The organism is Vibrio mytili, assembly GCF_049563345.1.
Classification (GTDB): Bacteria; Pseudomonadota; Gammaproteobacteria; order Enterobacterales; family Vibrionaceae; genus Vibrio; species Vibrio mytili.
Map to the genome: position 1 here is coordinate 2,247,570 of NZ_CP110481.1, position 115,343 is coordinate 2,362,912.

Genomic DNA, 115,343 nt, shown 5'->3' on the forward strand with positions numbered 1-115,343 from the left:
TTCAAATCTCTAACTGTCAGACGTAACTTCGCTTTAGAAGAGAAGAAGTAACCGACACCTAACACGGTGACAACCATTTGTGCCAATGCGGTCGCAATAGCCGCCCCTGTTAGCTCCCAGTTCAACCTAGCAATGAAAACATAGTCCAATACAATGTTAATGATTGCGCCTATCACCATCAGAATCGTGGCTAAGTTAGGGTTGTTGTCGTTACGAAGTAAAAATGGAACCGCAATAGAGCCAAGTGAAAAGATGCACGCAATGATGAGTATCTCGATATATTGCAAACCTAACTCGAACACTCGCCCCTGAGCACCTTGCCAGCGAACAAAGTCATCTGCAAAGAAAAACAGAACCGTTGAGACAATAGGCATCAGAGCCAACAGAAACAACAAGCCCGTCGTTAAGATCCGTTTCGCTCCTTTTTGATCTTTCTCTCCTTGCTTGATGGAAGTTAGGGCTCCCGTCCCCACGCCGACCATCATCCCTATGCCCAGAATGCTACCAATCACAGGCCAAGCGACGTTAATACCTGCTAATCCATCAGCGCCAACATAACGGCCAATAAAAATACCATCAACGACTTGATACAATCCGTTAACCAACATGGCTGCTACAGTTGGAATGGTATATTTCCAAAACTGTTTATAAATGGATTTCTGCATGATTCTCACCAATAGTTAGCAAGGCTAATTAAATAGTTAGCAAGGCTAACTAAATAGTTAAATAAATGATTTTTATAATTAGTTACTCAGCGCTTTATTGAGTAACGACTGTAATTGTTTGGATTCTTGCTCGTTTAGCTTTAGCATCATTTGATCCGAAATATCTTTATAAACAATTTGTTCTAACGACATTTTTTCAGCGACATCTTCCGTCAGCAGAACACGCTTTGCGCGAGCGTCTTCATTGCAAGTAATGCGCTTCACTAACCCTTTCTTTTCTAAACGTACCACCATGTTGGAGGCAGAAGGTTTGGTTACCTGTAACTCGTTAGCAAGATCAGTAATGCGAACGCCTTCAGGAAACACCTGAATCACGCGTAAATAATCAAACTCGTTAAAGCTAAGATGAGACAATGGATCTTCCTTCGCGTAAACACGCCAAGCTTTGGCGCAGAAACGTTCCAAATCGATCAAACTTTTTTCTAAAGCCATAAATGCTCACCATTTAGTTAGCAGAGCTAACTATTCTAAGACTAGTTCTCTCAATCATCAAGCGTAAAAAAGCCGCTAATGGAAGCGGCTTTATCATTATTGCTGTTCTTGTTGGTCAGCGTCGTTTTGCTGATCCATTCTTTCTTGCTGAAGCTGCTCATAGATCTGCGTTAGCTCTAAGAATGAGTAACGGTGTTCCACGTAATCGTACACATTAAACGATATTGCGAGTTTGTACAGTGAGATTGCACTGGCTAAGTCGCCTTCAATTTGATTGCGTTTTGCTAAATAAAAGTAAGTTTCCGTCAGGCGCTCGGCAAGACGGTAATTCTCGCGCGTGCCATCCATGATGACTTTTAACGCATTTTCATCAGACACATCGCGCAACATGATAGCAACGAGAACCCATCCCCATTCTTCACTCCGATCACGACGATATCTTTTCTCAAGATTCGCTTTCGCCTGTTCTGGGTTTTCTTCCGCTTCAATAATGTACAACCATAATGCCCGGAAAGGATCACTGGGCATCTCTTGGTAGTGTTTCGTCATGTCTTCCAGCGCCAGATCATTTCTTCCACCATAGTACAAAGCGATCGCTCGGTTGCGCTCCGCGTAGGTATTTTCTGGGGCCAATTCTATCGTTGAGTCAAAGGCTTCGTATGCGGCATCGAACTCTCCAACTTGGGTAAAATACACCCCTAATAAATTAAAGATATCCGGTTGAGCAGGATTCAATTGCAAAGATTGATTGAAGTCCAAACGAGCGAGATCTCTCAAACCAACACTGTCGTAGTAATTGCCTCTTTCATAATGCATTTTCGCGCGCACCTCATCACTAAGATCCGGGCGTTGCAACAACTGAGATAAACGTGCGATCTGCACTTCTTGCTGAATACTAGGCTGGAGTGAGACCGCCATAGGTGGGTAGATCCACTGAGGCGAAGACTGTTGAGCGGAATTTACACACCCGGTTAACGCGATCACAATAAATAGACTGGCGGTTTGAAACCATTTCACTAATTGATACTCCTGTTTGAGCCGCTCCGGGCCTGCTTCTCTTATGCACTATAGGATACTCAGCCTAAACATCTAGAAACAAACCAAAAAAAAGGGAGCAAAATGCTCCCCTGTTATAGCATGCTTTCCATCTCATACGCTAATAAAAGACGGAAAGGCTATCTGTCGATTACTCGTCTTTCGCTGCTGGTGCTTCCGCAGTTGCTTCTGCTGGTTTTTCAACCGCTTCTTTCATGCTTAGACGAACACGGCCTTGACGGTCGATTTCAAGTACTTTCACTTGAACTTCTTGACCTTCTGCTAGGTAGTCTGACACTTTCTCAACACGTTTTTCTGCGATTTGAGAGATGTGTACTAGACCATCTTTGCCTGGAAGAATCGTGACGAATGCACCAAAGTCGGCTAGACGTGCAACTTTACCAGTGTAGATACGGCCGACTTCAACTTCAGCAGTGATCTCTTCGATGCGACGAATCGCTTCTTTCGCTGCTGCACCTTCAGTCGCGGCAATCTTGATAGTACCGTCATCTTCGATTTCAATCGTAGTGCCCGTCTCTTCCGTTAGAGCACGGATTACTGCACCACCTTTACCGATAACGTCTTTGATCTTCTCAGCGCTGATCTTCATTGTGTGAATACGCGGAGCAAATTCAGAGATATCATCACGAGCACCAGAGATCGCTTCATCCATTACAGATAGGATGTGCTTACGTGCACCTTGTGCTTGGTTAAGCGCAATCTGCATGATCTCTTTAGTGATACCTTCGATCTTGATGTCCATTTGAAGTGCAGTGATACCTGTATTAGTACCCGCTACTTTAAAGTCCATATCACCTAGGTGATCTTCGTCACCAAGGATGTCTGAAAGAACAACGAAATCGTCGCCTTCTTTCACAAGACCCATTGCGATACCCGCAACTGAAGACTTGATTGGTACACCTGCATCCATAAGAGCAAGAGAAGTACCACATACAGAAGCCATTGAAGATGAACCGTTAGATTCAGTGATTTCCGATACTACACGTACTGTGTATGGGAATTCTTCTGGAGATGGCATAACTGCAGCAATACCACGCTTCGCCAATTTACCGTGGCCGATTTCACGGCGCTTAGGAGAACCGACAAAACCTGTCTCACCTACACAGTATGGAGGGAAGTTGTAGTGCAGTAGGAAGTGATCTTTACGCTCACCAGTTAGCTCATCAATGATTTGCGCATCGCGCTGAGTACCTAGAGTCGCCGTCACGATCGCCTGAGTTTCACCACGAGTGAATAGCGCACTACCGTGAGTACGTGGAAGGATACCAGTACGTACGTCTAGCGCACGAACCATGTCTTTCTCACGACCATCGATACGAGGGTTACCAGCAATGATACGGCTACGTACTACTGTCTTCTCTAAATCGTGGAAAATAGTGTGAATCTCTTTAGTGTCCGCTTCCGGATCTTGAGCAAGTAAAGCTTCGTTAACTTCTGCTGCAATCTCATGAATACGGTCGTAACGAGACATTTTCTCAGTGATTTGGTAAGCCTCGATAAGCTTAGCCTCTGCTAGTTCAGCAATCTTAGCTTTAAGCGCAGTGTTTTCTTCCGGAGCAACCCAATCCCACGCAGGAGTAGCAACTTCTGCTTTGAATTCGTTGATTGCTTTGATAGCAACTTGTTGTTGATCGTGACCGTAAACAACCGCTGCAAGCATTTCTTCTTCAGTTAGGTTATCCGCTTCTGATTCAACCATCAGTACTGCAGACTCGGTACCTGCAACCACAAGATCAAGTTTAGAAACTTGTAGTTCAGTTTGGCTCGGGTTAAGCACAAGTTGACCATCGATATGACCAACACGAGCAGCACCGATAGGACCGTTAAACGGGATACCAGAGATAGCTAGTGCTGCAGATGTACCAATCATTGTTGGGATATCTGGTTGAACGTCAGGGTTCACCGATACAACAGTAGCGATAACTTGGACTTCGTTTTTGAATGAATCCGGGAAAAGCGGACGGATTGGACGGTCAATAAGACGAGCTGTTAGTGTTTCGCCTTCAGAAGGACGACCTTCACGTTTGAAGAAGCCACCAGGGATTTTACCCGCCGCGTACGTACGCTCTTGGTAGTTAACTGTAAGCGGGAAGAAATCTTGACCCGCTACTGCTTCTTTCTTACCAACGACAGAAACGAATACGGCTGTATCGTCCATCGTTACCATAACTGCGGCTGTCGCTTGGCGTGCAATAACGCCAGTTTCTAGAGTAACCGTGTGGTTACCGTACTGGAACGTTTTAACAACTGGTTTTTCGAACATTGTTATTCCTTGTTTCTAAGCACTGTACATACCAATGCTTAGGATGTATTAATTGATACTCAAGGCATTACGAATCGCGACTAGTGAAAAGAAACTTGAGTAAATTTCTTTTTAATAGCCGCGACCTTTTGGTCGACGAGGTTGACTGTAATGCGGTGAGCCTTACTGATAATCTACGATACAAATCGGTGACCAAGAACTGGTTTGGAACTGTATCAAAAGATTAAACCGCCAGTATTATAACGGCATAAGTAGGATTTGGCTAAGTTATAGCGGTCAAAATAAGCCATAGCAGCCAAAATAAGCTATATCAGTCAAAAAATAGGCAACAAAAAAGGGGCATAAAGCCCCTTTTTAGACAAACTGCTATGCAGTCGCTGATTAGCGACGTAGGCCTAGGCGTTTGATTAGGTCTTGGTAGCGAGCTAGATTTTTACCTTTTAGGTAATCTAGAAGCTTACGACGACGAGAAACCATACGTAGAAGACCACGACGGCTGTGGTGATCGCCTTTGTGTGCTTTAAAGTGACCTTGTAGGTGGTTGATAGAAGCAGTAAGTAGAGCTACTTGAACTTCTGGTGAACCAGTATCGCCTTCACCTTGTGCGTATTCTGCAACGATTGCTGCTTTAGTTTCTGCATTCAGAGACATAATTCTCTCCTAATAAGAGTAAGTTTAAAGTTGTAGCAGCCAATCTCTGATTCAGCCGCTACGCGAAGCGCGGATTATAGGGAAATTTTTTAACCCGTGCAATATAAAAATACCAACGCATTGGTCGGTATTTTCAAGTAATTACTGCGATGGTGCTTCTTCACGAAAAACAACCAGACGCTTAGGTGCAATTTTACCGTCGTCGTTCATTTCACCGACTCCGATAAACAAGCGCTCCTCGCCCATCGTTAGACGAAGTGCACCTTCAATCGGCGCACCAAATACCTGAACAGGCTGGCCATGTTGAACCATATCAGCGAGCTCTGGTAACAAGTTAACTTCTGGTAAATCTTCGACAGCCGTATCCATTGGTAAAAGCAACGGATCAAGTAATTCACGAGGTGCGATTTCTTCACGATGCGCTTGCTCTAACAAATCATTGAGTTGCTCGAGTGTTACCATCTTTTCATAGGGGTATTTTGCCACACCAGTGCGACGAAGCATGGTGACATGCGCACCACAACCAAGCATTTCTCCAAGGTCATCAACGATAGTGCGAATGTAAGTGCCCTTTGAGCAATGCACTTCCATTTCAACTTCATCACCTTCAAAGCGATGAAGAACAATCTCATAGACCGTAATTTTTCGAGACTCTCGCGGGACATCAATGCCTTTGCGAGCATACTCATACAAAGGTTTGCCCTGGTATTTCAACGCAGAAAACATTGAAGGTATTTGATCAGATTCACCACGGAATTTCTCAATACAGGATTCCAGGTTTTCTAGATTTACATCAACCGGACGAGTTTCGACCACTTCTCCATCAGAGTCTGATGTATTAGTACGCTCACCGAGCTTTGCAATCACACGGTAGCGCTTGTCAGAATCCAATAGAAACTGAGAAAACTTTGTTGCTTCACCCAAGCAAATTGGCAACATGCCTGTCGCTAATGGGTCCAAGGCACCAGTGTGGCCTGCTTTCTCAGCAAAGTAGATTCTCTTTACTTTTTGCAGTGCATCATTGGAAGAGATACCCGTTGGTTTGTCCAACAGGATAACGCCATTAATTGGACGACCTTTACGACGACGAGCCATTATTCTTCGCCCTCACGACCAGAATCTTTTTGCTTTTTCTTGTCTGCACTAACGACTTCAGACACTAGGTTAGACATACGCATACCTTCGACAAGCGTATTGTCGTAGTAGAAGCGAATCTCTGGTGTCAAACGTAGACGAATGCGTTTGCCTAGCATCATGCGAATATGCACTTCGTGCTCGCGCAGTGCCGCTAGACAGGACTCGGGCGTTTGTTCACCTACACATAAGAAAGTGACAAATACCTTTGCGTAAGCAAGGTCACGAGACACTTCCACATCGGAAATCGTGACCATACCCAAGCGTGAGTCACGAACTTCACGTTGAAGGATCATCGCTAATTCTTTTTGCAGCTGCTGTGAAACACGCTGCGTGCGGCTAAATTCTTTTGACATACTTTTACTCTCATATAGAAAGAATGGGGGGTTGGTCAAAGCCAGCCCCCCATGGTGTATTCAACAACCAATTACTACTTATCTTTCAAAGACAATATTAGTAATTTTAGTCAATTAGTCTAGAGTACGTTTAATTTCAATGATTTCGAAGACTTCGATTTGGTCACCAACACGAACATCATTGTAGTTCTTAACGCCGATACCACATTCGTAGCCATTCTTAACTTCTTGAACGTCATCTTTGAAACGACGTAGTGACTCTAGTTCACCTTCATAAATAACAACGTTATCACGTAATACACGGATTGGGTTGTTACGCTTAATCACGCCTTCTGTAACCATACAACCAGCGATTGCGCCCAGTTTAGGTGACTTAAACACGTCACGTACTTCAGCAAGACCAATGATCTCTTGCTTGAATTCTGGAGCAAGCATACCACCCATTGCTTGTTTCACTTCGTCAATCAATTGGTAAATGATTGAGTAGTAACGCAAGTCAACTGCCGCAGCCTCAACAGCACGGCGAGCAGAAGCGTCAGCACGTACGTTAAAGCCAAGAATGATTGCATTTGATGCTTCAGCAAGTACTACGTCAGTTTCCGTAATACCACCAACACCAGAACCAACGATGTTCACTTTCACTTCGTCAGTTGATAGCTTCACTAGTGAGTCTGCGATGGCTTCTACAGAACCTTGAACGTCTGCTTTAAGCACAACGTTAAGCTCAGCAACTTCACCCGCTGTCATGTTAGAGAACATGTTCTCTAGCTTCGATTTCTGCTGACGTGCCAGTTTCACTTCACGGAACTTACCAGCACGGTAGTTCGCAACTTCACGCGCTTTACGCTCATCACGAACTACTGTTGCTTCGTCACCTGAAGATGGCACACCAGATAGACCCAAGATCTCGACAGGAATCGATGGACCAGCTTGTGTAATTTCCTGACCCAGTTCATCACGCATTGCACGAACACGGCCGTATTCTTGACCACAAAGAACGATATCGCCTTTGTTTAGGGTACCTGACTGAACAAGTACTGTTGCAACTGGACCACGACCTTTATCTAGGCGAGATTCAACAACCACACCAGACGCCATGCCTTCAGCAACTGCTGTTAGCTCTAGAACTTCAGATTGAAGAAGGATTGCTTCTAGAAGAGCATCAATGTTTGTACCCTGTTTTGCAGAGATGTGAACGAAGATGTTCTCACCACCCCACTCTTCAGGAATAACGTCATATTGAGCAAGCTCGTTCTTAACGTTGTCTGGGTTAGCACCTTCTTTATCGATCTTGTTCACTGCAACAATCAGAGGCACACCCGCCGCTTTCGCGTGCTGGATAGCTTCAACTGTTTGTGGCATTACGCCATCATCTGCAGCAACAACAAGTACAACGATATCTGTCGCTTGAGCACCACGAGCACGCATAGCAGTAAACGCTGCGTGTCCAGGAGTATCAAGGAAAGTGATCATGCCGTTATCAGTTTCAACGTGGTATGCACCGATGTGCTGTGTAATACCACCCGCTTCACCAGAAGCAACGTGCGTACGACGAATGTAGTCAAGTGTTGACGTTTTACCATGGTCAACGTGGCCCATGATTGTAACGACTGGAGCACGAGGAACGGCCTCTGCATTCGTGTCACGGTCAGAAAGCACGGCTTCTTCAAGTTCGTTCTCTTTACGAAGAACGACCTTATGACCCATTTCTTCTGCCACTAGCTGCGCAGTCTCTTGATCGATAACTTGGTTGATAGTCGCCATTGCGCCCATCTTCATCATCACTTTGATAACTTCTGTCGATTTAACCGACATCTTGTTCGCAAGTTCAGAAAGAACGATCGTTTCACCAATCACAACATCTTGTTTTGCAACCGTAGCAGACTTATCGAAGCCGTGCTGCATTGATGTTGGTTTCGCCAGCTTGCCTTTACGACCGCCTTTGCCACCGCGTTGGCCACGAGTATTACGTGCTTTCTCATCTTTGCTTGAAGGTTTCTTCTTCTTACGACGACCACCTTCAACTTTGCGATCTGCTTCATCTTCGGCTTCACGTGCATATTGTGAAGTCGTTACATGGTAATCTGTATCTTCCATATCACCCTTTTTCTCTTCTGCAGCAGACCAACGCTCTTTGTTCTTTTCAGCCAATTCGCGAGCTTCTTCAAGCTGGCGCTGACTTTCCTCTTCAGCCTTACGCTTAGCTTCTTCTTCCTGACGACGCTTAAGCTCGTCGGCCTCTTTTCGCGCTGCTTCTTGCTTAATTTTCTGTTCAGCATCACGCTTAGCTTTTTCTTCAGCTTCGCGTTGTGCATTCGTATCTACGTTTCGTTTCGCTTTTTCTTTAGCTTCACGTTCCGCTTTTTCTTCCGCTTCACGTTTTGCAGCTTCTTCAGCTTCACGCTTTGCCGCTTCTTCAGCTTCACGCTTTGCGGCTTCTTCCGCTGCGCGTTTTGCTGCTTCTTCTGCTTCGCGTTGTGCTGCTTCTTCAGCTTCACGTTTTGCTTCATCTTCAATTGTGCTGCGCTTTACGTATGTACGTTTTTTGCGCACCTCAACCTGAACATTCTTACTCTTACCACCACCCGCATTAACACTAAGTGTACTACGAGTTTTACGCTGTAGCGTAAGGCGAGTCGGCTCTGATTCACCAGATTTGTCACCGTGTTCTTTTTTTAGATGAGAAAGAAGTGTTTGCTTCTCGTCATCTGTCACATTGTCAGAGCTCGCCTTTTTAATGCCAGCGTCAGCAAGTTGTTCAATCAAGCGGTCGACTGGCGTACCAATCTCATCACTCAGTGCTTTAACTGTTAATTGTGTCATGCCGCTTCCTCCTTGCTGAAATTATGCTTCTTCGCCGAACCAACAGATGTTACGTGCGGCCATAATTAGCTCACCTGCACGTTCTTCCGTCAGGCCTTCGATACCTTCTAAATCATCAATACCTTGGTCGGCAAGATCTTCAAGTGTTGCTACACCTTTCGCTGCCAATTTGTATGCCATTTCACGCTCCAAGCCTGCAAGACCAAGTAAGTCTTCTGCTGGCTCAAGGCCTTCGAATGACTCTTCTTGAGCAAGCGCAATCGTTGTTAGCGCGTCTTTTGCACGGCCACGCAACTCTTCGATCAACTCTTCATTAAGACCATCGACTTCAAGCAACTCATTCACTGGCACGTATGCCACTTCTTCTAGCGTTGAGAAACCTTCTTCGACAAGCAACTGAGCAAAGTCTTCTTCGATATCGAGGTACTTCATGAAGTTTTCAATAGACGCTTGTGATTCTTCAGCGTGCTTCTTCTGAAGATCCGCGACCGTCATAACGTTCAGTTCCCAACCTGTTAATTGAGATGCTAGACGAACGTTTTGACCATTACGACCGATAGCTTGCGCCAAGTTATCTGCTTCTACCGCAATATCCATTGAGTGTGCATCTTCATCTACGATGATAGACGCAACATCAGCAGGTGCCATTGCGTTAATAACGAACTGAGCTGGGTTGTCATCCCACAGAACGATATCGATACGCTCACCACCAAGCTCACCAGACACTGCTTGTACACGTGCACCACGCATACCAACACACGCACCCACAGGGTCGATACGCTTGTCATTGGTTTTTACTGCGATCTTAGCGCGAGAACCTGGATCACGTGCTGCACCTTTCAGTTCAATGATATCTTCTGCGATTTCAGGAACTTCAACGCGGAACAGTTCAGCTAGCATTTCTGGCTTAGAGCGCGTGATAAACAGTTGGAAACCACGAGCTTCTGGAGCCACTTTGTACAGTAGACCACGAACACGGTCACCTGGACGGAAGTTTTCGCGTGGCAGTTGATCATCACGAAGAATAACTGCTTCAGCATTATTACCAAGGTCAAGCACGACAGTGTCGCGGTTTACTTTTTTAACAACACCAGTGATCAAGTCACCTTCGTTATCAATAAATTGCTCAACGATTTGTGCACGTTCAGCTTCACGAACTTTCTGTACGATAACTTGTTTTGCCGTTTGAGTCGTAATACGGTCAAACGTCACTGATTCAATTTCATCTTCGATGTAGTCGCCAAGCTCAATAGACTCATCATCGTATTGTGCCGCTTCTAATGAGATTTCTTTAGTTGGATATTCGACATTATCAACAACCAACCAACGACGGTAAGTAGTGAACTCGCCTGTTTTTCGGTCAATAGCAACACGAACTTCAATTTCGATATCGTATTTTTTCTTTGTAGAAGTTGCCAGAGCAATCTCAAGAGCCTCAAAGATGCGCTCACGAGGTACCGCTTTTTCGTTCGATACCGCTTCTGCTACCGCTAAAATTTCTTTACTCATTGTATTTAGCCTCTAAGCTTAAACTTTTTTAGGGAACTAAAATTTAGGGATCAGGTTAGCTTTTGAAATGTTACTTAAAGCAAACTCTTCTTGCTGACCGTCGACAGTAATAGTCACGGTTTCGCCATCAACGCTGTGGATAATACCTTTCCACTTGCGACGATTTGCTACCGCCATTTTCAAAACGATGCTGACCTCGTGACCTATAAATTGCTCATAATGTGCTGCTTTGAACAGTGGTCTTTCTAGACCTGGAGAAGACACTTCTAGACTGTAAGCAACAGAAATTGGATCTTCGACGTCTAGCACTGCACTCACCTGATGACTTACCTCTGCACAATCATCGACATTAATGCCATTCTCATGATCGATAAAAATACGTAATGTCGAGTGCGCGCCAGCACGAATAAACTCTAATCCAACTAACTCATAACCTGATGCCTCTACTGGCGCTTCAAGCATTTCAGTAAGTTGTCTTTCTAAACCAGTCATTTTAACCACTCCAGAAACAAAAAAAGGGCTCAGAGCCCAATCAAAAAACCAAGCAGTGATCTGAGTCATATTCAAAAAACTCAGATAACAAAAAACCCCGATAGTCGGGGTTTTGTGCTGCTGGACCCTGATACGTTAAGAATAGACAAAAAAATCAGTTCTTAACTCGTAGCGTGGTTAGCACTACGCAAACTTGCCCAATCTTCGATTTCTATTAGCAAACTTCTTAAAAGTTCTACCCTAAGAAAGAGATTGGTTGCGGGGGCCGGATTTGAACCGACGACCTTCGGGTTATGAGCCCGACGAGCTACCAAGCTGCTCCACCCCGCGTCCGACTTGCTGAGCATTATACTCGCAAACAAGTGATTTACAAGTTTGTAAAACATGGTGCCGAGAGAGGGACTCGAACCCTCACACCAAAGGCACTAGCACCTCATGCTAGCGTGTCTACCAATTTCACCATCTCGGCAGCAAAACCTACAGCTTATTGTGGAATTTCATCACCCGCAGGGGCTGGAACTTCACTCGCTGCATCTTTAACTTGCTCTACCACTGGTTGACCTAATGTTGGGTCGACCCATTGAGATTCAGTCTTGTGCGTAGACATACGACCAAGTAACAAGCTAATGATAAAGAATACGGTTGCTAAAATAGCAGTTGTTCGGGTTAAGAAATTACCTGAGCCGCTAGCACCAAACACTGTGTTTGAAGCACCAGCACCGAACGAGGCTCCCATATCTGCGCCTTTACCTTGTTGAATCAACACAAGGCCAATTACACCAAGCGCTGCCAACAGGTAAATCACAAGTAGAACTGAAAACATTTTTCCACCTATGTTCCTAATTGTTGAGCCAGCGCCGCTCAAAAAATAATACATGTTATTAAATGAACAAGGCTAGCGACCTCCTAACGGGAGGCGGTGCAATACTAGCGAAAGCCAGTAACGCTGACAAGGGAAAATTAGTAAAAAATCAGTACGAACGTACCAAACGCTCAAAAAAAGGGCAAAAGCTGCCCTTTTCTTTCACTCGGTAAATAAAGCTCTGGATTAGCAGCTTAATTTAACCGCTTCGGCAATCTTAAGCGCTGAACTTTGAACCAGTTCAGCTTCTTCGCCTTCCACCATAACGCGGATAAGCGGTTCAGTTCCAGATTTACGCAGCAATACTCGGCCTTTATCACCAAGTTCGGCTTCCACCTCAGCGACAGAATCTAGCACGGCCTTTGCTTCTAGTGGATTGTTCTCTCCTGAAAAACGTACGTTTTCTAGAACTTGTGGATAAAGAGACATACCTTGAGACAAGTCGTGCAATGACATATCGCTACCAACAACAGAAGCAAGCACTTGTAATGCAGCAACAATTGCATCACCTGTTGTCACTTTATCCAGTAAAATAACGTGGCCAGAGTTTTCAGCACCAATTTTCCAGCCTTTCTCTAGCAACTGCTCCATCACATAGCGGTCACCAACAGCAGCTCGTACGAATGGAATACCTAACTGTTTTAGGCCATTTTCCATACCTAAATTCGTCATTAGGGTTCCAACAACACCACCTTTTAACTCTCCGCGGCGTAATGCATCGCGAGCAATAATGTAAGCAATTTGATCACCGTCCACTTTGTTCCCTAAGTGATCGACCATAATAATGCGGTCACCATCACCATCAAACGCTAAACCTAAGTGAGCTTGCTCTTCAACGACACGTTTCTGCAGGGCTCGTACATCGGTGGCCCCAACTTGGTCATTAATATTGGTGCCATTCGGCTCTACACCTATCGCTACAACGTCAGCACCTAATTCTTTAAACACACTTGGTGCGATGTGGTAAGTTGCACCGTGTGCGCAATCAACCACTATTTTAAGTTTCGCGAGGCTCAACTCAGAAGGGAATGTGCTCTTACAAAATTCAATGTAGCGACCAGCCGCATCGTTCATTCGCGTTGCTTTACCAAGCTCAGCTGACTCAACACACTCGATGTCTTTATCCAGCTCGGCTTCAATCGCCAACTCAATATCGTCCGGTAATTTAGTTCCCTCTGATGAGAAGAATTTAATACCGTTATCGTAGTAAGGGTTGTGAGAGGCAGAGATAACAATCCCGGCTTCTGCACGAAATGTTTGAGTTAGGTACGCGACAGCTGGTGTTGGCATTGGTCCTGTCAGCGTGGCCTTTAACCCCGCAGCAGCTAGGCCGGCTTCCAATGCAGATTCCAACATGTAACCAGAAATACGAGTATCTTTACCGATAATCACTTTTTTTGTGCCTTGTTTCGCAAGTACACGACCAGCGGCCCAACCAAGCTTAAGTACAAAATCAGGTGTGATTGGGTATTGCCCAACTTTGCCACGTACACCGTCAGTACCAAAGTAACGTCTTTTATCAGACATAAACTTACCTTTATATATAATATTTTGTTTTAACTAATTTTTTAACTGAATCAAACGACAGCTTTCTAAGCATTGTTTTGGGTCATCTTGACAATTTTCATTGCTTCGATGGTATCTTCAAAGTCATGAACTCGAATGATCTGCGCGCCTTTCATAGCCGCGATAGTGGCACAAACAACACTGGCGTTAGTGCACTCTGCAGGTTTTTTGTCTAACAATTTGAAGATCATTGACTTACGGGACATTCCGGCCAAAATTGGCAAGCCAAATTTATGAAATTTTTCTAAATGAGCAAGCATATGATAATTGTGCTCGAGGGTTTTACCAAAGCCAAATCCCGGGTCAAGAATGATATTTTCACGGGCAATACCTGCTGACTCACAATCGGCGATACGCTCGATAAGAAACTGTTCGACTTCCTGCATCAAATCATCATATTGCGGATTGTGCTGCATGGTTTTAGGTTGACCTTGCATATGCATGATACACACAGGAAGATTGGCTTCCGCGACGGCTTCTATGGCACCGGGCTCCGTCAGAGAGCGAACATCATTAATAAGGTCTGCACCCGCTTCTATCGATTGCTTAATGACTTCCGCTTTGCTGGTATCAACAGAAATCCAAACATCGTACTTTTCCCGAATCGCCTTGACCACTGGTACAACGCGTTGCAGTTCTTCTTCTAAAGAAACGTCTGGCGCACCAGGTCGAGTGGACTCGCCACCAACATCAATAATACTGACACCTGCACGGACCATTTTTTCAACTTGAGCAAGCGCGGACTCAATGGAGTTATATTGCCCTCCGTCAGAAAAAGAGTCAGGAGTAACATTAAGAATCGCCATCACGTGTGGGCGTGATAAATCTAAGGTTTTGTTATTTGCAGCAATTTTCATAATAAACACAAAAACCCCGAGCGAACTCGGGGTTTATTATTCTCAAACTTATTTATTCAGTGTCTTTTTTTTCTGGTGCATCGCTAGGTGAAGAATCCTGTGAAGAAGGCGTATCAGCATCTTTCGCTGTATCCGCTGGCTTATCTTCTTTTTCTTCTGCCTTCGCTTGAGGCTTGTCGTTATCCTGCGGCTTATTGGCAGCATTGTCGCTCCATCCAGCAGGCTCACGAACCTCAGCTTTACGCTCCATCAGATCGTCAATTTGGCGAGCATCAATGGTCTCATACTTCATCAGCGCATCTTTCATTGCATGCATGATGTCCATGTTCTCTTCCAGAATCTTTTTCGCGCGGTCATAGTTGCGGTCAATGATTTGACGAACTTCATCATCAATCAATTTCGCCGTGTCATCAGACATATGTTTTGTCTGAGTCACACTACGGCCTAAGAACACTTCACCTTCATCTTCAGCATAGAGCAACGGACCAAGTTTTTCAGAGAAGCCCCACTGAGTGACCATCTTACGAGCGATTTCAGTTGCGCGTTCGATGTCGTTCGACGCACCAGTTGAAACTTTTTCAGCCCCGTAGATAAGTTCTTCCGCTAAACGACCGCCGTACAAGCTAGAGATCATAGACTCTAGATGCTGGCGAGACATGCTAACGCGGTCTTGCTCTGGGAGATACATAGTCACACCTAACGCGCGACCACGTGGAATGATCGATACCTTATAAACTGGATCATGCTCTGGCACCAAACGGCCAACAATGGCGTGACCCGCTTCGTGGTAAGCGGTTGACGCTTTAGTTTCTTCAGACATCACCATAGAGCGACGTTCTGCACCCATCATGATTTTGTCTTTTGCCAGTTCAAACTCAACCATAGATACGTTGCGTTTGTTACCACGAGCCGCGAACAATGCCGCTTCGTTAACTAGGTTGGCTAGATCTGCACCAGAGAAACCTGGTGTCCCGCGCGCAATTAGTGATGGTTCAACATCACCCGCTAACGGCACTTTACGCATGTGAACTTTAAGAATTTGTTCACGACCACGCACATCTGGTAGACCAACAACAACCTGACGGTCGAAACGTCCAGGACGCAATAGCGCTGGGTCAAGTACGTCCGGACGGTTGGTCGCAGCGATAACGATAATACCTTCGTTACCTTCAAAACCATCCATCTCAACAAGCATTTGGTTAAGTGTTTGTTCACGCTCATCGTGACCACCACCAACGCCGGCACCACGCTGACGACCTACTGCATCGATCTCATCAATAAAGATGATACATGGTGCCGCTTTCTTCGCTTGTTCGAACATGTCACGTACACGTGATGCACCAACACCGACAAACATCTCAACGAAATCTGAACCAGAAATGGTAAAGAACGGTACTTTTGCTTCACCAGCGATGGCTTTAGCAAGTAGCGTTTTACCTGTACCTGGAGGACCAACCATCAAGACACCCGTTGGGATCTTACCCCCCAACTTTTGGAAGCGGCTTGGATCACGTAGGTAATCAACCAGCTCTTTAACGTCTTCTTTTGCTTCGTCACAACCAGCAACGTCTGCAAACGTGGTTTTAATTTGTTCTTCGCTCATCATACGAGCTTTACTCTTACCGAAAGACATGGCGCCTTTACCGCCGCCGCCTTGCATTTGACGCATGAAGAAAATCCATACACCAATCAATAAGATCATTGGGAACCAAGAAATGAAAATAGTACCAAGTAAACTCTGTTCTTCAGGAGGTGTACCTTGTACTTTCACATTTTGATTAATTAGGTCATCTAGAAGCTTTTGATCGTACACGGGCATGTAAGTGACCATTTTGGCACCGCCGCCACGACGGACAAAGCTAATCTCACCGTCTTTAAAAGTTGCTTCTTGAATCTGGCCTTGGCCAACTTCCTGTACAAACGTGGTGTAATCCACGGTTCTGCCATTACTTTCCCCAGGGCCAAAGCTCTGGAATACCGACATCAATACGACAGCGATAACAAGCCACAGAATTAAATTTTTTGCCATGTCACTCAAGGTGTAAGCCTCTCGATAACTAATTGTAATTAAAGGTAGGGTACTACAGTTCAATCACTGTAGCTATACTGTTAACTCACTCCCTAGTGGGGAAAATGGTTAACCTTTGTAACCAGTGGCTACAACAAAGACTTCTCGTGAGCGTGCTCGCGATGAGTCTGGTTTTCTGATTTTGACGGTTTTAAACATGTCTCGGACTTCTTTCACATATTGATCGAAGCCTTCTCCTTGGAAAACCTTTACGACAAAGCTACCATTAGGCGCTAGAACTTGTCGACACATATCTAATGCCAATTCAACTAAATACATAGCACGTGGTTGATCAACCGAGCTATTACCCGCGATATTAGGCGCCATATCCGACATGACCACATCGACCATAGAAGGCTGGATTCTTTCCAATAACGCTTCCAATACTGCCTCGTCACGAAAATCGCCTTGCAAGAAGCTGACGCCTGCAATCGGATCCATCGGCAACAAATCACACGCAATGATTTGTCCGGAGTCACCTATTATTTTAGCAGCATATTGAGACCACCCACCTGGGGCTGCCCCTAAGTCAACGACTGTCATTCCCGGTTTTAACAACTTATCTTTTGTTTGGATTTCATCAATTTTGAAATAAGCTCGCGAACGGTAGCCCTTTTTACGAGCTTCATTTGCGTATTTATCATCAAAGTGTTCTTTCAACCAACGTCCAGAACTGGCCGAGTGTTTTTGTTTACTCATTTTAATCCTAACAAGATACAAATAGGAGCTATTGCTACAATAGGCGCAAGCTATTACTCAATAAATTATAGTCTTCAGCATTAGATGGCGTTAAAATAGCGTTTTTCAACCCTCATTTAAAGAAAATTGGCCGCGTAATGAACCTAAGCACCAAACAAAAGCAGCACCTTAAAGGCCTAGCTCACAGTTTAAAACCTGTTGTGCTAATGGGCGCAAATGGACTTACAGAAGCCGTGCTAGCAGAAATTGAGATTGCTCTTAATCATCACGAACTGATCAAAGTAAAAGTTGCTTCGGAAGATCGTGAAACAAAACAGCTAATCATCGACGCTATCGTACGTGAGACGGGAGCAGAAAAAGTTCAGACCATTGGTAAAGTGCTTGTCCTTTATCGTCAATCTGAAGAACGTAAAATCGAAATTCCCCGCAAATAACTTGCGCTTTAACTTTGATAGATACGCTTTGTAAAACGCCATGACGTCTCAAAGAGACGTGGCAAGAAAAAGGTCGCCATCGGCGACCTTTTTGCGTTTTGTAGAGTAAGAAATTAAATGTATTCCACTCGATCAATTTCGAAGTCTTTCGCGCCACCAGGCGTTTGGATAGCGACTTCATCACCTTCCATTTTACCAATCAAGCCACGAGCAATCGGTGAGCTAACAGAAATACGACCCGCTTTGATATCTGCTTCGTCATCACCGACGATTTGGTAGGTTTTTTCTTCATCAGTATCGATATCGATTAATGTCACTGTTGAACCAAAAATCACTTTGCCAGTGTTTTCCATCGTTGTCACATCGATAACTTGTGCAACAGACAGCTTGTATTCAATATCACGGATCTGAGCTTCACAAATACCTTGTTCTTCACGTGCCGCATGATATTCAGCATTTTCTTTTAAGTCACCCAGTTCGCGAGCTTCAGCAATTGCCGCTGAAATTTGAGGACGTAGCTTAAGAAGACGATCGAGTTCTGCACGTAGCTGTTGTTCGCCACGTAAAGTCATTGGAACTTTTTCCATTATATAAAACCTCAAGCCCAGTGTGTTTTGGACAAAAAAGCCCCACCCTGTCGAAGGACTGGGTAGCGCGTTTAAAGATATGTTTCACTTAGTGTAAACAAACTCTGAAGTGAAATCACCTTAAATCGAATACAAGCCGATTCACTCTTAAAGGTAACACTCTCCTAGCTCATACCGTGACTCAATCCACCTTGAACTCAATCCACCTTGAACTCAATCCGCCTTGAACTATCTGCAAAAAAACAAACAGCGAAAAAACAAACCGAAATGCGACTGAGACTGTTCAAAAAAGTAAAAAAAACTAAACCCTTTCAAATTAAAAACCAAATAAAACCCATTAATTTAATTAAAAATCAGCAAGATAAAAACAAAAAAAACAAATTGAACAGTGTTCATTATATTACTTGATATTATTTTACTAGCTCCCTGCGGAACTTAGGCGGTACAACGTGTCCAGCAAGTTAGCGCTAAGGGTTAACGATATTTGACTTAATACGTTCTCGATTAATCCGTATCTAAACCAATAACTTGCCGAGAGAATCACTCTCCCACTTACAACAATGATTTATGGACAGCTAACTAGGACAAACGAAGATGAAAAAGACTCTAATCGCTCTTTCTGTATCAGCGGCAGCAATCGCGACTGGCGCAAACGCTGCGGAACTTTACAACCAAGACGGCACATCTTTAGAAATGGGCGGCCGCGCTGAAGCACGTCTATCAATGAAAGATGGTGACGCTCAAGACAACTCTCGCATCCGTCTAAACTTCCTTGGTAAGCAAGCGATCAATGATGGCCTATATGGTGTGGGCTTCTGGGAAGGTGAGTTCACGACAGCAGAGAACGGCGAAGTAGATAACAATAACGATCTAAACACTCGTTACGCCTACGCAGGTCTAGGTGGTGCTTGGGGTGAGTTTACATACGGTAAAAACGAAGGTGCGCTAGGTGTCATCACAGATTTCACTGATATCATGGCTTACCACGGCAACTCTGCTGCAGACAAACTGGCTGTTGCTGACCGTTCTGACAATATGATGTCTTACAAAGGTCAATTCGATAACTTAAGCGTTAAAGCAAGCTACCGTTTTGCTGATCGCGAAATTAAAAATGAAAACACGCCAAATGCAGAGTTCAGCGACAACGGCCAAGACGGCTACTCTCTATCGGCAATCTACGCGCTAGGTGATACAGGTATTAACCTAGGTGGTGGTTACGCAGATCAAGATGACGCTAACGAATACATGCTAGCGGGCTCTTACACTATGGGTGACCTATACTTCGCTGGTGTATTCACAGACGGTGAAAAAGCAAACAAAGATGGCGACTACACTGGTTACGAATTAGCTGGTGCTTACACCCTAGGTCAAACCGTGTTCACAACCACATACAACAACGCAGAAACTAATGATGAAACATCTACAAATAACATCGCGGTTGATGCTACATACTACTTCAAGCCTAACTTCCGTGCTTACGCTTCGTACAACTTCAACCTAATCGACTCTGGTGACAAACTAGGTAAAGTAGGTGGCAACACGACAGCAAGCAAAGTAGATGCTGAAGACGAGCTAGCTCTAGGTCTACGCTACGACTTCTAATTTCAATGTTTAGAATTGAATCGACAATGCCTGCTTCTTGCGGGCATTGTTATTTAGAGGGCTTGTTATTTAGAGGACTTGTTATTTTGCTGACGTGTTATTCTGTACCGCTGTTTTCTTATCTCGTTCTAGATTAAGCACCAAAAAGCATCTCTTACGTAAGCTTATAGATTGAACTAAACTTTCATAGCTTGTCTCATTAATAATCTTTATTCGAGCATTTTGCGGCACGCCTAGCATATTGCTTTAACTCAAGTATACTCAACTTCATGACTAACCCTATAAAGTATCACTATGCGTTTACGTTGGCCTTTACTGTTATTTGCTCTGTTTAACTCCGTTGCGTTACATGCGTACCCTCACCAGGAAGTTTTGCCTGAGGGCGCTCGCATTAGCTTGGTCGCTCAAAAACTCAGTGATAATAAAGAGCTCATCGGTATTCACCCGACAGAACAATTATTCCCACCCGCAAGCACTTTAAAAGTGGTTACTGCATTAGCAGCAAAATTAGAGTTAGGAAATAGCTTTAGATTCCGCACCAAACTCGAAACCTCCAGCACAGACGCCGTCATTCGTTTCGTTGGTGATCCAACACTTCAAACGCAAGATTTAAAGAGCCTGCTGACCCAAGCCAAACAGAATGGTCTTAATCGCATTAATGGTAACTTGTGGCTGGATGACAGCTTATTTACGGGCTATAACCGTGCGGTGGGCTGGCCATGGGATATTTTAGGGGTGTGCTACAGTGCACCAGCAGCAGCTATCACATTAAATAGAAACTGTGTTCAAGCCTCTATTTATACCCAGCAAAATGGTGGTACACGTGTCTTCGTGCCTAAGCACCAACCAATCAAAGTCAATACCTCCGTCGAGACCGTGTCCTACTCGGTTCATAAAAGTCGTCATTGCGGATTAGATTTAATTGCTAACCCAGACAATAGTTATGAGTTGAAAGGTTGCTTGGTAGCAAGAAAAGACCCCTTACCTCTGAAATTTGCTGTGCAGGATCCCGGGCAATACACCAGTAAAAATGTTGCCAAATTGCTCGCCCAGCTTGGTATTGGGCTGAAAGGTCAGATCAAAATAGGGACTGCGCCAGAAAAGCAACGTAAAGTGTTGGCAGAACACCAATCGAAAGCTCTGCCAGAACTGTTGGATTTAATGTTAAAACGCTCTGATAACCTGATCGCAGATACATTAACCAAAACACTTGGTGCCAAGTTTTTTGTCCAACCAGGCAGTTTCACTAATGGTACCGAAGCAATCAAACAAATCATCTTCTCTAACACAGGAATTGATATCCGTCAGGCACGTTTGGAGGATGGTTCTGGGTTGTCACGGAACAATCGTATTTCTGCGGTTAAGATGGCCGAGATACTGCGCTACATCTGGAAGAATGAAAGTAAGTTAAACCTTATCGCTATCATGCCTCGATCCGGGGAATCCGGTACACTCCATTACCGTAAGAGCATGCGTCAAGCTCCTATCAAAGGTCAGTTAATTGCCAAAAGTGGGTCCATTTACGGCACCTACAATATGGCTGGATATGGTCTAGACAAAAATGGCAAACCAAATACGGTTTTTGTCCAGTTTGTGTCTGACTACTTTCCAGATAATAGTAGCGGCCATCGCTCTTCTGTCGCCCCTATTACTCGTTTTGAGAAGCTGTTTTACAACGATGTGGTGAACTTTAGTCAAGCCATCCCTAAACAATAGTCGGCGTTGCAAATATCTCTCGATATAACAGCAGTGACGACAGTAGAAGCAACAAGCACAAGCTTCTCCATATGACTGGGACCTGTTCGTAAGCTCTCGACGGTCGTTGAGGTCGTCCCCAAATAATAAAAGCGCCCAATGGGGCGCTTTTATTATTTGGCTAGGTTATTGATTACTGGATAGTAATACGAGCGAACTTACGTTTACCCACTTGGAATACGTAAGTGCCTGACTCAGGAGCAAATTTCGCATCTGCAACTTTTTCGCCTTCAATCTTTGCAGCGCCTTGCTTGACCATTCGCATCGCTTCCGATGTGGATGCACACAGGCCGGCTTCTTTCAACAGGTTAGCAACCGGAGTACCGGCTTCGAAATCAAACTCTGGCATTTCATCAGGAATTTGGTTCTTCGCAAAACGATTAACAAACTCTTGCTCCGCTGCATCAGCGTCTGCTTCACTATGGAAGCGAGCAATGATCTCTTTCGCCAAAAGCACTTTAACATCACGCGGGTTTTTACCAGCTTCGATGTCGGCTTTGAACTGAGCGATTTCTTCAAGAGGACGGAAAGACAATAGCTCGTAGTAGCTCCACATCAAATCATCCGAGATTGACATGATTTTACCAAACATCTCGCTTGGTGCTTCACTGATACCAATGTAGTTGTTTGCCGACTTAGACATTTTCTTCTCGCCATCTAGGCCTACAAGAAGCGGCATCATTAGAACGACTTGTGGTTTTTGACCATTTGATTTTTGCAGCTCACGCCCCATCAGTAGGTTGAACTTTTGATCCGTACCACCAAGCTCTACGTCTGTCTCCATTGCTACTGAGTCCCAACCTTGCAACAATGGGTACATAAACTCATGAATAGCGATAGGTTGACCACCTGTGTAACGCTTTTTAAAGTCATCACGTTCAAGCATACGCGCCACGGTTTGGTTAGCCGCAAGACGAATCATGCCTTCCGCACCCAGTTCTGACAACCACTCAGAGTTAAACTGAATCTTAGTCTTTGCTGGATCTAGAATTTTGAATACCTGTTCTTTATACGTTTCTGCGTTACGCAAAACATCTTCACGGCTCAACGGTGGGCGTGTCGTATTCTTACCTGTTGGGTCACCAACCATGGCAGTGAAGTCACCAATCAAAAACGTCACTTCGTGACCGAGTTCTTGGAACAAGCGAAGCTTATTAAAAATAACCGTGTGACCTAAATGGATATCCGGTGCCGTTGGATCCGCGCCCAACTTAATACGTAAAGGACGACCTTCTTTTAGCTTTGCTATTAGCTCGTCTTCTGGAATCAGCTCTTCAACACCGCGCTTAATCTCGGCTAGTGCAGCTTCAATGCTCGCCATTCTTGTTCACTCCCACAGATTTGGCAAAAATATAATAGTTGGACATATTACTTGAATAGCGATGCATTTTGAAACGCGTTAGACTAGGTAATGTGAATTTTTACGATTATTTGGCGATCTAGACCCTCATGCATTCGATTTTTGTCCGACTCCCACTCTTGCACAAAGTACTGATCGGCTTTTTTAGTGCGCTAATTATTATCGCAGCGTTCTTTTTGCCCGATCCTCAAGAACTCGATCCGCAACAGAGCCGCTTACAAGTCGGTCAATATTATCCAGTGCCTATTTCTATTGAATTAGCACCGCTGAATGGTGATGCTTCTCAAGCGTCTTCGGTTGTGCGCTGGGAAACCTATAAAGTCAACAATGGCGAAAGTGCTGCAATTCTGTTTAGTCGTGTTGGCGTGTCTGCTCGAATATTACATGAGCTGATCGCTTCAGATAAAGAAGTAGAGAGACAGCTAACTCGTCTTAGACCAGGAGACAAGCTGCAATTCGGTTTCGATGAAAAGCACAACTTTGTTCAATTACGACGAACATTAAGTGCCTTCGAAACCTTTCGTATCAAGTTGCAAGATGGCAAATACGTTTCTGAAGTTGACAAAAAGGAAGTGGATTATCAATACAACTATGCTGAAGCAACCATCAGATCCAATTTCTGGAATGCCGGTATATCTTCTGGCTTAGATGGCAACCAAATCATGGAGCTGGCCGTAATGTTTGGCTGGGATATCGACTTTGCTTTGGATATTCGTAAAAACGACAGTTTCCGTGTTCTCTATCAAGAGCAAGTCGTTGAAGGTGACGTGATTGGTCGCGGAAAAATCATCGCAGCCATTTTTAAAAACCAAGGCGAAACTTTTACAGCAATTTTAGATGAGAAAACCGGCAAGTATTATGACGAGAATGGCCGTGCGATGAAAAAGGCGTTCTTACGTGCACCGCTGGATTTTCGTCGCGTAAGTTCAAACTTTAACCCACGTCGCTTACACCCAGTCACAGGTAAAGTACGCCCGCATAGAGGCACAGATTACGCAGCTCCAGTAGGTACACCAATATGGGCAGCTGGTGACGGTGTCGTACTCAAGTCGTCGTACAATAAGTTCAACGGGAACTATGTTTTTATCAAACACAGCAATACGTACGTGACTAAGTACTTGCACCTGACAAAACGAACAGTCAAAGCAGGGCAAAGGGTGAAACAAGGTCAAACCATTGGTACATTGGGAGGAACCGGTCGTGTTACAGGCCCTCACTTACATTATGAATTTTTGGTCAATGGTGTACATAAAAACCCGCGCACAGTGAACTTGCCGCAGTCCAAATCGTTAACAGGTAAAGCAAGGCAGACCTTTATGGCGAATGCCAAAGTCAGTATGGATAAGCTGGATCGCTATAGCGAGTTGTTGACCATGAACTGATCAGGTTATTGATCACGGTAACACGACTCAAAGAGGCCGCACTTTGCGGCCTCTTGGTTTTTTGCAACCTCTTGGGCTTAAAGCCCTTCACTTTCTTGTACTGATACCAATCACAGTAAATAAGTGATCAGAAATAGCGTAGGAAAAATGCTTGAGAACAAGGCGCTAATTTTCGATAAGTAGTTATTCTACAATCAAAAATTGCAACGAAGTTATCGAGTATTTTAACAAGCTAGAATGACCAGTTATTTACTACGATTGGTATGAATACGAGTCTGGATGCTCACGCCCTAACATTAATAGACATGGTGTAAGAACAAGAGTCAGCACTGTAGCAAAAGCTAAACCACCAGCAACCGCTGTCGCCAATTGCGACCACCATTGTGTGCTTGGTGCGCCAAACTCCACATTCTGATTAACCAAGTCGATGTTCATTTCTAACACCATTGGCAGTAAACCAAGTATCGTCGTGATGGTGGTGAGTAACACGGGTCTCAAACGTTGTACGCCAGTACGTAAGATGGCATCCGCTTTATCCAGCCCTCTTTTCCGCATTTGATTGTAGGTATCAATCAATACGATGTTGTTATTCACCACAATCCCCGCCAATGCGATCACACCAATCCCCGACATAATAATGCCAAACGGCTTTTGAAATATCAGTAATCCGGCAAAGACTCCAACGGTGGAAAACAACACCGCACTTAAAATCAAAAATGCCTGATAGAAACTATTAAACTGGGTAATCAAGATTAGTGCCATCACTCCAAGCGCCACAACAAATGCATTTTTTAAGAACGCAGAAGAATGTTCCTGTTCTTCGTTTTGTCCACGGATTTTGAACTCGACGCCCTCAGGCAAGCCAAGGTCATCAATAGCAGCAGAGATTTTGGGCAACTCTAAAGCCAAATTGTAACCGTCAGCCATATCGGCGTTGATACTGATGACTCGGTGCCCATCGATACGTCGAATAGTACCTTGCTTGGGCTCAGGCTTAATTTGGGCAAAATTAGTAATGGGCACCAAACCCGCAGCGGTTTTTATTCTTAATTGATCAAATCGACCAATATCTCGTTTACCTTCGGGGTAACGCACCAAAATGTCGACTTCTTCGTCAGCATCATCCGGTAAATAGTCACCGATCTTCAAACCATTTGTGACGAACTGTACCGTATTACCGACTAATGTTGCATCCGCTGCAAATCGAGCTGCATCATCTCGTTGGATATCAATTTGCCAGTCAATGCCCTCTTTGTTCGTGGTATCGCTCAAGTTAGTGAAGGCAGGGTTACCATCTGCCCAATTACGCACTTTCTTCGCTGCGGCATCCAAATCCGCAATGCTGTTACTTTTCGAAGACACTTCAATAACGACATCGTTTTCAACGGGTGGGCCAGCATCAGCAAATTTGTACTCAAGCTCCACACCAGAAAAACGGTCTGTCGTTTGTTTAAGTTCCTCTATGATGGTTTTCACTTTACGCCGATACTGCCAATCTACGGGAGTGATTTGGATCTGACCAATTTCATCCCCGTCATTGCTTTTCCCCGTTCGCGTATAAACACTCTCAAACTCATCATGACCAAGCATGACCTTTTCAATCTCTCTCATCACGCTGTCTTTCTCGTGAATCGATAAATCACCATATGAGCGCACTTTTACAGTGAAATATGCAGGGTCAACTTCAGGGAAAAACTCGGCACCCAGACCAGCTTTGCTGTAGGTAACCCCAACACCAACAGCCAAAACGACCGCACTCAGCAACACTTTCCACGGATGACGAATGGCAACGGATAACGTTTGATAATAGAGCTTAGTGATACCGGTTGCCTTATCAAAATGGCCATTGTGTAAATCGACCATCTGCTGCTGTGCCGAAGGGGTCAACACTTGCGTATTACCAATAATACTCCCAATAACCGGGACAAATAGTAATGCCATGATCAGTGATGCGGACAACGTTGCTATCAAGGTGAGCGGCAAATATTTCATAAACTCACCAGTAATATCCGGCCAGAAAAGCAAAGGGGCGAACGCTGCTAAAGTGGTTGCTGTCGAGGCCGTAATAGGCCATGACATACGCTTTGCTGCTTGCCGGTAAGCGTCGCTACGCGAGACCCCTTCTTGCATTCTTCGGTCTGCAAACTCGGTCACTACGATGGCACCGTCTACTAACATCCCAACCGCCATGATCAAAGCAAACAACACGACAATGTTAACGGTCAGACCAAATACGGAGAGCACCAACAGACCGGTCAGAAATGATCCTGGAATCGAAACTCCCACTAAAAACGCAGTCCGGACACCTAGAATCGCGATGATGACGATCACCACTAAAATGATGGCCGACAGTACATTATTTTGCAGATCAGTCAGCATCAATTTGACTTCTTCGGATTGATCCCATGTGTATTTGACCAACAAATTGTCAGGCCACTCAGCGCGCTGTTGTCCTTCAGCCATCACCGCCTTCACCAGCTCGACCGTTTCAATGATGTTTTCACCTGCGCGTTTTTTAACATCCAAAACAATAGCAGACTCACCATCCAGGCGCGCAAAGCTTTCTGGATCTCGAAATGACCTGCGCACCGTTGCAACATCGCCAAACGTGATCACCTCTTTACCATTCACTTTGATTGGCAGCTCTAAGACATCTTTTAATGAATCAAACACCGATGGCACTTTAACTGAAAATCGGCCATATCCGGTATCCACAAACCCTGCAGCAACGACTCGGTTATTAAGTGCAATCAAGTTGTAGATGTCGGCCTGATCTAACCCATAACTTTCCATCAAAAGGGGATCAACAACAATCTCGACGATATCTTCTCGATTACCGGCAATATCCACTTCTAATATTTGACGAAAACTTTCAAGCCTGTCTCTGAGAGTCTTAGCAACTTGTATAATCGAGCGTTCAGGTAACGTCCCATATAATACAACCGTTAATACTGGCATCTCAGAAGCAAAAGTAACTTCGTTAACCGTCGGCTCGTCGCTATCTTGAGGCAACTTGGGTTTGGCAAGATCCACGGCCTCTCGGACATCGGCCATGGCTTTCGTCAAGTCAACCCCAACGCTGAACTCTAAGGTGACAGAGGCATGGCCTTCTGATGCGGATGACGTCATCTCCTTCACCCCTTCAATAGACCGCAACTCTTGTTCTATGGGCCGCACTAATAAACGCTCAGCATCAACAGGAGAAATGCCCTGATGACCAACGGAAACGTAAATGATGGGAATGGTGATATCCGGGCTGGACTCCTTAGGAATTGTGACGTAAGTAATAACACCTGAAACCAATAACATAATTAATAATGTCAGCATGGTACGTGACCGTGAAAGCGCAGCATCAATTAATACGTTCATACTGCCTCCTACTACTCATTGGTTTTATCAACAATGACATTGCTATCGGTAGAAGTCCCACTGTTAGCATCCGCACCATTATCAGCATTTGTGTCACTATCAGCATTTGTGTCACTATCCAGAATAGCTTCACTGACCTTAGTCGCTAACACTGGATCACCATCTCGAACAAACCCTTGCCCCAAAACAATGATATCGGCATGATCGCCAAGCCCTGATAGCCATACTCCATCATTTTCTGCTTTAACCAACTGAATTGGAACGAATTTCACGTGCTCGCCCTGTACTGTTTTTACCCCAAGGTTACCCTCTTCATCTAGCGCTAACATTGCGGCGGTGACTTTAATCGCTAACACTTCACTTAAAGGCAATTGGACTTCGGCGCTCACACCTGCGGGAATAACAGCACCGCGGTTGTCAATTTCAATTTCAACTGGGAAGGTATTGGTTGCCGTTGAAGAAACTCGACCTATATAACGTAACTTACCTTGAAGGTGCTGATCATTGATGAACCGTACATCCGCTTTCTGACCCTGCGTGAGAGACTGGACATGTCGCTCACTGACATCTGCTTCAATCACCAAAGTTTCTAGATCTATCAAGGTTGCAATGGAATCACCAATACCAACAAAATCACCTACTTCAACAAAGTGGTGGTCAACGATGCCATCAAATGGAGCTTTAACCAGGGTATTTCTCAAGTCAATTTTTACGGTACTGGCATTTGCTTTGGCTTCAACTAATGCCGCCTGTGCAGTAGCAAATGCAACTTCTCCCTGCAACCCCCGACTTTTGAGCGACTTCGCTGCATTAAATTCTTTTTCTTTAACCAGAAGCATAGCCTGTGCGCGCTGAAGTTGGATATCAAGGTCACGCGGATCGATACGGGCTATCACTTGACCTCGCTTTACCGCTTGGCCCTTTTTGACATCAAGGCTGAGTATTTTACCTGCGATTTCTGCGCCTAATCGCGCCTGACGATTGGGAGCAGTTCGGCCATACAGTTCAATGGTTTTTCGGGTAGGCTGAGCGGCAAAAGTATCATACATGACTTTTGCTACTGGCTTATTTTCTGCTTGAGTGGAAGGTGAGGACGCAGTTTCCCCTGATGATTCGAGTTGACCCATTGTCAACCATGCAATGAGAAGAAGGATAAGAGCGAGAGAGACTAGCCATGGGCGATCGGCAATACGCCGCCCGAGAGAAGTCACAGACATAGGAAAAAGTCCTTTTATTTTTGTTTTCTGCAACTTCCTAACAGAACGTCTTTACGTAATAGACCAACAACTCAATACGCAAAGAACAGGCAATCCATGCGACTGCCTATCATTGTCTCAATTACACGCTAAATGATGCTCCACAACCACATGTGGTTGTTGCGTTCGGGTTATTCACGAAGAAGCGTGCTCCTTCCAGTCCCTCAGTGTAATCGACAATACCGCCAATAAGGTATTGCAGGCTCATCGGATCGACAACCAGTGTGACGCCACTATTTACAATGGTTGTATCTCCGTCATTTACATTTTCATCAAAAGTGAAGCCGTATTGAAAGCCGCTACAGCCTCCACCGGTAATGTATACACGTAATTTCAATTCTGGATTTTCTTCTTCCGCAATCAATGCTTTAACGCGTGATGCTGCGGCATCAGAAAAGGATAATGGTACGTTTACTTCGCTCACGAAGACCTCTCTCACTCGTGTCATGCGTCAAGCCTGGAGCAAGACGTCAAATTTGTACTAACTAGCCACGATTATCTAATACCTGACAAACTCGTTCAAGTATTCGCCGTTGATTCTTTATAACAGATGGCGATATGACTGCGAAAGTACACATAAATTGAGCAAAACGTTTCTAAGTTGATTATAGCTAGGTACAATGCGCTCCACTTGGTCCGAGCAATCAAAAGAGGAAATCCCATGACCAAATCATCAGATCTGTATCAAAAAGCTCAAAAAATCATACCCGGTGGTGTGAATTCTCCAGTTCGTGCATTTAACGGAGTTGGCGGTTCTCCACTGTTTATTGAACGAGCAGACGGTCCATTGATTTTTGATGCCGATGGAAAAGCGTACATTGATTACGTAGGTTCATGGGGCCCAATGATTCTTGGTCACAACCATGCCATAATCAGAGAAGCAGTGATTGAAGCGGCTCAACGTGGCCTTAGCTTTGGCGCACCAACCGAGCTGGAAATCTCTATGGCTGAGTTGGTTTCTGAGCTTGTGCCTTCAATGGAACAAATCCGCATGGTCAGCTCAGGTACAGAAGCAACCATGAGTGTGATTCGTCTTGCGCGTGGTTTTACTGGACGCGATAAAATCATGAAGTTCGAAGGTTGTTACCACGGGCACGCTGATAGCCTTCTTGTCAAAGCAGGCTCCGGCGCACTAACTCTGGGTCAACCAAGTTCTCCAGGCGTACCAGCTGACTTTGCAAAACATACATTAACCGCAACATTTAACGATCTCGATTCTGTTCGCGAGCTGTTTGAAGCAAACAAAGGTGAAATCGCGTGTATCATCGTTGAGCCAGTCGCAGGGAACATGAACTGTATTCCACCGGTAGAAGGCTTCCATGAAGGTCTGCGTGAAATTTGCGATCAAGAAGGTGCCCTTTTGATTTTTGACGAAGTCATGACGGGTTTCCGCGTAGCACTTGGTGGTGCACAAGCCCATTACAATATCAAGCCTGACTTAACGACATTAGGTAAAGTCATTGGTGGTGGTATGCCTGTTGGCGCTTTCGGCGGCCGCAAAGAAGTAATGCAACACGTTGCACCAACGGGACCAGTTTACCAAGCGGGCACGCTCTCTGGTAATCCAGTGGCTATGGCGGCGGGATTTGCGTGTTTAAACTTGCTAAAAGAAGAAGGTAACGAAAAACGCCTCGCATCCAAAACCAAACAACTGGCTGACGGTTTTAAATCTTTAGCTGAAAAGCACGGTATCCCTTTGGTTGTAAACCAAGTAGGCGGTATGTTTGGCTTCTTCTTTACTGAACAAGACAGCGTGACGTGCTACGAAGACGTAACCAAGTGTGATACGGAACGCTTCAAACGCTTCTTCCATCTTATGCTCAAGCACGGCGTTTATCTCGCACCGTCAGCATTTGAAGCCAGCTTTACGTCGCTAGCGCACAGCTCAAAAGAAATTGACGCAACACTAGAAGCGGCGGATCGTTGCTTTGCAACGCTCGCAGCAGAAGCGTAATCGTGGCACTGAGTCAAACGCGATTTGCGCACAAACCGTTTTAGACTCAAACAGATAAGGGCCCTCGTGGTCCTTTTTAATGTCCGTTAGCTCTGTTTCCGACTCACTCTATTACCAACCGACTCTACTGCCAACTCACTCTATTTCCAGTTAATAATCACCAATACCACCAGTAAACTCACCGCGATACCAAACCAAGGCACACGTCTCAATCTGGTGTTACTTTGCTGTTTCTCATCACGATGACAGTTTTTATCACTATTACAGCATCCCATATTAGATCTCCCGATTGATAACCGCCTGATTTGTCGTCATTATAGCAGCGTCATTTACACCTTCCCATTCACCAGTGTCATGACATTGGTAACATTAAGCGTGTAAAATATTATAAAGTTATCCTCTAGAGTCAAAGCGTTAACTAAAGATAACTCAATCATAAATCGCAAACGTCACCCGTAAGTTGGACTTATCGTCATGCCAAACAATGTAAAAATCACGTCGAGTCACCGTGTTTTAATGGTCGCTCTGCTCGCCGCTGCTTTTGCTTGCTATTTATTGGTCGAACCGTATATCAATTCGATCATAATGGCTTTTATCATTTCACTACTGATGTTTCCGTTACATGAGTGGTTTGAGCGGAAAATGCCTAAGCATCGTAACAGCGCTTCGCTGCTGTCTTGTATTGTATTAACCTTTATTATTGTTATCCCCCTTTTATTTGTGTTTGCCGCAATCGTTCAACAAGGTTCAGTATTTTCGCAAAACACCTACAAATGGGTTACGGGTGGTGGTATCCAAGATATTTTCCAACATCCATTAGTTATCAAAGGCTTATCCTTAGTTAATGAGTACTTACCTTTTGATACAATCGAGCCTAAATCCATCGCAGAAAAAATTGCCCAGTTTGCCACATCCTTCGGTTCCAACCTGGTTGCTATCAGCGCCAAAATCTTAGGTGATGCGACGAACTTTTTGATGGATTTCTTCTTGATGTTGTTTGTGCTGTTCTTCCTATTACGTGATCATGACAAAATCATTTTAGCACTGCGTCACATACTGCCTCTGTCACGCAGCCAAGAAGACAAAATATTAGATGAAATAGAACAAGTGTCTAAATCAGCTGTGATGGGCTCATTTTTGACGGCTATCGCACAAGGTCTCGCAGGCGGCATTGGTATGTGGCTTGCAGGGTTCCCTGGCCTATTTTGGGGGACCATGATGGGCTTTGCCTCGTTCATCCCTGTCGTCGGCACAGCACTAATTTGGATTCCAGCGGCGGTGTATTTGTTCTTAACCGGCGATACCACTTGGGCGCTATTCCTAACCGTGTGGAGTGTGGTCGTGGTTGGTTCGATCGACAACTTGTTACGCCCTCTTCTTATGCAAGGCAGCTCTGGAATGAACACTTTAATGATTTTCTTCTCACTGTTAGGCGGTTTGCATCTATTTGGTTTGATCGGCTTGATTTATGGTCCACTGATATTTGCGATTACGTTAGTCCTATTTAAGATCTATGAAGAAGAGTTTAAAGACTTTCTTAGCCAACAAGACAACAGCTAATTTGGTGAGTGGCGATTAGTTTTCAGCCACGTAGACTCAAAGTGTTGCATTCAGCATCTCAAGGTCACATGAGCATAGACTCGTTATTCACTTCAAGCTTGGGTCAGATTATGCGAAAATCCGACCCTAGTTATTTCTGATGAACCAAATTTATGTCCGCTTACATTGCCCCAAGCCAAATCGCTCAGCGTCAGTTAGAGTACTTCAACGGAAAGCACGTTTTAGTGGCAGGTGAAGTAGAAGATCTCTTCCCCCTGGAACTAACCGCGCACTGCAAGGCGGTTGAAGTTTTCACTTCTAACTACAGCTACTACCGTCAAATTTGTCGTTCAGACAAAGTCAAAAGTTACTTTGGTTCTGAATTTAGTGCCGAAACACAAGCAGATATGCTGCTGCTTTACTGGCCAAAAGCGAAAGCCGAAGCTGAATATCTGCTGACTATGCTTATGGCTAAACTAGGCAAAAATACCGAACTTGTCGTAGTTGGAGAAAACCGCTCTGGCGTAAAGAGCATTGAAAAAATGTTTGAGCAATACGGTCCTGTGAATAAATACGACTCCGCTCGTCGCTGTTCATTTTACTGGGGTCAATGCATCAATGAGCCACAGCCATTTAAACAAATGGACTGGTTTAAATCTTATGATGTTGCTTTAGGTGAACACTCACTCACTGTTGTGAGCTTACCGGGCGTGTTCAGTCATGGTGAATTTGATTTAGGCAGTCAATTATTGCTGGAAACACTACCGCCTTTGTCAGGCAAAGTACTCGACTTTGGTTGTGGAGCTGGTGTTTTAGGCGCATTCATGGCCCAAGCACATCCAGAGATAGACATCGAAATGTGCGACATCAACGCCTACGCGATTACCTCCAGTCAAGCAACACTGGAAGCAAATGGCCTTAAGGGGCGTGTGTTTGCATCCGACATTTATTCCGATACAGCCAATGATTACCGTTTTATTATCAGTAACCCTCCGTTCCATAGCGGACTAGAGACGAACTATAGTGCAGCAGAAACTTTACTGGGTGATGCACCAAACCACCTATCCGCAACGGGTGAGTTGATCATTGTAGCAAACAGTTTCTTAAAATATCCGCCGATTATTGAGCGAGCTTTCAATAACTGCGAGACTCTCAATAAAACCAATAAGTTCTCCATTTATCACGCTAAAAAAAGTTAGATACTCATTGCGCAGAATGACGTTATTCTGCGCAATCCTGTGCCATAACTGAGCATTTACAATAAAATTTGCGTGACTCTGCACGGTTTACAGCCAACTTTCTTGTCAAAGAAAAAAAACTCGTTAATTTTGTCATTTAACACCCTATCCGTTTTTGACGAGTATCCCGGTAGCGGCAATCACATTGACCTACCCCCTTTATGAGTTGTAGCCATATCCATGTTTAAATTCTACAAAAAGCAGAAGTTTAAGCGCCTTCAAAGTACGTTAATGACTGCGTTTCTTGTACTGAGTATCACCCCTCTTACGATCACTGCAATTTTTTTCCTCCAATCCCATAGTAAAGATCTGCAAGAACAAAGTACCTCTCATTTGTTATCCGTGCGAGACACGAAGAAACAACAGATCATCAACTATTTTGAGGCGAGAGAAACCGAAGTCATGGGATTTGTGCGTTCGGAATTGGCTTACGCCAGTGGAGGACGATTTTACGGCTTAGTCAATGCATTCAGCCGCTTAGGCAATGATATTCAAGAGGCACGCACCAACGCTCAGCAACGTTACATCAAAGGTAGCGGTGATCAGATTAAGACTTCGATATTGCGTGAATCGTCGAATTACGTAGGCAGTGAGCGTTATCGCCTCCTCCATAAACGTTACCATTGGGCCTACTTAGAATTACTTAAACGCTCTGACTTTAACGATATACTTTTAGTTGATATTAACGGTAACGTCACTTACTCCATTAACAAAGATGACAACTATGGTACTAATCTGCTTACGGGGATCTATAAAGATTCTGCCCTTGGGAAAACCTTCAAACGATTAGCCCATGATGTGAATGAGCGCCGCAAAGTTAATGAAGATTATACTCCCATCATCGTCTCAGACTTCGAACTGGAAAATGGCAGACAAGTTGCCTGGCTAGGCGCTCCCATCGTTCAGCAAGGATATCTACATAGCTATGCCATGTTCCGCCTGCCAAATAATGGCATCACTAAGTTGATAGCGGGTAAGAGTCAAGAGTCCTCAGTCAATACGCTACTGGTTGGCAGTGACAAGCGGCCTAGAACCATCAACACAAAACTCGATGACATTCGGAACAGTGTGGAAGTCGTTGACAAAGCGCTTGCGGGAGAAACAAGTGTCGGTACCTACACTAATGCTCTCAATGAAACAATCATCGCGGCTTACACATCAATAAAGACACGGGGCGTGCACTGGGCATTAGTTGTTCAACTTCCAGAAAAAGAAGCTTTCTCTCGTATTCACCAACTTGAAAAGTTGTTTATTATCGCCATGATCATCGCGATTGTACTGGTGGTGATCGCTTCACATTATCTGTCTAATTTTATCACCTCACCACTGCTTAAGCTCACTTGGGCTGCAGAGAAAGTATCAGCGGGTGATCTCGACGAAACAACATTTAACACCAAGAGGAAGGATGAAATCGGGCGCCTTGCTATTAGCTTTGAGCGCATGCAACGTTCCATCAGAGAAAAAATTCAGACCATAAAACAACAAAATAAAGAGCTGGAAAGCAACATTCAGTTAATTCAAAAACAAAATGATGAATTACAACTTGCCGATAAATTAAAAGATGAATTCTTAGCAACCACATCGCATGAGCTTCGCACGCCTTTACATGGTATGGTCGGCATTGCTGAAACCTTAGTATCGGGTGCAAATGGCGCCATTCCAGCGAGTCAAAAGTATCAGCTTGATATCATCATCAAAAGTGGTCAACGTCTTGCGAATCTCGTTGATGACCTTTTGGATTACCATAAAATGCGCTATGGCAGTATGGATATTCATAAGTCAGCCGTCAGTCTGGCTAGCGCAACCAGACTGGTTCTAGAACTATCAAGCCACCTGCTTGGAAACAAAACTATCCGTATTATTAATCAGGTTCCTGCTGATTTGAGTGCGGTGTCTGCGGATCCACAGCGTCTCGAACAAGTGCTATATAACTTAATCGGAAACGCGATTAAATACACCAGCGAAGGCAAAATTGTTATTTCTGCTAGCGTTGTTGACGATCACGTACGCGTTCAAGTCGTCGACACAGGACAAGGTATCCCATCCGAGCACCTAGAACACATATTCGAGCCGCTCATTCAAGCAGGACAAGATGAAAGCCGTTACCGCCAGGGCGCTGGTTTGGGGCTATCAATCAGCCGCCAACTCATTGAACTAATGGGAGGCTCACTATACGTTAGCAGTCAACCAATGGTCGGCACGACGTTTAGTTTCACCCTGCCACTTGCCAGTGAAGAAGAGATTGAAGCGACTCAATCCATGGCAGCGCATGGGCATTTCCAAATACCAGAAATCAACCTCGACAGCACGGATGACCTCTCATTACCCGAAAACCCTGATGGCCCTTTACTCTATGTTGCTGACGATGAACCCGTAAACTTACGTGTACTCGAGAGCTTCCTACGATTAGAAGGGTATCGAGTGCGCACCATTGCTGATGGCCCTGATACTCTAGCTTTGATTGAGCAAGAAAAGCCCGAACTGTTGCTCCTCGATATCATGATGCCAGGGATGAGCGGCTATCAGGTGTGCAGTGAATTGCGTCAAACTTATGATCATGCCGAACTGCCGATCATAATGCTGACGGCTTTAAATCAAACAGAAGACCGCATTAAAGGCTTTGAAGCAGGCGCGAATGACTATTTGTCTAAACCATTTAACAAGCAAGAGTTAGCTGCCCGAATTCAAGCACATTTAACCGCTAGCAAAGCAGAAATGCGCCACATAGAAAACCAATTACTGGAATCTCAGTTACGCCAACGTGCAGAAATCGAAGCCAGCTTACTCGAAACGCAAGGGCGCTTACTTGAACAGCTTGAATCTGCACCAGAAGCCATCATTTGCTTACGTGAAGACCAACGTGTTCGCTTTGCTAATGAAGCGGCATGCAAACTATTTAAACGCAGTTTGGAGCAACTCAAACGCTCTTCTGCCGACGAACTTATTGCCCCCAAATTCCTTACCGTCAAGCAACCCCATTACTGTGGAAAAATTGATATTTATATTGAGGATATCAGACAAAACATCGACGCCGATATTCTAAAAATGCCCGAGGGTTCAGGTCTCGACATTATGTATATTTTTAATGTCGGCGGTGGAGCCAATGCTGCGCGAATTCATAACTTGGAAACCGCAGTCGAAGTGTTATCGAGCTATGCCTTTGATGGTGATAAAGAGCAATTGCAAAAATTGAAAGAGTTGGGCGGAGAGTTCACGCGTCTAGCTGATAAAGCGCTGGGAAATAAAAAAGACAAACACGAACTACTTCGTGAGGTACTCGTAGATGTTATGACCCATGCGCTTGACTATTGGGAGTCTGTAACCGGTGAAAGTAAGTTTGCTTTTGCTGAACAAAGTGGACTATGGCGTGTTTACCTTGACCGTAGTACTTTGCAAACCCGAACACTCGATAAGTACATGCGAATAGAAACACTGCCAAAAACCCCACGCTGGCGAACAGTGTTAAGCTCCATTGAATTTATTCTAGAGCACTGCAAAGAGCACAGCCCGGAACGTGCTTACATAGAAGCGCAACGTGACAAACTTCAGCGCCTACTCACCAGTTGATAGTTTACTCGGTATAAAGATACGGCCCCATTTGCCACATGCTGCAATGGGGCTTTTTCTTGGCCACGACCAAGTGTTTACTTCTCTAATGCCAACATGCACAACGTTTTATAATCAAGTAACTTCAAGGTGCTTGTTCAGTGAGGATTTATTCGCTCTTAGGCAAGGCACTGGTTTAATGCCAATCGTAGTAAATCACTGGTCATTATAGCTTGTTAAAGTACTCGATAACTTCGTTGCCTTTCTCGTTTATAAAGTAGGTTGATTGTAGAATAACGACTTATCGAAAAATAGCGCCTTGTTCTCAAGCATTTTTCCTACGCTATTTCTGATCACTTATTTACTGTGCTTGGTATAAATACAGCGTTATTTATACGTAAAAAGTTACTTCTACGAAAAAGCAGTCACTCTGCTCGCGGCAATCGCGCTATAAGGAGCGCGACACCAAGAGCATGAGCTCAGAGTACAAGTAAAAAGCCACACATTAACGCTTTGTCTTGCTTAATGTATTACACATCATCCAAATCCAGACGTTCATTGAGCGGGATAATCTTCTATATAGTCGTCGCTAAACACAACCACAGCACTTAGTTCACAAACTAAAAAAAGGTCATTTTTTCTTTGTAAGCCGAGCGTTTTAAGCCGCTATTTTTACGATAAATTAAAAATCCAACCAACAATTGACAAAGATTGCGAAGTCAATCACAACAGAACGGCAGATTAAATTTCACCAAGTTAATTAACACAAAAAAGTCATGTGAGCCAGATCTCTTAAGTAAAACAAAATAAGAAATCCCTTTAAAACAAAGAGGAAAGGAGTAAGCGAACACTAACAAACATAATGTGGATAGATATAAACTGCGACACATATCTATGTTAATTCAGTCCGCAAAATTGATAAAAAAATAAACAAAATGACGTTTATGACGAGAGTTAAGTTTGTTTTAACGTTTTTGACGGGAAACCTGTTTGATTATTTTCGGCTTAAGGTGTTTTCTTACTCCTGCCTAAGGTCTACAGGCCACTCTTAACGGGACTCAACACAAACGCAGAGAATCCAATATTGAGAGGTAGGCCTTGGGGAGTGTTTATCAATTGATGACATTCAATTCCATTAAGTGAAATGAAAGCAAATAGTAAGGAACAGCTATGCTTGCCAATATTAAAAAAACAGCACTAGCAACAGCAATTATTGCAACGGCTACTACCGGTTTTGCATCGGTAGCTACTGCGGCTGAACGCAGTGAACTGACTATCCACCCGAAAGAGTTTACAACTTTTGTTCGTAACTTTAACCCTTTCCTAGGTGCAACTAACCTACATACAACAACAGACTTCATCTATGAACCACTTGTTGTTTTCAACGAAATGCACGGTAACACTCCGGTATTCCGTTTAGCTGAAAACTTCAAAATGGCTGATGACCTAATGAGCGTTACTTTCGATATTCGTAAGGGCGTAAAATGGTCTGACGGCGAACCATTTACTGCCGATGACGTTGTCTACTCTTTTAACCTTGTGAAAGAGAAACCTGAACTAGACCAATCAGGTATCAACTCTTGGGTAACAGGCGTAGAGAAAGTTAACGACTACCAAGTTAAATTCAATCTAAGTGAAGCAAACTCAAACGTTCCTTACGAAATTGCTAAAGTACCAGTGGTACCTAAGCACGTATGGAGTAAAGTGAAAGATCCAGCATCATTTACTAACGAGAATCCTGTTGGTAGTGGTCCTTTTACCGAAATCGATACTTTCACACCACAACTTTACATCCAGTGTGAAAACCCAAATTACTGGGATGCAGACAACTTAGATGTTGACTGTCTGCGAGTGCCACAAATCGCAAACAACGACCAGTTCCTTGGTAAGATTGTGAATGGTGAGATGGACTGGACGTCTTCATTTGTTCCGGATATTGACCGCACTTACGCAGCAGCAAGCCCTAATCACCATTACTGGTATCCACCAGCAGGTACTCAAGCATTTGTTGTTAACTTCAAAAACCCAGATGCAGCTAAAAAAGAAGCACTGACTAACGTAGATTTCCGTCGTGCTTTCTCTATGGCACTTGACCGTCAGACGATCATCGACATTGCGTTCTACGGTGGTGGTACAGTGAATGACTTCGCTTCAGGTCTAGGCTATGCGTTTGAGTCTTGGTCTGATGAAGCCATTCATAACAAATACAAAGGTTACAATACCTACAATGTAGAAGGTGCCAAAAAGCTACTTGATAAGGCTGGCTTCAAAGATGTCAACAACGATGGCTTTGTCGATACGCCATCAGGTAAGTCTTTCGAGCTTCTTATCCAATCTCCAAATGGTTGGACTGACTTCAACAACACGGTGCAGCTAGCCGTTGAGCAGTTAGCAGAAGTAGGTATCAAAGCCCGTGCACGTACACCTGACTTCTCTGTTTACAACCAAGCAATGCTAGAAGGTACCTACGACGTTGCTTACACCAACTACTTCCACGGTGCAGATCCACACTTGTACTGGGATAGTGGCTACAACTCGAAGCTACAGTCTGGTGACGGTATGCCTCGATTCGCGATGCACTTCTACAAAAATGAGAAGCTAGATAATCTACTGAATAGCTTCTACAAAACGGCGGATAAACAAGAGCAGCTACAAATCGCTCATGGCATCCAAAAAATCATCGCGGAAAACCAAGTTACTATTCCTGTACTGTCTGGCGCATACATGTACCAATACAATACAACTCGCTTCACTGGTTGGTGGAACGAAGAAAATCCTAAGGGTCGTCCAAACATTTGGGCTGGTATCCCAGAGCGTCTACTACACGTATTGGATCTAAAACCAGTTAAATAAGTAGAAGTTCATTTCTAGCGGCATACTCCCGTATGCCGCCTATAAAAATCCCCTTATCACGAAAGCAAAAAATGGCGCTCGTCGTCAGGGGATTTTTCGCTCTAAATTTCGCTGGGAGCGACCTGAAACCAGAAACAGGAAAAAATCTGGGTGAGTAAGGTGTGAGTTATGGGTTATTTTTTAAGACGTTTGTCGTTCTATCTTGTCGCGCTCTTAGTTGCAGCGACGTTAAACTTTATTATTCCGCGAGCAATGCCAGGTGACCCCGTTACCATGATGTTTGCTAACGCAACAGTGCAAGTAACACCAGAACGAATTGCAGCTATGAAAGAGCTGTTAGGTTTCGTTGATGGTCCAATTTACATCCAGTATCTGTCCTACATTAAAAACATTCTAAGCTGGGAGTTAGGTACATCGATTCAGTTCTACCCGCTGTCAGTGAACACTTTGCTTGGTAACGCATTTGGATGGTCTCTATTCTTAGCAGGTACTGCTGTTGTCCTTTCCTTCTCTATCGCTTCTGTTCTTGGCATTTTTGCCGCATGGAAGCGCGGGAGTAAATACGATGCTTTCGTAACACCGGGCACACTGATCATTCAAGCGATTCCACAAATGGTTATCGCAATGCTAGCGCTATTTACTTTTGCGATAGGTTTGAAATGGTTCCCATCTGGCTATGCTTATACGCCAGGTGTCATCCCCGATTGGACAAGCTGGGAGTTCATCAAGAACGTTGGTTACCATGCAATATTACCTCTTTTCTGTGCAACCATCGTTCAGATTGGCGGCTTCCTAGTAAACATGCGTAACAACATGATCAACCTGTTGGCTGAAGATTACATCACGATGGCAAAAGGGAAAGGGTTGAGTGAAAACCGCGTGGTGTTCAACTACGCAGCTCGTAACGCCCTACTCCCAAGTGTTACCGCACTGTCGATGTCTTTGGGTATGGCCATTGGCGGTCAGCTTATTATCGAGATGATTTTCAACTACCCAGGATTGGGAACTGTGTTACTAAACGCAATTCACTCCCGAGATTACCAAGTACTTCAAGGTCAGCTAATTATCATGACGATGTTCATGCTGTGCTTCAACTTAATGGCTGACATGCTGTACATGATTCTAGACCCTCGCCTACGTAAGGGAGGCAAATAATCATGAAACAACTATTTAAACTTATTTTAGGTAACGCTTTTGCGCGTATAGGCCTTGGCATTGTTAGCATCTTTATCTTTGTCGCTATCGCTGCCCCTCTTCTCACTCAACATGCACCAGACAAACGTACAGGTAACCCACACGAGTACCCTGGTTTTGTCGTGAAACAAGCGCAAGCCAATCCAGATGGTTGGGTAGCAAAAAACCTCGCTGACGATCGCCGTACTCTTCTGATGTCGAAAGATGGCGACCATGTATTGGGGACGAGCCGCATGGGACGTGATATCTGGTCTCAGGTTGCTTATGGAGCGCGCGTCTCACTCGGTGTCGGCTTTGGTGCCGGTATCATTGTCTGTTTTCTTGCGACAGTCATAGGTATCTCTGCGGGTTACTTTGGCGGCAAAGTGGATGACGTGTTGAGTGCAGCAATGAACATCATGCTGGTTATCCCTCAGTATCCACTACTGTTCGTACTCGCGGCCTTTATTGGTGAGGCTGGACCACTGACGATTGCTCTAATTATTGCTGGAACTTCCTGGGCATGGGGCGCACGTGTTGTTCGCTCACAAACCATGGCACTGCGTGAAAAAGAGTTTGTAAAAGCAGCTGAAGTACTGGGTGAATCTTCATTCCGCATCATCTTCGTTGAGATTTTACCAAACCTAATTCCAATCGTAGGTGCAAGCTTCATCGGCTCGGTCATGCTCGCCATCAACACGGAAGCGGTGATTTCATTCTTAGGTTTAGGCGACGCCAACACCATCAGCTGGGGCATCATGCTGTACAACGTTCAAACCTCTTCAGCCATGCTTATCGGCGCATGGTGGGAAGTATTAGCACCTTGTATCGCACTAACGCTTTTGGTAACGGGTCTTGCGCTGCTTAACTTCGCCGTTGACGAAATAGCTAACCCACAACTTCGTTCACACAAAGGAATGAAGCGCTGGAAAAAGCTAGCAAAAAAAGACAAGAAAGAACGTGAGCCTGAATTGGCACCACAAAATGCACTATGGAGCGGAGATAAATAATCATGACTGCACCACTAATTTCTATCCGTAACCTATGCGTGGATTACATTACCGATGCGGGTGACGTCCGTGCCTGTAATAACGTTAGCTTCGACATTGCGCCAGGTGAAGTCTTTGGTCTAGCTGGTGAATCTGGCTGTGGTAAATCAACCGTCGCGTTCTCGCTAATGCGTCTGCATAAGCCGCCCGCATTCATTACTGGTGGCGAAGTGATCTTTAATGGTGAAAATATTCTAAAGTACAGCGATCAACGCATGCAGTCATTTCGCTGGAGTGAAATGTCCATGGTGTTCCAAAGTGCGATGAACGCGCTTAACCCTGTACTCACTATGGAAGAACAGTTTTGCGATGTCATCATGCGTCATACCAACATGACTCGCGCACAAGCCAAAACTCGTGCTGAGGGCTTGTTGGAGATTGTTGATATTCACCCTAGTCGTCTCAACGATTATCCGCACCAGTTTTCTGGTGGCATGCGCCAACGACTGGTCATTGCCATCGCGTTGGCTCTCAATCCAAAAATGATCATCATGGATGAACCGACTACTGCACTCGACGTTGTCGTTCAGCGTGAAATTCTCCAAAAGATTTATGCACTTAAGGAAGAGTTTGGCTTCTCTATTTTGTTTATCACTCACGATTTGTCTTTGATGGTTGAGTTCTCGGACCGCATCGGGATTATGTATTCGGGTGAACTGATTGAAGTCGCGCCTTCTAAACAAATTTTGGAAAGTCCTTATCACCCATACACCAAAGGGTTGGGCAGCTCTTTCCCTCCACTGACTGGTCCAAAAACGAAGCTAACTGGCATTCCAGGTAACCCATTGAACTTGCTTGAGATTCCACAAGGTTGTCGCTTCCAAGCTCGCTGTGATCGAGTCCACGAAGCTTGTACAAAAGTGCCAACCCAGTTACGTCAAATTGAACCAGGCCGTTTTTCAAATTGCCATTTGTACGGCGAACCCATTGCTCAAGCCAAGGTTTAACGACCCGAGATTAAGCTAGCGAAGAACAAAATTTTACTGGAGAGAATTATGAGCAAACAACTCGGTGAGCTGCTAATTGAGGGTAAGAATGTCGTTAAAGACTTCCCACTAAACAGTAACTCTATCAAGCAGTCCAAGATGCGTGCTATCAATGACGTATCATTCAAAATGTATAAAAGTCGTGGTTTATCAGTGGTTGGTGAGTCTGGCTCAGGTAAATCTACTACTGCAAAAATGATTGCGAAAATGTATGCGCCTAGCGATGGCATCATTGAATACAAAGGACGAGATATTCAGGAAATCTCTTCGAGAAAAGACTTAATGTCTTATCGCGAAGGCGTGCAAATGGTTTGGCAAGATCCGTTTGGCTCCCTGAACCCAACACACAATATCTTTCATCATATTGCACGTCCGCTACTGATTCATAAAAAAGTGTCACCCGGCAACAAGAAAGAACTTGAAGAGCGCGTATACGAGCTGCTGGAACAAGTCGGTTTGATCCCGCCAAAAGAGACCGCGCAAAAATTCCCTCACCAACTTTCTGGTGGACAGCGTCAACGAGTCAACTTAGCACGCAATATTGCAGTCGGAGCAGAGGTCGTCTTAGCTGATGAACCCACTTCAATGCTAGACGTCTCTATTCGTGCTGGTGTTCTTAACCTCATGGAAGAGATGAAGTTCGAAAAACAGATGTCGCTACTTTACATCACCCACGATATCGCCACCGCTCGCTATATCGCTGAAGATCTCGCCGTTATGTACGTTGGACACATGGTTGAATGGGGAGATACCGAAGAGATCATCCATGACCCTCAACATCCGTACACTCAGTTATTGGTGTCTGCGGTTCCCGATCCATCAAAATCGATTCACGAAAAACTGAAGGGGAACAAAGGCGAAATTCCTCTTTGGACACCAGACTCTGTTGGGTGTCCATTTGCAGGACGATGTGTACACGCCACTGACAAATGTCGAGAGCAACTACCTGACGTTACCCAGCTATCAGAAAACCACTTCGTCCGTTGTTACTTATTTGAACAATAACCCTTGTGACTATCAGGGTATAACTAGGGTCAGTTTTCTACTGGCCCAACCCAAACTTTGTTATTTCGCGGAGACATTGAATGCTGCTACTCACTAACCACATTGGTTATGAACGCCTTGGCCAAAAAAAAGCAATAATCCAGACACAGCAGCCATCATTAACTGCCGTTACAGCTTCGTTGATCAGCGCAGAAAGCCAGCAAACGGTCGCAACATTGGCAGTTGAAAAAAGCGGAAGCGTTGCGCGTTGGCATCATGGTGATTTTTATCTCATCGATTTTTCTTCATTTACAACACCCGGCTATTATTACATCCAATGTAGCAATAGCCGCTCATCTTGTTTTGAAATTGGCGACAACCTTCTCCTCGAACGCACACTGTCTGATGTGATCCATTATTTCAAATCACAACGTTGCAGTGGAGTATTCGATCACGCTGATCGTCATGCACCTATTTTGAATTCAGACAAAACTGTCGACGTCCATGGTGGTTGGTATGACGCGTCAGGGGATGTCAGTAAGTACCTTAGTCACCTTTCTTACGCCAATTACCTTAATCCGCAACAAATTCCGATGGTCGTCTGGAATATGCTGAAAGGATTATCTCTGTTTGAAAACAGTGATGCTATCGCGCAATTCACTCGCACCCGCCTGACTGACGAAGCTTTGTTCGGAGCAGACTTTCTCGTTCGCATGCAAAACGACAAAGGCTATTTCTACATGACCGTTTTTGACAAGTGGAGCAAGGACACAGCACAACGAGAGATTTGTACTTACGAAACCCAACTTGGCCACAAATTCGATGATTATCAGGCAGGTTTTAGACAAGGAGGCGGCGTGGCAATTGCTGCACTTGCTGCGGCATCGCGTTTACATTCACACGGTGAGTTCGACCAACAAACCTACCTTAATGCCGCACAAAACGGGTATTGGCACCTAAAAGAGCACAATATCCAATACCTTAATGATAGTGAAGAAAACATCATTGATGAATATTGCGCCCTACTCGCCAGTATTGAACTGTTTAAAGCGACGACAGAAGCTCGCTACTTGAACGAAAGCCGTTTGTGGGCAAAACGATTAATCGCCCGTCAAATGAGCGATGAACATGTCCAACATTATTGGACAGCAAATTGCGATGGCAGTCGCCCATATTTTCACGCGGCAGAAGCAGGACTTCCGGTTATCGCCTTGTGTGAATATTTAGGTATAGAACAAGATCGAGAACTCGCGGAGTCGGTAAAACAAGTCATCAACCAGGCATGTGATTTCGAGCTGACTATCACGAACAAAGTCAACAATCCATTTGGCTACCCGCGTCAGTATGTCAAAGGATTACAAGAAGCAAAACGTGATGCCTTCTTCGTCGCCCACGACAATGAATCAGGTTATTGGTGGCAAGGCGAAAATGCTCGCCTAGCATCATTAGCTACCATGGCTCACCTTGCACTTCCATACATTGATTCGTCAACTCAACAGCAAAAACTAACGCACTTTGCGCAAGATGCTCTGAACTGGATCGTCGGATTAAACCCTTACGATATGTGCATGCTGGACGGACATGGCCGAAACAACCCCGATTACCTTCCTCAATTTGGGTTTTATAACGCTAAGGGTGGGATTTGTAATGGCATCACAGGTGGTTTTGAAGACGAGGAAGACACCGCCTTTAATCCACCAGCACAAAAAGAAGACATGTTGCAAAACTGGCGCTGGGGAGAGCAATGGATTCCCCACGGTGCTTGGTATCTTCTCGCGATCATGACTCAGGCTCAACGCTTTTCTCAGTCTACATTTTTTCAAGACATTAAGGAGCACACATCATGACCACCTATTTTGTCGGAATTGATGGTGGCGGAACCTCTTGCCGGGCTCGTATAAAGGACTCAAAAGGACATTGCCTTGGCGAAGCCAAAAGCGGCAGTGCCAATATTATGCTAGGCGCAGAAATCGCGATGGCATCAATTTTAGAGTCTATCGCCTTAGCCGCAGCGCAAACCGGGTTAACAGAGTCAAGCTACGCGTCTATGCATGTTGGTCTCGCGTTAGCCGGGGCTGAACACAAAGCGTCATGGCAAGCTTTCATGTCATTACCCCATCCTTTTGCCAGTATGACACTCAATACAGATGCTTATGGTGCATGTGTTGGTGCACATAATGGTCAAGATGGCGCCATCATGATTGCGGGAACGGGCTCCTGCGGTATCTACCTCAAAGGGTTAGAACAGCATGTGGTTGGTGGGCGAGAGTTTCCGATTTCAGACCAAGGAGGTGGAGCTGTGATGGGCTTGCGTTTAATTCAGCAGGTTCTCTTAGCAGAAGATGGCATTCGAGACAAAACGCCGCTTTCACAACACATCATGACGCATTTCTCCAACGAAATTGACAACATTGTCGCGTGGTCTAAGAAAGCGCTCCCTCGAGACTACGGACAGTTTTCGCCGGCAATATTTCAGTATGCAGAGCAAGGCGATGTGCTCGCGATTGAAATGCTAAAACAAACCGCCGCTGACATAGAAATGCTTCTTATGGCACTCAACAAGCACGGCGCTACTCGCATTTGTTTAATGGGCAGTATCGCTGAACGAATGAAAAACTGGTTATCACCACCAGTTCAACAATGGATCGTAGAACCTCAGTTTGATGCGATTGAAGGGGCAATTATGTTCGCAGGTAAAGCGGAACATAACCTTTACTCGGTAAACCGTGGCTAGGAGTAAAGATGGAATATCGCGTTGACTTAGTCGTCTTATCAGAACAGAAACAAAATTGCAGATTTGGTCTCACTTTTCATAATTTGAGTGACCAGAATTTGTCTGACTGGCATTTAACTTTCGCTTTTGACCGCTACATTTTACCAAACAGTGTATCAAGTGGTTACATTAAGCAAATAGGCAGTTACTGCGTGCTTAAGCCAGAGTCGATGGTTTTAGCCGCAAATCAACACTTTTATTGTGAGTTCAGTATTGGTTCAAACCCATTTCGTTATTACTCAGATGGGTTCAACGAAGCGTTAGTGGACTTTATGATTGATGGCAAACTGCAACGAGCAGAGGTTGACGTAACGCCAATTGTGTTAGCCTCTCCGTACAAAGAACGCAGTAGTGTGCCGCCAAGCCAAGCTCACTCACAGCCTTTGGTACCAAAGCCGAACCATATTGAAGTAGCAGAGCACACTTTTACGCTGGGTAAGCATGTTGGTATTTCAGCACACTCCAACTTAGCTAGCTCAGCACAAGCTTGGTTGACCGAAGAGTTGCAGAGAATATATCAACTCGATCTGACCACTTCGAGCAATAGTCAGATACTCTTTCAAGCCAACCCAACACTAGATGACGCTGCTTATAGGCTCAAAGTATCGCAAGAGTCCATCAAAGTTGAAGCCGGATCGTCATCGGGATTTATTCATGCGAGCGCAACTTTATTGCAATTGATAAAACCAGGAGAACAACCCGATTCTTTCGATGTAGCTTGTTGTGCGATAGAAGATCGACCTCGCTTTCACTATCGTGGAATGATGCTCGATTGTGCCCGACATTTCCATTCCGTCGATCAGGTGAAACAATTGATCAATCACCTCGCTCACTACAAATTCAATACCTTTCATTGGCACTTAACCGATGATGAAGGTTGGCGAGTTGAAATTAAGGCCTTCCCTGAGTTAACGAATATTGGTGCTTGGCGTGGTTTAGATGAGGTAATAGAACCTCAGTACACGAATCTCTCGAAACGGTATGGGGGTTTCTACACACAAGAGCAAATCAAAGATGTCGTCGCGTTTGCCGCTCAGCGAGGCATTACGGTCATACCTGAAATTGATATCCCTGGACACTGCCGAGCCGCCATTAAATCCCTACCACATCTGTTGGTTGAAGAATCTGATACCACAGAGTATCGCAGCATCCAGCATTACAACGATAACGTCCTCAATCCTGCACTACCAGGCAGCTATGAGTTTATCGATAAAGTGTTGGAAGAAGTGGCTGAACTTTTCCCTGCACCTTATCTACATATTGGTGCAGACGAAGTTCCACACGGCGTTTGGTCCAAAAGCCCTGCATGCCAAGATTTGATGCAACAACTTGGTTATCACGATTACAAAGAGTTGCAAGGTCACTTTTTACGCCACGCGGAAGACAAACTACGCAAACTTGGAAAACGGATGTTGGGTTGGGAAGAAGCACAACACGGTGACAAAGTGAGTAAAGATACGGTGATTTATTCTTGGCTCAGTGAGGAAGCGGCATTGAACTGTGCTCGTCAAGGCTTCGATGTCGTACTTCAGCCAGCGCAAAGCACTTACTTAGATATGACACAAGATTACGCCCCAGAAGAACCTGGAGTGGACTGGACCAACCCTATTTCGTTAGAGACAGCTTACAACTACGAGCCATTAGCGGAAGTTCCGGATGATGACCCAATCAGAAAACGTATTTGGGGGATTCAGACGGCATTATGGAGCGAAATCATCAATAACCAATCACGTATGGAATACATGGTATTCCCGCGTCTTACTGCTATGGCAGAGGCATGTTGGACGGATAAAAACAACCGAGACTGGACCGACTATTTATCGCGTTTGAAAGGCCACCTCCCTCTACTGGATTTACAGGGTGTGAACTACCGTCAACCGTGGAAGTAACCCAAACCAATGCTTCACTTTTTTAGAGATTAATCTTTTAGCTGTCTACGCAGCTTTGTAAAAAGGAAATACACAATGAAATACGGCTATTTCGATAATGAGAATCGTGAATACGTCATCACTCGTCCTGACGTTCCAGCACCTTGGACTAATTACTTGGGTACAGAGAAGTTCTGTACTGTTATCTCTCACAATGCTGGCGGTTACTCATTCTATAACTCTCCAGAATACAATCGTGTGACTAAGTTCCGCCCTAACGCGACGTTCGATCGTCCAGGGCATTACGTGTATCTGCGCGATGACGAGACGGGTGATTACTGGTCAATTTCATGGCAACCAGTGGCGAAAAGCCTAGATGAAGCGAGTTACGAAGTTCGTCATGGCTTGTCTTACTCTAAATTTAAGTGTGAATACAACGGTATTACCGCGACGAAAACCCTATTCGTTCCAAAAGGCGAAGATGCAGAAGTTTGGGACGTCGTGATAAAAAACACCTCTAATAAGCCACGTACCATCAGCGCATTTTCTTTTGTTGAGTTTTCGTTTAGCCATATTCAATCAGACAACCAAAACCACCAAATGTCGCTATACTCAGCGGGCACTGCGTACAACGATGGCGTGATTGAATACGATCTTTACTACAACACCAACGACTTTGAAGGTTTCTACTACCTAGCATCGACGTTCGACCCTGATTCATACGACGGTCAACGCGATAGCTTCCTCGGTCTTTATCGTGACGAAGCCAACCCACTGGCAGTAGAGCAAGGACAGTGCTTCAACACAGCACAAACTTGCTACAACCATTGCGGTTCGCTGCATAAGCAGTTCACCATCCAGCCGGGTGAAGAAGTCCGTTTTGCTTATATCCTAGGTATCGGTAAAGGTAATGGCGAGCGTCTGCGCACGAAGTACCAAAACCTTGCTGAAGTGGACAACGCATTTGCAGGCATCAAAGCTCACTGGGATGAGCGCTGTGCGAAGTTCCAAGTGAAGTCGCCAAATGAAGGGCTGGATACCATGATCAACACTTGGACGCTTTATCAAGCAGAAACTTGTGTGGTCTGGTCTCGCTTTGCCTCCTTTATTGAAGTTGGGGGACGTACGGGTCTTGGCTACCGTGATACCGCGCAAGATGCGATTTCAGTCCCTCATGCTAACCCATCCATGACGCGTAAACGTTTGGTTGATCTCCTCCGTGGCCAAGTAAAAGCGGGGTACGGTTTGCACTTGTTTGATCCAGATTGGTTTGATCCGGAAAAAGCAGACGTTAAACCGTCCAAGTCACCGACGGTCGTGCCAACTCCGTCTGATGAAGACAAAATCCATGGCATTGAAGACACCTGTTCCGATGACCACCTATGGCTCGTCCCTACTATCTGCAAATACGTCGTGGAAACTGGTGAACACAGCTTCTTTGACGAAATGATCCCTTATGCGGATGGTGGTGATGCCACCGTTTACGACCACATGAAAGCTGCGCTTGATTTCTCCGCAGAATACGTCGGTCAAACCGGTATTTGTAAAGGTCTTCGTGCGGACTGGAATGACTGCTTGAACTTAGGTGGTGGTGAATCATCGATGGTGTCTTTCCTACATTTCTGGGCACTGCAAGAGTTCATTGAACTCGCCAAGTATCTAGGTAAAGACGCCGACGTAGAAAAATACACCGAAATGGCGGCCAATGTTCGCGAAGCATGCGAAACTCACCTGTGGGACGAAGAAGGTGGCTGGTATATTCGCGGCTTAACCAAAGACGGCGATAAGATTGGTACAGCACAACAAAAAGAAGGCCGTGTCCACCTAGAGTCAAACACGCTCGCGGTACTTTCTGGTGCGGTTTCTCAAGAACGTGGCGAAAAAGCGATGGACGCCGTGGACGAGAACTTGTTCTCTGAGTATGGCTTGCACCTCAACTCCCCTTCGTTTGCCACGCCAAATGATGATATCGGCTTCGTGACTCGCGTCTATCAAGGCGTAAAAGAAAACGGTGCCATTTTCTCGCATCCAAACCCTTGGGCTTGGGTTGCGGAAGCAAAACTGGGGCGCGGTGATCAAGCGATGAAGTTTTACGATGCCCTAAACCCATACAATCAAAACGACATCATTGAAAAACGTATCGCAGAACCATACTCATACGTTCAATTTATTATGGGGCGAGATCATCAAGATCATGGCCGCGCCAACCACCCTTGGCTAACGGGTACATCTGGCTGGGCTTATTTTGCCGTAACGAACTTCATCCTTGGCGTTCGAACAGGCTTTGATGGCCTCACTATAGACCCATGTATTCCAACCAACTGGCCGGGATTTGAGGTCACGCGTCAGTGGCTAGGGGCAACGTACAATATCAAAGTCGTTAATCCAGACTCGGTGAGTAAGGGCGTGAAGTCTATCACTCTCAATGGATTAGCCGTCACCGGCACTTCAGTACCGGTACAAGCTGAAGGTACGGTTAACGACGTCATCGTCACGCTTGGTTAATCCATTTAAGTTAGTCTAATGCACCGACCCTTTTGGGAAGGTGCATTGGGTCTGCTAGCAATATTTTCAGGGACGATAACAAAACGCCCTTATAGAGGTTCGAATTATGATCAAATTTGGTACAGGCGGTTGGCGCGCATTTATTGGCGAAGAGTTCACCAAAGACAATGTCCGATTAGTGGCACAAGCCATTGCAAACATCACCAATGATGAGTCTGTCGCCGAGCGGGGCTTTATCATTGGTTATGACCGCCGATTTTTATCAGATAAAGCGGGACGTTGGTTTGCTGAAGTTCTTGCCGCGAACGGCATCGTAGTGAGCTTCATCGATAAGTTTGTTCCAACCCCAATTGTGATGTTTAAAGCGAAAGAAATGGGTTGTGCCTATTCAGCCTGTATCACCGCCTCTCACAACCCTGCGGATTACAACGGCATAAAAGTGTTCATCGAAGGTGGACGAGACGCAGACGAGATCATCACAGAAAAGATTGAATCACAAATATCGACCCTAAGAATTCAGGACATCAAAAGTATCGATTTTGATCAAGCCGTCGAAGACCACCTGATCGATATCATTAACCCAATGAATGAATTCGTCGACTCAATTATTGACTTCATCGATATAGAGTCAATAAAGCAAGCCAACCTGCGTGTGTTGATTGACCCAATGTTTGGTGTGGCAAAAAATGCGTTGCAAACAGTATTGATCAATGGTCGCTGTGAAGTCGATGTAATCAACGATGGTAAAAATCCAGATTTTGGTGGCTTAATGCCATCTCCAAGTGCCGCAACTCTTTACCGACTGATGCACTTGGTCGCTCAACAAGGCTATGACATCGGTATTGGCACTGACGGTGATGCCGATCGTTTAGGCATCATTGACGAAAAAGGCAACTTCATTCACCCAAACGAAGTTCTGATCTTACTCTACTATTACTTGCTCGAATACAAAGGTTGGAAAGGCTCTGTCGTACGTAATATCGCCACCACACATTTACTCGATAAAATCGCACAAGATCATGGAGAAACGTGTTTTGAAGTGCCTGTCGGATTCAAACACATTAGCTCACAAATGGAAGCCGATGATTCTTTAATTGGCGGGGAAAGCTCAGGCGGCTTGACCATTCGCGGTCACATCAAAGGTAAAGATGGCGTTTTTGCTTCCAGTTTACTCGTTGAAATGATTTCGGTAACGGGCAAAAAGATTTCAGAATTATTGGACGAAATCTATAGTAAGTATGGTTACGCCTATATGGCAGAAGGCGACTGCAAATTTAAACCAGCGCAAAAAGAACAGTTGTTCAACAAGCTATACGTTGAGAAACAGCTGCCCGAATTTGAATTTGATATCGAAAAAGTCAGTTACGAAGACGGAGCGAAAGTCTACTTCCAAAATGGCGGCTGGGTCATCGCTCGTTTCTCTGGCACTGAGCCACTTTTACGAATTTTTGCCGAGATGAAAGACAAAGACACTGCAGAACGTGTTCTTCAGCAGTTTAAAGACTTTTTGTCTTTATAACTGTCCAGAGACTTAAGCGTGTTGCTTAAGTTGTATTAAAGAAGGGGAACACTTGCCCGGTATCACTGCCGGGCCTTTTTTGTCGAGCAATCAACTTAGGTAAAAGCGAGCACACCCTGCATATCAATTTGCACCACAACACGATCACCCACATTCAAAGCTTCAGTCGAAGTCGCTAACAGATGGTCTCCTTCGACATCAATCACATACCTGCAATGGTCTCCCATAAAATGCTGTTCCAACACCTTCACCGCACTACTGTCATCTTGTTTAATTAATACATGTTGTGGACGTAGTAATAATGCGCATTGAGCTTGTATATCAATCACCTGTTGCGCGTTCGCTTCGATCAGGCCTAGGTGAGTGTTAAACTGGGTTTCTGAGACTCTTGTGGCTTCTAGATAACTTCCTCCCCCTAAAAAATCCGCCACAAATTTACTCGAAGGTTGATAGTAAAGCTCTGAAGCCGTGCCATATTGTTCAATGACCCCATTATTCATCACCGCCAATTTATCCGCAAACGCAAAGGCCTCTTCGCGGCTGTGAGTAACGAAAATCGCCGTGACACCCTGCTGTTTGAATATTTTTCGAATTTCACGAATTAACTCGTGGCGAACTTGGGTATCAATATTAGAAAATGGCTCATCCAACAACAAAAGATCAGGGCTGTAAGCCAGTGAACGAGCGATCGCAACACGCTGTTGTTGTCCACCAGACAACTGATGAGGATAACGATCAGCGTACCCTTGAAGGTGCACAAGCTCGAGCATTTCCTGCACCTTAGCTTGCTTTGATTGTGTTGATAAATTTTCCAAGCCAAATGCAATATTTTGCGCAACGTTAAGGTGCGGAAAGAGCGCATAATCTTGGAAAATCATCCCGATATTACGCTGCTCTGGTGGCAACCAATGCTTGCTGTCGTCAATGATCAGCGAGTTAAGACGCATTTCCCCTGAGCTCAAAGGCAATAACCCTGCAATGGCTTTGAGCAAGGTTGTTTTACCACAGCCACTTGCCCCAAGTAGACATACAATTTGTCCCTGTTCCACGTCTAACGATAAAGACTCCAGAACGGTTTGATCATCGTATTGGCAAGTCAGGTTATTAATTGATAATGCACAGCTCATCAGTGATTTTGCTCCAGTGAACGGTTGACAACAACAAGTGGGACTAACCCAACAAGAACCAGCAACACAGCAGGCAAAGCCGCCAATTCTAAATGCTCATCTGACGCAAAATTATAAACATAAGTCGCCAGGGTTTCGAAGTTAAACGGGCGTAAGAGTAACGCTGCATTCAGTTCTTTCATCGACTCAATAAACACCAAGAGCGCTGCAATTAATGCCCCACGCTTTATTAATGGTATATGTACTCGCCACAGCATTGTGTTTGGTGAGCACCCCATCGTGCGAGAAGCCATATCTAAAGATGGAGAGATTTTATTGAGGTGGCTCTCAACGCTACCAATTGCAACAGCAGAGAACCGAACCACCATAGCAAAAACAATCGCAAACATAGATCCAGAAAAGATCAACCCTGGCCTACCCAACTCCATGGCTTTAGCAACGTCATTGATACGGTGGTCCATAAATAACACTGCAACCATCACACCGATTGCTAATACGGTACCAGGCACCGCATATCCCATAGAAGACAAACGCATGAACACTAAACTGTCTCGTTTTCCATTCAGTCGATGGGTAAAGTTCACCACGATGGCAACCGTAACACCAATCACTGCAGCAATCACCGACACAACAACACTGTTGTAGGCATATTCTCTAAACTCAGGCGTCCAACTTTGTGCAAAATAGGTAATGGAATAGCTGATCAGCTGCATGAGTGGCAAAATAAACGCAATGGTAACGAGCCCCCAACACCAAATCAGTGCTGCCCACTTTTTCCATCCACTGAGCTCATATCGAAAATCTTCGTGACTATTGAATTGACTCTGAAACAACTTCTGCTTACGACGACTGTACCGTTCTGCACTCAATAAAAGCACGACAATGACAAGCATGATTGCGGAGATTTTAGCCGCTGCATTCAAATTAGAATAACCGAGCCAAGTATCATAGACCGCTGTTGTTAACGTGTTCACCGCGAAGTAACTGACCGTACCGAAATCACCAATGGTTTCCATTGCCACCAAAGATAAACTGACCGCAATGGAAGGGCGCACTAAAGGCAAAGAGATGCGAAAAAAACTCTTCCAAGGAGAACACTTCAACAATCGAGCACTTTGCAACAACGAGACGTTTTGCTCCATAAATGCCGCACGGCAAAGCAGATAAACGTAGGGATACAAGACCAGGGATAATACCCAAGTCGCCCCAAACAACGTCCGAATATCAGGGAACCAATACTCTCCTGGACCCCACCCCGTAAAATCACGCAAAACAACCTGAATCGGACCAGCAAAATCAAACCAGTCGGTAAAGATATAACCAATAATGTAGCCCGGCATGGCCAAAGGCAATACCAACGCCCACTGTAACCACTTTTCAGAGGGAAGCTTGCACATGGCCATTACCCAAGCACTGGGAATACCGAGTATTAAGGAGTGCACCATCACGCCAAAAGTCAGTGTGATAGTGTTGTAGATATAGGTCGGCATAACCGTTGACATCAAATGAGCAAACAGGTCATCCGTCTCACCAATTGCGGTGTAGAAGATCGCTAAGATCGGCAAAACCAGTAATAAAGTTAATACTCCACTACTGGTCTTCCATGAAGAATGTTTATCTTTCATTGCCTAATTACTGCAAGGCTTTACGAAATATAAATGCCGCTGCAAATACATCTCATATCCTTTAATCAAATGGGGCAACCGTTATACCCCATATACCCAAATAACTTCAAGATGAAGGGCTCAGAGCGTTACCATTCGCGCAACTTCAAGAAAAAATACGCACTGCTAAGCAAACTGTCCCCCTATCTGAATGACTTGGATATCGACATTAAAGGTCAAATTTTACTTCATCGAGCAATTTAATTGCCGCTTCATGATGAGCTGCGATGTCGTCGAGAGAAATAGTATCCGCTTTAAAGTCCCCCCACGAATCAACTAACTCAGAACGTGGTACGCCTTCTTTAACCGGGTATTCAAAGTTAACTTCAGCATACATTTTCTGCGCTTTGTCACCCGTTAAAAACTCCATTAACTTTAATGCGTTTTCTTTGTTCGGTGAGTATTTAGCCATTGCCATACCGGAAATGTTTACGTGTGTGCCTGTCGTTTCTTGATTAGGGAAATTGATGTAAACCGCATCAGCCCAAGCTTTTTGCTCTTTATCATTGACCATTTTCCCTAGGTAATAGCTATTGCCCAATGAAACATCACAAAGGCCTTCTTTGATCGCTTTCACTTGCGCACGGTCGTTGCCTTGAGGTTTGCGAGCCAGGTTCGCTTTAACGCCTTCTAGCCACTGCTTGGTTTCGGCTTCACCATGATGCGCAATCATAGAAGATACGAGCGATACATTGTATGGGTGCTTACCGCTACGCGTGCATATTTTGCCCTTAAACTCAGGCTTTGCTAAATCCGCATAGTTAAAATCTGCACCAAGTTTACCCACGCGGTCACGAGAAGAGTAAACACTACGGGTACGAAGTGTTAACGCGAACCATTCGTTTTCTTTGTCTTGGTATTGTGCTGGAACATTTGCTTCAATGATGTCGCTGTCAACTTTCTGTACTAGATCTTTATCAGTGAGCTCTGCTAGACGGCTAATATCGGTTGTCAGAACAACGTCTGCCGGGCTGTACTCACCTTCTTGAGCGAGTTTTTCTGCCAGTCCTTGTTTGGCAAATTTGACGTTTACTTTAATGCCAGTGTCTTTTGTGAACTCATTAAACATCGGCTCAACTAAAAAAGGCTGACGGTAAGAGTAGACGTTCACCTCTTCAGCCGCTGAAACCGTTGGTGCTAATATAGCGCTAGACAATATTGAAAGAGCTAACAGTTTTTTCATTGTTTAATCCTTTACGATGCTAATGATAACGTTTATCAGTTGCGTTATTATAATCATGTTCAATAGTAAAACAATCACACAAATAAAAAAACCTGCTCATCGGAGCAGGTTTTGTGATTAAGAATGTAATGAAATACTACTAAGAGATTATTTCGCAGTGACGAACTCAGGATACGCACCTACACCACAGTCGTGCATGTCCATACCTTCCATCTCTTCTTCTTCACTAACACGGATACCAACGGTTGCTTTCAAGATTGCCCACACAACCAAACTTGCACCAAATACCCAAGCAAAGATAACGGCAGCACCAAGAAGCTGAGCACCAAATGTTGCATCACCATTACTTAGAGGAACAACCATCAGACCGAAGAAACCACACACACCGTGTACTGAGATAGCACCCACTGGATCGTCAATCTTAAGTTTATCTAGACCAATGATGCTGAACACCACGACAACACCCGCGACCGCACCAATTGCCACTGCGTAAAGTGGTGATGGTGATAGAGGGTCAGCAGTGATAGCAACCAGACCAGCCAATGCACCGTTTAGAATCATGGTTAGGTCTGCTTTACCCCAAGTAGTCTTACATACGAACAGTGCTGCGATTGCACCGGCTGCTGCTGCAGCATTAGTGTTGAGGAAGATTTGACCAACTGCTGTCGCGTTCTCAAAGTCAGAAACCATCAGCTGAGAACCGCCGTTAAAGCCGAACCAACCAAACCATAGGATGAATGTACCCAATGTCGCCAATGGCATGTTTGAGCCAGGGATTGGGTGGATTTCACCGTTTTTACCATATTTGCCTTTGCGAGCACCAAGCAGTAATACACCAGCTAGAGCCGCAGACGCGCCCGCCAGATGCACAATACCTGAGCCAGCGAAGTCACTGAAGCCAGCCTCTGCTAGGAAACCGCCACCCCACGTCCAGTAACCTTCCATTGGGTAGATGAATGCGGTCAAAATTGCTGAGAATACTAAGAAAGACCATAGTTTCATACGCTCAGCAACCGCACCTGATACCACAGACATTGCTGTTGCTACAAATACCACTTGGAAGAAGAAATCAGACTCAAGTGAGTGATCCGCACCTTCACCTTGCGTACCAATCAAGCCACCGAATGAAGGTAACCAACCGCCTTCACCGTTGCCGACGTACATGATGTTGTAACCGACGACTAAATATGTCGTACAAGCAATTGCGTACAAGCAAAAGTTCTTAGTTAAGATTTCTGTTGTATTTTTAGAGCGAACTAAACCCGCTTCAAGCATGGCGAAGCCTGCTGCCATCCACATAACCAACGCACCGGAAATGAGGAAGAAAAAAGTGTCTAGTGCGTAACGTAGCTCCGTTACCGTTGTTGCTAATTCCATAATAATTACTCCAATCCCTTGAATTCTTAAAGTGCTTCTGCGTCCATTTCACCCGTACGGATACGCACAGCTTGATTCAGGTCGTAGACAAAAATCTTACCATCACCAATCTTTCCTGTTTGTGCTGCTTTTGTGATCGCTTCTACCACGCGATCCACATTGTCAGCATGAGTGGCGATTTCTATTTTTACTTTTGGTAGAAAATCGACTTGATACTCAGCCCCACGATATAGCTCTGTGTGACCTTTTTGACGACCAAAACCTTTGACTTCTGATACTGTCATCCCTTCGATACCAACGTCAGCCAATGCTTCACGAACATCGTCCAACTTGAATGGCTTAATAATGGCGTTGATTATTTTCATTAAATTTTCTCCGAAGCTTTCATCCTGAAACGATCTTATTAATCCAAACAACGTGCCAAGTTTTTAAGTTGCTGATTTTAAATAACTAACCATATTAAGCGTCTACACAAACAAAAAGAGCGCACCATTGCGGTGCGCTCTTTTCACAATTTTAAAGCAAGCAACTAACTGTTGCCCAAAATTGTGCATTATATATTCAGAAACGATTTCCATTGCTCGATAAGGGTGACAAAATCTTCTCGCCCACAGCTGGCTGTGCTTTCAGCGTTATAAAAGTCAAACTCACTTTCCAGCTCAATGTCGTGATCGTGCGACATGGTGTTCTCTTCCACCAATACCTCATCACCATGAATCATCAAGCTGATCTCAGTTCCCAGTAAACTATGCTCTTGAGAAGGCGAACAAAATGACTGTTCAATCAGTGCTTCAACTTGAGCGATTTTCATCCGATCTTTACCAATTTCTTCTTGCAACCATCGCCCTACAATCTCATGTCCCATGCTGCACTTAACGTAATATTCTCCCATTAAAGTATTACGGATGAATTCATATTCCATCGAGATCGCCTTTCATATCGGTGTGTTTCGTATCAATTTGGTGCGGAGTATAACCAATTGATTGTGGATACCCAAATACCATAAAAAAAAGCACCTCAATTGAGGTGCTCTCTATTAGTGCAATCTATGATTCACTTTTTGGTGCGATTACTTATGCAGGTTCTTGGAAAATAACTGTATCTGCTTTCTCAGTGTACTGTTCCATCTTATGGAAGTTCAAGTAACGGTAAGTATCCGATGCAGTCGCGTTAATTTTCGCTGCGTACTCTAGGTATTCTTCCTTGGTCGGAATGCGACCTAGGATTGCCCCAACGGCCGCGAGCTCCGCTGAAGACAGGTAGACATTTGCACCTGTACCAAGACGGTTCGGGAAGTTACGCGTTGAAGTCGAAATCACCGTTGCCTTATCCGCGACGCGAGCTTGGTTACCCATACATAGTGAACACCCTGGAGTTTCAATACGAACGCCAGCACGACCATAAATACCGTAGTAACCCTCTTCAGTTAGCTGGTCACGGTCCATTTTCGTTGGTGGTGCAACCCAAAGGCGGGTATCTAACGTACCACCCCATTGCTCAAGCAGTTTACCTGCCGCACGGAAGTGGCCGATGTTAGTCATACAAGACCCGATGAAAACTTCATCGATCTCAGTACCTTGAACTTCAGACAACAAGCGAGCATCATCTGGATCATTCGGTGCACATAATACAGGCTCACCGATCTCATCCATATCAATTTCAATGACGTGTGCGTAGTCTGCATCTTTATCCGCTCGCATCAGCTCTGGATTTGCTAACCACTCTTGCATTGCAGTAATACGACGCTCGATCGTACGGCGGTTACCGTAACCTTCCGAGATCATCCACTTCAGCATCACGATGTTAGAATTTAGGTACTCTTCGATCGACTCTTGAGATAGGTTAACAGTACAACCTGCCGCAGAACGCTCTGCTGATGCATCAGACAACTCAAACGCTTGCTCTACGGTTAAGTGCTCTAGACCTTCAATCTCAAGGATACGACCAGAAAATTCGTTAATCTTGCCAGCTTTCTCTACTGTCAATAGGCCTTGCTTAATACCGTAGTAAGGAATGGCATGAACAAGGTCACGTAGTGTGATTCCTGGTTGCATCTTGCCTTTAAAACGCACCAAGATAGATTCTGGCATATCGAGAGGCATTACGCCTGTCGCTGCTGCAAAAGCAACCAAGCCAGAGCCAGCTGGGAACGAGATACCAAGTGGGAATCGAGTATGCGAGTCACCACCAGTACCAACCGTATCTGGTAGTAGCATACGGTTTAGCCACGAGTGGATAATACCGTCACCCGGACGTAGGGAAACACCACCACGGTTCATGATGAAATCAGGTAATGTATGGTGTGTATTCACATCGACTGGTTTTGGATATGCCGACGTATGACAGAAAGACTGCATGACTAAGTCGGCAGAGAAGCCAAGACAAGCAAGATCTTTAAGCTCGTCACGCGTCATTGGACCTGTCGTGTCCTGAGAGCCAACCGTCGTCATTTTAGGCTCACAGTATGTGCCAGGACGAATACCTTCTACGCCACACGCTTTACCTACCATTTTCTGTGCAAGTGAGTAACCTTTGCCAGAATCAGCAATGTCACCTGGCTTGCGGAAAATGTCCGTTGGTTCTAGGCCTAGTGATTGGCGAGCTTTGTCAGTCAGACCACGACCAATGATCAGTGGGATACGACCACCAGCACGTACTTCGTCAATAAGTACGCTGGTTTTTAGCTTAAATTCAGCCAGTGTTTCGCCTGTTTCGTGGTTGCATACTTTACCTTCAAATGGGTACACGTCGATCACATCGCCCATGTTGAGCTTAGACACGTCAACCTCAATCGGCAGAGCCCCTGCATCTTCCATCGTGTTAAAGAAGATAGGCGCAATCTTACCGCCAAGTACGTAACCGCCAGCACGTTTGTTTGGTACGTAAGGGATATCGTCTCCCATAAACCAAAGCACAGAGTTCGTTGCTGATTTACGTGAAGAACCTGTACCAACAACATCACCAACGTATACCAGTTGATGGCCTTTGTTTTTTAGTTCTTCAAGTTGTTTTATCGGACCAACATTACCTGGTTGATCCGGATTAATACCCTCACGCTCATTCTTTAGCATCGCAAGTGCGTGCACTGGAATATCTGGACGAGACCATGCATCTGGTGCAGGCGACAGGTCGTCGGTATTTGTTTCGCCCGTCACCTTGAATACGGTCAGAGTGATTTTTTCTTGCAGTTGAGGCTTAGATAGGAACCACTCCGCATCAGCCCAAGATTGTAGAACTTGCTGGGCGAATGCATTACCAGCTTTGGCTTTCTCTTCTACGTCGTAGAAAGCATCAAACATCAGCAAGGTATGAGACAAAGCTTTTGCAGAGATTGGCGCGAGCAGCTCATCATCCAACAACTCAACGAGTGGGGCAATGTTGTAACCACCTTGCATCGTGCCAAGCAATTTAGCTGCTTTTTCACGATCAACGAGTGGCGACTTCACTTCGCCTTTCGCTACAGCAGTTAAAAAACCAGCTTTAACGTAAGCCGCTTCATCAACACCTGGTGGAATACGGTTTTCTAGAAGATCAAGAAGAAACTCTTCTTCACCTTGTGGGGGAGTTTTAAGCAATTCAACAAGTCCAGCGACTTGCTCAGCGTCTAGGGGTTTAGGAACAACTCCTTCGGCAGCACGCTCTTCGACGTGTTTACGGTAGGCTTCAAGCACGACTTTTTCCTCTCATTGCGGTTCCTCCTTTATTATTACTATTGTTAAAGTAAAGGAGTAAACATCCTTGGAAACTTGGCTCTCCATTGCCCTTGTTTTCATTCAATAATGATTGAGAAACAGCGCCGTAGAGGCCAAACTGTGGGCAAGAGAATAGCAAATTTAACCTTCAATTAAAATCTAATCATTTTGACCAACATAGCAACTTACGACTAAAGTCCGGCTAATTTTGCTCAAATATGCTTAACATTTGCTTTCTTTTGCTAATTAATTAAACGATGTCCCTACGATCAAATACACCGCACTCATATTCTGTTCCGTAAGACCATAAGCCAACATAATCGGTCCAATTGGAGAGTCAACGCCAAAAAACAGCGAGCCGGCATTATACAGTGGCGCATCATTTAACTTCATATCATTGTCCGACCACACACCACCATGTTCTACCGATGCTCCCAGATAAACGGGAGCCTCAAACAGACCAAAGTCGTTATCGAACCATTTGTATCGATATACTAGGCTGGTATAAAACAAGTTATTACCAATTAGGCTGTTTCTCGGAATACCAGAAAGATTTAAAAAGCCACCAAGTTCTCGAGGATTTAACGGAACAGAAGCGTTTTTGCTATCGACGAAACTGTAGTCCGCATGTCCGACTAAAGTATGACGCTGATGGCTAACCGCGCCTTTAAGACGAGCTGATATTTCATACACAGTATCTTCTGCCGTTTCATAGTTATCAATACTCCCATATGGGCTTGTATCATGCGAGACGACGTATTCTAAATCGACCAAATAACCGCGCGTAGGAAAAGCAAAGTCATCCAGAGTATCTAAGCGATAATCCGCGAATAGCCCTCGCCTTTCGAAATCAAGTTTACCAGCAGACGCAACCGTTGAGAGTTCCACATTGCCCGTTGAGTATCGAGCGCCAAAGCGAAGTTCTTGCCATAATGTCGGTTGAAGACCAAGTGCCACCTCGGAAGTGAAGTAACCGTAAGACACCGGCCAAAAATCTTTCACCGAATGCAAACCATCACTTTGGAAATCGTCCAACGGTAAATTTCTGTTTTCACTGTGATAAGCCAATCGCGAAGAAACGAAAACCTCTTGGCTAGACATAACAGGAGTGTAAAGCTCCGCTTCAATCAGTTTATCCGTGCCCATTTCAATATTGAGCGCTAACTCCGCACCATCAGAATTGAGGTTCGTAAAATTAGTCGACATGCCGATTCCATACTGACTCTCTGTATCAAAGTCGTCTTCAAGGAAAAAACGAAAATTGAGATAATTAGGACCCCATGACTTTTCATTGACAGTGAAGACCAGCTGCGTCAACCCATCAGCCTCCTCAAAGTGATAAGTAACCAGCTCAAACCGGTCAAGGGCATAAAGGTTTTCAACCGCTTTTTCTATCTCTTTGGTTGGAATTTTCCGCCCCGTTTCTAAATGCAGACGGTTGGTCAACAGAACATCACTATAGTGCGTATTATTAATAATGACGACGTCGTCAATAACTCGCGTATCGCCATACACCAATGTCTTACGGACAGCCTGCTTATGGTCGATGTATTTCTGGTAGTCAGCGTTAGATAGACGCAGTGATTCAAACTTGTCTTGCAACGTCTTAGTAATGTCATAACCGGATTGAAATGCGGAAGGCATTTTATCAAAGTCGACCGTTTCCATTGCACCAACGTTAGGACGAATATAAATATCTTGCTCTTTCAACTCTTCCCGTTGTTGTTGTGTACTACGGCGGACAAGGTAGTTAGAAAGTTGGTCCGCGACAGTAAATAACCCAGTAAAATCTTCTTTCGTTTTGTAGTCAGTACTAATGTCGACAGCAATAACCACATCCGCCCCCATGGCTCGCGCGACATCGACTGGCATGTTGTTAACCACACCGCCATCAACCAACATATGGCCATTTAAATAGTAAGGAGGAAGTGCGCCTGGTACCGACATACTCGCCATCATCGCATCAACCAAATAGCCGTTACCAATGACAACCTCTTCCAGATCTAGAATGTCAGTCGCGACGGAGCGGTATGGGATCGCGAGTACATCGAAAGAATCGAAGCGTCCTAGATTGCCAGTAGTTTCTCGCAAGATACGCAACATATTCTGTCCCTGCACAACACCGGTCGGAGCGCGGATTTCACCAAACCTAACGCCGAGATCTGTGGTGATTTGGTATCGGTCTTCATAAACTTTGTCACGGACTCGACGTTGACTTCTATCAACGCGATCCCGATAACCGCTGTTCCAATCGATGCTATAGATAAAGCTCTCGATTTCATCCGCACTCATGCCCGTCGCATACAAGCCACCAACATACGCACCCATACTCGTCCCCGTCACAATATCAACCGGGACGTTCATTTCTTCTAGCGCTTTTAATACCCCGATATGAGCAGCGCCTTTTGCCCCGCCTCCCGCGAGAACCACAGCAATTTTAGGGCGAGATAAAGATTCATTATTTTCAGTTTGAGCAAAGGAAGAAGGAACGATTAAGAAGACACTCACTACGAGTACTAAATAGCGAGTAAATGATTCTGACAACAGCAGATTGAACATTCATAACTTCCTTTATTAATTCCTGGGTATACCCAAACATCAACAGACCCTAGGTTCAGTGAGAATGACTTGGTTCGCAGACAAGGTAACCATTTGAGGATCGAGTGGTTCTCAATCAAAAATCGTTAACAAAGACTGTGGACCAAGTCATTTGGGTATAAATGGGCGCTTAGGCGTAGTGACAGACATTGCCCATCACCACTTAGCCCTAAAACCGCCCTAATATGTACTAAGAATTGTTCTGTGAGACAAGTCAATGTTGTCGATTTGGCGACACTACCAATCAAACAAGCTATTCAACCAATTAGATTTTTTCTCACATTGCTGTTTTATTTGTCCATTTTTATCCCAAACTGGCAATTTGTATTCACTGCGACAATTCAGCTCTAAACCACCTTTATTGGTTTTTTGAAAACCCAAAGTGGTGACTTCTCGCGGCCAAGGCAACTGTAAACGTTCTGGAATACGTTGATTGAGGTATTCTGCATACACTCGCAAAGCACCGCTCGACCCGGTCAAATGTGTGGGTTTATTGTCATCACGACCCAGCCAGATGGTTGTGACTTCACGACCATCAACTCCGACAAACCAACTGTCACGCGTATCATTACTGGTGCCCGTTTTTCCAGCCAACGCCGCCCAAGCGAACTGGCTTTGCAGAAATCGCCCCGTCCCCTGAGCCACACCCTGTTTCATTGCATAGGTTGTTAGCCATGCAGCTTGCTCATCTACGGCTCTTGATGAACGCGGAAGTGACTGATACAGCACATTACCTTGCATATCCATCACAGAACGCAATGCCGTCAGTGTCGCTCGCTTACCTGAGTTAGTCAGTGTCTGGTACATCTGAGACACTTCAAATGGGGTTAACGAGAACGAGCCTAAGAACATAGAAGGTACAGGACGAATTTCGTCTTTATTTATCCCCAAACGGCTCAGCGTGTCTGAAACTTGAGGAATGCCTAACTGCATCCCCAAACGCACGGTGGGCACGTTCAGTGACTTGGCCAGTGCGAGGAAGAGCGGCACATCACCTCGGTATTTTCTATCGTAATTTCGCGGCGTCCAAACTGTGCCTTCACTGCCCTTTAAGCTCAAAGGCGTATCATGCAATGTTGTCCCTAAATTGTATTTCTCTGGGTGCTCCAGCGCGGTGAGATAAATCGCGGGTTTCACCAAAGAGCCAATTTGACGACTGGCGTTCAGCGCTCGGTTAAAGCCCTCATAGCCGACGCGCTTTCCGCCGACCATCGCGCGAATTTCACCACTATGACGATCGACCGCTATAGCAGCAGCTTCAAGTTCTTTCCCTGCACGCTTAGCCAGCTCAGGTATTTTCTTACTGATCGCCAGCTCCATTTTACTTTGTGACACAGGGTCTAAAGAAGTGAAGACTCGCAAACCTGATTCAGCTTTAAAGCGCTCGCCCACTTTGTCTTTTAATTCAATACTAAGTTGCTGGAAATACGCGGGCTGACGGCTGGCAATACGTGGCTTACTTTGCGTATCGAGTGGACGACTTACCGCCTGCTCGTATTGTTGAGCGGTCAGCATCTCTTGTTGCATCAATAAGCGCAGCACCAGATCACGGCGCGTTTTAGTCCTTTCCGGGTAACGAATTGGGTTGTAGTACGACGGTCCTTTGACCATCCCAACTAGCATCGCCAGTTGGTCAATACGCAATTCTTGAATGGGCTGACCAAAGTAATAACGTGACGCCAAGCCAAATCCGTGAATCGCTTCACCACCACTTTGTCCTAAGTACACCTCATTTAAATACGCTTCCAGAATACGATCTTTGCTGTATCGATAATCAAGAATAAGTGCAAGGTACGCTTCACGTATCTTACGCCACAGCGTTTTATCTCGAGTTAAGAATATATTTTTCGCCAGCTGCTGAGTTAAGGTACTGCCACCCTGAACTGTCCGTCCCGCTTTAATATTCGCGACCATGGCACGCGCGATTGCAAGTGGAGACACACCATCATGCTGATAAAAGTCTCGGTCCTCGGTGGCCAGCAGCGCATCAACTAAGATCTCTGGGAATTGATCTCGACGTAGGAACAAACGTTGCTCATCTTGATCCTTCTCTAACATCCCCAACATCTTTGGCTCCAGACGCAAATATCCCAGATCGCCCTTCGATTCAAGAGATTGGATGCGTTTAAGATTGTCACCGGAGAAATGCAGCATCACGTGGCGATCCGGCTCTGGGCCATCTGCAAATTCAAATGGACGACGAATCAGTTCGATACGTGTTGCCGATGAAGAGTACTCACCAGGGTAGCGCGGTTGGCTAACTTTGCGGTAATTCAAGACATCTAACTCATTGCGCAGCTCTTTGATATTGATATCTTCACCGGGACTCAAATTCAAAATACGGGCATACACTACCGTAGGCAACTCAAACAATTGACCTTCAAAACGCTCTTTGACCACACTGTCTAAGTAAATACCGACAAACAGCAATACGGCAGCGAGCGCAATTCCAGCTTTCCATCCAAACGACCAAAGCGTTTTGAGCCATGAACGCTTGGTATTACTTGGCTTTTTGCTCGGAGTTCGTCGAGTACGCTTCGCCGGTCCTTTACTTGCTGCACTTTTCTTCGCAGGTGCTTTCTTTGCACTGGGCTTTTTACTGTTAGTCATTGTTTAATTGTCTTTTTGTTTTCGTGGTCGCGACATGATTAGCAGGGTCGTCTGGCCAAACATGTTTCGGGTAGCGCCCTTTCATCTCTTTTTGCACCTCTTTGTAACTGCCTTGCCAAAAAGCAGCCAAATCTGTGGTGACTTGTAAAGGACGTTGAGCCGGAGAAAGCAGTTCGAGCACCAAGCGTTTGCGTCCTTGGGCTATGGTTGGTGAACCGCTTTCACCAAACATTTCTTGCATACGTATAGATAACACGGGCTCGTGGCCTGCCTGATATCGAATGCGCTTTTTGCTTCCTGTAGGCAGTTGATAATACTCAGGTAACCATTCATCAATTTTCTGATTCAATGGCCACCCCAAACGCGTATTCAATGCTTCGACTAGATTGACTTTTTGTAAATCTTTCACAGAAGACACAGACCCCATATAAGGCGCTAACCACTCATCTAAGGAGTCAAGTAAGCTTGATTCATCAAAACTTGGCCATGGTTGTTCTGCTAGCCAGTTCGCCGCACATCGAATACGTTCGAGTAGCATTTTTGCTGCTGGTGTCCAGTTTAAACTCGCTATGCCCTGACGGCGGACATAGGTGAGTAAAGCTTGTGTCATTTTTTCTTTACCAGGACTTGGCAAAGTTTCACGATCAATGATTAATTGCCCGAGCTTTTGTTGTCGTTCAGCGACTAGGCGTCCGCGCTTATCATCCCAGTCAACGACTTCTTCAGTGGAAAATAGCGTACCAAAAGTGGTTTGCAGTATATTGACGTCCACTTCACATGCCAAATGAATTTGACTTGAGTTGGAGTGCGCACGCATCAAATCAATAGCCACTAAGTACTCACTCCCTCCTAACGGATCATCAGGGTGACATTCAGCGCCATGCCCGTTTGCCAACGTAAACCGACCAAATTGCTGATGGCGTTGCTGAGCGATGCGATCCGGAAACGCCAAACTCAACACGATTGGGAAAGCACTCTCATCGACACCCTCTAACTGGAATGACGTATCTAACTTTTGTGCAAGAGATTGTGCACGCTTTGACAACAATGATCGTTTTGGGTGAGTACCCACTATCCAACGATGCAGGCTATGTGTGATGTTAGTGACATTGCGCTCCGGCTCTTCAATCAAAGCCGCAGCAGCCAATGCCGTTGAGAGCATCGTCTCACTGTGGGCTTGAGCTTTAATTAACATCGCGGCCGCTCGGGGATCAACACCAAGTTCATGCGCTTGCTTACCATTAGAGGTTAACTGACCTAGCGAGGTAAACAACCCTAGAGAGATCAACAATTGCTTGGCTTGATTCAACGCTGCAGGAGAGGGAATATCCAGCCACTTGAGATCTTGAATGTCCGCCGCTCCCCAAAACGCTAACTCCATGACCAAGCTTGCTAAATCGGAATGAAGAATTTCTGGCGATGAGACTGATGGCTGCTGTTTCAACTGACTTTCCGAATACAACCTTACACAGATGCCTTGTTCAATTCGTCCTGCTCGTCCCATACGCTGAATCGCAGAAGACTGAGCAATACGAACTTGTTCCAATCGCGTCAGCCCATTTTTCAAATCAAACCGAGCCACTCGCTCTAGGCCAGAATCGACAACTAAGCGGATACCTTCTATTGTGAGTGAGGTTTCTGCAATATTCGTGGCCAATACGACTTTACGCTTGCCAGCTACTGCAGGCGCTATTGCTTTTTGCTGGTCAGAGAAGCTTAGCTGACCATAAAGCGGACACACGTCAATATCCTCTGGCAATTCAGTTAAGCGTTCTTCCACTTGCTTAATCGCTGCGACTCCCGGCAGAAAAGCCAACAATGATCCCGACTCTTTATTCATCAAATTCTGAATACTTTTGGCCATAACATTGGGTAAATAATCATTGGCAGATAAAGGCACGTAACGCGTTTCCACGTCAAAGCAGCGCCCTTGGGATTCAATGTAACTCGCATCAGGTAGCAACGTCTGTAGTGCATTGTGATCCAGTGTTGCCGACATCACCACCAGCTTGAGGTCATCGCGCAGCGCTTCTTGTACTTCTAAACTGAACGCCAGTGCGGTGTCGGCATGAATACTTCGCTCATGAAACTCATCAAAAATGAGTAAATCGACACCAGCCAGTTCAGGATCGTTTTGAATCATACGAGTCATGATTCCTTCCGTCACAATCTCAAGCTGCGTTTCCTTACTGACCTTTGTTTCCCCGCGAACACGGTATCCAACACGTTGTCCGACTCGCTCTCCCAACCGCTCAGCCAAGTAGCGAGCAATATTTCGCGCAGCCAAACGCCTAGGTTCCAACATGATAATTTTGCCTTGCACCGTTTGCTGCAAGAGAAGTTGTAAAGGGAAATGGGTAGATTTACCGGCACCTGGAGCAGCTTTTAAGATCACTCGTTGTTGATATTTAACCGCCGCTAGTAACTCAGGCATCACGGCTTCGATCGGCAATTGTGACAAAGAAAATACCTTATGGTGTAATGTTGCCCGTATTGTACTCTTCTCAAATTAAATTAAGCAAAATGCATTTTAAACCGTCTTTAGAGTCAGCGACTCTGCTCAAACGTTACAAACGATTCTTGGCCGATATCGAACTCGATAATGGCGAGATCAGAACCATACATTGTGCCAATACGGGCGCCATGACCGGGTGTGCGACGCCAGGAAACAGAGTCTGGTACTCTACGTCTGACAATCCTAAGCGAAAATACCCAAACAGCTGGGAGTTAACCGAAACCTCTCAAGGGCACCGTATCTGCGTGAATACCGCCCGCGCGAACCAACTTGCCGTGGAAGCGATTGAAAATGGCGTAATTTCAGAGCTTTGTGGCTATGACGAACTTCAAACAGAAGTCAAATATGGCAATGAAAATAGTCGAATTGATATCTTGCTCAGCGAAAAAAATAAACCAAGGTGCTATATAGAAGTGAAAAGCGTCACTCTTCTCGATGAGTCAAACGAGCAAGGACAAGGATACTTCCCTGATGCCGTCACGACCCGAGGTCAAAAACATTTAAGAGAGCTCACAGAAATGGCACAAAACGGGAATAGAGCCATACTTTTATTCACTGTTTTACATTCAGGTATTGAAAAAGTGTCCTCGGCACACCATATAGACGCCAAATATTCACAATTACTCAACCAAGCACAAGACGCTGGAGTGGAAGTTCTGTGTTACAAAGCCGAACTAAGCAATACTGAAATTAAGCTGCTTTCCGCTATTGATTTTATCAGTTAAGAGAAAAAATGATGTCGTGTTCACAATGACGATAACTTTGCGATTCAGTATTTGCCAGCACCGCCTCTTTTTGCTATAGATACCCGCCTTAAATTAACTGCATAGCAGTTGACTGGGTGTAAGTAGGAGATGCTGTATGCCAGAATCAAAGAAAAAAACGATAGGCATCCTAGCCATTGCAGGCGTGGAACCATATCAGGAAAAACCTGGTGAAGAGTACATGTCACCAGAACAGGTGAAACACTTTACGACTATTCTAACAGCTTGGCGTGATCAACTAAGAGCTGAAGTAGATCGTACGGTTCACCACATGCAGGATGAAGCAGCAAACTTCCCAGATCCTGTTGACCGCGCCTCTCAAGAGGAAGAGTTCAGCTTAGAATTGCGTAACCGCGACCGCGAACGCCGTTTGATCAAGAAGATTGAAAAAACATTAGACAAAATTAAAGAAGATGATTTTGGCTTTTGTGAATCTTGTGGCGTAGAGATCGGCGTTCGTCGTCTTGAAGCTCGCCCAACTGCAGACCTTTGTATTGACTGTAAAACACTTGCAGAAATCAAAGAAAGACAGATGCAAGGTTAATCAAGCAAACATTTCAATAAAAGGGAGCTCATGCTCCCTTTTTGTTTTAGCTTATCTGGGTATACACGCATGACACGCTATGTTGGCCGATTCGCTCCATCTCCTTCCGGCCCCTTACATTTTGGCTCCCTTGTGGCAGCTCTTGGTAGTTACTTTCAGGCAAAAGCAAACAACGGTCTTTGGTTGGTCCGTATGGAAGACCTCGATCCACCAAGAGAAATGCCTGGAGCCGCGGGAGCAATCCTTGACGCGCTGAAAGCCTACCATTTACATTGGGATGGCGAAGTGGTTTATCAGAGCCAACGCCATCCTTTGTACCAAGCGCAAATTGATACTTGGTTAACCAATGGGGACGCCTACTATTGTCAATGCACACGTAAGCAGATCAAACAACATGGCGGCTTTTATCCAGGGACTTGCCGAGATAAAAACTTGAAACAAGGCGCGATTCGTCTAAAAATGACCCAACCTGTCGCCAGTTTCTTCGATCAAAAACATGGACTGATGCTCATTCCAGAGCAACTGGTAAATGAAGATTTCATTATTAAGCGCCGTGATGGCTTATTTGCCTATAATCTTGCGGTAGTATTGGATGACATCGACCAAGGTGTGACAGAAGTCGTTCGAGGTGCAGACTTAATCGAACCGACAGGGCGTCAGATCAGTTTGTACCGAACCCTTGGTCAGCCGGAGGTAAGCTACTTACATTTACCCTTGGCGATGGATAACAACGGCAATAAATTGTCGAAACAAAATCACGCGACGGCTATTGATATCGATAACCCGAAACCAACACTATTGAACGCAATGATCTTCTTAGGCTTTGATATACCTACAGAAATAAGCGCGGGCGATATTGAAGAAATTCTACGTTGGGGCTGTAAAAATTGGCGTTTAGAACAACTGCCAGCAGCGATCGAGATCACAGCATGATTCTCAAATGGGACTACGTAAGCTATCATTAGCCGCAAAATCCGCCCTAAGGGCACCAAAACTAACCAAAGCAAAATTGGATTAAACCCAGTTATTGCCAGATGCAAATGAATACAAACGACTATACACCAAGCGAACCTGCCACAATCCCAGAGCTCGCTCTCAATGTAATAACTCGTGAAGAGCACAACATTTCGCGTAAACAGATCAGTGACAATGCGCTGAAAGTCCTGTACCGCCTAAATGGTGCTGGTTTCGATGCTTTTCTTGTGGGTGGCGGGGTTCGAGACTTACTACTAGGGCAGAAACCAAAAGACTTTGATATTGCCACGAATGCAACGCCGGAGCAGATTAAGCAACTGTTTAGAAACTGCCGCCTAATCGGCCGTCGCTTCCGTCTGGCACACATTATGTTTGGCCGAGACATCATTGAAGTTGCGACCTTCCGAGGTCATCATCAAGAGCAAAAGAACAAGAGCATTTCTCAGCAGTCTAAAGACGGCATGCTATTGCGTGACAACGTCTACGGCACCATTGATGAAGACGCAGAGCGACGAGACTTCACGATTAACTCGATGTACTACAACATCGCAGATTACTCTATTCACGACTACGCGCGCGGTATTGAAGATTTAGAAGACCGTTTAATTCGCCTGATTGGCGATCCTGAAACGCGTTACCGTGAAGATCCGGTACGAATGCTACGCGCCATTCGTTTTGCAGTGAAACTGGACTTTGATATTGAAGAAGACACCGCTGCACCGATTGAACCGATGTCACCGCTGCTGCGTGAAATTCCATCTGCACGCCTTTTCGAAGAGTCTCTGAAGCTGCTTCAGTCAGGTAACGGTTTAGAAACTTATCACTTATTGCGTGAATACAATCTATTCCAACAGCTATTTCCGATCATTGCTGAGCACTTTACCGAAGACTATTCATCGCATACTGAGCAAATGCTGGATCTCGCTCTCGATTCGACCGATTTAAGAATTGAAGATGGTAAACGCATTAACCCTGCGTTTATGTTTGCAGCAATGTTGTGGTACCCATTGTGTGCAAAAGCGGAAACACTGATGTCAGAACGTAACCTTGGTCACTATGATGCCATTATGGAAGCGAGCAACATCATTCTTGATGAACAAGTGCGTACCATTGCTATTCCTCGACGTCATACCGCCACTATTCGTGAGATTTGGCAACTGCAATTGCGCCTACCAAAGCGCAATGGCAAACGCGCATTCCGTCTAATGGAGCTTAATAAATTCCGTGCCGGTTACGACTTCTTAGAAATGCGTGGTGAAATCGAAGGTGGAGAGACTCAAGAGTTAGCCAAGTGGTGGAAGACGTTCCAAAATGCGGGTCGAGAAATGCGCCAAGCGATGGCCTCAGACTTAGATAGCCAAGCACCTAAATCGGGGCAACGCCGCCGTAAAACCTTCCGTAAAAAGAAGAGTAAACCAGCGTCATGATCACCGCGTATATTGCAGTAGGCAGTAATTTGGCAGATCCTGTCAACCAGACTCAGCAAGCGATAGAAGCGCTCAAAGCATTGCCTGACTCAGAGTTTATTAAAGCGTCTGCGCTCTACAGCAGCACACCAATGGGGCCACAAAATCAACCGGATTATATTAATGCGGTGGTGGCGATTCATACTCGTTTAACGCCTATTGCGCTGCTTAATTGCACTCAAGCGATTGAGCAAGAACAAGGGCGTGTCCGTAAAGATGAGCGTTGGGGTCCAAGAACCTTAGATCTCGACATCATCCTTTATGGCAATGAGGTGATCAATTCCGAGAGGCTGATTGTTCCTCATTATGGAATGAAAGAGCGCGAGTTTGTGCTCTACCCTCTTGCGGAAATTGCACCAAGTTTACAACTCCCTGATGGGACAGAGGTCTCTGAACTACTGAAACAAGTCGACAGAAATGGCCTCAGAATTTGGCAGTCATAGCCAACTCCTAGTAAGGATAAAACAATGAAAAAAATAACCATCAACGACCTAATTAAGTGGAAGCAAGAAGGTCGTAAATTTGCCACTTCAACCGCTTATGATGCTAGCTTTGCACAGCTTTTTGAAAGCCAAGAGATGCCCGTTCTTCTTGTCGGTGACTCTCTCGGTATGGTGTTACAAGGGGAAAACGATACCCTGCCCGTCACGGTTGAAGATATTGTGTATCACACTCGCTGTGTGCGTGCGGGAAGCCCTAACTGCTTATTGATGTCAGATATGCCCTTCATGAGCTATGCCACCCCAGAGCAAGCTTGTGAAAATGCAGCTAAGATCGTGCGTGCTGGTGCGAATATGGTCAAAATTGAAGGTGGTGACTGGCTAGTCGATACGGTTAAAATGTTAACAGAACGCGCGGTTCCAGTTTGTGCCCATCTGGGCCTCACCCCACAGTCTGTCAACATTTTTGGTGGCTATAAAGTGCAGGGGCGTGAGCAAGAAAAAGCAGACCGAATGATCAAAGATGCCATTGCTCTACAAGAAGCGGGTGCACAAATTATCTTGTTAGAATGTGTCCCGGCAGAACTTGCAGAACGCATTACTCAAGTTCTCGACGTGCCAGTCATTGGTATCGGTGCGGGTAACGTGACGGATGGGCAAATCCTTGTAATGCATGATATGTTCGGCATTTCTGCCAACTACATGCCAAAATTTTCTAAAAACTTTCTTGCTGAAACAGGTGATATGCGTAAAGCCGTAGCGAAATACATGGAAGATGTCGCTAGCGGTGTATTCCCAGACGACGCACATACCATTGCCTAAAAGGATAAACGCATGCAAACTCTCGCGGAAATCTCATCGGTTCGTGATCTCGTAAAAACCAATAAGCGCCAAGGTCGCAGCATTGCGTTGGTTCCAACTATGGGTAACCTGCATGAAGGCCACTTAACGCTTGTGCGCAAGGCCCGTGAATACGCAGATATTGTTGTGGTCAGTATTTTCGTCAACCCAATGCAGTTTGATCGTGCGGACGATTTAGACAACTACCCACGCACGCTAGAGGACGATCTGAGTAAACTGAGTGCTGAAGAGGTAGACTGGGTATTTACTCCGACTCCGGAAATGATGTATCCAAAAGGATTAGACAAACAAACCTACGTGGATGTACCAGGTTTATCAACGATATTAGAAGGCGCATCGCGCCCGGGTCACTTCCGAGGTGTCACGACCATCGTCAACAAGTTGTTCAATATCGTTCAACCAGACTTCGCTTGTTTTGGTGAAAAAGACTTCCAACAACTTGCTATCATCCGCAAAATGGTCGATGACTTAGCCATGGATATTGCCATCATTGGGGTGCCAACCGTACGTGAAATGGACGGACTAGCAATGAGCTCGCGTAACGGCTTGCTGACGTTGGATGAGCGTCAACGTGCCCCTGTACTGGCGCGCACCATGCGTTGGATCAGCAGCGCGATTCGCGGTGGTCGTATCGACTATGCGTCGATTATTGAAGATGCGAGTGATCAACTACGTGCGGCAGATTTACAGCCGGACGAAATCTTCATCCGTGATGCTCACTCATTACAAGCCATCACGGAAGAAACAACACAAGTCGTGATCTTAATGTCTGCATTCCTAGGAAAAGCACGCTTAATTGACAACCAAACTGTTGATTTAGCAGCAGAAGCCAAGGAAGAGACTGAATCAAGCGATTCAGAAGACGCGCCCAATGAAGCGTAATTTAGGGTAGCATTAAAAAGGTCGACACGAAGTCGACCTTTTTACTTTTTAAGGAAGCGTTTTAACAAACATACGTTACGAACGCAGTCCAATGCCCTTGGTCACCAAATAATGTGCCAGTGCATAGAGTCCCAAAACAAATACGAATAGAACACTAAAAGAAGTCACAATACCGACATCAGACACACCAAGAAATCCGTAGCGGAATGCGTTGACCATATAAACAATCGGATTCACTTTCGACACGCCCTGCCAAAACTCTGGCAGTAAACTGATGGAGTAAAACACCCCTCCTAAGTACGTCAGTGGTGTTAACACAAACGTCGGAATAATCGAGATATCATCAAACGTCTTCGCGTATACGGCATTAATTAGTCCCCCTAGAGCAAACACCACCGATGTCATGAATACTGTGGCAACAATGATACCCCAGTGCTCAACTTGCAGATCGACAAACAACAAAGAGACACAAGTCACCAATGCGCCTACCAGCAAACCTCGAGTCACACCGCCCATCACATAGCCTGCGATAATCACGTAATTCGGAACAGGTGCTACCAAAAGCTCTTCGATGTTTTTTTGCAACTTGGCACTAAAAAAGGAAGACGCGACATTGGAATAAGAGTTGGTGATCACCGACATCATGATCAAGCCCGGTACAATATATTCCATATAGCTAAAACCGTTCATTTCACCAATTCGGGAACCAATCAAGTTACCAAAAATAATGAAATACAGCGTCATCGTTATCGCAGGTGGCACTAAGGTTTGTACCCAAATTCGAGTAAAACGATTGATTTCTTTACCCAATAAACTGCGAAATGCAGTCCAATATAATTGGTACATTTACTTACTCCCTTCTCTCACGATACTGACAAACAGCTCTTCCAAACGGTTGGCTTTGTTGCGCATCGACAACACTTTAATCCCCTGCTCTGTAAGCTGAGTAAAGACGGAATTCAACCCTTGGCTCTTCTCCAGCTCAATCTCAAGCGAGCCTTCCAACCAACTTTGGCGATTCACACCAGTCAGTTCAGGGACTTCGCCATCACACTCAACATCAAGAATAAACGTCTCAACACTCAACTTGCCAAGTAACGCTTTCATTGTGGTATTTTCAATCAGCTCACCGTGATTGATGATACCGATATTGCGGCACAGCATTTCAGCTTCTTCCAAGTAGTGCGTGGTCAGAATAATGGTAATGCCCTGCTGCTGATTAATCTCTTTTAGGAAATCCCACATTGAGCGGCGCAGTTCTATATCTACCCCCGCTGTTGGCTCATCGAGGATCAGTAACTTAGGCTCATGCATCAAGGCTCGGGCGATCATCAAGCGACGCTTCATGCCCCCCGATAAGTTACGTGCGCGCTCCTGGCGCTTCTCCCACAAATCTAGCTTCTTCAGGTACTTTTCTGCTCGTTCTTTGGCTAAACTTTTTGATACGCCGTAATAGCCGGCTTGTTGCATCACAATCTGTTCAACGGTTTCAAACTGATTGAAGTTGAACTCTTGTGGTACTAGACCTAAGTGCTGTTTCGCTAATTCAAGATCAGTATCAATATTGTATCCAAAAACCTTAACGGTTCCGGAAGTCTTATTAACTAGCGAAGCGATAATCCCTATAGTGGTGGATTTTCCCGCTCCGTTTGGACCAAGAAGTGCGTAAAAGTCGCCTTTTTTAACTTGCAGGCTGATACCTTTTAACGCCTCAAAGCCGCCAGCGTACGTCTTGCGTAGCTGATCAATTTCTAATGCGTACATGCGTAATGGTTGCCGTCTGTTGATGAATGGAGAGTAACAATACTGATGAGGAAGTGTTGTGTTCTATAACGCTCCATGAGTATTGGACTGAAGTCGCATTAGTTTATCGTTGAATAACGATGATTACAATCAAACCTGACCGTCATATTAGAAATACAACGACCAGGAGAGTTTCATTCGCTTGATCTGCTAGTAGTGAGATAATTGCTTATACCATATATGGTATTACCACTTAGGCGGTAATACGCTGGTATTGGTTTGATTCAACATACTTCACCGCCGAATTCAGCGCTTCATAACGGAATTGATAAATGTTGGCGTCAGGTACCAAATCAATGACGTGAAACTTTTCCAACTGTTCACGCGTTCGCTGATTTGGGCACAGCAAATACACCTGACATTTCGCGTCCAACGCATCTTTGATCGCATTTTCTAGTGCCAAGCCGACGGTCACATCGATCATAGGAACATCGGTCAGATCGAGAATCATTACCTCGTAATCAGAAATGCTGGAATGCTGACGAGAAATCGCTTTGGACACACTGAATATCATGGGACCAGAAAGGTAGAAAAATAGTACCTTGCCATTCGCTTGATCTAACAACCCTCTTTCACTGTCGGTTAGCGGTACATCATCTTCATCAGCATCACTGATGGCCTTGACTTGACGAGCTTGTTCCCGACTTAAACGTTCAATGATAATAATATTAGAAATGAAGACCCCTAACCCGACGGCGACAATCAGATCGACAAACACCGTGAGCAACATGACACCATACATGATTGCCATACCAGAAAAGCTGACTTTATGGGCACGTTGAATAAAGCTCCAGTCAAGGATATTAAAACCGACGTAGACGGCAATTCCCGCCAGAACCGCCATAGGAATAGGTTCGGTCAAACCACCAGCGACAAGCACAACCAACGCCAGCATCAATGCACGGACAACCCCAGACAACGGCGAACGCGCACCAACTTGGATATTAGTCACCGTCCCCATGGTTGCACCGGCACCAGGTAACGCGCCAAACAAACCAGAAATCATATTCGCCAACCCCTGACCTCTTAGCTCTTTATCAGAATCGTGTTCTTTACGCGTTAATGAATCCCCAATCACGGCTGTGAGCAATGTATCGATACAACCTAAAGTCCCCAGTACCAGCGCATCAATAACCATTTCGACAAATATTTCTGGGTTTATCTGTGGCGCGACTAAAGAAGGTAATCCAGCCGGAATTTCACCGATGCGACGAATGTCATCAACATCAAAAACCATCACCGACAACAAAGTCACCACCACCAGAGCGACTAATTGTGCAGGGACGTATTTACGATATTGCTTCGGGAAGAAAAACAGAATCCCTAGCGTCAGTAAGCCTAAAAACAACTCACTGAAGTGTAAGTTAGAAATGGTCTCTGGGAGCGCGGACAACGTCCCTAAAACGCCACCAGCAGGGGCCGCGTGTCCCAACAAGGGAGATAGCTGAAGAATAATAAGGATGACACCAATTCCGGACATAAATCCAGAGATAACGCTATAGGGCATTAAAGTGACGTATTTTCCTAGCTTCAAAGTACCGAGTAAAATCTGGAAAGCCCCCGCCATCATTACCACGGTAAATGACATGGCCATACCGCTCTCGGGGTACTTAGCCATCATACTGGTCAATACAGCCGTCATGATCACCGTCATTGGTCCGGTTGGTTCGGATATCAGCGTATTTGATCCACCAAACAACGACGCAAAAAAACCGACCATGATAGCGCCCCACAGACCAGCTTCAGCGCCTGCGCCAGAGGCCACACCAAAGGCCAAAGCCAAAGGAAGAGATATTATGGCCGTCGTAACGCCTCCAAATATATCCCCTTTCAGATTAATATGATCAAAACGACTACCGAACAATGTTGCTCTCCCTGCATGAGTAAAAAAGTAAAAACAAAATTGTTAATACTCTAACCTGAGATGTTAAAAATTAAACCTTAAATACAGTAAGTCTTACTGCATATCAGCCAGCAATTGGGTCAATTGTACGAACTTCAAAGAAAAAACAAGTCAGATGAGTACGTTCTGACGCATATTTAACGAGCTCGAAATTGTAACATTGTGTATAGTTATGACATGGTGAGCTTGAATGTTTGCAGTGATTTTGTTCTTGAAGGGAAGTAGTTTGCAAAATGCCGGAAATTAAACAATTATTTGAAAATAATTCGAAATGGTCAGAAGAAATCAAATCCGACCGTCCCGAATACTTCACCAAGCTCGCGCAAGGGCAAAAACCAGACTTTCTATGGATTGGATGTTCCGATAGTCGTGTGCCTGCAGAAAGACTAACTGGGCTTTTTTCAGGAGAGTTATTTGTCCATCGTAACGTCGCTAACCAGGTCATCCACACCGATCTTAACTGCTTATCAGTGGTGCAGTACGCGGTGGATGTGCTCAAAGTAAAACACATTATTGTTTGTGGACACTACGGTTGTGGTGGTGTGAATGCTGCAATCGACAACCCTCAACTAGGACTGATTAACAACTGGTTACTGCACATCCGGGATATCTATTTTAAATACCGCACCTACTTGGACGAGATGCCATTAGTCGATCGCGCCGATAAACTCGGTGAACTGAATGTCGCGGAACAAGTGTACAATCTCGGCAACTCAACCATAATGCAAGGTGCATGGGAACGTGGACAAGACGTTGAAGTGCATGGTGTCGTTTACGGAATTGAAGATGGCCGTTTAGAATACCTTGGTATACGTTCGAACTCTAAAGACACCGTTGAAGAGTCCCATAAAGAAGCGCTAACCAGTATTTTAAACCCTGAATACAAGCTTTTGTGTCGTTAATTAATTTCACCATTGCTTCAACAAAAAACGCCCATTTTTAAATGGGCGTTTTTATCACTCTAACTTTAATGAGTCATTACTCTTGAGGGACGACTTTACCGATGAACGGTAAATGACGGTATTTCTGAGCATAGTCAATACCAACACCGACAACAAACTCATCTGGAATTTCAAAACCGATCCAATCCACAGGCACATTGACTTCGCGTCGAGATGGTTTATCCAGCAACGTACAAATGGCGATAGACTTAGGCTCACGTAATGACAAAATTTCACGAATTTTGTTCAGAGTATTCCCCGTATCGATAATATCTTCAACCAGCAGTATATCTTTACCTTTAATGTCATCATCTAAGTCTTTCAGGATACGAACATCACGCGAACTTTCCATCGTATTGCCGTAGCTAGATGCGGTCATAAAATCCACTTGGTGAGTCAGTTCAATAGCACGAGCTAAGTCGGCCATAAATACAAATGAACCACGCAGCAATCCGACTAAAACAAGGTCTTCACTGCCTTGATAGCGTTCTGTAATTTGCTTACCCAATTCACGAACTCGTTCCTGAACTTCTTGCTCAGAAATCATGACTTCTACTGTATGTTTCATACTGTACTCATTTAATTTTGTGGGTTGAGGCAAGTCGTACTCAAACGATTACCTAATTTTACGGCCTGTAGTGTACCACCCTGCTAATAGGGTTAAAAGTCGGATGCTGTTGCATCCAATATTGGATCTTCGTCGAGATTTTACCTATCTCGGAATAAACGTAAGACTGATAATGACATAACTGTCTATAAACCCGAGAACAGCTGTTGACCTCAATGATATGCACCAGTACACTCATTATTGCGACATGCATGTCTTCAACATTGCGACACGCAACTATAAAAATAAATTAGGGGAAAATCCCCAACATAACTCAATTGGCAAGGAAAATTAATTATGGACTCAATTGCAAAGAGACCCAGAACTAGGCTGTCCCCAATAAAACGCAAGCAACAGCTAATGGAAATCTCATTAGAAGTGTTTGCTCGTCGTGGTATTGGCCGCGGAGGTCACGCAGATATCGCTGAAATCGCGCAAGTATCTGTTGCTACTGTATTCAACTATTTCCCTACTCGAGAAGATTTAGTCGATGAAGTGTTGAACCACGTCGTACGTCAGTTTTCGAACTTTTTGTCAGATAATATCGATTTAGACTTAGGCGCCCGAGAAAATATCTCCAACATAACTAATGCGATGCTCGACCTGGTTAAGCAGGATTGCTCTTGGTTGAAAGTATGGTTTGAATGGAGCGCTTCGACTCGTGATGAAGTATGGCCACTGTTTGTTTCAACAAACCATACTAATCAACTGCTGATCAAGAACATGTTTATCAAAGCCATTGAAGCAGGCGAAGTGTGCGATCAACACGATCCTGAACACTTGACCAACCTGTTCCACGGTATTTGTTACTCACTGTTCGTTCAAGCAAACCGCTTTAAAGGTGAAAAAAGTGAAGCTGAACTTAAAACACTCACCAATTCATATCTGAATATGCTGTGTATTTACCGAGGTGAAAACTAGGACTCACTCTAGTTAATCTGACCTCACCGGTTTATAAGAAATGACAACGCCCACCATTTGGTGGGCGTTTTTATACCAATCACAGTAAATAAGTGATCAGAAATAGCGTAGGAAAAATGCTTGAGAACAAGGCGCAATTTTTCGGTAAGTAGTTATTCTACAATCAAAAATTGCAATGAAGTTATCGAATATTTTAACAAGCTAGAATGACCAGTTATTTACGACGACTGGTATTAGTAGCAGTAAACAAAAAAACCGCTGAATGCTCAGCGGTTTTTAGTAATAAATCAGTAAGAAAGATTACTTCTTCTTAACTGCTTTTTTGTTTGGAAGGTCAGTGATAGAGCCTTCAAATACTTCAGCAGCTAGACCAACAGACTCGTGAAGAGTTGGGTGAGCGTGGATAGTCAGAGCGATATCTTCTGCATCACAACCCATCTCGATCGCAAGACCGATTTCGCCAAGTAGTTCACCACCGTTAGTACCAACGATAGCACCACCGATTACGCGATGCGTTTCTTTGTCGAAGATTAGCTTAGTCATACCGTCTGCACAGTCAGATGCGATTGCACGACCTGATGCTGCCCATGGGAATGTTGCCACTTCGTACTTGATGCCTTCTTCTTTCGCTTCTTTTTCAGTCTTACCAACCCAAGCCACTTCTGGCTCAGTGTACGCGATTGAAGGGATAACTTTAGGGTCGAAGTAGTGCTTCTTACCAGAGATAACTTCCGCTGCAACATGGCCTTCATGCACACCTTTGTGTGCAAGCATTGGTTGACCAACAACATCACCGATAGCAAAGATGTGAGGTACGTTAGTACGCATTTGCTTATCAACGTTGATGAAGCCGCGCTCGTCGATTTCCAGACCCGCTTTTTCACCGTCGATTAGCTTACCGTTTGGTACACGACCGATAGCAACTAGTACAGCATCATAGCGTTCTGCTTCAGCAGGTGCTTTTTTGCCTTCCATTGAAACGTAGATACCGTCTTCTTTCGCTTCAACTGCTGTTACTTTTGTTTCTAGCATCAGCTTGAACTTGTCTTTGATTCGCTTAGTGAAAACCTTAACGATATCTTTGTCTGCCGCAGGGATTACCTGGTCAAACATTTCAACAACTTCAACTTTAGAACCTAGAGATTGGTATACCGTACCCATTTCTAGACCGATGATACCACCACCCATGATGAGCAGCTTTTCTGGCACTTCTTTTAGTTCAAGAGCGTCAGTAGAATCCCAGATACGTGGGTCTTCATGCGGGATAAATGGAAGTTTGATTGGACGAGAACCCGCAGCAACAATTGCGTTGTCAAAGTTAACAACCGTGGACTCACCTTCACCTTCTACAAGGATAGAGTTAGGGCCAGTAAACTTACCGTAACCGTTCACAACCGTGACGTTACGCATTTTAGCCATGCCACCAAGACCACCTGTCAGTTGGTTTACAACTTTTTCTTTCCAGATACGGATCTTGCTGATGTCAGTTTGCGGTTCGCCAAACACAACACCGTGCTCAGCCATCGCTTTGGCTTCTTCAATGACTTTAGAAACGTGAAGAAGTGCTTTTGATGGGATACAACCCACATTCAGACATACACCGCCAAGCGTGCTGTAGCGTTCAACAAGTACGGTTTCAAGACCTAAATCCGCACAACGGAATGCAGCGGAGTAACCAGCAGGACCAGAACCAAGTACAACAACTTGGGCTTTAATTTCTTTGCTCATTTTGACCTCTTGTAGTCATTATCCCTAACAGGCTGAGTAGTATTTTGATTCTTTTTGTTTAAGTAAGATTTTTAAACAGTGACTTTCAGACCGCTAACAGTTTACAGAGATGTTAATGGCGTGAAAAGTAAATCAATTTAGCCTGTGAGCTAGACAACAATTCGATTGAGAAAACCCTGAACTAAGTTGGGGGAACAACCAAATTGTCGATAATTTTTATTCGTTATTCGCTATAAACAGAGGCGGCTAATTTGCCGCCTCTTTCATCCACTTCTATTAAAGAACTAGACGACGAATGTCAGATAGACATGAGTTTAGGTAAGTGATGAAACGCGCACCTTCCGCACCATCAATCACACGGTGATCGTATGACAGAGACAATGGAAGTTGTAGACGCGGTTCGAACTCTTTACCGTTCCATACAGGTTTCATCTCAGACTTAGACACACCTAGGATACCCACTTCTGGCGCGTTTACGATAGGAGTAAACGCAGTACCGCCGATGCCGCCAAGACTAGAGATAGTGAAACAGCCACCTTGCATGTCAGCAGCCGTTAGCTTACCTGCACGTGCTTTCTTAGAAACAACCATTAGCTCTTCAGATAGCTCGTAGATGCCTTTCTTGTTCACGTCTTTAAATACAGGAACAACCAGACCGTTTGGTGTATCTACTGCGATACCGACATTCACGTATTTCTTCAGAATTAGGCTCTCACCATCTTCTGATAGTGAAGAGTTGAATGCTGGGAACGCTTCAAGCGCTTTAGCTACCGCTTTCATGATGAACACAAGTGGCGTGATCTTCATGCCAGTGTCTTTCTTCGCTTCAATCGCGTTTTGCTCTTTACGGAATGCTTCAAGAGCCGTGATGTCTGCGTTGTCCCACTGTGTAACGTGCGGGATCATTACCCAGTTACGGTGTAGGTTTGCACCAGAGATCTTCTTAATGCGAGATAGCGGTTTAACTTCTGTCTCACCGAACTTGCTGAAGTCCACTTTTGGCCATGGTAGTAGACCAAGAGCTGCACCGTCACCTTTGCCAGATGCTGCTGCACCAGACTCAAGACGCTTAAGCGCTTCTTTCACGTAGTTCTGAACGTCTTCTTTCAGGATACGGCTCTTACGACCAGAACCTTTAACCTTAGAAAGGTTTACGCCGAACTCGCGAGCTAGACGACGAACAACTGGAGACGCATGAGCGTACTCATCGTTCTCTTTGAAATCGCCTGCGGCCGGCGTTCCGGTCGCTGCTGGAGCTGCCGCCGCTGGAGCTTCCGCTTTAGGCGCTGCTGGTGCTGCCGCTTGAGCTGGACGGTTCGACGACTCGACTGCTGCAGGAGCAGGTGCTGCACCCGCCACTTCGCCTTCCGTTGTAGAGAAAATCATGATTAGTGAGCCAGTAGACACTTTGTCGCCAGCTGCAATCTTGATTTCTTTAACTGTACCAGCGAATGGTGCCGGTACTTCCATTGAAGCTTTGTCGCCTTCAACAGTGATTAGAGATTGCTCTTCTTCGACTGTATCGCCAACGGCAACCATGATTTCAGTGACTTCTACTTCGTCGCCACCGATATCTGGAACGTTAACTTCTTTCGCTGCAGATGCTGCTGGAGCTGCTGCCGCAGGAGCTTCTACTGCCGCTGGTGCTGCCGGAGCACCGGAACCTGCAGTTTCAAAGACCATGATCAGTGAACCAGTCGATACTTTATCGCCTGCTGCTACTTTGATCTCTTTAAGCGTACCCGCGAATGGTGCCGGTACTTCCATAGAAGCTTTGTCGCCTTCTACCGTGATCAGAGATTGCTCTTCTTCGATGCTGTCGCCGATAGCTACCATGATTTCAGTAACTTCAACTTCGTCACCACCGATGTCTGGTACGTGAACTTCTTTCAATTCTGCCGCTGCTGCTGGAGCTGGAGCTGCTGCTGGAGCCGCTTCTGCCGCAGGAGCAGGTGCAGCTTCAGCTGCACCCTCGGCTTCGAAAATCATGATTAGAGAACCAGTAGAAACCTTGTCGCCTTCTGCAACTTTGATTTCTTTAACGATACCCGCTTGAGAAGCTGGAACTTCCATAGAAGCTTTATCGCCTTCAACAGTAATCAGAGACTGCTCTTCTTCAACCTTGTCGCCAACGCTTACAAGGATTTCAGTAACTTCAACCTCATCCGCACCGATGTCTGGTACATTAATTTCGATTGCCATTTCTTATCTACCTTCTTAATTAAGCGTATAGCGGGTTTGTTTTCTCAGTGTCGATGTCGAATTTCTTAATAGCTTCTACAACTACAGATTTTTCAACTTCGCCACGTTTCGCTAGTTCAGTTAACGCTGCTACTACTACGTAACCTGCGTTCACTTCGAAGTGACGACGTAGGTTTTCACGGCTGTCTGAACGACCGAAACCGTCAGTACCAAGAACTTTGAATGATTCAGCAGGGATGAATGCACGAACCTGCTCTGCGTAGTTCTTCATGTAGTCAGTTGCTGCGATAGCTGGCTCAGTACCCATTACCGTTTGGATGTAAGGTACTTGCGCTTCCGCTTCTGGGTGTAGCATGTTGTAACGCTCAGCTGCTTGGCCATCGCGAGTGACTTCGTTGAACGACGTGACAGAGTAAACGTCAGAGGCAATACCGTAGTCATCGCTTAGGATTTGCGCTGCTTTACGAACTTCGGTCATGATAGTGCCCGAGCTCATTAGCTGCACTTTACCTTTAGAACCTGTGTAGGTTTCTAGCTTGTAGATACCCTTACGAATGCCTTCTTCAGCGCCTTCTGGCATAGCTGGCATTGCGTAGTTCTCGTTCATTAGCGTTAGGTAGTAGTAAACGTTCTCTTGTTCGCCGTACATACGACGGATACCGTCTTGCATGATTATCGCTACTTCGTAAGCGAATGTTGGGTCGTAAGAGATACAGTTTGGTACTGTGTTTGCCATGATGTGCGAGTGGCCATCTTCGTGCTGCAGGCCTTCACCGTTTAGCGTTGTACGACCAGCCGTTGCACCCAATAGGAAACCACGAGCTTGTTGGTCACCAGCCATCCACGCCATGTCGCCAACACGTTGGAAACCGAACATTGAGTAGTAGATGTAGAACGGAATCATTGGTAGGTCGTTTGTCGAGTATGACGTTGCAGCGGCAACCCATGAAGACATAGCACCTAGCTCGTTGATACCTTCTTGCAGTACCTGACCTGAAGTCGCTTCTTTGTAGTAAGAAACTACGCCACGGTCTTCTGGTGTGTAAGTCTGGCCTTGCGGGTTGTAGATACCGATTTGACGGAATAGACCTTCCATACCGAAGGTACGCGCTTCATCGGCAATGATAGGAACAATGTTCTTACCAATACCTTTGTTCTTCAGTAGAACGTTCAGTGTACGTACAAACGCCATGGTTGTTGAGATATCACGCTTCTGCTCTTCAAGCAGAGGTTTAAACTCTTCAACTTCAGGGATAGTGAGCGCTTCAGTAAAGTTAGGTAGACGCTGAGGCGTGTAACCGTGAAGTGCTTTACGACGAGCATGCAGGTATTCGTACTCTTTTGAACCTTCTTCAAGTTTCAGGTACGGAAGCTCTTTCACCGCTTCGTCAGTTAGAAGATCTTGTAGGCCCAGACGATCACGTAGGTGTAGAACGTGAGTCATGTCCATCTTCTTAACTTGGTGCGCGATGTTCTTACCTTCCGCTGCGTCACCCATGCCGTAACCTTTAACTGTCTTAGCTAGGATAACGGTTGGACGGCCTTTCGTTTCTTCGGCGTTCTTGTAAGCAGCGTAAAGCTTAGAAGACTCATGACCACCACGCTTAAGTGCGAAGATTTCGTCATCTGTCATATCAGCTACAAGTGCAGCTGTCTCTGGGTATTTACCAAAGAAGTGCTCACGCACGTAGGCGCCATCTTTAGATTTAAATGTTTGGTAGTCGCCATCGATCGTTTCGTTCATAAGCTGTAGAAGCTTACCCGTCGTATCTTTAGCAAGTAGTGAATCCCAGTTGTTACCCCAGATTACCTTCACTACGTTCCAACCAGCACCTTTGAATAGACCTTCAAGTTCTTGAATGATCTTACCATTACCCATTACAGGGCCATCAAGACGCTGCAGGTTACAGTTGATTAGGAAACATAGGTTGTCTAGCTTTTCACGGGCAGCGAAAGAGATAGCACCACGTGATTCTGGCTCATCCATCTCACCGTCACCTAGGAACGCGTATACGCGCTGCTCAGACGTATCTTTCAGGCCACGGCCTTCTAGGTACTTAAGGAAACGAGCTTGGTAGATAGAAGCAATTGGACCTAGACCCATAGATACGGTCGGGAACTGCCAGAATTCAGGCATCAATTTCGGGTGCGGGTATGAAGGAAGCCCTTTACCATCGACTTCTTGACGGAAGTTGTCTAGCTGCTCTTCAGTTAGACGACCTTCAACGAATGCACGAGAGTAAATACCAGGAGAAATATGACCTTGGTAGTAAACTAGGTCGCCACCGTCCTTCTCGTTTGGCGCACGGAAGAAATGGTTGAAACATGTCTCGTAGAATGCAGCAGAAGACTGGAAAGACGCCATGTGGCCGCCTAGTTCTAGGTCTTTCTTCGATGCACGTAGAACGATCATGATTGCGTTCCAACGGATAATAGAACGAATACGACGCTCTAGCGTTGTGTCACCTGGGTATGCTGGTTCTTGGTCTGCAGGAATCGTATTGATGTAGTTAGTTGTGATACCTGTTGGCATATCAACACCGTCTAGACGTGCTTTATCTAGAACTTGCTCTAGTAGGAACTGAGCGCGCTCTAGACCTTCTTCACGTACAACTGACTCAAGCGCCTGTAGCCATTCTTGAGTTTCCAGTGCATCTACGTCATGCTTCATATCAGACATGGCGATCTATCCTTCTGTTGGTTGGATCTACTGATTTAAGTAACACTCTTATGAGTGATTACCCTGCTGAATTCGACGTAGAGAACGCTCTCGTCGAGACTCTTCTCGAGTCAAATCCAACAATGTTTCTTCGATGTAAGCCAAATGAGAGTGAGACATTTCTCGTGCCTGTTCAGGCTGCCCAGAAACAATCGCATCCACAATATTGGCTCGGTGCTTACTTACTTTCTCCACCACTTCTTCTCGGCGGTGAAGTAATTTCAAATTTTGTAGAACATTTTGCTCAAGTAAAGGCGCAAGGCTACGAACAATATGCAGCAACACCACATTGTGCGCGGCTTCTGTTAAAGCAATAAGAAACTGCATAACCGCAGCGGCTTCGGCTTCAACGTTGTTGCTTTTTTGTTCTTCACTGATTTGGTCCAGACAGGTCTGAATACGGGCAAAATCTTCTTCAGTACCACGCAAAGCCGCAAAATAAGCCGAAATGCCTTCCATCGCATGACGCGTTTCGAGCAGATCAAGTTGTGTCTCAGAGTGAGTCGATAATAAATTAAGCAAGGGATCGGAAAAGCTTTTCCAGATGGTATCGCTAACGAATGTGCCACCACCTTGACGGCGACTTAACAAACGCTTTGCTTCCAAGCGTTGAATGGCTTCTCGGACTGAAGGACGGGAGACATCAAACTGCTTTGCAAGTTCGCGCTCTGGGGGAAGTTGCTGCCCCGGAGACAATGTTCCTTCCACAATCAACCGCTCCAACTCTTGTTCAATCACATCAGAGAGTTTTGGCTGACGAATCCTTTGATAAGCCATAATTTATTATTCTTCTAATTTTGCTGGTAAATGGTAATACCAATTTTCAATTGAGGCAGAAATTAACATAATTAAAACGTCACTGTCCAGCCAAAAGTTGACCTAAATCATAGAACAGGCCTAGCCCTAACACTTTGGCAACAATCGCGCATTAAAACATCAATATAATTGGTCTTACCAATTTCACGATTAAAACAAGCGATGAATGGATGTGTTAGTTTTTTGAAAGAGAACTACAGAAAGTGACAAAACGGTCAGCGAAACGGCGCTTAAAATGCGCCGACAAGAAGAATAATGTTGTTAATTTGCTACATCTGTTTTTTATTTTCACATCACTCCAAAATATGCAACGTTCAATTTTTAATGACAAAACGGATAACTATTTACAAATCATCCACATTTTAGTTCGCCAATAGTTGTCGATACTTCACCCAATCAAAGCTTAGACCAGGATCGCTTTTTCTCAACGGTGCAATGAACTGATGCCCAGTAATTCTCGGCAAGGTAATGGCGGGATATTCTTGTTGTATGGCTTGAGTAACCTGGGTAAGTGATTGATATTGTTCATCTGTATAAGCGATAAATTCCGTTCCTTCTAATTCAATACCGATAGAATAGTCATTACAACTCGCTCGGCCAGCAAAGCTTGACTGCCCCGCATGCCAAGCTCTATCAAGAAAAGAAACAAATTGAACGACTTCGCCATCTCGCTTAATTAAGCAATGTGCCGAAACACCCATTTTGTGAATGACGTCAAAAAATGGATGGGCATTGGGGTCGAGCTTACCCGTAAAAAAGTCTTCAATATAAGGCCCACCAAATTGCCCGGGCGGCAAGCTAATATTGTGTACCACTAACAAAGAAATATCTTGTATGTCTGGACGCGCATCAAAAAATGGCGATGGGACGTGCTTAGCTTGCATCAACCAACCCTTATCGATTATTGAATGCATATTAATTACTCCCTCTCTATTGCAAATTAACTGCTGAAATTCTTGACCTCGGAGAGTATCATTCGTTGCCATCTCCCTTTCAAGATAAGATTTGCGATGAAGAACACACACAACAGCCAAGAACGCTTAGAATACCTAAAACAACAACTTCCTCTTGAAATCACTCGTGCGGTTGCCGACACCTTAAAAGAAGATTTGGGTGGCAGTGTGGATAGTGATAAAGACATCACCGCTTCTCTTATTCCTGCGGATGCCGTTAACACCGCCACCATCATCACTCGTGAACACGGTGTGTTCTGCGGTCAAGCATGGGCAGATGAAGTCTTTAAACAGCTTGGTGGCAAAGTCTCCATTGAATGGCATGTCAAAGACGGCGATAAAGTCGAACCCAACCAAACGCTTTGCACGCTGACAGGTCCTGCTCGTGACCTATTGACGGGCGAGCGCAACGCGATGAACTTTATCCAAACCCTGTCTGGTTGTGCCACAACGACCGCTGAGTATGCAGAGAAAATTGCGCACACAAAATGCCGTTTACTCGACACACGCAAAACCATTCCAGGTCTGCGCAGCGCACTGAAATACGCAGTAGCGTGTGGCGGCGGTTATAACCATCGTATTGGCGTATTCGATGCGTACCTTATCAAAGAGAACCATATCATCGCCTGTGGCGGTATAACTCAAGCGATCAAAACCGCAAAAGAGTTGAACCCAGGCAAGCCAGTGGAAGTGGAAACCGAAAGCCTGGATGAGCTCAAACAAGCCATTGATGCGGGTGCCGATATCATCATGCTGGATAACTTTAGCAAAGAGATGATGTGTGAAGCCGTTGATATCAACGCTGGTCGTGCGGCGCTAGAAAACTCTGGCAATATCACGCTAGACACTATCGCAGAATACGCGGAAACAGGCGTGGATTACATTTCTGTCGGTGCATTAACCAAGCACCTCAAAGCGCTTGATCTTTCGATGCGCTTCAAATAACCCGATGAAATAAAAACGTATTATTTCAATAAACTCAAACAGTTGAGTTCAAGCGATTATCACTAAAGGGCCAAGCGGCCCTTTTTTTATAACCCACAACAATTACATCACTCGCAAAAAATTGCGCGCAATATGCAACACCACGGCAAAGAGTTTTAGCTCACTCGATAGCCGCTCACCAACCCATTTTCAGCCAGCCCTTCTCTTCTTACTCTTTCGCCAATGCAACAGCATTATTTATTTCATTGAGAAGGAAAGAAAATGAAACCAGTTAAACAAAAAAAACAGCAAGGTTTTACGCTGATTGAATTAATGATTGTGGTGGCGATTATTGGTGTGTTGTCGGCTGTAGCGATCCCAGCTTATCAAAACTACGTTCAAAAAACAGAAGTAGCGTCAGCATCAGCAACTCTACGCGGGCTTTTAACTAACATCGATATGTATCAACAAGAAAATGGTGGTACATTTCCTGGCGACGCAAACTTAGTTGGCGGAACAAGTGCAATGAACTCCCTTGGAACTATCGCATTAGCTCCAGTAGGAACAAGTGGAGGCACAGCAACATTTACTTTTACAACTGGCAGTTTGGGTACAGCTTCAGCAAAAGTACGTTACGCTAAGGATAACTCGACAGGTTGGACTTGTGCTACTCAATCTGTACCTACTGACTCAAGACCAAATAGCTGTACCGCGACTTATTAATGCCAACCAACCTCTCAACGATTCTTCGCCAATCCGGGTTACTTAGCTTAGCTCAAGAAGAATCGTTAATAGAGCAAATCAACGCTTCTGGCATTTCGATGCCGGAAGCGTTAGTTCGTTCTGGCTATCTCACACCAGAAGAGCTCACTACACACCTTAGTATCGCAGTCGGGCTACCTTGTGTAAAACTCGCGGACTACCAATATGTATCTCTATGCCAACAACTTGGCTTGCGTGAATTGATCACCCGTCATCACGCACTGCCACTCGAGCGTACGTCCTCAACACTCACGTTGGCTGTCGCAGACCCGACCAATCAACAAGCAGAAGATGATTTTCGCTTTGCCACCGGACTACAGATCGAGCTGGTGATCGCCGACTTTGCTGAGCTAAGCGCGGCCATTCGGCGCTTATATGGGCGCTCAATCGGCCAAGAGAAATCAGGTATAAAAGAGATCAACCAAGACGAGCTGGCAAACCTTGTTGATATCGGTGCCGATGAAATCGACAACATTGAAGATCTCAGTCAGGACGAATCACCAGTAAGTCGCTACATCAACCAGATTTTATTGGACGCGGTACGTAAAGGTGCATCCGATATCCACTTTGAGCCTTATGAAAAGATGTACCGCGTTCGCCTACGTTGTGACGGCATCTTAATTGAAACCCAGCAACCGCCCAGCCATTTAAGCCGCCGTTTATCAGCACGGATCAAGATCTTATCCAAGCTGGATATCGCCGAACGTCGCTTACCCCAAGACGGACGAATCAAATTAAAACTGAATCAAGACACGGCGATCGATATGCGGGTGTCGACACTGCCTACTCTATTCGGAGAGAAAATCGTACTGCGTTTACTCGACAGCAGTTCTGCCTCTCTGGATATCGATAAGCTGGGCTACAGCGAGCAACAGAAACAGTTGTATCTCAATGCACTGCGTCGCCCACAAGGGATGATTTTGATGACTGGCCCAACCGGGAGCGGAAAAACCGTTTCCCTGTATACTGGGCTAAATATTCTCAATACCTCAGAAATCAATATCTCGACTGCGGAAGATCCGGTCGAAATTAACTTGTCGGGCATAAACCAAGTTCAGGTTCAGCCAAAAATTGGCTTTGGTTTTGCCGAAGCACTGCGCTCATTTTTACGTCAGGATCCGGATGTGGTGATGGTCGGGGAAATTCGCGACCTCGACACCGCCGAAATCGCGATTAAAGCGGCGCAAACCGGTCACTTAGTCCTCTCTACTCTGCACACTAACTCCGCAGCAGAGACCGTTATTCGCCTGTCTAATATGGGGATTGAGAGCTTCAACCTCGCTTCTTCTTTAAGCCTGATCATTGCTCAGCGTCTGGCGCGTAAACTCTGCCCACATTGTAGACAGCCGCAAGAGCTCACCACGGCGCTGCAGCATGTTGGCATTCACTCCACCGAGAATATTTTTCAAGCCAACCCTCATGGATGCAACGAATGCACGCATGGTTATTCAGGGCGAACCGGCATTTACGAAGTGATGCACTTTGATGAAACGCTTTCCGAAGCGCTAATTAAAGGCGCTTCGGTGCATGAGCTGGAAAAAATTGCGGTCAATAACGGCATGAGCACCCTACAAATGTCCGGTATAGAGAAACTCAAACAGGGAATCACCAGTTTTAGTGAGTTACAACGCGTGCTCTATTTTTAGCTAACCCTATAACATACAGTCACCTAGCCTATGAAAACCACCACTCCTCAACTGAAAAACTTCCGCTGGAAAGGCATCAATAGCTCAGGAAAAAAAACGTCTGGACACACGCTCGCCATGAGTGAAATTGAAGTCCGTGAACGTCTCGATGCCCAACATATTAAAATAAAGAAGATCAAAAAAGGCAGCATCTCTTTTTTGACCAAACTCAGTCATCGCGTCAAAGGCAAAGACATTACGGTGTTTACCCGCCAGATCTCGACGATGTTGGTCACCGGTGTGCCCTTAGTACAAGCGTTAAAGCTGGTGTCTGACAACCATAAAAAAGCCGAGATGAAATCGACGTTAATGAGCATTACCCGCGCGGTAGAAGCTGGCACTCCAATGTCAAAAGCCATGCGCACCGCGAGCAACCACTTTGATGCGCTGTATACCGACCTAATCTCAACCGGAGAACAATCGGGCAACTTAGCCGAGGTGTTTGAACGGCTGGCTACCTACCGAGAAAAGAGTGAACAACTGCGCGCCAAAGTGATCAAAGCTTTAATTTATCCCGCGATGGTGATTCTCGTCGCGCTCGCGGTATCGTATCTGATGCTAACCCAGGTCATTCCAGAATTTGAAAAAATGTTTTCCGGCTTTGGCGCGGATTTACCTTGGTTTACCCGACAAGTGCTCGACTTATCCGCTTGGATGCAAAATTGGGGCGGATTTATTGGCTTAGGTGCGCTCAGTTTACTGATATCTTCCCGTATTATGATCAAGCGTTCCGATTCGTTTCGCTTAATGATCAATCGAGCCAGTTTGAAATTTCCCGTCCTTGGACCAGTGTTATCTAAAGCGGCAATCGCTAAGTTTAGCCGTACGCTTGCTACCAGCTTTAGCGCCGGTATCCCAATTCTCACCAGTTTAAAAACCACATCAAAAACGTCAGGTAATATGCATTATCAGTTGGCAATTGAAGACGTCTACCGCGATACAGCAGCAGGGATGCCGATGTATGTCGCGATGCGCAACTGCAACGTTTTCCCAGAATTGGTGTTACAAATGGTGATGATTGGTGAGGAATCAGGTCGTCTGGATGATATGCTGAATAAAGTCGCGACGATTTACGAGTTTGAAGTCGATAACACCGTTGATAATCTAAGTAAGATTCTCGAACCGTTAATTATTGTTTTTCTTGGGGTCGTCGTCGGTGGCTTAGTGACGGCAATGTATCTGCCTATCTTTAACTTAATGAGTGTATTGGGCTAGAATAGGGCATACTCAAATGACGTTGAGATGTAAACGTGAAGCCGTGTCATTACGCCACACATCTTAACGTGATGTAGAATTAATCCGTCCCATCAAAACAGCACCTTGCTCGTTTGATTTTTCGCTCAAGAGAGATATATGGAAGTATTCCAGTACTACCCATGGTTATTCGTTGTATTTGCCGTGGTTTTTGGTTTGATCGTGGGAAGCTTTCTCAACGTCGTTATTTATCGACTGCCTAAGATCATGGAATTAGAATGGCGCCACGAATGTGCGGAGTCCTTTCCCGAATACAAGATTAAAGCGCCTACAGAAACGCTAACCTTAAGTGTGCCTCGTTCTTCTTGTCAAAAATGCGCCGCGCCGATCCGCATTCGTGACAATATCCCGGTGATCAGTTGGCTGCTGTTACGCGGTAAATGCCATAACTGCAACGCGCCAATCAGCCCAAGATACCCACTGATAGAACTGTTGACAGCAGCCTGCTCTGGCTTTGTCGCATACCATTTCGGATTCAGCTATTTCACCATTGCACTCATCTTTTTCACCTTTACATTGATTGCGGCAACGTTTATCGACCTTGATACTATGTTACTGCCCGATCAATTGACCTTACCTTTAACTTGGGCTGGCATTGTCTTAGCATTGCTTGAGGTGAGTCCTGTTAGTTTACAAGACGCAGTTATTGGTGCCATCGCAGGTTATCTATGCCTTTGGTCTGTCTATTGGGGCTTCAAGTTGCTGACCGGAAAGGAAGGCATGGGCTACGGTGACTTTAAACTCCTTGCAGCTCTGGGGGCTTGGCTAGGTTGGCAATCGCTGCCTATGATCATTTTAATTTCTTCCCTCGTTGGGGTTATTTTTGGTCTGATTCAACTACGCTTGAAAAAGCAAGGTATAGAGAAAGCCTTTCCTTTCGGTCCCTATTTAGCGATCGCAGGATGGGTATGCTTACTCTGGGGTGAGCAAATGTTAAATTGGTACTTTACGTCCATTCTAGGAGTGTAAATGGCTTTAGTAATTGGCCTGACAGGCGGTATTGCTAGTGGTAAAACAACCGTGGCAAATCTGTTCAAACAACAATTTGATATCGACATCGTCGATGCGGACATTGTTGCGAGAGAAGTGGTAGAACCCGGCACTCCGGGCTTAAATGCAATCATCGAGCACTTTGGATCTGAGATTATTCGAGAAGACCAAATGCTGGATCGTGCTAAGTTGCGCGAGAAAATTTTTTCCAATCCAGATGAAAAAGCGTGGCTGAACTCTCTGCTTCATCCAATGATTCGTGAAAAAATGATCGAAGAACTGGAAGAAGTCACATCCGACTACGCACTGTTGGTCGTGCCGTTGCTGATAGAGAACAATCTGGAAAGCTTATGTGACCGCGTACTGGTGGTCGATGTTGAACCAAGCACCCAGATTTCTCGGACTATGAAACGCGACAACGTTAGTGAAGAGCAAGCACAAGCGATCCTTGCATCTCAAGCGTCTCAACAGCAAAGACTCGCTCTAGCTGATGATGTGGTGAAGAATAACCCAGACGACCCTGAACTTTTACTTCAAATTACAGATTTGCATGAAAAGTACCTAGCCATGTGTCAGAATAATCTGAGAAAATAGGAAAGGATCCCATCTAGGCTTATGTCAATGACCACGCATAAATTCGAACATCCGTTAAATGAGAAAACTCGTATCTATCTAAGAGTAGAGTCTCTGCTGCGTCAGGCTCACTTGGCTTCTAGCTTTACTGACAATCATCAATATCAATTATTTTTTCGCGCGTTATTCGATATGGTTGAGATTTTTGAACAGATCCAACTAAAAAGCGAACTGGCGAAAGATATTGAGAAACAGCGACTGTCCTATCGTCACTGGTTGAATGTGGACGGCGTTGATCAAGGTGCCCTCAACGACCTATTGCAAGAAATTGATTCAGTACACAGTCAGTTGATGGGGGCTGCTCGATTTGGACAAGCACTGCGTGATGATCGCTTTCTGAGCTCAATTAGGCAACGATTTAACTTACCAGGCGGAGCATGTTGTTTTGATCTACCCGCTTTGCACTACTGGCTCCATTTGCCAATTGAGCGTAAAAAGCACGATGCTCAACAGTGGCAAACAAGCTTAAAGCCGCTGTCTGACGCACTTTCTCTCTGGCTTAAGCTGACCCGTGAAACTGGGCACTTTAAACCCCAGATAGGCCGAGTCGGCTTTTTCCAAAGTGATGCAGACGGTGCCAATATTCTGCGCCTGCATATTCCAATGGAGTTTGGTGTATATCCAATGATTTCTGGTCATAAGAACCGATTTGCGATCAAATTTATGTCGTTTGAAACTGGGCAAGCCTGTACCCAAGATGTCGAGTTTGAATTGGCGGTTTGTTGCTAAGTGGCGTTCACTCAACAACGACTTTCTATTATTCTTCTAATCATCCAAACTTGTTATAGAAAACCAAAAGGGACGAACAATCCATGTCTAAAATTACTATCGTTCAATGCCCTCAGTGTGGTACCGACGTTGAATGGGGTGAGCAAAGCCCTAACCGCCCGTTTTGCAGTAAAAAATGCCAGATGATTGATTTCGGCGAATGGGCTGACGAAGAAAACGCCATCGCAGGTGCGCCTGATATGTCTGATAGCGACGGATGGTCGGAAGATCAATACTAAGAGGGTCTAGGATAAATAAAGGTCCTAGGATCCTAGGTTCTAGGGTCCTAGGAGGCGCACTCGGGTAGCTTTGCGTCTCAAAAACCAACCAAGCTTGTTGTACGGATTACGGATTACGGATTACGGATTACGGATTACGGATTACGGATTACGGATTACGGATTACGGATTACGGATTACGGATTACGGATTACGGATTACGGATTACGGATTACGGATTACGGATTACGGATTACGGATTACGGATTACGGATTACGGATTACGGATTACGGATTACGGATTACGGATTACGGATTACGGATTACGGATTACGGATTACGGATTACGGATTACGGATTACGGATTACGGATTACGGATTACGGATTACGGATTACGGATTATTTTTCAGTCACTTAAGTTCAATGTCAAGTATTTCTGTACTCTGTAGTCCAAAACCACAAGAGCCAAACTTTTCAATTGAGCACGATACTCTCAACAAACTCCCCTAGGACCTAGGATCCTATAACCTACGACCTATCTTTTCTCCCCTAGAACCTTAAGTTAAAAAAAACGGAGCCCATAGGGCTCCGTTTAAGATGAGAACGCTAGTTATAGCATTACTTCTTAGCAAGTTTCTCTTTGATACGAGCAGACTTACCAGAACGCTCACGTAGGTAGTACAACTTGGCACGACGTACTGCACCACGGCGTTTAACTTCGATGCTATCAACAACTGGAGAGTGTGTTTGGAACGTACGCTCAACACCTTCACCGTTAGAGATCTTACGTACAGTGAAAGCAGAGTGTAGACCACGGTTACGGATTGCGATTACAACGCCTTCGAAAGCCTGTAGACGCTCACGGTCACCTTCTTTTACCTTAACTTGAACAACAACAGTGTCACCTGGTGCAAATTTAGGTAGGTCTTGTTTCATTTGCTCTTCTTCAAGAGCTTTGATGATGTTACTCATTTTTAAATTCCTAGAATAAACTGATACTAAATAAATTAGGTTACTTTGCATGACGTTCGTTAATGGCTTTATGTTCATTAATAAACTCAGCAAGTAATAGTTCCTGTTCGTCAGTCAGAGCTAGGTTTTCCAGGAGCTCTGGTCTTCTTAGCCAAGTTCGGCCCAGCGACTGCTTGAGTCGCCACCGACGAATATCCTTGTGATTGCCTGACATGAGTACCGCTGGTACCTCTTTGTCATCCAATACTTCAGGACGCGTATAGTGAGGGCAATCTAACAAACCATTGGCAAAAGAGTCTTCTTCTGCTGATGCAAAATCTCCCAGTACCCCCGGAACAAACCGAGAAACTGAGTCGATTAGCGTCATGGCTGGTATCTCACCACCCGTCATCACAAAATCCCCAATCGACCATTCTTCGTCGACTTCAGATTGAATGATACGCTCATCTACCCCTTCGTAGCGGCCACAGATAAGAAGCAAGTTCTCATTTGTTGCCAACTCCTCTACTCCTTGTTGATCGAGCTTGCGACCTTGAGGAGATAGGTAAATGACTTTCGTCTTACCCGGTGAGGCCTTTTTCGCGGTATGTATGGCATCGCGCAGAGGCTGAACCATCATTAACATACCAGGACCACCACCGTAAGGTCGGTCATCGACAGTGCGATGTTTGTCGTGAGTAAAATCTCGAGGATTCCAAGTCTCAATCGACAATAGACCTTTTTTAACCGCTTGACCTGTTACTCCAAAATCAGTAACAGAACGGAACATTTCAGGAAACAGGCTAATTACGCCAACCCACATGTTTATCTCGCTCTGTAATTTTGGAGATTAGAATCCAGGATCCCAGTCAACTTCGATCCGTTGAGCTTCACGATCAATATTGATGATCACTTGCTCTTCAAGGAACGGAATTAATCGTTCCTTTTGCCCAAAAGCATCTTTAAGATTTGCTTTAACTACCAAAACATCGTTTGAACCTGTTTCTAACATGTCGCTCACGACACCCAGATCGTAACCATTGGTGGTGACTACTTGCATTCCAAACAATTCACGCCAGTAGAACTCATCTTCTGACAGTTCAGGTAATATTGCAGGGTCGATAGCAATTTCAAAGTTTGTCATTAAGTGCGCGTCTTCGCGAACGTCCAGACCTTCCAGCTTAGCCACCATACCTTTGTTATGGCGCTTCCAGCTTTCTACTTTGTACTCAACCCACTGCCCTTTTTGGTTGATATACCAAGGGCTGTAATCGAAAATGCTTTCAGCATTGTCTGTGTAGGAAAAAACTTTAAGCCAACCTCGAATGCCGTAAGTAGCACCAAACTTGCCTACAACAATCTTTTCGTTGCTCATTGTTTCTTTACCTTTCATCGACATAAACTAGTTTCTACTTCTAACAGTATGAATTAAGCCGCTTTTTGAGCGTCTTTAACTAGCTTAGCAACGCGGTCAGATACAGACGCGCCTTGACCAACCCAATGGTTAACGCGGTCTAGGTCTAGACGTAGACCTTCTTCTTGACCTTTCGCAGTTGGGTTAAAGAAACCAACTTTCTCGATGAAACGGCCAGTTGCAGCGTTGCGGCTGTCCGCTACTACGATTTGATAAAATGGACGCTTTTTAGCGCCGTGACGTGCCAAACGAATGGTTACCATGTCGTCCTCTTTGCTTTCTCAAAAATAAAATTAACCCCAGAAACTAAAATAGCTTGGGGTCTCGTGCCAAAATAAAGCTCCGGAATTTTACTCTTCTCCCGGAGCAATGCAAGGGTTTAGTTACTTTTTCACCAACATAAATCGAATTTACAGTTTGTGACGCAGCTAACACCTTGAAATTTTGCGTAGTTAGGTGATGTAATTGTGCAATTATCGACCAAATGGATTGAAGCCACCGCCGCCGCCCATTCCGCCCATCATGCCTTGCATATTGCGCATCATTCCTTTCATGCCACCTTTTTGCATTTTCTTCATCATTTTCTGCATTTGGGTGAACTGTTTGAGTAGACGGTTAACATCTTGAACTTGTACCCCAGAGCCTGCTGCGATACGTTTCTTGCGTGAACCTTTGATGATTTCTGGACGCTGACGCTCTTTCATGGTCATTGAACTAATGATCGCTTCCATCTGTTTGAACATCTTGTCATCGACTTTATCTTTGACGTTCTCAGGGAGCTGAGACATGCCAGGAAGCTTATCCATCATGCCCATCATGCCACCCATGTTTTGCATCTGACCAAGCTGCTCACGAAAATCTTCTAAATCGAAGCCTTTCTTCTCTTTAAATTTCTTCGCCAGCTTTTCTGCTTTATCTTGATCGACATTACGTTGTAAATCTTCAATCAAAGAAAGCACATCACCCATGCCCAAAATACGTGATGCAACACGGTCCGGGTGGAAGGGTTCTAATGCGTCCGTTTTTTCACCGACACCTAAGAATTTAATTGGTTTGCCAGTGATATGACGCACGGAAAGAGCAGCACCGCCGCGAGCATCGCCGTCGACCTTGGTCAGAACAACACCGGTAAGTGGCAGTGCATCACCAAAAGCTTTTGCAGTATTTGCCGCATCCTGACCAGTCATGGCATCAACAACAAACAGCGTTTCGACAGGGTTGATGGCTGAATGGAGATCTTTAATCTCGCCCATCATCTGTTCATCAATCGCCAGACGACCTGCCGTATCGACAATCAGCACGTCATAGAATTTTTTCTTGGCGTGGTCGATGGCTGCGTTAGCAATATCAATCGGCTTTTGGTCAGGTGATGATGGGAAGAAATCAACACCAACATCTGCTGCCAAGGTTTCTAGCTGTTTGATCGCCGCAGGGCGGTAAACGTCGGCAGAAACGACCAAAACCTTTTTCTTATCACGCTCGCTCAAAAGCTTAGACAATTTACCTACCGATGTGGTTTTACCCGCACCTTGTAGACCTGCCATAAGAAGAACCGCAGGTGGCTGAGCTGCTAGGTTAAGGGCTTCGTTCGACTCCCCCATCACCGCTTCTAGCTCAGATTGTACTATCTTAATAAACTCTTGGCCTGGGGTCAGAGATTTAGAGACCTCAACACCCACCGCCTTTTCCTTAACGCGGTTTACAAATTCGCGAACAACCGGTAGCGCAACGTCCGCTTCCAGTAATGCCATACGCACTTCACGTAAGGTCTCTTTAATGTTGTCTTCTGTCAGACGACCTTTACCGCTGATATTTTTCAGCGTTTTGGATAATCGATCCGTTAAATTCTCAAACATCTTTGTCTCTTCGCTAAAATGGCGACTAATTAGTGTGAGTATACCTTAGCCAAGGTCACAGTCATACCCGTACTACTGCTCTATTACTATATGGGAAGCTAACTTATTAATTTCAATGTCTCATCTATGATGATTGTTATTGCATAGGTCATAGCTCCAAAGAGTAATGCAAGGTATAATTTCGTTATTCTGGACAACAACCTTTATGGATTCATGGATAGCTTAATTGCCATTGCGGCCGCCATACTTTACATTTTGGCTATCGCAACCATCATACCCGGACTTTCACAACAGTCTGGCATCAAAGCAAAGACCGTGTTTGCTAGTGCCGCGTGCGCACTGGTTTTTCACGCTTGGTTATTGAGTGATTTGATTCTCGATGGTTCTGGTCAAAACCTCAGCATTTTAAATGTCGCGTCCCTGATCAGCTTCATCATTTCCTTGGTCATGAGCCTGGCTATGCTCAAAAACCGGTTGTGGTTTCTGCTGCCAGTGGTTTATAGCTTTGCAGCCATTAATTTATCGGCGGCGACGTTTTTACCTAGCACTTTCATTAAACATTTAGAAAATGATCCTAAGTTGCTTATTCACATATCGTTGGCGCTGTTTGCCTACGCTACGCTGACGATTGGCGCTCTGTACGCGCTGCAACTTGCGTGGCTTGACCATAAACTGAAAACGAAAAAATCGTTAGCCATAAATCCAAATCTACCTCCGCTAATGATGGTTGAACGGCAATTATTTAAAATTATTTTAATTGGTAACCTGCTACTGACCTTCACGCTGCTCACTGGATTTGTGTTCGTTCAGGATATGTTCGCACAAGGTAAAGCACATAAAGCGATTCTCTCTTTCTGTGCTTGGGTGGTCTATTCAGTATTGCTTTGGGGACATTACCAAAAAGGATGGCGAGGTAAAAAAGTGACTTGGTTTGCCGTTGCCGGAGCTACGTTGCTCACACTGGCTTATTTTGGCAGTCGTTTTGTCAAAGAGATCATCTTGAATTAACGCTCCCTTGAGCCTTTATATTCAACGCCAAATCAAATACAGTACTTTAAAACACCACTTAAGAGTTTCATGTGGCTCTTGAATAAACAAAACACTTACAAGGAATAACAACGCTTTGGACGACATCTCTACGGGTATCTTATTTGCGCTACTCGCGTGTCTTATCGTCATATCAGGTTACTTTTCCGGTTCAGAAACAGGGATGATGTCTTTGAACCGCTATCGCTTGAAACACTTAGCCAAAAATGGGCATAAGGGAGCAAAGCGCGTCGAAAAGCTACTAGACCGTCCAGATCGTTTGATTGGTCTAATTCTTATCGGCAATAACCTTGTGAACATTCTTGCCTCGGCCATTGCCACGATTATTGGTATGCGCCTTTATGGCGATATGGGGGTCGCGATTGCAACTGGTGCTCTCACCATGGTGGTACTGGTGTTTGCCGAAGTCACACCGAAGACCATCGCCGCGCTTTTCCCAGAGCGTGTCTCTTATGCGAGCAGTATTCTACTTAGCATTTTAATGAAGTTACTTTCACCTTTGGTTTTGTTGGTGAATTTTATTACTAATGGCTTCATTCGACTGCTTGGTGTCAAAGCGGATCACTCCGTCGAAGATCATCTCAGCTCGGAAGAGTTACGCACCGTGGTCAATGAAGCCGGTGGACTGATCCCGCGTCGACATCAGGATATGCTGGTCTCTATCCTAGATCTCGAACACGTCACAGTGAACGATATTATGGTGCCACGTAATGAAATTACGGGGATCGATATTAACGATGATTGGAAGTCAATCGTTCGTCAATTGACCCACTCACCTCATGGGCGAATTGTGTTTTATCGTGACCAAATTGATGAAGTGGTTGGCATGTTACGCTTACGTGAAGCGTATCGCCTTATGCTGGAAAAAAATGAGTTCACCAAAGAAACCTTGTTGCGGGCATTAGATGAAGTTTATTACATCCCTGAAGGCACGCCACTGAACGTACAAATGCTGAAATTCCAGCGCAACAAACAGCGTATTGGTCTTATCGTCGATGAGTATGGCGATATCATAGGATTAGTAACGCTGGAAGATATTTTGGAAGAAATCATCGGTGAGTTCACCACCTCCATCTCTCCTAGCCTAGCTGATGAAATCAGCCCACAAGGTGATGGAAGTTTTCTTATTGAAGGCAGTGCCAATATCCGTGATATCAACAAAGGGCTCAAATGGGATTTGCCAACCTCTGGACCAAGAACACTCAACGGTCTTATTTTGGAACACCTTGAAGATATTCCAGAAAGCCATCTCAGTGTAAAGGTGTCTGGGCACCGGATGGAGATCGTTGAAATAGAAGAGAACCGCATTAAGCTCGTGCGGGTCTACCCGAAGAAGAAAAAGTCGTAGAGCCTTAACAAGTAAAAGAAAAAAAGAGCCTGACACTTCAATAGTCAGGCTCTTTTTTTTTCGTATATCCTTTTAATTATCTTACTACGAGATAACTAGGAAGGCGCTCTCATCAGAGAACGTTAGTCGATACGCAGTTCTTTAAGCATTGATTCAGGCAGCGCAAGCTCGTCGTTTTTATTTACTGACACGCCCGCCTCCAGAATATTTTTCGCGATCTGCTTTGCTTCATCGAGTGAGTGCATTGCAGCAGTGCCGCATTGATACTCATTCAGCTCAGGGATCTTGTTTTGGCTTTCCACTTTTAATACGTCTTCCATGGCCGCAATCCACGCATCGGCGACTTGCTGCTCTGAAGGCGTACCGATTAGACTCATATAGAAACCAGTGCGACATCCCATCGGAGAAATATCAATAATTTCCACGCTATCACCGTTCAAGTGCGCGCGCATAAACCCTGCATATAAATGCTCTAACGTGTGAATACCTTTCTCTGAAAGGATATCTTTATTCGGCGCTGTAAAACGCAAGTCGAAAACGGTTATGGTATCACCTTTTGGGGTTTGCATTGTTTTCGCCACGCGCACAGCAGGTGCATTCATACGAGTGTGGTCGACAGTAAAGCTATCGAGTAAAGGCATTACATCTCTCCTTATTGTAATTCCAACACCTGACGGGATTGGTTTTCATTTCTGTTCCGGCTAGAAGAACCAACTACGATTGTCTTCTAACTCTTGTCGGCACTGTTTCAACTGCCAGCCATACGTTTTTGCGGTTTGCTCCACGCGCCTCGCAATTTTCATTAAACTTGGTTTTCTTTTGTAGCTACCACGTTTGTACCCACCTCGTCCTTCATGATAAGCCAAATATTGATTATAGGGGTCCCATAAAGAGATGCCTAGCTGACGCCGAGTTTCATGGGTGTACCAACCAACAAACATCATCGCGTCATCAAAATCACTTCTCGAGCTCCAACTTCCAGTGGCATTCTGAAAGTCGTCCCAAGCAGGGTCTTGTGCTTGTGCATAGCCATATGCACTGCTTACTCGTCCCCAAGGAATAAAACCAAGCACATAATCTATTGGTGGTTTTGCATCATGTCGGAAGCTACTCTCCTGTTTGATGATAGCCATTGCAACATGAATCGGAGTGCCCCACTCCTCTTCCATATCAATGGCATCTTCATACCAACTCGGATGTTCTCGGAAAATTTCACACAGGTTACCCTGTTGTTGAGGTGGAGCAGTCGAACACCCGACTAACAACACACTGACTAAAATGGATACTGCTAACGACTTGATGTTCACCAATCTTTACCAACTTACTATTATTCCAGATGAGCGCTGTGCTCTAACTAAATAAGCACTGTAATACAGATGATCATTGTCACTCTAGATCAGTACGCTTATTTTAGATAAGCAAAGTAGTCTTGCAAAAAGTCATCAAAAGATAACGTATCACTTTGCTCAGACTGCTTCTGTTTTTCTACCGAAGTTACCACTTCAGTTTCCATAACATCTTGTGAGTAATATTGGTAAGTATGTGCGAGGTTCTCCTCTCGATATTTCATACCCAAACTGCAACCCACTTTACCTAAGCCGCCTAGCTCTTTCGTTAGGGCTAACAGCTGGCCTGAGATGGTCAACTCTGGCTCATCAATCCATGTCGCGAGTTTGTCGCAAACATCTTGATAGGCATGACCACCAACAGAAGCATCCATTTTTATGGCGATTTGGCGAAGTTCAACGAAGACTCTTTTCGCCCATTCTTGCAAAGAAAGTCGCTCGCCTTGGCAGCCAATCTGGAGCATCAAACCTTTCTCACGACCCGACACAACCACCTTGTTCCAGTTATCGCGCCAACATGCTAAATCACTGTTATTCATCGGCTCAGAGTCAGAAAGCGCAGCCCAAGTAAGGAACATATCGAGAAAACGCACCTGATCTTCAGTGACGCCCACAGGACTGAACGGGTTTACATCTAACGAGCGCACTTCAATATATTCAACACCAGCGCGCTTTAATGCCTCTGATGGTTTCTCACCACTTTTCGCCACGCGTTTAGGGCGGATGGGAGCGTAAAGTTCGTTTTCAATTTGCAGAATATTAGAGTTGAGTTGACGATATTCACCATCAACTTTTACGCCTATTTTCGCGAACTCTTCAGATGGACGATGAATCGCATCATTGAGACCTTCGAGGTATTGTTCAATACTGTTAAATCCGATCTTCAATTTGCTCTGTGCGTTGTTGGTGTAACCAAGATCACTAAGGCGTAAAGACGTCGATTTTGGCAAATAGAGCGTACCACCAATACTCTCAAAGGGAAGATCCGTTTCTCTGCCCTGGATAAAAGATCCGCACAGCGCAGGTGAAGCCCCGAAGAAGTATGGAATTAACCAACCAAAACGGTAGTAATTTCGGATCAGAGCGAAGTAAGCGGCTGATTTTGCTTCCTGACGTGAAGCCTCATCTTGCTCTCCGTAGAGCGCATCCCAAAACGATTCCGGGAAAGAGAAGTTAAAATGCACGCCCGAGATGATCTGCATTAAGCTACCGTAACGACGTTTAAGCCCTTCACGATACAACGTTTTCATTTTTGCAGCATTGGATGAACCATATTGAGCAAGGTTAATCTCATCTTCACTGCTAACGTAGCAAGGCATTGAAAGTGGCCACATCTTCTCGTCACCCATCTTCGTTTGGGTAAAGTGATGGATGTCTTTGAGTTGTGCGATCAGCTCGGGGATATCATGAGAAACCGGGGTTATGAATTCCAGCAAAGACTCAGAAAAGTCAGTGGTGATCCATTGGTTTGTGAACGCGGAGCCCAATCCCTCAGGATGAGGTGTTGTGGCTAGGTGTCCATCCTGACGATAGCGTAATGTTTCACGCTCAACACCGCGTCCAAACTGCTTAAATACTTCGGGGGTTGATGCAACTTTTTCCAGTCGCGCAGCAAAATCAGTCAAAATGAGGTTCGCTTATATTAGGAGCAGGACACTTGCCATCCGAAGCAAGTGAAAGCTAAGTTATTGATAATTTTAGCATATAGATAAATTAACTTTGTAAAATGACTTATCTAAATACATAGCGGAGAGTAAGCCCTCCGCTATAACATGCGTACTCTATCGAATGATTTCAAGCTCTTCTACGTCTTTCCCTAACTTTTCTAGCTGGGGACGAAGGGATTTAGCATCACCAACAACAATAATTTGATAGTCATTCGGGTCAAACCATTTTCGTGCGAGTCCATTCAACGTGTCCTTATCTACTGTTTCGACCAGCGTATTTCTCTGTTGTAGATAATCTTCATCCAAGTCATATTTTAAAATGTCACTGATGAGCTCCGCTTTTTGCGTTGGTGTTTCGTATTTCAGCGCATCTTTTTGCCCGACAGCTTGACGCATAAACGCCAGCTCTTCGTCAGTCATTCCTGATTGAGAATACTCGTTAAGCTCACTTTCCATCTCTATGATCGAGGCGACTGTCGAATCAGCACGCACTTGCGCAGTAAACACAACGGAACCCGCTTCAGGGTTACCGGAAAAGTATCCATAAGCGCCATAGGTATAACCTTTGTCTTCACGCAGATTTTGGTTGATACGGCTGTTAAAGTTACCTGATAAGTTATAGTTTGCTAACTGTCCTAAGTAGAATTCACCCGTAGCGTCGTATGGCACACCTTGACGAACCATCATTACCACACTTTGTGGCGCACCAGCTTTATCAACTAAATATACTTTTTGTGTCCCGAGTTTTGGAATCGTCTCAGGCTCATAAAGTGGTGCGGCTTCATCTTTCCAGCTCGACCAGAAACCAAGCTGTTTCTTAAGTGCTTGCTCCTCAATATCACCGACAACCACAACTTGCGCCCCTTGTGGTGTGTAGTGTTTAGAATAAAACTCGCGTACATCATCTAAGGTTAAGGCTCTCATTCCTGCTTGGGTGCCATCTTTGGGACGTGAAAAAATAGTATCGCCATATAACACTTGACGACTCGCTTGTGCGGCCATCCAGCTTGGATTTTGATGTTCATAAACTAAACCTTCTAAGGCTTGCATTTTCACACGGTCAAAATCTTCTTGTTTAAATGCTGGCGATAAAAGCATTTCTTCGACAATATCCAAGGTTGGCTCGAGGTTCTTTTCTAAAGCCGAAACGCTAATATTTGTCGTATATCCCGTGGCATCAACGGTAATGACACTCCCCAACTTATCCAACTCTGCTTGGATTTCTTCCATGCTTCGCTTGGTAGTGCCTTCTTGCAACATGGCTGCGGTTAGTTGCGCAAGACCTTCTTTGCCCTTGTCAACAAAACGCGTTCCTGCAGGCAAACTAAACTGCATCATCACGGTTGGCGTTTCACTGCTGACAGCCCCGAGCAGCTCAGAGCCATTTTCGAAATGGACATTGTACAAATCAGGCATGGTTGCTTGGACAGGTGCGCCTGTTGGAGGTTGAACCGAGCGATCAAAATTGTCGACTGCACGACGGTAAGCCAGTTGATCCTCGGTAATTTTTTTGTACTCAGGTAAGGTTCTCTTAGGAGTCACAAAGGTGGCAGGCCGTACGGCTAAGTCGGTTTTCCCCGTTGGAACAACACTCAACGTGACTTTCGGCTGATCTTGAATGAACTCACTATACACTCTCTTAACCGACTCGGGGGTGACGGCTCTAATTTGCTCTAGCTGCTTTTCGATTCGGTCAGGCTCACCAAAAAATGTTTCATTTGATGCCAATTGCGTAACTTTACCCTTCACACTCTCCAAAGCAAAAATAGCATCGGCTTCTACTTTACCGGTAAGTTGCTCAAGACGCTGTTTTGATACGCCAGTGTTGGCAAAGTTTTGTAGCGACTTCTGGAGCTCAGTGTACAGTTTTGACAAATCACCTTTATCACCCGAGTCGCCCATTGCATAAACATAAAATGTGCAAGCAAGCTCTGCACAATCATGAAACGACCCAGCATCTACCGCTTTCTGCGTTTTGACTAAGTCTTGATAAAGAACGCTGTTTGTCCCCGCACCGAGTATGCTAGACAGCGTATCAAGCGATGCTTGGCTTTCTTCACCACTGTACGTCGTTGGCCAAGCAACCATGACCATTGGCTGCTGAATGCGATCTTCTAAGGTAATGTATTTACTCTCTTTTAGCTGAGCTGGTTGTTTCTCAGCATTTTCTACGGCTGGCCCACGCGGTATCGAGCCGAAATATTTGTTCACCCAAGTCAGTGTCTGATCAACATCCAGATCGCCACCAATCGTCAATGTCGCATTATTCGGTCCGTACCAGCGTAAGAAGAATGCTTTAAGATCGTTGACATCAACACGGTCTAAATCTTCTACATAACCAATGGTTTGCCATGAATAAGGATGGCCTTCTGGATACAAGGCTTCTCCCATACGTTCCCATATAAGTCCGTATGGACGGTTGTCGTATCGTTGTGCACGTTCGTTTTTTACCGTCGAACGTTGGATCTCAAACTTGCGTTGTGAAACGGCATCGAGCAAAAAGCCCATGCGATCCGATTCCAACCACAACATTTTTTCTAATTGATTAGCAGGCACGGTTTCAAAATAGTTAGTACGGTCTCGGTTAGTCGTGCCATTTAATGTGCCACCAGCCTCAGTAATTATTTTAAAATGTTGTTGATCACCAACGTTTTCCGAACCCTGGAACATCATATGCTCAAAGAAGTGGGCAAAACCGGATTTGCCGATTTCTTCACGTGCAGATCCAACGTGATAAGTGACATCAACATGAACTAAAGGATCCGAATCTTCCGGTGCGAGAATAACCGTTAAACCGTTATCAAGTTGGTATTTTTGATACGGAATCTTAACTTTACCTTCTTCTGCTTTTGACGACTCGACAAACGTCACCCCGTCAGGCAATGATGAAACAGAGGCATTTGTTGCACAGCCCGTGATCACGAAAAGTGAGCACGCACCAACCCAAAACATTCTCATGTACTTTCCTTAAAATAATCCGAGATAAATAACAGCCAACAGGCTGTAACGAGCGGCCTTTCCAAAGAATATTAGAATGACACACGGCAAGAGGTTCATCCGTAACCAACCTGCCGCCAAACACAGTGGATCACCAATGACAGGTAACCAACTGAAAAATAATCCCCAGTAGCCATATTTTGCTAACCACTTCAAAGCGGTATTGCCATGCTTTTCATTTTGAGCTTTGTTCGGTAGCCATAACCCAAGCCAGTAATTGGTCAGACCGCCTAAGGTATTTCCGATGGTAGCAACAAGAACCACAGTAGAGACGGTGAACTGATTGAGAGAGAGTGTCGCGACTAAACTGGCTTCTGAGCCTCCGGGTAACAAGGTCGCACTAAGAAACCCCGTCATAAAAAGCACCCACAGCGCAGAATCAGAAAACCACAGCGCAATTTGTTCAAAATTGGAATGAAATACTTCTAGCATTTCATATCAAGCAATACCTTGCCTCTGGTTCTGCCAGACTCGACTTGTTGGTGAGCAGCGACAACATCACTCATTGGGTAAATATGTTGAACTTCGGTTTTGAGCAAGCCAACACTCACCATGTACAATAAGGTATCAAGCTGTTCGCTATCTGGCGCCACTAACATCCCCGTCGCTTCAAACCCTAACAATTTAGCTTTTTCACAAATCATTTCCGCAGTAATTGTTGGTACGGTCACCACTCTAGCGTGGTCTTTCAAACACTTGAGAGCATCTAATGCCGCATCTCCACCGACCAAATCAATCAAAACATCCACATCTTCAACACGTTCTGACACTGGTGCAAATTGATAGTTCACCGCATGAGCGCCAAGCGTGGCGAGATAGTCTAAATTTCGCTCACTGCAGGTTGTAAACACTTCCGCTTTTGCTGCCACGGCAATTTGTACGGCAAGGTGCCCAACCCCTCCAGCACCAGCAAGAATTAAAACACGATCATTTTCTTTAACATTCGCTTTGGTTAGCGCTTGAGCCGCGGTTTGTCCAGCAAGAGGAAGTACTGCCGCCGCTTCTAACGTTACGGATTGAGGAACGTGATTCAATTCCGTTTCTGGCACACAGACATATTGGCTATATCCTCCTCCCTTCACAGGAAAGCCAATAAAACCCGCCACCTGATCACCAACGCTAAAACGAGACGTTTCATCTCCGCACGACACCACCTTTCCGGAAATATCATATCCCGGAACCCAAGGCAGTTTATCTTTGTTTTGTTCAGCCGCCCAACCGAGCCCAGCACGGGTTTTTACATCAATAGGATTCACACCAGAAAAAGCGACTTTGACGAGTACCTCTCCCGGTGCTGGTGATGGTGTTGGGGCAGTGTGAGTAGCCAATACATTAGCGTCACCAAACTCAGTGATAACGATTTGTTTGTGTTCCATAAACCATTCCCGTAGTGATAAAAAAAGGGATGCCAGAGCATCCCTTTGACTATAAACCATTTTGTTTGATGACGTGAATTGCTGCAGTGTAAATTGTTGATAGATATACTACTCAGCAATACTGCGTTACATTTTTACACCAATCACAGTAAATAAGTGATCAGAAATAGCGTAGGAAAAAGGCAACGACGTTATCGAGTATTTTAACAAGCTAGAATGACAAGTTATTTACGACGATTGGTATTACCCCACCAATGCGAGAAGAATACCCGCAGCCACCGCAGAGCCAAGTACACCAGCTACGTTTGGTCCCATGGCGTGCATCAACAAGAAGTTTTGCGGATTAGCTTGCAAACCTACTTTGTTCACGACACGTGCTGCCATCGGCACGGCAGAAACCCCTGCTGCGCCAATCAATGGATTAATATCTTCATCGGATAGCTTATTAAGCAGTTTCGCCATCAAAACCCCTGCTGCGGTACCGATACTGAACGCAACCGCACCAAGCGCTAAGATACCGAGTGTTTCTAAGTTTAAAAACTTGTCAGCTTGTAACTTAGAGCCAACACCTAAACCTAAGAAGATGGTCACGATATTGATCAGTTCGTTCTGAGCGGTTTTTGATAAACGATCCACCACGCCAGCTTCACGCATCAAATTACCCAAACAGAACATCCCGACAAGTGGTGTCGCCGAAGGTAAGAAAAGAATGGTCATCACCAAAACAGCAAGTGGGAAGATAACTTTCTCCCATTTACCTACATGTCTTAGCTGAGCCATTTTTATCTCACGCTCTTGTTGAGAAGTGAGTGCCTTCATGATTGGTGGCTGAATAATCGGAACCAGTGCCATGTAGCTGTATGCGGCAACGGCAATAGCACCAAGTAAATCTGGCGACAGTTTGCTGGCTAAGAAAATGGCGGTTGGGCCATCCGCACCACCAATAATCGCGATGGACGATGCGTCTGCCATGGAAAACTCCATGCCCGGAACATAGTTCAGCAAGATCGCCCCAAACAACGTGGCAAAAATACCAAACTGAGCAGCCGCACCTAGCCACAATGTTTTGGGGTTAGCAATCAGCGCACCGAAGTCCGTCATTGCACCCACTCCCATAAAGATCAACAGTGGGAATACACCCGACTCAATCCCGACATGGTAAACGTAATACAGCAAACCACCAGGCTCAGTAAACCCAGCATTAGGAATGTTGGCTAAGATAGCACCAAAGCCGATCGGCAATAGCAGTAGTGGTTCAAAACCTTTGCGGATCGCTAAAAACAACAGTAAGCAGCCAACCAACATCATACAGATTTGGCCAAACTCAAAGTTAGCGATCCCTGTTTCTGACCATAAGGTCATCAATCCGTCCATGGTGCTCCCTTACGCCAAGCTCAGAAGAGGCATACCGACAGTCACAGCATCACCTTCTTTCACATTTAACTCCTGAACCGTACCGTTGCGGGCAGCACGAACTTCGGTTTCCATCTTCATTGCTTCGAGGATCAGCAGGACATCCCCCTCAGCCACTTCAGCGCCAGGCTGAACGTTGACTTTGAATATGTTCCCCGCCAAAGGAGCAGGCACCGCCTCAGCAGAAGATGCCGTCGCTGGAACAACAGGTGTCGCCGTATTGGCAGATGATGCTGGCACGACAGACGTTAACTCGCCTTGTGGGCCAACTTCGACATTAAACACTTGCCCATCTACGCGCACACTGTATGCCTCGACACCACCAGTAGATGCTTGAGCAACTGAAGCCGGTGTTGGCGTCGCACTTTCCAACGTCGGTGCTGGTTCAAATGCATCTGGGTTGCTGCGGTTCTTCAAGAACTTCAATCCAACTTGCGGGAACAAAGCATACGTCAATACGTCGTCCACTTGCTCATTCGCCAGCTTAATGCCTTCAGATTTTGCTTTCTCCAGCAAATCGACAGAGAGCGTTTCCATTTCAGGTTCGAGCAAATCTGCAGGACGGCAAGTAATTGGTTCCTTGCCATCAAGTACTTTCGCTTGCAGTTCAGCATTCAATGCTGCTGGTGCAACGCCGTATTCGCCTTTTAGTAACCCTGCGGTTTCTTTAGTAATGCTCTTGTAACGTTCACCAGTCAGCACGTTGATAACCGCTTGAGTACCGACAATTTGCGATGTTGGAGTAACCAGTGGAATAAAGCCTAAGTCTTCACGAACGCGAGGAATTTCTTCAAGCACCTCGTCAATACGGTCCGCTGCACCTTGTTCTTTCAGCTGGCCTTCCATGTTAGTCAGCATACCACCCGGAACTTGTGCGATAAGGATTCGTGAATCCACGCCTTTTAATTGACCTTCCCACTTCGCGTACTTTTTCCGCACTTCACGGAAGTAAGCCGCTATCGGCTCAATTTGCTCCAACTTCAAGTTGGTATCACGCTCAGTACCTTGCAACATAGCCACGACCGTTTCCGTTGGCGTATGACCGTACGTACAGCTCATGGAAGAAATAGCCGTATCGAGAATATCAATACCCGCTTCTACCGCTTTAACAGCGGTTGCTGTCGACAGCCCCGTGGTGGCGTGACAGTGCAGTGCCAATGGCACATCACAAGACGCTTTTATACGTGTGATCAACTCTTCCGCTTCATACGGTTTTAATAGACCCGACATATCTTTGATACACAAAGAGTGACAGCCAAGATCTTCTAAACGTTTTGCTAAATCAACCCAAGTGTCTGCGTTATGCACAGGACTGGTCGTATAGGACAAGGTACCTTGTGCGTGCGCACCAACATCGATCGTTGACTTCACCGCTTTTTCGAAATTTCGAACGTCATTCATCGCATCAAAGATACGAAAAACATCCATGCCATTCGCATGAGCACGCTCGACAAATTTTTCTACTACGTCATCAGCATAGTGGCGGTATCCTAAAAGGTTTTGACCACGCAGTAACATTTGCATTGGTGTATTTGGCATCGCTTTTTTAAGCGCACGTAAACGCTCCCAAGGATCTTCTCCAAGAAAACGAATACACGAGTCAAACGTTGCTCCTCCCCAAGTTTCTAGGGACCAATAACCAACCTTATCCAATTCAGCCGCAATAGGCAGCATATCTTCGATACGCATTCGCGTAGCAAACAATGATTGATGGGCGTCACGAAGTACCACATCCGTTATCGCTAGTGGTTTAGACATACTCTTAAACTCCTTTTTAATCCTTAACTCGGCTACTTCGCGACTGATCGGCGATGTTGATGAATCGCAGACGATATCGCTGCCACAACTTGTGGACTAACAGCTGAAGAGGTTGATTGAATATTCGTATTTTTAGTTGTTTTTAGTGCTGCGATCGGCTCAAGTACTTCTTCTGGTACCAGTTTGGACATTAGCCGAACGAGATAAACAAGAATAGTGAGGAAAATAAACACGACCGCCATCCCCGTTACCATCAGGGTGGCCGCATTTACTAGCAGGCTTCCTATATCTGTCATGTTGCTTCCTTTCTTTGTCATCCTGACAACATTCAGGACTTCAATTGTGTCAAATCCCGACTAGTGGATTATCTCGACTGGTCAAATTTTGTCAATTTTGTTTAAGGAAGGTTTATCATAAAC

The 115,343-nt window shown here is 45.1% G+C and carries 90 protein-coding genes, 2 tRNA genes and 1 pseudogene (1 of these 93 only partly in view); 38 read left to right on the forward strand and 55 right to left on the reverse strand.

Annotated elements, in window-relative coordinates; genetic code table 11:
* The 17 genes from vmrA to rlmE form a co-directional block, all read right to left on the reverse strand.
* A protein-coding gene (gene vmrA / locus ONE56_RS10300) for a sodium-coupled multidrug efflux MATE transporter VmrA (protein WP_423839819.1) crosses the window boundary here: on the reverse strand, window positions 1-665 show its 5' end (the start). Its footprint begins 682 nt before the window's first position; only the first 665 of its 1,347 coding nucleotides appear in the window; its start codon is at window positions 663-665; the stop codon falls past the left edge of the window.
* Between the two features lie 78 nt (window positions 666-743).
* On the reverse strand, window positions 744-1,157 hold the full coding sequence (locus ONE56_RS10305; protein ID WP_041156150.1) for a MarR family winged helix-turn-helix transcriptional regulator: 414 nt from the start codon (window positions 1,155-1,157) through the stop codon (window positions 744-746).
* A gap of 96 nt (window positions 1,158-1,253) precedes the next feature.
* Complete coding sequence (gene nlpI / locus ONE56_RS10310) at window positions 1,254-2,174, reverse strand: lipoprotein NlpI (protein WP_331438435.1); 921 nt, start codon at window positions 2,172-2,174, stop codon at window positions 1,254-1,256.
* A gap of 169 nt (window positions 2,175-2,343) precedes the next feature.
* Window positions 2,344-4,476 (reverse strand): polyribonucleotide nucleotidyltransferase, encoded by a 2,133-nt coding sequence (gene pnp / locus ONE56_RS10315; protein WP_423839820.1) that lies wholly within the window; start codon window positions 4,474-4,476, stop codon window positions 2,344-2,346.
* Window positions 4,477-4,857: 381 nt separating this feature from the next.
* Entirely contained in the window at window positions 4,858-5,127 is a 270-nt protein-coding gene (gene rpsO / locus ONE56_RS10320; RefSeq protein ID WP_005380094.1) for a 30S ribosomal protein S15, read from the reverse strand.
* A 141-nt stretch (window positions 5,128-5,268) separates the two neighbouring features.
* A complete protein-coding gene (truB, locus tag ONE56_RS10325; RefSeq protein WP_423839821.1) occupies window positions 5,269-6,222 on the reverse strand; it encodes a tRNA pseudouridine(55) synthase TruB in 954 nt (317 codons plus the stop codon).
* A complete protein-coding gene (gene rbfA / locus ONE56_RS10330; RefSeq protein ID WP_041156154.1) occupies window positions 6,222-6,617 on the reverse strand; it encodes a 30S ribosome-binding factor RbfA in 396 nt (131 codons plus the stop codon). The genes truB and rbfA overlap by 1 nt, the downstream gene beginning before the upstream one ends.
* A 114-nt stretch (window positions 6,618-6,731) precedes the next feature.
* Window positions 6,732-9,440: a translation initiation factor IF-2 gene (infB, locus tag ONE56_RS10335; protein WP_331438437.1), complete on the reverse strand. Its 2,709-nt coding sequence runs from the start codon at window positions 9,438-9,440 to the stop codon at window positions 6,732-6,734.
* Between the two features lie 21 nt (window positions 9,441-9,461).
* A complete protein-coding gene (gene nusA / locus ONE56_RS10340; RefSeq protein ID WP_041155578.1) occupies window positions 9,462-10,949 on the reverse strand; it encodes a transcription termination factor NusA in 1,488 nt (495 codons plus the stop codon).
* Window positions 10,950-10,985: 36 nt separating this feature from the next.
* Window positions 10,986-11,441, reverse strand: coding sequence for a ribosome maturation factor RimP (gene rimP / locus ONE56_RS10345; protein WP_041155639.1), 456 nt, complete (start codon window positions 11,439-11,441; stop codon window positions 10,986-10,988).
* Between the two features lie 253 nt (window positions 11,442-11,694).
* Window positions 11,695-11,771, reverse strand: a tRNA-Met gene (locus tag ONE56_RS10350).
* 55 nt (window positions 11,772-11,826) lie between these two features.
* A tRNA-Leu gene (locus ONE56_RS10355) sits at window positions 11,827-11,910 on the reverse strand.
* Between the two features lie 15 nt (window positions 11,911-11,925).
* Window positions 11,926-12,264: a preprotein translocase subunit SecG gene (gene secG, locus ONE56_RS10360; protein ID WP_005439454.1), complete on the reverse strand. Its 339-nt coding sequence runs from the start codon at window positions 12,262-12,264 to the stop codon at window positions 11,926-11,928.
* Window positions 12,265-12,489: 225 nt separating this feature from the next.
* A complete protein-coding gene (gene glmM / locus ONE56_RS10365; RefSeq protein WP_041155579.1) occupies window positions 12,490-13,830 on the reverse strand; it encodes a phosphoglucosamine mutase in 1,341 nt (446 codons plus the stop codon).
* 65 nt (window positions 13,831-13,895) lie between these two features.
* Entirely contained in the window at window positions 13,896-14,726 is an 831-nt protein-coding gene (gene folP, locus ONE56_RS10370) for a dihydropteroate synthase (RefSeq protein WP_041155580.1), read from the reverse strand.
* Window positions 14,727-14,778: 52 nt separating this feature from the next.
* Complete coding sequence (gene ftsH, locus ONE56_RS10375; protein ID WP_041155581.1) at window positions 14,779-16,755, reverse strand: ATP-dependent zinc metalloprotease FtsH; 1,977 nt, start codon at window positions 16,753-16,755, stop codon at window positions 14,779-14,781.
* A gap of 108 nt (window positions 16,756-16,863) precedes the next feature.
* Window positions 16,864-17,493: a 23S rRNA (uridine(2552)-2'-O)-methyltransferase RlmE gene (gene rlmE, locus ONE56_RS10380; protein ID WP_423839822.1), complete on the reverse strand. Its 630-nt coding sequence runs from the start codon at window positions 17,491-17,493 to the stop codon at window positions 16,864-16,866.
* 137 nt (window positions 17,494-17,630) lie between these two features.
* On the opposite strand from rlmE, the gene yhbY reads away from it, so the two are divergent.
* Window positions 17,631-17,927, forward strand: a complete 297-nt coding sequence (yhbY, locus tag ONE56_RS10385; protein WP_005380066.1) for a ribosome assembly RNA-binding protein YhbY — start codon at window positions 17,631-17,633, stop codon at window positions 17,925-17,927.
* A gap of 113 nt (window positions 17,928-18,040) precedes the next feature.
* Here the strand turns inward: yhbY and greA are convergent, their stop codons facing one another.
* Window positions 18,041-18,514, reverse strand: coding sequence for a transcription elongation factor GreA (gene greA, locus ONE56_RS10390; RefSeq protein ID WP_041155583.1), 474 nt, complete (start codon window positions 18,512-18,514; stop codon window positions 18,041-18,043).
* Window positions 18,515-19,108: 594 nt separating this feature from the next.
* Between greA and ONE56_RS10395 the strand changes: the two genes are divergently transcribed.
* Both ONE56_RS10395 and dacB read left to right on the forward strand, forming a co-directional pair.
* A complete protein-coding gene (locus tag ONE56_RS10395) occupies window positions 19,109-20,116 on the forward strand; it encodes a porin (RefSeq protein ID WP_331438439.1) in 1,008 nt (335 codons plus the stop codon).
* A gap of 294 nt (window positions 20,117-20,410) precedes the next feature.
* The gene (gene dacB, locus ONE56_RS10400; protein WP_041155585.1) at window positions 20,411-21,832 is read left to right on the forward strand and encodes a serine-type D-Ala-D-Ala carboxypeptidase; all 1,422 of its coding nucleotides are present in this window, start codon (window positions 20,411-20,413) and stop codon (window positions 21,830-21,832) included.
* A gap of 172 nt (window positions 21,833-22,004) precedes the next feature.
* Here dacB and tyrS read toward each other — a convergent pair whose 3' ends face one another.
* A complete protein-coding gene (tyrS, locus tag ONE56_RS10405; protein ID WP_041155586.1) occupies window positions 22,005-23,192 on the reverse strand; it encodes a tyrosine--tRNA ligase in 1,188 nt (395 codons plus the stop codon).
* 128 nt (window positions 23,193-23,320) lie between these two features.
* Between tyrS and ONE56_RS10410 the strand changes: the two genes are divergently transcribed.
* Window positions 23,321-24,613, forward strand: coding sequence for a peptidoglycan DD-metalloendopeptidase family protein (locus tag ONE56_RS10410; RefSeq protein WP_423839823.1), 1,293 nt, complete (start codon window positions 23,321-23,323; stop codon window positions 24,611-24,613).
* 252 nt (window positions 24,614-24,865) lie between these two features.
* Here the strand turns inward: ONE56_RS10410 and ONE56_RS10415 are convergent, their stop codons facing one another.
* From ONE56_RS10415 to erpA, 3 genes and pseudogenes are all read right to left on the reverse strand, one after another.
* Window positions 24,866-27,982 (reverse strand): efflux RND transporter permease subunit, encoded by a 3,117-nt coding sequence (locus ONE56_RS10415; protein ID WP_423839824.1) that lies wholly within the window; start codon window positions 27,980-27,982, stop codon window positions 24,866-24,868.
* A 122-nt stretch (window positions 27,983-28,104) separates the two neighbouring features.
* Window positions 28,105-29,199, reverse strand: a pseudogene (locus ONE56_RS10420) (efflux RND transporter periplasmic adaptor subunit); the annotation flags it as partial.
* A 121-nt stretch (window positions 29,200-29,320) separates the two neighbouring features.
* Window positions 29,321-29,662 (reverse strand): iron-sulfur cluster insertion protein ErpA, encoded by a 342-nt coding sequence (gene erpA / locus ONE56_RS10425; protein WP_041155589.1) that lies wholly within the window; start codon window positions 29,660-29,662, stop codon window positions 29,321-29,323.
* A 237-nt stretch (window positions 29,663-29,899) separates the two neighbouring features.
* On the opposite strand from erpA, the gene hemL reads away from it, so the two are divergent.
* The 14 genes from hemL to ONE56_RS10495 all read left to right on the forward strand — a co-directional run bounded on the left by hemL (window position 29,900) and on the right by ONE56_RS10495 (window position 53,225).
* Window positions 29,900-31,192: a glutamate-1-semialdehyde 2,1-aminomutase gene (gene hemL, locus ONE56_RS10430; protein WP_423839825.1), complete on the forward strand. Its 1,293-nt coding sequence runs from the start codon at window positions 29,900-29,902 to the stop codon at window positions 31,190-31,192.
* A 474-nt stretch (window positions 31,193-31,666) separates the two neighbouring features.
* Window positions 31,667-32,752, forward strand: coding sequence for an AI-2E family transporter (locus ONE56_RS10435; RefSeq protein ID WP_041155591.1), 1,086 nt, complete (start codon window positions 31,667-31,669; stop codon window positions 32,750-32,752).
* A 152-nt stretch (window positions 32,753-32,904) separates the two neighbouring features.
* Window positions 32,905-33,930: a 16S rRNA (guanine(1207)-N(2))-methyltransferase RsmC gene (rsmC, locus tag ONE56_RS10440; protein ID WP_041155592.1), complete on the forward strand. Its 1,026-nt coding sequence runs from the start codon at window positions 32,905-32,907 to the stop codon at window positions 33,928-33,930.
* A 219-nt stretch (window positions 33,931-34,149) separates the two neighbouring features.
* Window positions 34,150-37,536, forward strand: coding sequence for a response regulator (locus tag ONE56_RS10445; protein WP_423839826.1), 3,387 nt, complete (start codon window positions 34,150-34,152; stop codon window positions 37,534-37,536).
* Between the two features lie 1,149 nt (window positions 37,537-38,685).
* The gene (locus ONE56_RS10450; protein ID WP_041155594.1) at window positions 38,686-40,368 is read left to right on the forward strand and encodes an ABC transporter substrate-binding protein; all 1,683 of its coding nucleotides are present in this window, start codon (window positions 38,686-38,688) and stop codon (window positions 40,366-40,368) included.
* A gap of 168 nt (window positions 40,369-40,536) precedes the next feature.
* The gene (locus ONE56_RS10455; RefSeq protein WP_423839827.1) at window positions 40,537-41,523 is read left to right on the forward strand and encodes an ABC transporter permease; all 987 of its coding nucleotides are present in this window, start codon (window positions 40,537-40,539) and stop codon (window positions 41,521-41,523) included.
* Window positions 41,524-41,525: 2 nt separating this feature from the next.
* On the forward strand, window positions 41,526-42,551 hold the full coding sequence (locus tag ONE56_RS10460; protein ID WP_041155596.1) for an ABC transporter permease: 1,026 nt from the start codon (window positions 41,526-41,528) through the stop codon (window positions 42,549-42,551).
* A gap of 2 nt (window positions 42,552-42,553) precedes the next feature.
* Complete coding sequence (locus ONE56_RS10465) at window positions 42,554-43,537, forward strand: ABC transporter ATP-binding protein (RefSeq protein ID WP_041155597.1); 984 nt, start codon at window positions 42,554-42,556, stop codon at window positions 43,535-43,537.
* 48 nt (window positions 43,538-43,585) lie between these two features.
* Window positions 43,586-44,581 (forward strand): ABC transporter ATP-binding protein, encoded by a 996-nt coding sequence (locus ONE56_RS10470; RefSeq protein ID WP_423839828.1) that lies wholly within the window; start codon window positions 43,586-43,588, stop codon window positions 44,579-44,581.
* An 80-nt stretch (window positions 44,582-44,661) separates the two neighbouring features.
* A complete protein-coding gene (locus tag ONE56_RS10475) occupies window positions 44,662-46,407 on the forward strand; it encodes a glycoside hydrolase family 9 protein (RefSeq protein WP_423839829.1) in 1,746 nt (581 codons plus the stop codon).
* The gene (locus ONE56_RS10480; protein WP_331438449.1) at window positions 46,404-47,294 is read left to right on the forward strand and encodes an N-acetylglucosamine kinase; all 891 of its coding nucleotides are present in this window, start codon (window positions 46,404-46,406) and stop codon (window positions 47,292-47,294) included. Before ONE56_RS10475 ends, ONE56_RS10480 begins: the two co-directional genes overlap by 4 nt.
* A gap of 8 nt (window positions 47,295-47,302) precedes the next feature.
* The gene (locus ONE56_RS10485; protein ID WP_331438450.1) at window positions 47,303-49,222 is read left to right on the forward strand and encodes a beta-N-acetylhexosaminidase; all 1,920 of its coding nucleotides are present in this window, start codon (window positions 47,303-47,305) and stop codon (window positions 49,220-49,222) included.
* 75 nt (window positions 49,223-49,297) lie between these two features.
* Entirely contained in the window at window positions 49,298-51,706 is a 2,409-nt protein-coding gene (locus ONE56_RS10490) for a GH36-type glycosyl hydrolase domain-containing protein (RefSeq protein ID WP_331438451.1), read from the forward strand.
* 106 nt (window positions 51,707-51,812) lie between these two features.
* Entirely contained in the window at window positions 51,813-53,225 is a 1,413-nt protein-coding gene (locus ONE56_RS10495) for a phosphoglucomutase/phosphomannomutase family protein (RefSeq protein WP_041155601.1), read from the forward strand.
* A gap of 95 nt (window positions 53,226-53,320) precedes the next feature.
* On the opposite strand, the gene ONE56_RS10500 is transcribed toward ONE56_RS10495, so the two are convergent.
* The 10 genes from ONE56_RS10500 to hrpB form a co-directional block, all read right to left on the reverse strand.
* On the reverse strand, window positions 53,321-54,352 hold the full coding sequence (locus ONE56_RS10500; protein WP_423839830.1) for an ABC transporter ATP-binding protein: 1,032 nt from the start codon (window positions 54,350-54,352) through the stop codon (window positions 53,321-53,323).
* Window positions 54,352-55,977 (reverse strand): ABC transporter permease, encoded by a 1,626-nt coding sequence (locus ONE56_RS10505; RefSeq protein ID WP_423839831.1) that lies wholly within the window; start codon window positions 55,975-55,977, stop codon window positions 54,352-54,354. The genes ONE56_RS10500 and ONE56_RS10505 overlap by 1 nt, the downstream gene beginning before the upstream one ends.
* Before the next feature lie 208 nt (window positions 55,978-56,185).
* Entirely contained in the window at window positions 56,186-57,199 is a 1,014-nt protein-coding gene (locus ONE56_RS10510; protein ID WP_423839832.1) for a Fe(3+) ABC transporter substrate-binding protein, read from the reverse strand.
* A 147-nt stretch (window positions 57,200-57,346) separates the two neighbouring features.
* On the reverse strand, window positions 57,347-58,576 hold the full coding sequence (locus tag ONE56_RS10515; protein ID WP_423839833.1) for an ammonium transporter: 1,230 nt from the start codon (window positions 58,574-58,576) through the stop codon (window positions 57,347-57,349).
* A 26-nt stretch (window positions 58,577-58,602) separates the two neighbouring features.
* A complete protein-coding gene (locus ONE56_RS10520; protein WP_005386570.1) occupies window positions 58,603-58,941 on the reverse strand; it encodes a P-II family nitrogen regulator in 339 nt (112 codons plus the stop codon).
* Between the two features lie 188 nt (window positions 58,942-59,129).
* Complete coding sequence (locus tag ONE56_RS10525; protein ID WP_423839834.1) at window positions 59,130-59,498, reverse strand: YacL family protein; 369 nt, start codon at window positions 59,496-59,498, stop codon at window positions 59,130-59,132.
* Between the two features lie 151 nt (window positions 59,499-59,649).
* Window positions 59,650-62,247 (reverse strand): bifunctional aconitate hydratase 2/2-methylisocitrate dehydratase, encoded by a 2,598-nt coding sequence (gene acnB / locus ONE56_RS10530; RefSeq protein ID WP_423839835.1) that lies wholly within the window; start codon window positions 62,245-62,247, stop codon window positions 59,650-59,652.
* Window positions 62,248-62,514: 267 nt separating this feature from the next.
* Window positions 62,515-64,827, reverse strand: coding sequence for a patatin-like phospholipase family protein (locus tag ONE56_RS10535; protein WP_423839836.1), 2,313 nt, complete (start codon window positions 64,825-64,827; stop codon window positions 62,515-62,517).
* A 276-nt stretch (window positions 64,828-65,103) separates the two neighbouring features.
* A complete protein-coding gene (gene mrcB / locus ONE56_RS10540) occupies window positions 65,104-67,476 on the reverse strand; it encodes a penicillin-binding protein 1B (RefSeq protein ID WP_331438459.1) in 2,373 nt (790 codons plus the stop codon).
* The gene (gene hrpB / locus ONE56_RS10545) at window positions 67,469-69,937 is read right to left on the reverse strand and encodes an ATP-dependent helicase HrpB (protein WP_423839837.1); all 2,469 of its coding nucleotides are present in this window, start codon (window positions 69,935-69,937) and stop codon (window positions 67,469-67,471) included. Before hrpB ends, mrcB begins: the two co-directional genes overlap by 8 nt.
* Window positions 69,938-69,999: 62 nt before the next feature.
* Between hrpB and sfsA the strand changes: the two genes are divergently transcribed.
* From sfsA to panC, 7 genes are all read left to right on the forward strand, one after another.
* The gene (sfsA, locus tag ONE56_RS10550) at window positions 70,000-70,716 is read left to right on the forward strand and encodes a DNA/RNA nuclease SfsA (RefSeq protein ID WP_041155641.1); all 717 of its coding nucleotides are present in this window, start codon (window positions 70,000-70,002) and stop codon (window positions 70,714-70,716) included.
* Between the two features lie 136 nt (window positions 70,717-70,852).
* Entirely contained in the window at window positions 70,853-71,299 is a 447-nt protein-coding gene (gene dksA, locus ONE56_RS10555; RefSeq protein ID WP_041155607.1) for an RNA polymerase-binding protein DksA, read from the forward strand.
* A gap of 69 nt (window positions 71,300-71,368) precedes the next feature.
* The gene (gluQRS, locus tag ONE56_RS10560; protein WP_423839838.1) at window positions 71,369-72,232 is read left to right on the forward strand and encodes a tRNA glutamyl-Q(34) synthetase GluQRS; all 864 of its coding nucleotides are present in this window, start codon (window positions 71,369-71,371) and stop codon (window positions 72,230-72,232) included.
* Between the two features lie 101 nt (window positions 72,233-72,333).
* Complete coding sequence (pcnB, locus tag ONE56_RS10565; RefSeq protein WP_331438462.1) at window positions 72,334-73,701, forward strand: polynucleotide adenylyltransferase PcnB; 1,368 nt, start codon at window positions 72,334-72,336, stop codon at window positions 73,699-73,701.
* Window positions 73,698-74,183, forward strand: a complete 486-nt coding sequence (gene folK, locus ONE56_RS10570; protein WP_423839839.1) for a 2-amino-4-hydroxy-6-hydroxymethyldihydropteridine diphosphokinase — start codon at window positions 73,698-73,700, stop codon at window positions 74,181-74,183. Before pcnB ends, folK begins: the two co-directional genes overlap by 4 nt.
* Window positions 74,184-74,207: 24 nt before the next feature.
* Window positions 74,208-75,002 carry a 3-methyl-2-oxobutanoate hydroxymethyltransferase gene (gene panB, locus ONE56_RS10575; RefSeq protein ID WP_041155610.1) on the forward strand — a complete coding sequence of 265 codons (795 nt, stop codon included), beginning with the start codon at window positions 74,208-74,210 and terminating at the stop codon, window positions 75,000-75,002.
* Window positions 75,003-75,014: 12 nt separating this feature from the next.
* On the forward strand, window positions 75,015-75,923 hold the full coding sequence (panC, locus tag ONE56_RS10580) for a pantoate--beta-alanine ligase (RefSeq protein ID WP_041155611.1): 909 nt from the start codon (window positions 75,015-75,017) through the stop codon (window positions 75,921-75,923).
* A gap of 75 nt (window positions 75,924-75,998) precedes the next feature.
* Here panC and ONE56_RS10585 read toward each other — a convergent pair whose 3' ends face one another.
* The 3 genes from ONE56_RS10585 to ONE56_RS10595 form a co-directional block, all read right to left on the reverse strand.
* Window positions 75,999-76,769: an ABC transporter permease gene (locus ONE56_RS10585; RefSeq protein ID WP_041155612.1), complete on the reverse strand. Its 771-nt coding sequence runs from the start codon at window positions 76,767-76,769 to the stop codon at window positions 75,999-76,001.
* Window positions 76,770-77,687 carry an ABC transporter ATP-binding protein gene (locus ONE56_RS10590; RefSeq protein ID WP_331438465.1) on the reverse strand — a complete coding sequence of 306 codons (918 nt, stop codon included), beginning with the start codon at window positions 77,685-77,687 and terminating at the stop codon, window positions 76,770-76,772.
* Between the two features lie 232 nt (window positions 77,688-77,919).
* Window positions 77,920-79,590 (reverse strand): SulP family inorganic anion transporter, encoded by a 1,671-nt coding sequence (locus tag ONE56_RS10595; protein WP_423839840.1) that lies wholly within the window; start codon window positions 79,588-79,590, stop codon window positions 77,920-77,922.
* A 272-nt stretch (window positions 79,591-79,862) separates the two neighbouring features.
* Between ONE56_RS10595 and can the strand changes: the two genes are divergently transcribed.
* Window positions 79,863-80,531, forward strand: a complete 669-nt coding sequence (gene can, locus ONE56_RS10600; protein WP_041155615.1) for a carbonate dehydratase — start codon at window positions 79,863-79,865, stop codon at window positions 80,529-80,531.
* A 76-nt stretch (window positions 80,532-80,607) separates the two neighbouring features.
* Here the strand turns inward: can and hpt are convergent, their stop codons facing one another.
* Window positions 80,608-81,138, reverse strand: a complete 531-nt coding sequence (gene hpt / locus ONE56_RS10605; RefSeq protein WP_041155616.1) for a hypoxanthine phosphoribosyltransferase — start codon at window positions 81,136-81,138, stop codon at window positions 80,608-80,610.
* A 336-nt stretch (window positions 81,139-81,474) separates the two neighbouring features.
* On the opposite strand from hpt, the gene ONE56_RS10610 reads away from it, so the two are divergent.
* Window positions 81,475-82,098 (forward strand): LuxR/HapR/OpaR family quorum-sensing transcriptional regulator, encoded by a 624-nt coding sequence (locus tag ONE56_RS10610; RefSeq protein ID WP_041155617.1) that lies wholly within the window; start codon window positions 81,475-81,477, stop codon window positions 82,096-82,098.
* 300 nt (window positions 82,099-82,398) lie between these two features.
* Here the strand turns inward: ONE56_RS10610 and lpdA are convergent, their stop codons facing one another.
* The 5 genes from lpdA to ampD all read right to left on the reverse strand — a co-directional run bounded on the left by lpdA (window position 82,399) and on the right by ampD (window position 90,477).
* The gene (gene lpdA / locus ONE56_RS10615; RefSeq protein ID WP_041155618.1) at window positions 82,399-83,826 is read right to left on the reverse strand and encodes a dihydrolipoyl dehydrogenase; all 1,428 of its coding nucleotides are present in this window, start codon (window positions 83,824-83,826) and stop codon (window positions 82,399-82,401) included.
* 276 nt (window positions 83,827-84,102) lie between these two features.
* Window positions 84,103-86,028 carry a pyruvate dehydrogenase complex dihydrolipoyllysine-residue acetyltransferase gene (aceF, locus tag ONE56_RS10620; RefSeq protein ID WP_423839841.1) on the reverse strand — a complete coding sequence of 642 codons (1,926 nt, stop codon included), beginning with the start codon at window positions 86,026-86,028 and terminating at the stop codon, window positions 84,103-84,105.
* A 19-nt stretch (window positions 86,029-86,047) separates the two neighbouring features.
* The gene (aceE, locus tag ONE56_RS10625; protein WP_331438468.1) at window positions 86,048-88,708 is read right to left on the reverse strand and encodes a pyruvate dehydrogenase (acetyl-transferring), homodimeric type; all 2,661 of its coding nucleotides are present in this window, start codon (window positions 88,706-88,708) and stop codon (window positions 86,048-86,050) included.
* 48 nt (window positions 88,709-88,756) lie between these two features.
* A complete protein-coding gene (gene pdhR / locus ONE56_RS10630) occupies window positions 88,757-89,524 on the reverse strand; it encodes a pyruvate dehydrogenase complex transcriptional repressor PdhR (protein ID WP_041155619.1) in 768 nt (255 codons plus the stop codon).
* Between the two features lie 401 nt (window positions 89,525-89,925).
* Window positions 89,926-90,477 (reverse strand): 1,6-anhydro-N-acetylmuramyl-L-alanine amidase AmpD, encoded by a 552-nt coding sequence (ampD, locus tag ONE56_RS10635; protein ID WP_041155620.1) that lies wholly within the window; start codon window positions 90,475-90,477, stop codon window positions 89,926-89,928.
* A gap of 96 nt (window positions 90,478-90,573) precedes the next feature.
* Here ampD and nadC point away from each other — a divergent pair, with 96 nt between their 5' ends.
* From nadC to ONE56_RS10680, 9 genes are all read left to right on the forward strand, one after another.
* Entirely contained in the window at window positions 90,574-91,461 is an 888-nt protein-coding gene (gene nadC / locus ONE56_RS10640) for a carboxylating nicotinate-nucleotide diphosphorylase (protein ID WP_423839842.1), read from the forward strand.
* 261 nt (window positions 91,462-91,722) lie between these two features.
* Window positions 91,723-92,163, forward strand: coding sequence for a type IV pilin protein (locus tag ONE56_RS10645; protein WP_423839843.1), 441 nt, complete (start codon window positions 91,723-91,725; stop codon window positions 92,161-92,163).
* Window positions 92,163-93,848: a type IV-A pilus assembly ATPase PilB gene (gene pilB / locus ONE56_RS10650; RefSeq protein WP_423839844.1), complete on the forward strand. Its 1,686-nt coding sequence runs from the start codon at window positions 92,163-92,165 to the stop codon at window positions 93,846-93,848. Before ONE56_RS10645 ends, pilB begins: the two co-directional genes overlap by 1 nt.
* Window positions 93,849-93,878: 30 nt before the next feature.
* Window positions 93,879-95,102, forward strand: coding sequence for a type II secretion system F family protein (locus ONE56_RS10655; protein ID WP_423839845.1), 1,224 nt, complete (start codon window positions 93,879-93,881; stop codon window positions 95,100-95,102).
* A 138-nt stretch (window positions 95,103-95,240) separates the two neighbouring features.
* Window positions 95,241-96,110, forward strand: coding sequence for a prepilin peptidase (locus ONE56_RS10660; RefSeq protein ID WP_423839846.1), 870 nt, complete (start codon window positions 95,241-95,243; stop codon window positions 96,108-96,110).
* Entirely contained in the window at window positions 96,111-96,725 is a 615-nt protein-coding gene (gene coaE / locus ONE56_RS10665) for a dephospho-CoA kinase (RefSeq protein WP_041155624.1), read from the forward strand.
* A gap of 27 nt (window positions 96,726-96,752) precedes the next feature.
* On the forward strand, window positions 96,753-97,493 hold the full coding sequence (zapD, locus tag ONE56_RS10670) for a cell division protein ZapD (protein WP_041155625.1): 741 nt from the start codon (window positions 96,753-96,755) through the stop codon (window positions 97,491-97,493).
* Window positions 97,494-97,576: 83 nt separating this feature from the next.
* Window positions 97,577-97,771 (forward strand): DNA gyrase inhibitor YacG, encoded by a 195-nt coding sequence (gene yacG / locus ONE56_RS10675; protein WP_041155626.1) that lies wholly within the window; start codon window positions 97,577-97,579, stop codon window positions 97,769-97,771.
* A 70-nt stretch (window positions 97,772-97,841) separates the two neighbouring features.
* Complete coding sequence (locus tag ONE56_RS10680) at window positions 97,842-98,261, forward strand: hypothetical protein (protein ID WP_423839847.1); 420 nt, start codon at window positions 97,842-97,844, stop codon at window positions 98,259-98,261.
* A 108-nt stretch (window positions 98,262-98,369) separates the two neighbouring features.
* Here the strand turns inward: ONE56_RS10680 and rplS are convergent, their stop codons facing one another.
* The 5 genes from rplS to ffh form a co-directional block, all read right to left on the reverse strand.
* Window positions 98,370-98,723 (reverse strand): 50S ribosomal protein L19, encoded by a 354-nt coding sequence (rplS, locus tag ONE56_RS10685; RefSeq protein WP_041155627.1) that lies wholly within the window; start codon window positions 98,721-98,723, stop codon window positions 98,370-98,372.
* A gap of 40 nt (window positions 98,724-98,763) precedes the next feature.
* The gene (gene trmD, locus ONE56_RS10690; protein ID WP_423839848.1) at window positions 98,764-99,525 is read right to left on the reverse strand and encodes a tRNA (guanosine(37)-N1)-methyltransferase TrmD; all 762 of its coding nucleotides are present in this window, start codon (window positions 99,523-99,525) and stop codon (window positions 98,764-98,766) included.
* Window positions 99,526-99,552: 27 nt separating this feature from the next.
* Window positions 99,553-100,101: a ribosome maturation factor RimM gene (gene rimM, locus ONE56_RS10695; RefSeq protein ID WP_041155629.1), complete on the reverse strand. Its 549-nt coding sequence runs from the start codon at window positions 100,099-100,101 to the stop codon at window positions 99,553-99,555.
* A gap of 29 nt (window positions 100,102-100,130) precedes the next feature.
* A complete protein-coding gene (rpsP, locus tag ONE56_RS10700; RefSeq protein ID WP_005379962.1) occupies window positions 100,131-100,379 on the reverse strand; it encodes a 30S ribosomal protein S16 in 249 nt (82 codons plus the stop codon).
* Between the two features lie 210 nt (window positions 100,380-100,589).
* Window positions 100,590-101,972 (reverse strand): signal recognition particle protein, encoded by a 1,383-nt coding sequence (ffh, locus tag ONE56_RS10705; RefSeq protein WP_331438475.1) that lies wholly within the window; start codon window positions 101,970-101,972, stop codon window positions 100,590-100,592.
* Window positions 101,973-102,185: 213 nt separating this feature from the next.
* Between ffh and ONE56_RS10710 the strand changes: the two genes are divergently transcribed.
* Both ONE56_RS10710 and ONE56_RS10715 read left to right on the forward strand, forming a co-directional pair.
* The gene (locus ONE56_RS10710) at window positions 102,186-102,980 is read left to right on the forward strand and encodes a cytochrome C assembly family protein (RefSeq protein WP_041155630.1); all 795 of its coding nucleotides are present in this window, start codon (window positions 102,186-102,188) and stop codon (window positions 102,978-102,980) included.
* A 115-nt stretch (window positions 102,981-103,095) separates the two neighbouring features.
* Entirely contained in the window at window positions 103,096-104,367 is a 1,272-nt protein-coding gene (locus ONE56_RS10715) for an HlyC/CorC family transporter (RefSeq protein WP_423839849.1), read from the forward strand.
* Between the two features lie 122 nt (window positions 104,368-104,489).
* Here the strand turns inward: ONE56_RS10715 and luxS are convergent, their stop codons facing one another.
* The 9 genes from luxS to ONE56_RS10760 form a co-directional block, all read right to left on the reverse strand.
* A complete protein-coding gene (luxS, locus tag ONE56_RS10720) occupies window positions 104,490-105,008 on the reverse strand; it encodes an S-ribosylhomocysteine lyase (RefSeq protein WP_331438477.1) in 519 nt (172 codons plus the stop codon).
* Window positions 105,009-105,068: 60 nt separating this feature from the next.
* The gene (locus ONE56_RS10725; protein WP_423839850.1) at window positions 105,069-105,674 is read right to left on the reverse strand and encodes a hypothetical protein; all 606 of its coding nucleotides are present in this window, start codon (window positions 105,672-105,674) and stop codon (window positions 105,069-105,071) included.
* Between the two features lie 98 nt (window positions 105,675-105,772).
* Window positions 105,773-107,338, reverse strand: a complete 1,566-nt coding sequence (gene gshA, locus ONE56_RS10730; RefSeq protein ID WP_423839851.1) for a glutamate--cysteine ligase — start codon at window positions 107,336-107,338, stop codon at window positions 105,773-105,775.
* Window positions 107,339-107,494: 156 nt separating this feature from the next.
* On the reverse strand, window positions 107,495-110,338 hold the full coding sequence (locus ONE56_RS10735; protein ID WP_423839852.1) for a M16 family metallopeptidase: 2,844 nt from the start codon (window positions 110,336-110,338) through the stop codon (window positions 107,495-107,497).
* A 9-nt stretch (window positions 110,339-110,347) separates the two neighbouring features.
* Complete coding sequence (locus ONE56_RS10740; protein ID WP_331438481.1) at window positions 110,348-110,809, reverse strand: YqaA family protein; 462 nt, start codon at window positions 110,807-110,809, stop codon at window positions 110,348-110,350.
* Window positions 110,803-111,753 carry an NADP-dependent oxidoreductase gene (locus tag ONE56_RS10745; protein ID WP_423839853.1) on the reverse strand — a complete coding sequence of 317 codons (951 nt, stop codon included), beginning with the start codon at window positions 111,751-111,753 and terminating at the stop codon, window positions 110,803-110,805. The genes ONE56_RS10740 and ONE56_RS10745 overlap by 7 nt, the downstream gene beginning before the upstream one ends.
* A gap of 243 nt (window positions 111,754-111,996) precedes the next feature.
* Entirely contained in the window at window positions 111,997-113,127 is a 1,131-nt protein-coding gene (locus tag ONE56_RS10750; RefSeq protein WP_041155637.1) for a sodium ion-translocating decarboxylase subunit beta, read from the reverse strand.
* A 9-nt stretch (window positions 113,128-113,136) separates the two neighbouring features.
* A complete protein-coding gene (gene oadA, locus ONE56_RS10755) occupies window positions 113,137-114,924 on the reverse strand; it encodes a sodium-extruding oxaloacetate decarboxylase subunit alpha (RefSeq protein ID WP_415679480.1) in 1,788 nt (595 codons plus the stop codon).
* Between the two features lie 32 nt (window positions 114,925-114,956).
* Window positions 114,957-115,220, reverse strand: coding sequence for an oxaloacetate decarboxylase subunit gamma (locus ONE56_RS10760; RefSeq protein ID WP_041155638.1), 264 nt, complete (start codon window positions 115,218-115,220; stop codon window positions 114,957-114,959).
* Window positions 115,221-115,343 lie beyond the last annotated feature (123 nt).

Coding starts and splice junctions, on each gene's coding strand:
- ONE56_RS10470 (WP_423839828.1), top strand. CDS start 43,586: ATGAGCAAACAACTCGGTGAGCTGCTAATTGAGGGTAAGAATGTCGTT.
- mrcB (WP_331438459.1), bottom strand. CDS start 67,476: ATGACTAACAGTAAAAAGCCCAGTGCAAAGAAAGCACCTGCGAAGAAA.
- ONE56_RS10585 (WP_041155612.1), bottom strand. CDS start 76,769: ATGTACCAATTATATTGGACTGCATTTCGCAGTTTATTGGGTAAAGAA.
- rimP (WP_041155639.1), bottom strand. CDS start 11,441: ATGACTGGTTTAGAAAGACAACTTACTGAAATGCTTGAAGCGCCAGTA.
- pdhR (WP_041155619.1), bottom strand. CDS start 89,524: ATGGCTTATCAAAGGATTCGTCAGCCAAAACTCTCTGATGTGATTGAA.
- ONE56_RS10490 (WP_331438451.1), top strand. CDS start 49,298: ATGAAATACGGCTATTTCGATAATGAGAATCGTGAATACGTCATCACT.
- oadA (WP_415679480.1), bottom strand. CDS start 114,924: ATGTCTAAACCACTAGCGATAACGGATGTGGTACTTCGTGACGCCCAT.
- glmM (WP_041155579.1), bottom strand. CDS start 13,830: ATGTCTGATAAAAGACGTTACTTTGGTACTGACGGTGTACGTGGCAAA.
- ONE56_RS10535 (WP_423839836.1), bottom strand. CDS start 64,827: ATGTTCAATCTGCTGTTGTCAGAATCATTTACTCGCTATTTAGTACTC.
- ONE56_RS10495 (WP_041155601.1), top strand. CDS start 51,813: ATGATCAAATTTGGTACAGGCGGTTGGCGCGCATTTATTGGCGAAGAG.
- luxS (WP_331438477.1), bottom strand. CDS start 105,008: ATGCCTTTACTCGATAGCTTTACTGTCGACCACACTCGTATGAATGCA.
- dksA (WP_041155607.1), top strand. CDS start 70,853: ATGCCAGAATCAAAGAAAAAAACGATAGGCATCCTAGCCATTGCAGGC.
- ONE56_RS10655 (WP_423839845.1), top strand. CDS start 93,879: ATGAAAACCACCACTCCTCAACTGAAAAACTTCCGCTGGAAAGGCATC.
- ampD (WP_041155620.1), bottom strand. CDS start 90,477: ATGCATTCAATAATCGATAAGGGTTGGTTGATGCAAGCTAAGCACGTC.
- rplS (WP_041155627.1), bottom strand. CDS start 98,723: ATGAGTAACATCATCAAAGCTCTTGAAGAAGAGCAAATGAAACAAGAC.
- ONE56_RS10410 (WP_423839823.1), top strand. CDS start 23,321: ATGCATTCGATTTTTGTCCGACTCCCACTCTTGCACAAAGTACTGATC.
- ONE56_RS10520 (WP_005386570.1), bottom strand. CDS start 58,941: ATGAAAATAATCAACGCCATTATTAAGCCATTCAAGTTGGACGATGTT.
- ONE56_RS10515 (WP_423839833.1), bottom strand. CDS start 58,576: ATGGAATTAGCAACAACGGTAACGGAGCTACGTTACGCACTAGACACT.
- ONE56_RS10505 (WP_423839831.1), bottom strand. CDS start 55,977: ATGAAAGATAAACATTCTTCATGGAAGACCAGTAGTGGAGTATTAACT.
- ONE56_RS10445 (WP_423839826.1), top strand. CDS start 34,150: ATGTTTAAATTCTACAAAAAGCAGAAGTTTAAGCGCCTTCAAAGTACG.
- zapD (WP_041155625.1), top strand. CDS start 96,753: ATGACCACGCATAAATTCGAACATCCGTTAAATGAGAAAACTCGTATC.
- aceF (WP_423839841.1), bottom strand. CDS start 86,028: ATGGCAATCGAAATTAATGTACCAGACATCGGTGCGGATGAGGTTGAA.
- ONE56_RS10435 (WP_041155591.1), top strand. CDS start 31,667: ATGCCAAACAATGTAAAAATCACGTCGAGTCACCGTGTTTTAATGGTC.
- rsmC (WP_041155592.1), top strand. CDS start 32,905: ATGTCCGCTTACATTGCCCCAAGCCAAATCGCTCAGCGTCAGTTAGAG.
- secG (WP_005439454.1), bottom strand. CDS start 12,264: ATGTTTTCAGTTCTACTTGTGATTTACCTGTTGGCAGCGCTTGGTGTA.
- ONE56_RS10740 (WP_331438481.1), bottom strand. CDS start 110,809: ATGCTAGAAGTATTTCATTCCAATTTTGAACAAATTGCGCTGTGGTTT.
- rbfA (WP_041156154.1), bottom strand. CDS start 6,617: ATGTCAAAAGAATTTAGCCGCACGCAGCGTGTTTCACAGCAGCTGCAA.
- tyrS (WP_041155586.1), bottom strand. CDS start 23,192: ATGGCGAGCATTGAAGCTGCACTAGCCGAGATTAAGCGCGGTGTTGAA.
- greA (WP_041155583.1), bottom strand. CDS start 18,514: ATGGAAAAAGTTCCAATGACTTTACGTGGCGAACAACAGCTACGTGCA.
- pcnB (WP_331438462.1), top strand. CDS start 72,334: ATGCAAATGAATACAAACGACTATACACCAAGCGAACCTGCCACAATC.
- ONE56_RS10460 (WP_041155596.1), top strand. CDS start 41,526: ATGAAACAACTATTTAAACTTATTTTAGGTAACGCTTTTGCGCGTATA.
- yacG (WP_041155626.1), top strand. CDS start 97,577: ATGTCTAAAATTACTATCGTTCAATGCCCTCAGTGTGGTACCGACGTT.
- ONE56_RS10750 (WP_041155637.1), bottom strand. CDS start 113,127: ATGGACGGATTGATGACCTTATGGTCAGAAACAGGGATCGCTAACTTT.
- ONE56_RS10485 (WP_331438450.1), top strand. CDS start 47,303: ATGGAATATCGCGTTGACTTAGTCGTCTTATCAGAACAGAAACAAAAT.
- truB (WP_423839821.1), bottom strand. CDS start 6,222: ATGGCTCGTCGTCGTAAAGGTCGTCCAATTAATGGCGTTATCCTGTTG.
- ONE56_RS10525 (WP_423839834.1), bottom strand. CDS start 59,498: ATGGAATATGAATTCATCCGTAATACTTTAATGGGAGAATATTACGTT.
- coaE (WP_041155624.1), top strand. CDS start 96,111: ATGGCTTTAGTAATTGGCCTGACAGGCGGTATTGCTAGTGGTAAAACA.
- folP (WP_041155580.1), bottom strand. CDS start 14,726: ATGAAAATTGCTGCAAATAACAAAACCTTAGATTTATCACGCCCACAC.
- pilB (WP_423839844.1), top strand. CDS start 92,163: ATGCCAACCAACCTCTCAACGATTCTTCGCCAATCCGGGTTACTTAGC.
- nadC (WP_423839842.1), top strand. CDS start 90,574: ATGAAGAACACACACAACAGCCAAGAACGCTTAGAATACCTAAAACAA.
- rlmE (WP_423839822.1), bottom strand. CDS start 17,493: ATGAGTAAACAAAAACACTCGGCCAGTTCTGGACGTTGGTTGAAAGAA.
- ONE56_RS10500 (WP_423839830.1), bottom strand. CDS start 54,352: ATGAGCTGTGCATTATCAATTAATAACCTGACTTGCCAATACGATGAT.
- ONE56_RS10745 (WP_423839853.1), bottom strand. CDS start 111,753: ATGGAACACAAACAAATCGTTATCACTGAGTTTGGTGACGCTAATGTA.
- ONE56_RS10510 (WP_423839832.1), bottom strand. CDS start 57,199: ATGAAAAAACTGTTAGCTCTTTCAATATTGTCTAGCGCTATATTAGCA.
- can (WP_041155615.1), top strand. CDS start 79,863: ATGCCGGAAATTAAACAATTATTTGAAAATAATTCGAAATGGTCAGAA.
- ftsH (WP_041155581.1), bottom strand. CDS start 16,755: ATGGCAAAAAATTTAATTCTGTGGCTTGTTATCGCTGTCGTATTGATG.
- aceE (WP_331438468.1), bottom strand. CDS start 88,708: ATGTCTGATATGAAGCATGACGTAGATGCACTGGAAACTCAAGAATGG.
- sfsA (WP_041155641.1), top strand. CDS start 70,000: ATGCATTTTAAACCGTCTTTAGAGTCAGCGACTCTGCTCAAACGTTAC.
- hemL (WP_423839825.1), top strand. CDS start 29,900: ATGACCAAATCATCAGATCTGTATCAAAAAGCTCAAAAAATCATACCC.
- panC (WP_041155611.1), top strand. CDS start 75,015: ATGCAAACTCTCGCGGAAATCTCATCGGTTCGTGATCTCGTAAAAACC.
- infB (WP_331438437.1), bottom strand. CDS start 9,440: ATGACACAATTAACAGTTAAAGCACTGAGTGATGAGATTGGTACGCCA.
- ONE56_RS10760 (WP_041155638.1), bottom strand. CDS start 115,220: ATGACAGATATAGGAAGCCTGCTAGTAAATGCGGCCACCCTGATGGTA.
- rpsP (WP_005379962.1), bottom strand. CDS start 100,379: ATGGTAACCATTCGTTTGGCACGTCACGGCGCTAAAAAGCGTCCATTT.
- hpt (WP_041155616.1), bottom strand. CDS start 81,138: ATGAAACATACAGTAGAAGTCATGATTTCTGAGCAAGAAGTTCAGGAA.
- ONE56_RS10305 (WP_041156150.1), bottom strand. CDS start 1,157: ATGGCTTTAGAAAAAAGTTTGATCGATTTGGAACGTTTCTGCGCCAAA.
- ONE56_RS10475 (WP_423839829.1), top strand. CDS start 44,662: ATGCTGCTACTCACTAACCACATTGGTTATGAACGCCTTGGCCAAAAA.
- ONE56_RS10710 (WP_041155630.1), top strand. CDS start 102,186: ATGGATAGCTTAATTGCCATTGCGGCCGCCATACTTTACATTTTGGCT.
- rimM (WP_041155629.1), bottom strand. CDS start 100,101: ATGTCGATGAAAGGTAAAGAAACAATGAGCAACGAAAAGATTGTTGTA.
- trmD (WP_423839848.1), bottom strand. CDS start 99,525: ATGTGGGTTGGCGTAATTAGCCTGTTTCCTGAAATGTTCCGTTCTGTT.
- ONE56_RS10660 (WP_423839846.1), top strand. CDS start 95,241: ATGGAAGTATTCCAGTACTACCCATGGTTATTCGTTGTATTTGCCGTG.
- ONE56_RS10465 (WP_041155597.1), top strand. CDS start 42,554: ATGACTGCACCACTAATTTCTATCCGTAACCTATGCGTGGATTACATT.
- pnp (WP_423839820.1), bottom strand. CDS start 4,476: ATGTTCGAAAAACCAGTTGTTAAAACGTTCCAGTACGGTAACCACACG.
- panB (WP_041155610.1), top strand. CDS start 74,208: ATGAAAAAAATAACCATCAACGACCTAATTAAGTGGAAGCAAGAAGGT.
- lpdA (WP_041155618.1), bottom strand. CDS start 83,826: ATGAGCAAAGAAATTAAAGCCCAAGTTGTTGTACTTGGTTCTGGTCCT.
- ONE56_RS10450 (WP_041155594.1), top strand. CDS start 38,686: ATGCTTGCCAATATTAAAAAAACAGCACTAGCAACAGCAATTATTGCA.
- yhbY (WP_005380066.1), top strand. CDS start 17,631: ATGAACCTAAGCACCAAACAAAAGCAGCACCTTAAAGGCCTAGCTCAC.
- nusA (WP_041155578.1), bottom strand. CDS start 10,949: ATGAGTAAAGAAATTTTAGCGGTAGCAGAAGCGGTATCGAACGAAAAA.
- ONE56_RS10395 (WP_331438439.1), top strand. CDS start 19,109: ATGAAAAAGACTCTAATCGCTCTTTCTGTATCAGCGGCAGCAATCGCG.
- ONE56_RS10735 (WP_423839852.1), bottom strand. CDS start 110,338: ATGAGAATGTTTTGGGTTGGTGCGTGCTCACTTTTCGTGATCACGGGC.
- ONE56_RS10480 (WP_331438449.1), top strand. CDS start 46,404: ATGACCACCTATTTTGTCGGAATTGATGGTGGCGGAACCTCTTGCCGG.
- ONE56_RS10590 (WP_331438465.1), bottom strand. CDS start 77,687: ATGTACGCATTAGAAATTGATCAGCTACGCAAGACGTACGCTGGCGGC.
- ONE56_RS10610 (WP_041155617.1), top strand. CDS start 81,475: ATGGACTCAATTGCAAAGAGACCCAGAACTAGGCTGTCCCCAATAAAA.
- ONE56_RS10415 (WP_423839824.1), bottom strand. CDS start 27,982: ATGAACGTATTAATTGATGCTGCGCTTTCACGGTCACGTACCATGCTG.
- rpsO (WP_005380094.1), bottom strand. CDS start 5,127: ATGTCTCTGAATGCAGAAACTAAAGCAGCAATCGTTGCAGAATACGCA.
- ONE56_RS10645 (WP_423839843.1), top strand. CDS start 91,723: ATGAAACCAGTTAAACAAAAAAAACAGCAAGGTTTTACGCTGATTGAA.
- dacB (WP_041155585.1), top strand. CDS start 20,411: ATGCGTTTACGTTGGCCTTTACTGTTATTTGCTCTGTTTAACTCCGTT.
- folK (WP_423839839.1), top strand. CDS start 73,698: ATGATCACCGCGTATATTGCAGTAGGCAGTAATTTGGCAGATCCTGTC.
- ffh (WP_331438475.1), bottom strand. CDS start 101,972: ATGTTTGAGAATTTAACGGATCGATTATCCAAAACGCTGAAAAATATC.
- gluQRS (WP_423839838.1), top strand. CDS start 71,369: ATGACACGCTATGTTGGCCGATTCGCTCCATCTCCTTCCGGCCCCTTA.
- ONE56_RS10455 (WP_423839827.1), top strand. CDS start 40,537: ATGGGTTATTTTTTAAGACGTTTGTCGTTCTATCTTGTCGCGCTCTTA.